The organism is Alkanindiges illinoisensis (assembly GCF_004377485.1).
Lineage (GTDB): Bacteria > Pseudomonadota > Gammaproteobacteria > Pseudomonadales > Moraxellaceae > Alkanindiges > Alkanindiges illinoisensis_A.
Genome location: NZ_SNTY01000008.1, coordinates 1 through 90468 on the forward strand (window position 1 = coordinate 1; position 90468 = coordinate 90468).

The 90468-nt window shown below is 46.2% G+C and carries 76 protein-coding genes, 1 tRNA gene and 3 pseudogenes; 42 read left to right on the top strand and 38 right to left on the bottom strand.

What is annotated here, in order from left to right; genetic code table 11:
• Positions 1–102 precede the first annotated feature (102 nt).
• The 4 genes from E2B99_RS01735 to gatC form a co-directional block, all read right to left on the bottom strand.
• Complete coding sequence (locus tag E2B99_RS01735) at positions 103–825, bottom strand: hypothetical protein (RefSeq protein WP_134243283.1); 723 nt, start codon at positions 823–825, stop codon at positions 103–105.
• 61 nt (positions 826–886) lie between these two features.
• Positions 887–2386 carry an Asp-tRNA(Asn)/Glu-tRNA(Gln) amidotransferase subunit GatB gene (gene gatB, locus E2B99_RS01740; protein WP_134243284.1) on the bottom strand — a complete coding sequence of 500 codons (1500 nt, stop codon included), beginning with the start codon at positions 2384–2386 and terminating at the stop codon, positions 887–889.
• On the bottom strand, positions 2386–3936 hold the full coding sequence (gatA, locus tag E2B99_RS01745) for an Asp-tRNA(Asn)/Glu-tRNA(Gln) amidotransferase subunit GatA (protein ID WP_134243285.1): 1551 nt from the start codon (positions 3934–3936) through the stop codon (positions 2386–2388). The genes gatB and gatA overlap by 1 nt, the downstream gene beginning before the upstream one ends.
• A 96-nt stretch (positions 3937–4032) precedes the next feature.
• On the bottom strand, positions 4033–4347 hold the full coding sequence (gene gatC / locus E2B99_RS01750) for an Asp-tRNA(Asn)/Glu-tRNA(Gln) amidotransferase subunit GatC (protein ID WP_134243286.1): 315 nt from the start codon (positions 4345–4347) through the stop codon (positions 4033–4035).
• Positions 4348–4503: 156 nt separating this feature from the next.
• On the opposite strand from gatC, the gene E2B99_RS01755 reads away from it, so the two are divergent.
• From E2B99_RS01755 to E2B99_RS01780, 6 genes are all read left to right on the top strand, one after another.
• Positions 4504–5544: a rod shape-determining protein gene (locus E2B99_RS01755; RefSeq protein ID WP_026471092.1), complete on the top strand. Its 1041-nt coding sequence runs from the start codon at positions 4504–4506 to the stop codon at positions 5542–5544.
• A gap of 190 nt (positions 5545–5734) precedes the next feature.
• The gene (gene mreC / locus E2B99_RS01760) at positions 5735–6592 is read left to right on the top strand and encodes a rod shape-determining protein MreC (protein WP_134243287.1); all 858 of its coding nucleotides are present in this window, start codon (positions 5735–5737) and stop codon (positions 6590–6592) included.
• Positions 6579–7100, top strand: a complete 522-nt coding sequence (gene mreD, locus E2B99_RS01765; protein ID WP_134243288.1) for a rod shape-determining protein MreD — start codon at positions 6579–6581, stop codon at positions 7098–7100. Before mreC ends, mreD begins: the two co-directional genes overlap by 14 nt.
• Positions 7101–7194: 94 nt before the next feature.
• Positions 7195–7761, top strand: coding sequence for a Maf family protein (locus E2B99_RS01770; RefSeq protein WP_134243289.1), 567 nt, complete (start codon positions 7195–7197; stop codon positions 7759–7761).
• Positions 7762–7781: 20 nt separating this feature from the next.
• On the top strand, positions 7782–9236 hold the full coding sequence (gene rng / locus E2B99_RS01775; protein ID WP_026471088.1) for a ribonuclease G: 1455 nt from the start codon (positions 7782–7784) through the stop codon (positions 9234–9236).
• Positions 9237–9451: 215 nt separating this feature from the next.
• Positions 9452–9637, top strand: a complete 186-nt coding sequence (locus E2B99_RS01780) for a PA1571 family protein (RefSeq protein ID WP_134243290.1) — start codon at positions 9452–9454, stop codon at positions 9635–9637.
• Positions 9638–9757: 120 nt separating this feature from the next.
• On the opposite strand, the gene E2B99_RS01785 is transcribed toward E2B99_RS01780, so the two are convergent.
• Together E2B99_RS01785 and E2B99_RS01790 are read right to left on the bottom strand one after the other, a co-directional pair.
• Positions 9758–11137, bottom strand: coding sequence for a WS/DGAT/MGAT family O-acyltransferase (locus E2B99_RS01785; protein ID WP_134243291.1), 1380 nt, complete (start codon positions 11135–11137; stop codon positions 9758–9760).
• 377 nt (positions 11138–11514) lie between these two features.
• Complete coding sequence (locus E2B99_RS01790; protein WP_026471085.1) at positions 11515–12249, bottom strand: phosphoadenylyl-sulfate reductase; 735 nt, start codon at positions 12247–12249, stop codon at positions 11515–11517.
• Positions 12250–12520: 271 nt separating this feature from the next.
• Between E2B99_RS01790 and thrH the strand changes: the two genes are divergently transcribed.
• Entirely contained in the window at positions 12521–13138 is a 618-nt protein-coding gene (thrH, locus tag E2B99_RS01795) for a bifunctional phosphoserine phosphatase/homoserine phosphotransferase ThrH (protein WP_134243292.1), read from the top strand.
• 138 nt (positions 13139–13276) lie between these two features.
• Here the strand turns inward: thrH and E2B99_RS01800 are convergent, their stop codons facing one another.
• Positions 13277–14752, bottom strand: coding sequence for a transporter (locus E2B99_RS01800; protein ID WP_134243293.1), 1476 nt, complete (start codon positions 14750–14752; stop codon positions 13277–13279).
• A 455-nt stretch (positions 14753–15207) separates the two neighbouring features.
• Here E2B99_RS01800 and E2B99_RS01805 point away from each other — a divergent pair, with 455 nt between their 5' ends.
• Positions 15208–17238, top strand: a complete 2031-nt coding sequence (locus E2B99_RS01805) for an NADPH-dependent 2,4-dienoyl-CoA reductase (RefSeq protein ID WP_134243294.1) — start codon at positions 15208–15210, stop codon at positions 17236–17238.
• 98 nt (positions 17239–17336) lie between these two features.
• Here the strand turns inward: E2B99_RS01805 and htpX are convergent, their stop codons facing one another.
• Positions 17337–18233 (bottom strand): protease HtpX, encoded by an 897-nt coding sequence (htpX, locus tag E2B99_RS01810; RefSeq protein ID WP_134243295.1) that lies wholly within the window; start codon positions 18231–18233, stop codon positions 17337–17339.
• Positions 18234–18433: 200 nt separating this feature from the next.
• Positions 18434–19291, bottom strand: coding sequence for a lytic transglycosylase domain-containing protein (locus tag E2B99_RS01815; RefSeq protein WP_134243296.1), 858 nt, complete (start codon positions 19289–19291; stop codon positions 18434–18436).
• Positions 19292–19816: 525 nt separating this feature from the next.
• On the opposite strand from E2B99_RS01815, the gene ttcA reads away from it, so the two are divergent.
• Both ttcA and E2B99_RS01825 read left to right on the top strand, forming a co-directional pair.
• Positions 19817–20719: a tRNA 2-thiocytidine(32) synthetase TtcA gene (gene ttcA, locus E2B99_RS01820; protein ID WP_026471079.1), complete on the top strand. Its 903-nt coding sequence runs from the start codon at positions 19817–19819 to the stop codon at positions 20717–20719.
• A gap of 224 nt (positions 20720–20943) precedes the next feature.
• Positions 20944–21330 carry an SCP2 sterol-binding domain-containing protein gene (locus tag E2B99_RS01825; protein WP_134243297.1) on the top strand — a complete coding sequence of 129 codons (387 nt, stop codon included), beginning with the start codon at positions 20944–20946 and terminating at the stop codon, positions 21328–21330.
• A 250-nt stretch (positions 21331–21580) separates the two neighbouring features.
• On the opposite strand, the gene E2B99_RS14525 is transcribed toward E2B99_RS01825, so the two are convergent.
• Together E2B99_RS14525 and E2B99_RS01830 are read right to left on the bottom strand one after the other, a co-directional pair.
• Positions 21581–21718, bottom strand: coding sequence for a hypothetical protein (locus E2B99_RS14525; protein ID WP_166738959.1), 138 nt, complete (start codon positions 21716–21718; stop codon positions 21581–21583).
• A gap of 42 nt (positions 21719–21760) precedes the next feature.
• Positions 21761–22723 (bottom strand): hypothetical protein, encoded by a 963-nt coding sequence (locus tag E2B99_RS01830; RefSeq protein WP_240687690.1) that lies wholly within the window; start codon positions 22721–22723, stop codon positions 21761–21763.
• A gap of 427 nt (positions 22724–23150) precedes the next feature.
• Here E2B99_RS01830 and E2B99_RS01835 point away from each other — a divergent pair, with 427 nt between their 5' ends.
• The 5 genes from E2B99_RS01835 to E2B99_RS01855 all read left to right on the top strand — a co-directional run bounded on the left by E2B99_RS01835 (position 23151) and on the right by E2B99_RS01855 (position 30525).
• Positions 23151–24161: a diacylglycerol/lipid kinase family protein gene (locus E2B99_RS01835; protein ID WP_134243347.1), complete on the top strand. Its 1011-nt coding sequence runs from the start codon at positions 23151–23153 to the stop codon at positions 24159–24161.
• Positions 24158–24946, top strand: coding sequence for a metallophosphoesterase family protein (locus tag E2B99_RS01840; protein WP_134243298.1), 789 nt, complete (start codon positions 24158–24160; stop codon positions 24944–24946). The genes E2B99_RS01835 and E2B99_RS01840 overlap by 4 nt, the downstream gene beginning before the upstream one ends.
• A gap of 163 nt (positions 24947–25109) precedes the next feature.
• Complete coding sequence (locus E2B99_RS01845; RefSeq protein WP_026471074.1) at positions 25110–25403, top strand: co-chaperone GroES; 294 nt, start codon at positions 25110–25112, stop codon at positions 25401–25403.
• A gap of 69 nt (positions 25404–25472) precedes the next feature.
• The gene (gene groL / locus E2B99_RS01850) at positions 25473–27107 is read left to right on the top strand and encodes a chaperonin GroEL (protein ID WP_026471073.1); all 1635 of its coding nucleotides are present in this window, start codon (positions 25473–25475) and stop codon (positions 27105–27107) included.
• A 307-nt stretch (positions 27108–27414) separates the two neighbouring features.
• Positions 27415–30525, top strand: a complete 3111-nt coding sequence (locus tag E2B99_RS01855; RefSeq protein WP_134243299.1) for an efflux RND transporter permease subunit — start codon at positions 27415–27417, stop codon at positions 30523–30525.
• Positions 30526–30592: 67 nt separating this feature from the next.
• Here E2B99_RS01855 and E2B99_RS01860 read toward each other — a convergent pair whose 3' ends face one another.
• From E2B99_RS01860 to E2B99_RS01890, 7 genes and pseudogenes are all read right to left on the bottom strand, one after another.
• Positions 30593–30883, bottom strand: a complete 291-nt coding sequence (locus E2B99_RS01860) for a hypothetical protein (RefSeq protein WP_134243300.1) — start codon at positions 30881–30883, stop codon at positions 30593–30595.
• A gap of 454 nt (positions 30884–31337) precedes the next feature.
• Positions 31338–31425: transfer RNA gene (locus E2B99_RS01865), tRNA-Ser, on the bottom strand.
• A 92-nt stretch (positions 31426–31517) separates the two neighbouring features.
• Complete coding sequence (locus E2B99_RS01870) at positions 31518–32081, bottom strand: DUF4112 domain-containing protein (protein WP_134243301.1); 564 nt, start codon at positions 32079–32081, stop codon at positions 31518–31520.
• A 280-nt stretch (positions 32082–32361) separates the two neighbouring features.
• Positions 32362–34908: a glucose/quinate/shikimate family membrane-bound PQQ-dependent dehydrogenase gene (locus tag E2B99_RS01875; protein WP_134243302.1), complete on the bottom strand. Its 2547-nt coding sequence runs from the start codon at positions 34906–34908 to the stop codon at positions 32362–32364.
• Positions 34909–34925: 17 nt separating this feature from the next.
• Positions 34926–35132, bottom strand: a pseudogene (locus E2B99_RS14800) (helix-turn-helix domain-containing protein); the annotation flags it as partial.
• A 254-nt stretch (positions 35133–35386) separates the two neighbouring features.
• Positions 35387–36775 (bottom strand): sensor histidine kinase, encoded by a 1389-nt coding sequence (locus E2B99_RS01885; RefSeq protein ID WP_134243304.1) that lies wholly within the window; start codon positions 36773–36775, stop codon positions 35387–35389.
• A gap of 86 nt (positions 36776–36861) precedes the next feature.
• Positions 36862–37524 (bottom strand): response regulator transcription factor, encoded by a 663-nt coding sequence (locus E2B99_RS01890; RefSeq protein ID WP_134243305.1) that lies wholly within the window; start codon positions 37522–37524, stop codon positions 36862–36864.
• Between the two features lie 181 nt (positions 37525–37705).
• Here E2B99_RS01890 and E2B99_RS01895 point away from each other — a divergent pair, with 181 nt between their 5' ends.
• On the top strand, positions 37706–38611 hold the full coding sequence (locus E2B99_RS01895; protein ID WP_134243306.1) for a crotonase/enoyl-CoA hydratase family protein: 906 nt from the start codon (positions 37706–37708) through the stop codon (positions 38609–38611).
• Positions 38612–38690: 79 nt separating this feature from the next.
• Here the strand turns inward: E2B99_RS01895 and E2B99_RS01900 are convergent, their stop codons facing one another.
• Positions 38691–39944 carry a GAF domain-containing sensor histidine kinase gene (locus E2B99_RS01900; RefSeq protein ID WP_134243307.1) on the bottom strand — a complete coding sequence of 418 codons (1254 nt, stop codon included), beginning with the start codon at positions 39942–39944 and terminating at the stop codon, positions 38691–38693.
• A gap of 472 nt (positions 39945–40416) precedes the next feature.
• Here E2B99_RS01900 and tig point away from each other — a divergent pair, with 472 nt between their 5' ends.
• The 3 genes from tig (at position 40417) to clpX (ending at position 43971) form a co-directional block, all read left to right on the top strand.
• Positions 40417–41748, top strand: a complete 1332-nt coding sequence (gene tig, locus E2B99_RS01905) for a trigger factor (protein ID WP_134243308.1) — start codon at positions 40417–40419, stop codon at positions 41746–41748.
• Between the two features lie 207 nt (positions 41749–41955).
• Positions 41956–42597, top strand: coding sequence for an ATP-dependent Clp endopeptidase proteolytic subunit ClpP (clpP, locus tag E2B99_RS01910; protein WP_276320926.1), 642 nt, complete (start codon positions 41956–41958; stop codon positions 42595–42597).
• 45 nt (positions 42598–42642) lie between these two features.
• On the top strand, positions 42643–43971 hold the full coding sequence (clpX, locus tag E2B99_RS01915; RefSeq protein WP_134243310.1) for an ATP-dependent Clp protease ATP-binding subunit ClpX: 1329 nt from the start codon (positions 42643–42645) through the stop codon (positions 43969–43971).
• A 226-nt stretch (positions 43972–44197) separates the two neighbouring features.
• Here clpX and E2B99_RS01920 read toward each other — a convergent pair whose 3' ends face one another.
• The 5 genes from E2B99_RS01920 to rep all read right to left on the bottom strand — a co-directional run bounded on the left by E2B99_RS01920 (position 44198) and on the right by rep (position 51472).
• A complete protein-coding gene (locus tag E2B99_RS01920) occupies positions 44198–45004 on the bottom strand; it encodes a class II glutamine amidotransferase (RefSeq protein WP_134243311.1) in 807 nt (268 codons plus the stop codon).
• 258 nt (positions 45005–45262) lie between these two features.
• On the bottom strand, positions 45263–46171 hold the full coding sequence (gene argB / locus E2B99_RS01925; RefSeq protein ID WP_134243312.1) for an acetylglutamate kinase: 909 nt from the start codon (positions 46169–46171) through the stop codon (positions 45263–45265).
• Positions 46172–46190: 19 nt separating this feature from the next.
• Positions 46191–48719 (bottom strand): phosphomannomutase/phosphoglucomutase, encoded by a 2529-nt coding sequence (locus tag E2B99_RS01930; RefSeq protein WP_134243313.1) that lies wholly within the window; start codon positions 48717–48719, stop codon positions 46191–46193.
• A gap of 125 nt (positions 48720–48844) precedes the next feature.
• Entirely contained in the window at positions 48845–49297 is a 453-nt protein-coding gene (dut, locus tag E2B99_RS01935; RefSeq protein ID WP_134243314.1) for a dUTP diphosphatase, read from the bottom strand.
• 129 nt (positions 49298–49426) lie between these two features.
• Positions 49427–51472, bottom strand: coding sequence for a DNA helicase Rep (gene rep, locus E2B99_RS01940; protein ID WP_134243315.1), 2046 nt, complete (start codon positions 51470–51472; stop codon positions 49427–49429).
• A gap of 441 nt (positions 51473–51913) precedes the next feature.
• Between rep and E2B99_RS01945 the strand changes: the two genes are divergently transcribed.
• The 5 genes from E2B99_RS01945 (at position 51914) to E2B99_RS01965 (ending at position 56219) form a co-directional block, all read left to right on the top strand.
• On the top strand, positions 51914–52390 hold the full coding sequence (locus E2B99_RS01945) for a hypothetical protein (protein ID WP_134243316.1): 477 nt from the start codon (positions 51914–51916) through the stop codon (positions 52388–52390).
• 188 nt (positions 52391–52578) lie between these two features.
• Entirely contained in the window at positions 52579–53031 is a 453-nt protein-coding gene (locus E2B99_RS01950; protein ID WP_134243317.1) for a bacteriohemerythrin, read from the top strand.
• 276 nt (positions 53032–53307) lie between these two features.
• On the top strand, positions 53308–54384 hold the full coding sequence (locus tag E2B99_RS01955; protein WP_134243318.1) for a hypothetical protein: 1077 nt from the start codon (positions 53308–53310) through the stop codon (positions 54382–54384).
• 18 nt (positions 54385–54402) lie between these two features.
• Positions 54403–54726 carry an RnfH family protein gene (locus E2B99_RS01960; RefSeq protein WP_134243319.1) on the top strand — a complete coding sequence of 108 codons (324 nt, stop codon included), beginning with the start codon at positions 54403–54405 and terminating at the stop codon, positions 54724–54726.
• Between the two features lie 194 nt (positions 54727–54920).
• The gene (locus E2B99_RS01965) at positions 54921–56219 is read left to right on the top strand and encodes an FAD-dependent oxidoreductase (RefSeq protein WP_134243320.1); all 1299 of its coding nucleotides are present in this window, start codon (positions 54921–54923) and stop codon (positions 56217–56219) included.
• Positions 56220–56309: 90 nt separating this feature from the next.
• Here E2B99_RS01965 and E2B99_RS01970 read toward each other — a convergent pair whose 3' ends face one another.
• Entirely contained in the window at positions 56310–56708 is a 399-nt protein-coding gene (locus E2B99_RS01970; protein ID WP_134243321.1) for an outer membrane protein assembly factor BamE, read from the bottom strand.
• A 116-nt stretch (positions 56709–56824) separates the two neighbouring features.
• On the opposite strand from E2B99_RS01970, the gene fur reads away from it, so the two are divergent.
• Positions 56825–57262, top strand: coding sequence for a ferric iron uptake transcriptional regulator (gene fur, locus E2B99_RS01975; RefSeq protein ID WP_026471023.1), 438 nt, complete (start codon positions 56825–56827; stop codon positions 57260–57262).
• Positions 57263–57469: 207 nt separating this feature from the next.
• Here fur and E2B99_RS01980 read toward each other — a convergent pair whose 3' ends face one another.
• The gene (locus E2B99_RS01980) at positions 57470–57931 is read right to left on the bottom strand and encodes a winged helix-turn-helix transcriptional regulator (protein WP_134243322.1); all 462 of its coding nucleotides are present in this window, start codon (positions 57929–57931) and stop codon (positions 57470–57472) included.
• A 279-nt stretch (positions 57932–58210) separates the two neighbouring features.
• On the opposite strand from E2B99_RS01980, the pseudogene E2B99_RS01985 reads away from it, so the two are divergent.
• Positions 58211–58992: pseudogene (locus tag E2B99_RS01985) on the top strand (metal-dependent hydrolase).
• Positions 58993–59091: 99 nt separating this feature from the next.
• Positions 59092–59523: a PaaI family thioesterase gene (locus E2B99_RS01990; RefSeq protein WP_134243323.1), complete on the top strand. Its 432-nt coding sequence runs from the start codon at positions 59092–59094 to the stop codon at positions 59521–59523.
• An 81-nt stretch (positions 59524–59604) separates the two neighbouring features.
• Here the strand turns inward: E2B99_RS01990 and E2B99_RS01995 are convergent, their stop codons facing one another.
• Positions 59605–60729 carry a PilT/PilU family type 4a pilus ATPase gene (locus tag E2B99_RS01995; RefSeq protein WP_134243324.1) on the bottom strand — a complete coding sequence of 375 codons (1125 nt, stop codon included), beginning with the start codon at positions 60727–60729 and terminating at the stop codon, positions 59605–59607.
• Between the two features lie 39 nt (positions 60730–60768).
• Positions 60769–61806: a type IV pilus twitching motility protein PilT gene (locus E2B99_RS02000; protein WP_026471018.1), complete on the bottom strand. Its 1038-nt coding sequence runs from the start codon at positions 61804–61806 to the stop codon at positions 60769–60771.
• 125 nt (positions 61807–61931) lie between these two features.
• Here E2B99_RS02000 and E2B99_RS02005 point away from each other — a divergent pair, with 125 nt between their 5' ends.
• The 7 genes from E2B99_RS02005 to E2B99_RS02035 all read left to right on the top strand — a co-directional run bounded on the left by E2B99_RS02005 (position 61932) and on the right by E2B99_RS02035 (position 71775).
• Positions 61932–62624: a YggS family pyridoxal phosphate-dependent enzyme gene (locus E2B99_RS02005; protein WP_134243325.1), complete on the top strand. Its 693-nt coding sequence runs from the start codon at positions 61932–61934 to the stop codon at positions 62622–62624.
• Positions 62625–62696: 72 nt separating this feature from the next.
• The gene (locus E2B99_RS02010) at positions 62697–64427 is read left to right on the top strand and encodes a type I restriction-modification system subunit M (protein WP_134243326.1); all 1731 of its coding nucleotides are present in this window, start codon (positions 62697–62699) and stop codon (positions 64425–64427) included.
• Positions 64417–65862: an AlbA family DNA-binding domain-containing protein gene (locus tag E2B99_RS02015; RefSeq protein ID WP_134243327.1), complete on the top strand. Its 1446-nt coding sequence runs from the start codon at positions 64417–64419 to the stop codon at positions 65860–65862. The genes E2B99_RS02010 and E2B99_RS02015 overlap by 11 nt, the downstream gene beginning before the upstream one ends.
• The gene (locus tag E2B99_RS02020) at positions 65859–67166 is read left to right on the top strand and encodes a restriction endonuclease subunit S (protein WP_134243328.1); all 1308 of its coding nucleotides are present in this window, start codon (positions 65859–65861) and stop codon (positions 67164–67166) included. The genes E2B99_RS02015 and E2B99_RS02020 overlap by 4 nt, the downstream gene beginning before the upstream one ends.
• On the top strand, positions 67163–67870 hold the full coding sequence (locus tag E2B99_RS02025; protein WP_134243329.1) for a DUF3800 domain-containing protein: 708 nt from the start codon (positions 67163–67165) through the stop codon (positions 67868–67870). Before E2B99_RS02020 ends, E2B99_RS02025 begins: the two co-directional genes overlap by 4 nt.
• Positions 67870–68370, top strand: a complete 501-nt coding sequence (locus tag E2B99_RS02030; protein WP_134243330.1) for a hypothetical protein — start codon at positions 67870–67872, stop codon at positions 68368–68370. The genes E2B99_RS02025 and E2B99_RS02030 overlap by 1 nt, the downstream gene beginning before the upstream one ends.
• A 249-nt stretch (positions 68371–68619) precedes the next feature.
• Positions 68620–71775, top strand: a complete 3156-nt coding sequence (locus E2B99_RS02035; protein WP_134243331.1) for a type I restriction endonuclease subunit R — start codon at positions 68620–68622, stop codon at positions 71773–71775.
• Between the two features lie 22 nt (positions 71776–71797).
• Here the strand turns inward: E2B99_RS02035 and E2B99_RS02040 are convergent, their stop codons facing one another.
• Positions 71798–75415, bottom strand: coding sequence for an AAA family ATPase (locus E2B99_RS02040; protein WP_134243332.1), 3618 nt, complete (start codon positions 75413–75415; stop codon positions 71798–71800).
• Between the two features lie 10 nt (positions 75416–75425).
• On the bottom strand, positions 75426–76730 hold the full coding sequence (locus E2B99_RS02045) for an exonuclease SbcCD subunit D (RefSeq protein ID WP_134243333.1): 1305 nt from the start codon (positions 76728–76730) through the stop codon (positions 75426–75428).
• Positions 76731–76783: 53 nt separating this feature from the next.
• Here E2B99_RS02045 and E2B99_RS14695 point away from each other — a divergent pair, with 53 nt between their 5' ends.
• Positions 76784–76936 (top strand): hypothetical protein, encoded by a 153-nt coding sequence (locus E2B99_RS14695; RefSeq protein ID WP_205669622.1) that lies wholly within the window; start codon positions 76784–76786, stop codon positions 76934–76936.
• Between the two features lie 31 nt (positions 76937–76967).
• On the opposite strand, the gene E2B99_RS02050 is transcribed toward E2B99_RS14695, so the two are convergent.
• Both E2B99_RS02050 and E2B99_RS02055 read right to left on the bottom strand, forming a co-directional pair.
• A complete protein-coding gene (locus tag E2B99_RS02050; RefSeq protein ID WP_134243334.1) occupies positions 76968–77372 on the bottom strand; it encodes a hypothetical protein in 405 nt (134 codons plus the stop codon).
• 235 nt (positions 77373–77607) lie between these two features.
• Entirely contained in the window at positions 77608–78612 is a 1005-nt protein-coding gene (locus E2B99_RS02055) for a TIGR04086 family membrane protein (RefSeq protein ID WP_134243335.1), read from the bottom strand.
• A gap of 805 nt (positions 78613–79417) precedes the next feature.
• On the opposite strand from E2B99_RS02055, the gene E2B99_RS02060 reads away from it, so the two are divergent.
• Complete coding sequence (locus E2B99_RS02060; protein ID WP_166738961.1) at positions 79418–81529, top strand: protein-disulfide reductase DsbD domain-containing protein; 2112 nt, start codon at positions 79418–79420, stop codon at positions 81527–81529.
• A 106-nt stretch (positions 81530–81635) separates the two neighbouring features.
• A complete protein-coding gene (locus tag E2B99_RS02065) occupies positions 81636–82259 on the top strand; it encodes a 2-hydroxychromene-2-carboxylate isomerase (RefSeq protein ID WP_134243337.1) in 624 nt (207 codons plus the stop codon).
• Positions 82260–82308: 49 nt separating this feature from the next.
• Here E2B99_RS02065 and thiO read toward each other — a convergent pair whose 3' ends face one another.
• Entirely contained in the window at positions 82309–83427 is a 1119-nt protein-coding gene (gene thiO, locus E2B99_RS02070; protein ID WP_134243338.1) for a glycine oxidase ThiO, read from the bottom strand.
• On the bottom strand, positions 83427–84440 hold the full coding sequence (gene hemB / locus E2B99_RS02075; RefSeq protein ID WP_134243339.1) for a porphobilinogen synthase: 1014 nt from the start codon (positions 84438–84440) through the stop codon (positions 83427–83429). The genes thiO and hemB overlap by 1 nt, the downstream gene beginning before the upstream one ends.
• A gap of 141 nt (positions 84441–84581) precedes the next feature.
• On the opposite strand from hemB, the pseudogene E2B99_RS02080 reads away from it, so the two are divergent.
• The 3 genes and pseudogenes from E2B99_RS02080 to E2B99_RS02090 form a co-directional block, all read left to right on the top strand.
• Positions 84582–84803, top strand: a pseudogene (locus tag E2B99_RS02080) (zinc-binding alcohol dehydrogenase family protein); the annotation flags it as partial.
• Positions 84804–84993: 190 nt separating this feature from the next.
• Positions 84994–85317, top strand: coding sequence for a ribosome assembly RNA-binding protein YhbY (gene yhbY / locus E2B99_RS02085; protein WP_134243341.1), 324 nt, complete (start codon positions 84994–84996; stop codon positions 85315–85317).
• A gap of 50 nt (positions 85318–85367) precedes the next feature.
• Complete coding sequence (locus E2B99_RS02090) at positions 85368–85964, top strand: hypothetical protein (RefSeq protein ID WP_134243342.1); 597 nt, start codon at positions 85368–85370, stop codon at positions 85962–85964.
• Positions 85965–86051: 87 nt separating this feature from the next.
• On the opposite strand, the gene E2B99_RS14805 is transcribed toward E2B99_RS02090, so the two are convergent.
• The 3 genes from E2B99_RS14805 to E2B99_RS02105 form a co-directional block, all read right to left on the bottom strand.
• On the bottom strand, positions 86052–87044 hold the full coding sequence (locus E2B99_RS14805; RefSeq protein ID WP_240687691.1) for a carboxypeptidase regulatory-like domain-containing protein: 993 nt from the start codon (positions 87042–87044) through the stop codon (positions 86052–86054).
• A gap of 195 nt (positions 87045–87239) precedes the next feature.
• The gene (locus tag E2B99_RS14810) at positions 87240–87380 is read right to left on the bottom strand and encodes a hypothetical protein (RefSeq protein WP_240687692.1); all 141 of its coding nucleotides are present in this window, start codon (positions 87378–87380) and stop codon (positions 87240–87242) included.
• Between the two features lie 185 nt (positions 87381–87565).
• Positions 87566–88138 carry a thioesterase family protein gene (locus tag E2B99_RS02105; RefSeq protein WP_134243343.1) on the bottom strand — a complete coding sequence of 191 codons (573 nt, stop codon included), beginning with the start codon at positions 88136–88138 and terminating at the stop codon, positions 87566–87568.
• 288 nt (positions 88139–88426) lie between these two features.
• Between E2B99_RS02105 and E2B99_RS02110 the strand changes: the two genes are divergently transcribed.
• Positions 88427–88690 carry a hypothetical protein gene (locus tag E2B99_RS02110; protein ID WP_134243344.1) on the top strand — a complete coding sequence of 88 codons (264 nt, stop codon included), beginning with the start codon at positions 88427–88429 and terminating at the stop codon, positions 88688–88690.
• Between the two features lie 253 nt (positions 88691–88943).
• On the opposite strand, the gene E2B99_RS02115 is transcribed toward E2B99_RS02110, so the two are convergent.
• On the bottom strand, positions 88944–89474 hold the full coding sequence (locus E2B99_RS02115; RefSeq protein WP_166738962.1) for a BLUF domain-containing protein: 531 nt from the start codon (positions 89472–89474) through the stop codon (positions 88944–88946).
• A 396-nt stretch (positions 89475–89870) separates the two neighbouring features.
• On the opposite strand from E2B99_RS02115, the gene E2B99_RS14530 reads away from it, so the two are divergent.
• A complete protein-coding gene (locus E2B99_RS14530; RefSeq protein WP_166738963.1) occupies positions 89871–90041 on the top strand; it encodes a hypothetical protein in 171 nt (56 codons plus the stop codon).
• Positions 90042–90468: the final 427 nt, after the last annotated feature.

The following is a 90468-nucleotide window of genomic DNA, read 5'->3' on the forward strand; positions in this document are numbered from 1 at the left end:
CGCAAAATAATTCGGTACTATTGAACATCAGGACTAGAGTTGTGAGTTTGGTGTGGTAACTCAACTGATGGCTCTAGTCCTCTTATTTTTCAAGTCAATTGCTTATCCGCGATTCGGGTTATTTAATGAAATTTGGCCTAAGAATATTAATTCATTAATAAAAGACTCAGCATCATTAATACTCTGATTTATAGAGCTCTCATCATCACCAAAATTTGAGACTTCAAGTACTGTATGGCCTTCATACTTTGATATTCTTATTAAAGACTGTTGAAGCCAATACTCATCCATTTCATTAAAAGAATTATTTTCTTTTTTATAATTTGTAATTGTCTGGTAGTTTAAATATATCTTTTCTGCAAAAGACAATTTTGTAGTTGAGCATTGCTCATTAAAGTTACCAATTTTAATATTATCAAATTGATAAATTTTTGCAGCCTTTAGTCCTGATACAATAAAATAATGAAAATTTAGATTTGATCGATATTTTTCTAGTTTTTCGATTAAATCTTGAAAGCTTGTAAAAATATCTATCTCATTATTAGCTAAATAATCTTTAAATAAATTTTTCAATTCTTTATCTAGAGTTTTCAATGATATTAGCTTTATAAGCTTTTTTATGTTTAGGATGGAAATAAGAAAATCATCCCATTTGATAGCTGTTTCTCTTGAGAAGCCAAAGCTTACATCACCTAGAGCAACAAAATTTCCGTCGTCTATACCACTCAAAGCTGTTTCAATGTCTAAAGATTGTTTTGCAAAGTATTCAAAACAACTTCGTATTGTTCTTGATTTATCTAGTTTTAATTGGTTGTTGAAATTCATATAAAACCTCATATTTCTATGAGGTTTTATACCACTAAAACAAAAAGTTAAGCAATAAAACTTAACCCAGCAGTTGCTTCATCAACTGATTGACTTGTGCAGGGTTTGCCTTGCCTTTGGACGCTTTCATTACCTGACCAACCAGACCATTAAAGGCTTTTTCCTTGCCAGATTTATATTCAGCCACCATGTTTTCATTGGCAGTGAGTACGTCCTTAATAATGGCCTCAATGGCGCCGGTATCGGTTTCCTGCTTGAGACCCTTGGCTTCAATGATCTGGTCGGCAGTTTGTCCAGCGCCGTCCAGCATCTCGGCAAATACTTGCTTGGCAATCTTGCCGCTAATGGTGTTGTCGACAATACGGCCAATCAGACCACCCAGTTGTTCAGGACTAATCGGAGAATCGGTAATTTCTTTCTCAGACTTATTTAAACCAGCCAGCAATTCACCCATCACCCAGTTGGCCGATGGCTTGGCCTGCTTTTCACCACCAGCGGCTTGCACGGTGGCTTCATAAAAATCAGCCAGATCACGCGAACCTGTTAAGACTCGGGCATCATATTCAGGCAGTTGATACTGGCTGATAAAACGCTCACGACGGGCAACAGGCAGCTCCGGCAATTCAGCCCGGATTTGCTCAATTTGTGCTTCAGAAATTTCCACGGGCAGCAAGTCAGGATCAGGGAAGTAACGGTAGTCGTTGGCTTCTTCCTTGCTGCGCATGCTGCGGGTTTCATTCTTGTTGGGATCATACAGGCGCGTGGCCTGAATCACACGGCCACCGCTTTCAATCAGATCAATCTGGCGCTCGACTTCGGCATCAATGGCGCGTTCAATAAAACGGAACGAGTTGATATTTTTCAGCTCGCAACGGGTGCCGTAGTCATCCCCCGGCTGGCGTACGGATACGTTACAGTCCACCCGAAATGAGCCTTCAGCCATGTTGCCGTCACTAATGCCCAGCCAGCGCACCAGTGAGTGAATCACGCGCACATAAGCCACGGCTTCCTCACTTGAGCGCATATCCGGTTCGGATACAATTTCAAGCAGCGGGGTGCCAGCACGGTTCAAATCAATACCAGTCATGCCAGCAAAATCTTCATGCAGTGATTTACCTGCATCTTCTTCCAGATGCGCACGGGTAACGCCAATGCGTTTGGTGCTGCCATCATCTAATGTGATGTCGACAAAACCCTTGCCTACAATCGGATGATCCATCTGGCTAATCTGATAACCTTTGGGCAGATCAGGATAAAAATAGTTTTTACGGGCAAACACTGAGGCGCGGCCAATTTCAGCATCAATACCTAAACCAAAGCGGATGGCCTTATTAACCACCTCTTTGTTCAACACTGGTAATACACCGGGCAGGGCCAAGTCAATCAGGCTGGCTTGCGTATTGGGTTCGGCACCAAATGTGGTGGAGGCACCGGAAAAAATCTTGCTGTTGGTATTGAGCTGGCAATGGATTTCAAGGCCAATGACCACTTCCCAGCCATGTACTAATTTGGATTTTGCACTGGACTGATTTTTAGCGGATTGAGTAGTAGTTTGCGTCATTATACGTTCTCCTGTGCACTTGCTGCGCTGTTGAGCTGGGCCGCAATCAGCGGTGAGCGTTGCAGGTGCCAGTCAGTGTGCTGCTGGTATTGATGAACAATAGATAACAGCTTGCTTTCAGACCAGTACGGGCCAATCAGTTGCAGCCCTACAGGCAGCTTGTTGTCATCAAAGCCGACTGGCGCACTAATGGCCGGTAAGCCAGCAAGATTCACGGCAATGGTGTAAATATCACCCAGATACATGCTGACCGGATCGAGGTTTTCACCAATCTGGTAGGCGGTGCTTGGCGCTGTTGGCCCGGCAATCACATCAACCTGTTCAAAGGCACGTAAAAAGTCCTGCTGAATCAGGCGACGCACTTTTTGTGCCTTCACATAATAGGCATCATAGTAACCAGCAGACAGGGCATAGGTGCCAATTAAAATCCGGCGCTGTACTTCATCACCAAAACCTTCAGCGCGCGAACGGCTATACAGGTCGGTCAGGTCAGTGGGGTTTTCACAGCGATAGCCATAACGCACGCCATCATAACGCGACAGGTTACTGGATGCTTCTGCCGGAGCCAGCAGGTAATAGGCAGGAATGGCCGCATCGGTGGTGTCAAGGTCAATATCCACCAGTATGGCACCGAGCTGTTGCAGTTGTTGCAGCGCTGCATCAATACGGCTTTGCACTTCACTGTTTAAACCATTGTGGCCAAAATACTGGCGTGGCAGGCCAATACGCAGGCCTTTTAACGGCTGGTTTAACTCGGCAACCTGATTTAGCTCAGCAACATAGTCATCAACCGGACGGTCAACACTGGTCGAGTCCTTGGCATCATGACCTGACATGACTTGCAGCAGATAAGCACAGTCTTCGGCAGAACGTGCCATGGGGCCAGCCTGATCAAAACTGGAGGCATAGGCAATCATGCCAAAACGTGAAACTCGGCCATAGGTTGGCTTGATGCCGGTTAAGCCACAAAACGAGGCAGGCTGGCGAATAGAGCCGCCAGTATCGGTGCCTGTAGCAAAAGGTGCCAGGTCAGCAGCCACCGCCGCCGCCGAACCGCCTGATGAACCGCCCGGAATCCGGTTGGTATCCCACGGGTTTTTGCTGGCGCCAAAATAGGATTTTTCATTGGTTGAGCCCATCGCAAACTCATCCATGTTGACCTTGCCCAGTGTCACCAGTCCGGCATTCAGGCATTTTTCCACCACGGTGGCATTGTAGGGCGCAATAAACGGATTTTTCGGGTCGCCCAGCATTCTGGAGCCTGCTGTGGTTTTGACCCCTTGTGTACAAAAAATGTCCTTATGCGCCAGCGGAATACCTGTCAGGATGCCTGCCTTGCCATCGGTACGTGCCTGATCAGCGGCTTGCGCTTGTGCCAATGCCAGTTCGCTGGTCACGGTGACATAGCTGTTGAGCTGTGGATCAATGGCAGCAATACGCTGTAAATAATGCTGGGTTAGTTCAACAGATGAAAACTTTTTGGCAGCAAGGCCTTCACCAAGCTGGCGTACACTGAGCTGATGCAGTTCAGACGAAGAATGATCGGTCATAATGATTCAGATATATTTTGTTAAAGAAAAAATAAGAAATCCATTGCAGCAAAAAGCCTGATTTTTGGCCTTATTCAATAATTACTCAGCCCGTGGTTACTCAATAACGCGCGGCACCAGATACAGGCCATCCTGGGTGGCCGGGGCTACGGCCTGATAATCATCACGGCGATTTGGCTCGGCCACGATGTCGTCACGCAATGGCTGTGGATGATCAAACGGGCTTTTAAGCGGCTCAACATCCGTGGTATCAATGGCCTGCAATGCCTGCATCAGGGACAGGATTTTATTGAGGCTCTCTGCATAGGCAGTTGCCTTGCTGTCATCAATAGCCAGACGGCTTAATATGGCAATTTTTTCAACGTCATGTACGGTTAATGTGTTGTCGGTTTGGCTTGTGTTTGCTGACATAAAAGCACACCTGCATCATCATAAAAAGTATAATTGCGGCACGTTATCACAAGATGCCGACTTGTCCAAATGGCTTGTCTAAATAATAGCATTTCGTTAAAGTTGCGTCCTTGCATTGTCATCTAATTTGCCACTCATTTTCTTCTGGAATGCCCCGTGATTTTAAAACGTCTTTTTGGCCTGTTCTCCACAGATCTGGCCATTGATCTTGGTACAGCAAACACGCTTATTTATGCACCTGGTCGCGGTATTGTATTAGATGAACCCACGGTTGTGGCCATCCGTCACAGCGGTTCAAATAAAACGGTTGCTGCTGTTGGTATTGATGCAAAACAGATGCTGGGCCGTACGCCAGCCAATATTTCCGCCATTCGCCCTTTAAAGGATGGCGTGATTGCCGACTTTGAAGTCACTGAAACCATGTTGCAGTACTTTATTCACAAGGTTCATGAAAAGCGCCTGTTGCCACCAACACCGCGCGTGGTGGTCTGCGTTCCCTGTAAATCTACACTGGTTGAGCGCCGTGCCATCCGTGAAGCGGTAGAGCGTGCCGGTGCGCGTGATGTGCGTCTGATTGAAGAGCCCATGGCTGCTGCTATTGGCGCGGGCATGCCGGTTGAGCAGGCCTGTGGCTCCATGGTGGTGGATGTGGGCGGCGGTACGACTGAAATTGCCATTATTTCCCTGTCTGGCTGCGTGTATTCTGATTCCCTGCGTATTGGTGGCGACATTTTTGATGAACAGCTCATCAATTACGTGCGCAAGGCACATGGTTGTGTGATTGGTGAAACCACCGCTGAGCGCATCAAGCAGGAAGTTGGTATGGCCTATGCGGATGGCAAGGTACTGGAAATTGAAGTGCGTGGCCGTAATCTGGCCGAAGGGGTGCCGCGCTCCTTTGTAATTAATTCTGAAGAAGTGCTGACCGCTATTTCTGATCCATTGTCCAGCATTGTCAGTGCGGTTAAAACCGCGCTGGAACAAACCCCGCCTGAATTGTCTGCCGATATTGCCGAGCGTGGCATTGTATTAACAGGTGGTGGTGCATTATTGCGTAATCTGGACAAGTTATTGTCACAGGAAACTGGCCTGCCAGTGGTAGTGGCCGAAGACCCGCTCACTTGCGTAACCCGCGGTGGTGGCAAGGTGCTGGAATACTTTGACAATCCAAACTACGACATGCTGTTTGTAGGCTAAGGATTTTTAGTACTCCATTTCTTGGCCAAATAGAATCCTTTGCCAAGCTAAAGGTTACTATTTAAAAAAGGCTATTATCCTTCGATCGTTTCTGATCTTGTCGAACTACAAGATCAGAAACCTGAACAAAGCTGCGGTTGGTGAGCTTGCCGAACCACAGTAATCATTTTTTAAATCTAAAGGCGGTTCGGTGCAGTCCAATATTTTCAGCCGTCAGCCGCCAGCGATTCGTTCTTTTACGCTGGCACTGATTGCCTGTTTTGTCCTGATATTCATTAACTGGCGCTATGAAGATTACGTAACGCCAGTGCGCAGTCTGGTGCACCGTGCATTTAACCCGATTTATGCACTGGCCAGCTATCCGGTATTATCAGGTGACTGGTTTCGCCAGCAAAGCAAGTCAGAAGATCAGCTACGGCGTGAAAATACCGCCATGCGTGCTGAACTGCTACAAAACCGTGTTCGCCTGCAAAAGCTGTCCGAACTGTCTGCTGAAAATACCCGCCTGCGTGGCTTGCTGAACACCCCGCTGATTATTGATGGCCGCATGCTGATTAGTGAGGTCATTGGCACTGACACTGATCCGTTGCGCCAGATTCTGATTATCAACAAGGGCCGCCTTGAGCAGGTTAAAACCGGCCAGACCATTCTGGATGATAAGGGCATTATGGGGCAGGTGATTGATGTTTATCCGCACAGTGCCCGGGTAATGCTGCTGTCAGACAAGGAACATGCCATTTCGGTGCGGATTGAGCGCACTGGCATGCGCGGCATTGTGGCAGGTACTGGCGATAGTGGCCGACTCGCCATGCAATATGTACCGAATACTGCAGATATCAAGGTTGGTGACCGGTTAATCAGCTCAGGTTTGGGGGAGCAGTTTCCGGCGGGCTATCCGGTGGGTAAGGTTACTGCCATTGCCCGGCATGGTGCAGGCGAATTTGCCAGTATTGATGTCAAGCCACTGGCACAACTGGAAGGTGGCCATCATGTGGTGGTGCTGTTTTCCGAGCCTTTAGCCCTGGAGCAACCCTATGCCACTTCTTGAGTTTGGCCGCCGCTTAAGTGGTCGTACGCTGGGTGGCGGCAACCAGTCGCCTGATCCACTCATCGCCATTATTAGCAGTATTGTGGTAGCTTCAGTGCTAATGGTTTATCCCTTGCCGTATGATGTCGCTTCCTGGCGTCCGCTGTTTTTCCTGCTGATTATGCTGTTCTGGGTGCTGTGCCAGCCGGCCTGGTGCGGGATCTGGTTTGCCTTTAGCCTGGGCGTGGCCACTGATTTCATGATGGATGCGATACTGGGCCAGTATGCGCTTAGCTTTGTCATTATTGCGTTTTTGGCACGCTATTTTACTCATAACCAGCGCATTTTAACCTTCGGCAACCTGTGGATTATTGCTGCCGTTGCCGTGTTTCTGCATTTGCTGATTCAGCTGTTTTTTCAGAAAATGGCCAATATCCAGTTTCCAATTATCAAGCACTGGCGGCCCTTATGGAGCAGCATTGCCTTGTGGCCACTAATTTATCTCATATTGCGGCGCTGGAGAGCCTAGTGGTTCGATATCCAAATCATGGCGAGCTGGATATAGCTCGGCTGCTGGCGTAAGACACTATGTGCCATAGTCAAAAACTTTTTAGGAACTCGCAATGATTGTTCTGGCTTCAGGATCACCACGACGTAAAGAACTGTTAGAGCAGGTTGGTATGGAATTCACAGTGCAGGTATTTGAAATTGATGAAAGTCCGCACCTGCATGAAGCACCTGCCGATTATGTGGTGCGCCTTGCCATTCAAAAAGCACAGGCCGCTATTCCTCATCTGCCAGCCGATACCATTGTGATTGCTGCTGATACCACCGTCACCATTGATGGAAAAATTCTGGGCAAACCGCAAAATCAGGCGGATGCCTTTGCCATGTGGCAGCGGTTGTCTGGCCGTGACCATTTTGTGATGACTGGCGTGGCTGTTGCCCAAAACCAGACTGTATTACATCGCCGGGTAACCACCGAAGTGCATTTTGCGCGGTTAAGTCTGGCGGACATGCAGGCATACTGGCAAACCGGAGAGCCGATTGGGAAAGCAGGAGGCTATGCCATTCAGGGACTGGGCGCTGCGTTCATTCCAAAAATCCATGGCAGCTATAGCAATGTGGTAGGATTACCTTTATTTGAAACACTCGATTTACTGAAAGAAATTCAATCTATAAACCATTAAACCTGTTTGCTGGAAATTTCATGTCTGAAGAGCTCTTGATAAATATAACGCCAATGGAGTGCCGTGTTGCGTTAATTGAAAATGGCGTGGTGCAAGAGCTGTTTGTTGAGCGGACTGCGCGGCGTGGTCTGGTTGGTAATATCTATAACGGTAAGGTCGTGCGGGTTCTGCCGGGTATGCAGGCGGCCTTTGTGGAAATTGGCCTGTCGCGCACCGCATTTTTACATATTAATGACATGGTCTGGCCACGTCACCAACCCATTCCTAACGTGATGGAAATCCTGCATGCAGGCCAGCAAATTACCGTTCAGGTGATGAAAGACATGCTGGGCAGCAAAGGTGCGCGCCTGTCAACCGATCTGTCCATTCCATCCCGTTATCTGGTGCTCATGCCGTATGGTCATCATACCGGAATCAGCCAGCGCATCGAACAGGAAGAAGAACGCGAGCGTTTAAAGGCTTTAATCGAAGAAATCCAGCCGCAACACAAGCTGCCAGGCAGTGTGATTGTGCGCACCGCAGCCGAAGGCGTGGCACGCGAGGATATTGAACAGGACATGCGCTATCTGGCGCGACTGTGGGAATATATCCAGAAACGCCAAAAGCAGATTGCAGCACCCGGCCTGATTTTTGAAGAACTGCCACTGCCACAACGCATCATCCGTGATCTGGCTAACGGACAAACCGCCAAGATTTATGTGGATTCGCGCGAAGTACATGCCAAGCTGACCGAATTTGTCGATGAGTTTGTGCCCGGCTTGCAGGACCGTTTGCATCATTATCCCGGTGAGCGTCCGCTGTTTGATTTGTACAATGTTGAAGATGACCTGCAAAAGGCACTGCAAACCCGTGTGGCGCTGAAGTCTGGCGGTTATCTGATGATTGACCAGACCGAAGCCATGACCACTATTGATGTGAATACCGGCTCATTTGTGGGTGGCCGCTCGCTGGAAGATACGGTATTTAAAACCAATCTGGAAGCCACGCATGCCATTACCCGCCAGTTACGCCTGCGCAATCTGGGTGGCATTATCATTATTGATTTCATTGACATGCAGGAACTGGCACACCGTGAAGAGGTGATGAAGTCACTGGAAAAAATGCTGGAACGCGATCACGCCAAAACCAAGATTACGCAAGTGTCCGAGCTGGGACTAGTGGAAATGACCCGCAAGCGTACCCGTGAGTCGCTGGAACATTTACTGTGCGAATCCTGTCCGACCTGTCAGGGCCGCGGCTACGTGAAAACCGCTGAAACCGTCTGCTATGAAATCTTCCGCGAGGTACTGCGGCTGGCCCGGGCTTATCAGGCGCCCAATGGTTATACCGTGGTGGCCAGTCCTGCGATTATTGACCGGTTACTGTCAACTGAAGCCACTGCCGTTGCTGATCTGGAACATTTTATTGATCGTGTAATCAAGTTTCAGGTGGAAAACCTGTATACGCAAGAACAATACGACATTGTATTAAGTTAAGGGTTATCTGGCGGAATAGTTAAAATCTAATCATCTTATCCGGCTTGAAAAGTGCCAGATGCAACAAGGATTTTGCGCATCAAAATCCTTTTTTACCGCAAAATGATATAAGTCCTTACACATTGGGTTGTATTTTATTTAACGCCATCACACTTTGAGTTTTATACTAATCCTAGAGCCAATGACACGGGCATGTCTGGTAGCGAGGTGTAAGTATGAATGCTAAAAGCAAAGTGTTTGAAACGTTAAGCACCGCAAAACTTACCGCTGGTGATGCAGCAGGTTATGTCATTAATGAGCAGGGCGAAATGTGCAAAATTACAGACGCCATGATTAAGCTGGCCTGCCATGAACTAAAGGCACGCTGTCATCTGCCAGCAAAAATAAATCCTGATAAATAGCTCAAGGGTTTAATTTAAATTAAATAAAGAATGTATTAAAAAAGGTGACATTGATATTTAATCAAGTCACCTTTTTTTGTGGCTCTTTTAAGACCATCCTTAAGATGGCCAGAACGATATTTAAACGTTAATGCTGGCAGGATGTTCCATAAAGCGGGTCAAGTGTTCAAACGTCTGGATTTCTTCTTCCAGCAGCGCCAGTAGGCTTTGCACCCGTGGCAACACATGACGGCAAGCCGTAATGCCCACTTCCAGTTTGTCCATATAGCTGGTCAGGGTAATATTTAGCGCCTGACCATCCATTAGTACCGAAGCAGGGTAGAGTGCATCCAGTTGTGCGCCATTCCAGTACAGTGGCTCACGTGGCCCCGGTACATTGGAAATCACCAGATTAAAGGCTTGATGACGCGGCAATGCCCCTGAAAGCAGGTTCAGGCCAGCCGTAGAATATACCAGACCACTATAACTTAGAATCTCACTAGGTTTCATGCGGCCAAAACGGTTTTTGGCATTTAAAACACTACGCTTGATAATTTCCAGACGCTCCAGTGGGTCGCCTTTGTGCGTGCCTAGATTGGCCAAAATCATGGAAATCTGGTTACCGCTATGGCTGTCATCGGTACGCAGCGAAATGGGCACCATAGCAATCAGTGGTTTTTTGGGCAGGGCACGCTGGGCAATCAGATAGGAACGCAACGCACCCGAGCATACGGCCAGCACAACATCATTAATGGTCACACCCAGTTTTTTGGCCACATTGCGGAAACGCGCCAGATCATAAGACTGGGCAGCAAAACGGCGCGACGCACTAATGGGCTGATTAATGATACATTGCGGTGCCTGAAAGGTAGATACATAATCTGGATTTTTGCCCATTTCCTTAAAGACGGTATTGATCAGCTCACGGCTAAGGTTGGGTACGGTCTGGATTTGTTCGGTCAGGACACGCACCAGCTTGGCTGTCTTGCTCAGTGGATTTGCAGTAGGACGCTTGAGTTTATTGTTCTTCACTGCCCATGGTGGAACAATACTGTTCTCGGTGGGAGAGTGTGACAGGGATTTCTCCAGCAGGCGCATACCGGCAACCCCATCAACCATGGCATGGTGCATCTTGAAGAACATGGCAAAGCGGTTGCCTTCAATCCCTTCAATAATATGACATTCCCAGAGTGGCTTGGCGCGGTCAATCAGGGCACTATGTTCCTGTGACACATAAATCAGCAGTTCACGGATACGGCCCGGGCGTGGCAGCGAGATATGCCGAAAATGCTGGTCAAGGTCAAATTCTTCATCTTCGCCCCAGAAGATACCATTTAATACCTGATTAAATGGCGCTACCGGAACTGCCCGGGAATTACGGATATCTTCCACCAGTTGATGCACAAAATCTGCCGGTGCATTTTCGGGAAGTTTAAATAGGAACAATCCACCAACATGCATGGGCTGCTGACGTTTTTCCAGTGATAAGAAAATAAAGTCGATAGGACTAAGCGGACGCATGTTAAACCTCTCCAAAAAACCTAGCTTATTATTAAATTCAACCTGTACAGGGATATCACACGATGTGAATAGCGAACATCTAAATAATGTAAGACAATTTAAGCATTGTAGCATGATATAGGAACTAAGCATGAGCTATGCCAAGAAAAGTAGATGACTAGCAATTGCATTGTTTTTCAAGCAGCTATCTATTAGAAATATTTTTAAGTGAAATATTAAAATACAGTTTTACTTAAGTGAGGCTTTAATTGTCAGACAATATAATCGGGTTTTCTGTGATAAGAACTACAAAAAATAGCTAAAAATAATGCCCTGTTCCTTATGAAAGCAGGGCATGAGCAGTTCATTTACTCAACGGCTTGTACCGTTGGCGGCTATCAGGACTGGATATTTCCGGCATGCAGGCCACACTCTTTCTTGGTATCTTCTTCCCACCACCAGCGGCCTTCACGTTCATGCTGGTTGGGCAAAATGGGCTTGGTGCAAGGTTCACAACCAATCGAAACAAAGCCTTTTTCATGCAGCGGATTATAGGGAATTTCCATCATGCGGATGTAGTTCCATACATCGCTACTGCTCCAGTTGGCCAGCGGATTATACTTGATCAGCTCACGGCCGGGGCCTGCCATACCGGGATCAGCCTGAATCACGGGAATGGCGGTGCGGGTGCCCGGGCTTTGATCCTTGCGCTGGCCTGTAATCCAGCCATCCAGCCCTGCCAGTTTCTTACGCAGCGGCTGTACCTTGCGAATTCCACAGCACTCCTTGTGATCATCCACATAAAAGCTAAACAGTCCCTTTTCATTTACCATGGCCTGTACCGCCTCAGGCTCAGGAAAACAGATTTCAATTTTGATGCCGTAATGCTTGCGCACGGTTTCAATAAACTGGTAAGTTTCACGATGCAGACGACCTGTGTCCAGACTAAACACCCGAAATGGTTTGCCAATCCGTGATGCCATGTCAATCAGCACCACATCTTCAGCGCCACTAAAGGAAATGGCAATTTCACCGGGCTGGTTTAGCGCCAGTTCAAGAATTTCACGTGGTGAACGATCGGCATAGACCTGGGCCAAGGCTTCAGTTTCGTTAATAGTGGGAATAACAGTCATGAGAACTCCTGGCAAAATGGCGGAACAGAACCGGCTGGGATACCAACAGGCCTGTAAAACATTAACTGTTCAGGCAAAACGGTGGAAGGGCAAGCGCTCAATTATAAAGTAAAGTGCCCTTATTTTTTAGTAGCTCAACGCTCTAGATAAAAATAAAACCAGCAAAACAAAAGCGCAGCTACATTAGCACTCGACCAAATACAAAAACCCATGTACAGTTGCGACGCATAAATCTGGCTTAGTTAAATATTTTTTAAGATTTGGAGTCATCATGGAACTGGTCTGTTTGGATTTGGAAGGGGTTTTAGTACCTGAAATCTGGATTAATTTTGCCAAGAAAACCGGCATTAAGGCGCTAGAAGCGACTACCCGTGATATTCCAGACTATGACGTATTGATGACCCAGCGCCTAAATATCCTGCGTGAACATAATCTGGGTCTGCCAGACATTCAGGAAGTGATTGCTGACATGGGTCCACTACCGGGTGCCAAGGAATTTGTAGAATGGGTACGTACCCATTTTCAGTTAATTATTTTATCTGATACGTTTTATGAGTTTGCCCATCCATTGATGCAACAGTTGGGCTGGCCCACCATTTTCTGTCACAAGCTGGAAGTGGACGACAAAGGCATGATCACCAATTATAAACTGCGTCAGCCTGACCAAAAGCGTGAAGCCGTTAAAGCCTTGCATCAGCTAAATTTCCGTGTGATTGCAGCAGGTGATTCTTACAACGATACCACCATGCTGGGTGAAGCCGATCATGGTTTCCTGTTTGACGCACCTGCCAATGTAATTGCCGAGTTTCCGCAGTTTCCCGCCATTCATGGTTATGATGCCTTAAAAGAAGCCATCCGCGCTGTATCCCAGCGTAATATTCCGGCTTAACCAATATAAGTGCAAAGTTCTGGTATAGACTGCTGAAATCAGAAAAGCAGGCAATAAGTAGAAAAGCACCCAATAAAAAAAGGGCGAATCGATCGCCCTTTTTTATACACTTTAATTTTACATTTAAATCATGAAAAATTAGAAGCGATAGCCCAGTTTCAGGCCATAAGCAAGTGCATGGTTGCCTTCAAAATCGCCTACAATAGTACCGCTACTAATCTTGGCATCAGCATCACCCAACCAGAAGTATTTCACCCCACCAGACAACTCAACTTTTGGGGTAGGACTGTAGCGTACACCTAAGCCTACATTCCAGTAACCTTCTGTCGGCCCAAGGGTAGTTACCGGGTTACCAGCACCAGAGTCCCAGCCTACAGACACATTACCTGCCCATTGATCGTTAACCTTACGGCCTACACCAACGTTAGCAGACCACTGGTCATCAGTGTAGTCAACCAGGTTTAATCCACTCGTTGCTGTAGCAAACAATGGTGGCTGTACACTAAATTCTGACCATTCCACCCAGCGCACATTCGCAAAGGCAACAGTATTAGCCATAATCCCTGTTTGGAAATCCAGATTAACGGATTGCGGGGTAGTTACTTTGGTACGGGTATCAGCAGTAGCAGGAAGTGCAGAAGGTGCTGCTAAGGAAGTTAAAGCACCTTGAGCTGTAGCCAAACGGGTTTGCTGGGCTGTTAGCTGAGCTTGTTGAGCTGTTAGCTGAGCTTGCTGACCAAGAAGAGTTGTATTTCCTGGGTTAGCTTGTAGTGCTGTATTAACCTGTGCCAAGCCAGCATTGACAGAATTTAATCCATTTGTAATAGCGGTTAAGGTTGCCCCAAGCTGAGAAGGATTCACACCAGCATCAGTAAGGCTTTGATTAATACCAGAAACAATTCCTCTAGCTGCATTACCCAGCGGTAAAGTTTCACGTGAACTGCCTTCATGTTCAATGTCTGAACGGTATGTAATAGAGGCTTTTAGGGCAATCTCAGGAACTTCATAAGCAGCACCCGCAATCCAGCCAAATGCACTGTCTTCGTCAATATTAATATCATAACCACTTAACGGGCCATAGGATGCGCCGCGTAGATTCACCTTGCCTTCAACTTCCTGATAAACCAGACCACCATACAAGGTAAAGTTGGTCATTGGCTTAAAACCAAAAAGGCTGGTGATATTACGGGTGTCCACATCAACATGTGTTGAACCACTAATACCAAGAGTAGAGTTTAGTGGAGCATTTGGACCAAAAGTGCTTGTCGCAAAAGCCTGGTTTGGTTGAGCGACAAAATTATTATTTCCTTTATAGGTTGCCGCTGCACCAAAAGGTTCGTCATATAATAAGCCAAATGAAAAGTAGTCAGTAGGCTGTACTTTAAGAGCAGCATTCCAAAAATTATAAGTGTCGGCCATATCATTAACTGGGTTACCACTTGTATCTTTACCATCTACGGTCGGTTGTAGAGAAGAGATACCAATTTCTGCATAATTACCTGGTTGCAAGAAGGCAGCAACCGACTGGCCAGAGCGGTCAAGGGCAGCAGCAAATACAGTTGAAACTGGCACAATCGTGAGTGCGATAGCGGCGGCGAGGGACTTCATTTTCATTGGTCGTCTTTCCATGATGAATAAAAGGGTAGAAAATGCACATTGAGAAAATATAGAAACATTTTCAATGCGAAGTGTATAATAATTGTGGTAGAACAACCACCAAACTTTAGCTTTAAAAGTGAATTGAAAATTAAGGAAAGTGCTGATAGCTCAATTATTGACACATTCTAATCTTAACTGCTCTACAGAGACTATTTACTAAGAATAAATAAAAATTGTACATTTCGATATCGAATGTTAGCCAAGGCATTATAAGGATCAAAAGAAAACCTTCTTAAAGAATAGGTCAAATTTACACAACAGTATTGACCATTAGGTCACTGACAGTAAGCCTGTATTTTATTAAAATCTACTCATTTGATGTGTTACGGGTTATTGACCTGTTGCTTGCGCTTATTGATGAAAAATAAATAGGTGCTACTGCTTTTTCCTATTGCATGAGAGATTGCTTGATGACGCCATATTCGCATTTGCTAGAACCGCTAAATCTCGGGTTTACCCAGCTTAAAAATCGTGTGGTCATGGGCTCAATGCACATTGGTCTGGAAGATCGTTTCTATAATTATCCCAAACTGGCGGCCTACTTTGCTGAACGTGCCAAGGGCGGGGTAGGCCTGATGATTACAGGCGGAATCTCACCTAATCGTCAGGGCTGGTTATTACCGGCTGGTGGCACCATGAATACGTTGGCTGATGCCATTAATCACCGGTTGGTCACGCATGCAGTTCACCGGCATGGTGGCAAAATCCTGATGCAGATTTTGCATTCGGGACGTTATGGCTATCAGCCGTTTGTGGTGTCGTCCAGCCCCATTAAATCACCCATTTCCATGTTCAAGCCACGTGCGCTTTCAGATAAGGAAATCTGGTCTACCATTAGTGATTTTGCCCGTTGTGCCAAGCTTGCCAAATATGCAGGTTATGACGGGGTTGAGATTATGGGCTCGGAAGGCTATCTGTTAAACCAGTTTCTAAGCACCCATGTTAATCAGCGTACTGATCGCTGGGGCGGCCCTATTGAAAACCGCATGCGTATTGCTGTCGAAATTGTAAAAGCAATCCGTAAGGCCGTAGGTGACAAGTTTATTATTTCATTTCGCCTGTCCATGCTGGATCTGGTGCATAACGGTAATACCATGGCAGAAGTCATTACGGTTGCCAAGGCGCTGGAACAGGCTGGTATTACCTTGCTGAATACTGGCATTGGCTGGCATGAGGCCCGTATTCCTACCATTGTAACCTCAGTACCGCGTGCTGCTTTTGCCAACGTTACGGCTGAAGTTAAAAAGCATGTGTCTGTCCCGGTTATTGCGTCCAACCGCATTAATATGCCACAAACTGCCGAGGCCATTCTGGCAGAAGGCAAGGCTGACCTGATTCAAATGGCACGTCCGTTGCTGGCTGATCCGGAATGGGTCAACAAGGTGGCCACCAACCGGATTGATGAAATTAATACCTGTATTGCCTGTAATCAGGCCTGTCTGGATCATGCCTTTGAAAACAAGCGCGGTACTTGTCTGGTTAACCCGCGCGCAGGCTATGAAACCGAGCTTGTGTATGTCAAAACCCGTAAGCCCCGCCGTATTGCAGTGGTGGGTGGGGGTGTGGCAGGCATGACTGCTGCGACGGTTGCTGCCGGACGCGGTCATCAGGTTACCTTGTTTGAAGCCAATACTGATGTGGGCGGGCAGTTTAATCTGGCCAAGGTGATTCCGGGTAAGGAAGAGTTTCATGAAACCATCCGTTATTACAAAACCATGCTCAAGAAAAATGGAGTGGAAGTACGGCTGGGCACCCGGGTGAATCGTGAGCAACTGGAACGTGAAGGCTATGATGATGTGGTGATTGCCACTGGCATTGCACCGCGTGCCTTAAAGCTGGCCGGGGCAGAGCTACCCAATGTGCTGACTTATCCGGAAGTACTGCGAGGAGCACCCGTAGGGCAGCGGGTTGCAGTCATTGGTGCGGGTGGTATTGGGTTTGATGTCAGTGAATACCTGCTGCATAACCCAGCTATTCCACAGCCGCAGCCATTGGCTGACTGGCAGCGCGAATGGGGACTTGATCCTCAGCCCAATTATAATACAGAGGGCGGTACAGTAAGACCTGAGGTACATCCGCCATATCGCCAGATTTACCTGTTGCAGCGCAAATCCACGCCCGTTGGTGCAGGACTGGGTAAAACCTCAGGCTGGGTGCATCGGGCACAGCTTAAAAAGCATGGTGTGCGCATGTTGCGTAGCGTGAATTATAATGCCATCACCCCAGAAGGCCTGTGGATTACCGTAGATGGCCAGTCACAATTGCTGCGTGTCGATACGATTGTAGTGTGTGCCGGGCAGGAGTCTGTGCGAGAGCTAATGCCAGCAGAAGGTGAGCAACTGGGCGCACGCTACCATTTGATTGGTGGTGCATCGCTGGCTGCCGAGCTGGATGCCAAGCGGGCAATTCGGGAAGGCGCCGAGCTGGCCGCCCGACTGTAGAAATTAATGACAATTCACTGGTTATAAAAAAGCCCTGAATCATTCAGGGCTTTTTTGTAGTTTGGATTTCAAAAGTACGACATTGAGCAGGCTAAGCCTTAATGCATATTTAACTGTTGCAAGGCAGCCACGCGCTGTTCAATGGTTGGATGACTATGGAACAAGGCGGCAATACTAAAACCTTGTTCTTTACCTTCATTAATGGCAAAGGCTTTCATTTCCTGTGGCATTTGATCAGGTAGCTCATTCTCGGCACGCAAGCGCAGCAGGGCAGAAATCATCGCATCCTTACCAGCAAGGCGGGCGCCCGCTTCATCAGCCCGGAATTCGCGCATCCGTGAAAACCACATCACAATGGCTGAGGCCAGAATACCCAGTACAATGTCCATAATGATGCTGGTGATAAAGTAACCCATGCCCGGACTATCGCTTTCATTCTTGAAAATGGCACGATCCACAAAATTACCAATGATCCGCGCAAAGAACATCACAAAGGTATTGACCACACCTTGTACCAGTGCCAGCGTGACCATATCGCCATTGGCAACGTGACCAATTTCATGCGCCAGCACAGCACGCAGCTCGTCCTTATTCATGCGCTCCAGCAAACCGGTAGATACTGACACCAGTGCATCGTTTTTATTCCAGCCTGTGGCAAACGCATTGGATTGATAACTTGGAAAAATCCCCACTTCTGGCATCTTAATGCCTGCACGACTGGATAACTCAGCCACAGTACTCACCAGCCATTGTTCTGCCGGATTTTGTGGTGTTTCAATGATCTCGGTGCCTGTGGTTTTCTTGGCAATAAACTTGGACATAAATAGCGAGATCATTGATCCCACCATACCAAACACAAAACAGATCACCAACAGGTTAGTGTAGTTCAGGCCACCGGGACCATGAGTTGAGCCAACGCCCAGTACAGACAGGATAATACCAACAACTACCAGTACCGCGAGGTTGGTCAGCAAAAACAAACCAATCCGCATCATGTACATATTCCTCTTAAAATAATAGGTAAAAAAATGATCTTATCAGGCTGAAAAGCCTTGATCATGATGTAGATAAAGTAGAGCTTTATAGGACTTTTTCAATAGCTCAAAGGGCAGTAGGGGCAAAATGAAGTGAGTTTTTATAATAAATTAAGATGGGTTTAAGGCTATTGCTGCTGCCATAAACCCGAATCAAGGCATTAATAGGTTTCAATATTAGAGGCGGTATAAACGCCATCCACGGCATACACCTTTACCGGTGCCCGTGATATCACATTGGAGCTACTGCTGACCGCACTGACTGGGGCAACCTGCTGGGCTTGTGCCAGCGTATTATACGAGGCGCTCATGGCTGAGGCAGACATGGGTGTGGTACTGATATTCCCGGCGTACAGATTTTTGTAGCGGCTCATCACCCGGCGCACATAATCCTGGGTTTCGCGGAAGGGCGGAATACCACGGTATTTGTCCACATTGCCTTCGCCTGCATTATAGGCTGCTAATGCCAGCTCGGTATTATAGTTAAAGCGCTTGAGCAAAAAGCTCAGGTATTGGGCAGCACCCAAGACATTTTGAGCCGGATCATAGGCATTGCTTACGGCAAAGCGGCGTGCGGTGGCGGGCATCAGTTGCATCAAGCCCTGTGCGCCAACGGGTGAACGTGCATTGGGATTAAAACCGGATTCAGTATGCATGACGGCTTTAATTAAGCCAGAATCCACCTGATGGGTGCTTGCAGCCTGAGCAATAATACCATCGTACAGATTTTTATTCTTGCTATAGCTGGGTAGCACTGCAGATTCACTGCCGCCCCAGTTCCGGTAACTATGGACATTGGTGTCGGGATAATAAGTGACTTTTACCTTGGTATTGTATTCGCCAAAGCTTTTATCACCCCGAACATTGGTGAGTAGGGTATCACCATTCTTGTTTTTGTAGACATAAAGGTTGCCTGCCTGTGCAGGAACAGTAGACAATAGAGCAATGCTACTTATTAAAGAGAGTAGTAAAGATCTTTTAGAGTGAAAAAACGCAGTTAAAGTCGGCTGAACTTGCATTGTAAGTTTTACCCACGTCCTTGAGATTTTGGAAGAGTGTAGCAAAAATATTTCTTTAGGTAACCCTTTTTGCGTCTGTAGTTACAATGTAATAGTCTATTTTTTAGACAACATTGAAATAATTGCAGAATTAATGAACATTTAGGTCAAAACAACGTTTTAAATTAAAAAAAAATAACTTGAAATTAATAAGTAATTGATTTTTATTGAAAATATTAATTGGTTAAAAAATATACAAATTGTGTCAAACCCTTACAGAATCGTTGCGAAGCGATGTCAAGTTTTTAGTTATCCCCATTGTTATCCACAGGATCTGTGGAAAACTTAAATGATGAATGAATGCACAACTATGGGGAAGATTTTGTGTTTAATGGTTGACAAAGCTGCACCATTTTGTGACTGTGAAGCAAATATGAAGGATTTTTGAAGTCAAAAAAGCCAATTGTGATTTATAAAGCGTCTAACTTTTAATAAAATTTCGGGTACAATATTGGCCCAAAACCGCTTAACCGACGTGCTAAAAACATGTTTTCACCTGTTGCTGATTCTGTAAATTCTTATCCGATTCCTGAAGTGCCAACTTCGACGGCCTATCATCGCCTGTTAAAAAAGATACGGCGTCAGGTTGGGCATGCAATCCGGGATTACAACATGCTAGAAGACGGCGACAAGGTCATGGTGTGTATTTCCGGTGGCAAGGACAGCTATACCTTGCTGGATATTCTGCTTCAATTTCAAAAGATTGCGCCCATCAATTTTGAGGTGGTCGCGGTTAACCTTGATCAGAAACAGCCTGGATTCCCAGAAGATGTACTGCCAAACTACTTAAGCGAACGTAATATCCCGCATTATATTCTGGAAAAAGATACGTATAGTATTGTAAAGCGACTCACGCCTGAAGGAAAAACCTTTTGTGCCGTATGTTCGCGCTTGCGCCGTGGTTCACTGTATGGTTTTGCACAGGAAATTGGCGCAACCAAGGTGGCATTAGGACATCATCGTGATGACATTATGGCAACCTTCTTTTTAAACCTGTTTCATGGCGGTAGCCTGAAGGCTATGCCACCCAAGTTACTGTCTACTGATAAAAAGAACATTCTCATTCGCCCGCTGGCTTATGTGGCCGAAAAAGACATTATCAAATATGCACAAATGCGCGAGTTTCCGATTATCCCGTGCAATCTGTGCGGCTCACAGGAAAACCTGCAACGCGCCATGATTAATGACATGCTGCGCGACTGGGATCGGCAGCACCCCAAGCGACTGGCCAGCATTTTCGGCGCATTACAGAATGTCTCGCCTTCGCAACTGGCTGACCGTGAGCTGTTTGACTTTGAAAGCTTGCAGGTAGAAACCGAAGTACCAACTGCTGAGGAGTTGGACAATCTTAAGCAACGCTTGGATGTAGTTAACCTGAGCTTAAGTTAAGGCTGGGTTTAATTGCTTCTAAATATGCCTAAAAACTGATGTTAAATTAAGCATGCCAAGTTTTGACACATTTTTTAGCGCGAAGATACAACTTTTGCCATATTCAGTTGAATAAGAGTCTGCTATAAAGCGGAACAAGCATTGCATTTTGAATGGCTTAGCTTATTTTTTTGCTGCCAAGTAATGTTAAATACTGTTTACAATGAATGAATAGAGGATCTAGCATGCCTGCATTTTTAAGTAATGAATGGTTTGATACCGTAGACAAACTGACTGCTGAAGCAGGTGACCTGAATCTGCCGCCTGCACTGGCTGGACTGGCACTTAACCTGACTGTTACTGAGCCTGGTAGAGACAATGTTGATTTGTCTTTGGATGGCGGCAAGATCCAGAAAGGCTTATCTTCCAATGCAAAAACCACGCTAACCATGGATGAAGAAACCCTGCGTAAAGTGTTTCTGGAGTTCGACATGGCTGCTGCCATGCAGGCTTTCATGACTGGCAAAATCAAGGTTCAGGGCGACATGAGCCAATTGATGGCTCTACAAACTGCACGTCCGAGCCAGGAACAAAAAGATCTGTTCCAGCGCGTATTGGGCATGACTGAATAATTTTCAGTACAACCAGAAAAGCCTGCATTATGCGGGCTTTTTCTTTATCAAAAAATTATTCATGTTGTATAACAGAAGGAAAAGTTAGATTTAGAGATCATTTGAATATATTAATATTATAATGAGCGTATTACATAGTGGCTTTAAAACAGATTTTAAAATGTAGGGGAAGTTAAGGCAGCACAGGGAGTAGGAAGCTGGCTGCCAGAAAGGTGCTTATATAAGCTGAGTACCGCAAACGCTTTTAAATTCAGGCAAACAAATACTGCATAAAAAAGGCAGCCAGAATCATGCCAATAATAAAAAACAGGCAAGCAGTTTTATCAAGGGCAAGACGATCAATGGATTGAACCAGTTGTTGCTGAGCGGATTCACGTATAATTTTCATTACCAGCACTCATGTACTATTTAACAAATATTCAAATAAGAATTATCCGTTATTATTAGTAGCATAAATGGTAGCCTGAATCCATATGTTTCCACGAATATAATCACCAACCTGAAAACTGGTTGGCATTTTAGCGTGATTTAAATACGCGAGACGTATTATTACCGGTTTACTCTCCTGTTCACGGATTATGACTACATCAATTAAATCGACTGTTTTGTCCATAAAATCAGTTTGTGATAATCCTACAATTTCTCCCTGAAACCATGCTTCATCTTCCTGACCTAAATGATCACCATATAAATAAGCAACCATCTTGGATAAATCCAGCGTTACGGGAGCTTCATCGTCTGCCGATGCAGGCTGCCAGGCTGCAATTTGAGCCTGCAAGTCTTCTGGCGCTATTCCATTGCTTTTAGCAAGGATATCATTAAGGGCACGATGATGCTTAATGGCAGCCGGATCATCCACGAGTAGCGTTTCACCCGTTTTGACCTTTTCAAGGTTATAAGCAAAACCACCCAGATTGATCTGATAGATCTGATTATGTTGATACTGGTGCTGATTGACGCTAAACAGGTTATCAAACGCGTAAATGGTGGCGCCATCGCTGGTGGTAATATTTAATACCGCCTGCATAATATTAGGGCAGCACATAATACGGCTGATTTTCCCTTGAACGCTATAAGGGCTATTTATAATGGGAAAGGCAGACATTAAACGTACAGGTTGCTGCGCTTTATCAATTTCGATTAACTGGGTAATTTGTAGGGGCTGTTCCGGGCCATTAATCAGCCAGGTTTCCTGCGGCATGTTTTGATTACCACGATTTAAGCCATAAGGCATATGCGCATTATTTAAGGCCAATTGCAGCCATTTTGGCACATCCTGATCCGGCTGGGTGGTTAAGAGTTGCCAGTGATCAGCATGACCGCCCATACAGTCTTGCTCAATACTAATTAATTCAGGGGCTTGGTGCGTTTGAGTCATGGTCTGTTCAGTCATATGGAGGCTTGCTGTTGAATTGGTCTAATTTAAAGTCTATTAATAATAATTGGGAAAGCAGGGTATTTTTCAAGCCTGTTCATGTAAAACCCGCTGAAAATCTTAATAAAATTTCTAAAAATTGAATCATTTGCATTATCACCCTGCATATAACGATGATCTTACGATCAACCATCAATACAAACACAACAAATTAAAATAAATCATGGCTGGTAGTTAAAACAAAAGCTGTTTTTAATCAGTACGGTAATCCCTGAACAATAATGGCGATTATTGCAACAGGATTTGGGCAACTTGACTTGGTATTGGCATGTTCGGCCTGACAAGTATGCTTAAATCAGTTGAGGTGCGATTCCACTTAATCCTGATTTCGATAACTCGATTTCAATAACCCGATTTTAATAAATTATTGATGTCCAGCGTATTTATGTCTTCTTCACCAATACAATCAACAGAATTGTCTGAGCCAATTGCGCCAGTCTCGTCTTATTCTCCAGAAGATCAGCCAGCTTATGCCAGCGGACGCCTGATTTCCATGGTAATGAATACTGGCTCGGGCCATCACGCTTATGGCCATGAGCAACTGGCTCGTCAATTAACAGCTTATTTTAGCGAGCAGGGCTTTGAGGTGGATTTATACCTGCTGACAGAAGCCCGGCAATTAAGTGAAGTGGTGCGTCAGGCGCGTGCCAAGCATGAACGGGAAGGCGGAGTTATTGTGGCAGCAGGTGGTGATGGCACTTTAAATACTGTTGCGCAGGAACTCAAACACTCCAGTATCCGTATGGGAATTATTCCACTGGGTACATTTAATTACGTGGCACGGGCATTGGATATTCCGCTAGATCCATTTGCTGCGGCGCAAGTGATTGTTGAAGGGATAGCACGACCTGTTCATCTGGGCATTGTGAATGACTATATTTATTTAAATAATGCCAGTATTGGCCTATACCCAAAAATTATTGAGCAGCGTGAACTTTACAATGCCCGCTTTGGACGCTTTCGGGTGGTGGCAATGGTGTCGGGTTTTGTGGTGCTCATGCGCGAACAGCAAAAGCTAAAACTTAAGATGACCATTGATGGCGAACAAACTCCAATTGAAACGCCACTGGTCTTTTTTGGTAATAACCAGTTGCAGCTACAGGATCTGAAATTAACACTGGCCGAATGTGTGGCACAGGGCAAACTGGCTGCGGTTGCCATTACGGCATTAACCCGCTGGCAAATGATCAAGCTGATTCATCGCCTACAGGTTGGCCTGTTTGAGCAAGCACCGGAAGTGACCAGTTTTTGTGCTGACCAAATCAAAATTGAGTCACGGGTTAAGCGTATGAAAGTGGCTATTGATGGAGAAATCGTGCAGATTTCAACTCCCCTGATTTTTAAGGTGGCACACAATGCATTGCAAGTGATGGTGCCGCAAGGGGTTACCAAATGATTTTGCATCTGTCTGACCCGCATTTTGGTACGGAACAAGCCCGTCCAGTCCGGGCACTGAAACAACTGTGTGATGAGTTAAAACCTGAACTGGTGGTGGTAAGTGGCGACTTAACCCAGCGGGCACGTCATGGCCAGTTTATTGATGCCAAGCGCTTTCTGGAAAGCTTGGGTTGTCCCTATCTGGTGATTCCGGGCAATCATGATATTCCGTTGTTCCATTTGCCCAGACGAATCTGGCGTCCGTTTCATCGCTTCCAGCAGTGTTTTGGCAGTCTGGAGCCGCAAATTGAAACCGAGCATTTTTTTGTGGTGGGGGTTAATACCATCAAGTCACACCATCATACCAAGGGCAGTATCTCGCTTCGGCAAATTGAGCATGTGGCCGAGCAGTTACAGGCGGCTCCAGCGCACAAGCATAAAATCGTGGCTACGCATCAGCCATTTATAGTAAGTCCGGATGATGATGAAGCGGCCAAGGATATTCCCCGCTTGATGCTGCCAGCCTTAAAGCGCTGGTCGGCCTGTGGCCTGCATGCGCTTTTGCATGGACATTTGCATCATTCTGCGGTGTATGACCTTAACCAGTATTTTCTGCTGGGCCGGTCAAATCCGGTATTGGACATTCATGCCGGTACGGCACTTTCCCAGCGCGTGCGGCATAGCATACCCAATTCAGTGAACATCATCTGTGCTGATTTGACGGTGCGGCGCTATGACTATGATGAAACACAGGTACGCTTTATTGAGAAGAAAATCTTATGGCAGCCGAAAACTGCTGACTAAAAGGATAAAAAACATACAAATATACAAAATTTTTTCATGTTTGCCCTTGAAGCGCATTTTTATATCCCTATTGATGCATCAACCGATTTAATTTCAGCAGTTCACTGCTGATTTCGTCCAATGTTTTGGCACAAAAAAGTGTTTATCAAGGAGAATCTGCATCATGAGTATCAATATTCGTCCATTACACGACCGTGTGGTGATTCGCCGCGTCGAGGAAGAAACCAAAACCGCTGGTGGCATTTTGCTGCCAGGTTCTGCTGCTGAAAAACCATCTCAGGGTGAAGTGCTGGCAGTAGGTAATGGACAAATTACTGATAATGGTGTGCGCGCCCTCGATATTAAAGTGGGTGACAAAGTACTGTTTGGTCAATACGCTGGCTCAACCGTCAAAGTAAACGGCGAAGAGCTGTTGATCATGAAAGAATCTGACATTTTTGCAGTAATTGAAGGCTAATGAGTAGCTTGTAAAGCTTGTTCATTGATTCGTTTTATCTGCTTGAAAACATATAATTAGGAGTTATTCATGTCTGCTAAAGATGTAAAGTTTGGTGAATCCGCCCGTAGCAAAATGATTGCCGGTGTGAATATTCTGGCTGATGCCGTAAAAGTGACTTTGGGTCCTAAAGGCCGTAACGTGGTGATTGACCGTTCTTTCGGTTCACCGCACATCACCAAAGATGGTGTAACTGTTGCCAAAGAAATTACCTTAAAAGACAAGTTTGAAAACATGGGTGCGCAGCTGGTTCGTGAAGTAGCCAGCAAGACTGCTGATATTGCCGGTGATGGTACAACCACTGCAACTGTACTGGCACAAGCTATTTTAAATGAAGGCATCAAGTCTGTTGCTGCTGGCATGAACCCGATGGATCTAAAGCGCGGTATTGATAAAGCCACTCGCGCTGCCGTACAGGAAATCCATAATATTGCTACCCCAGCGTCTGATACCAAAGCCATTGCTCAGGTGGGTGCGATTTCTGCCAACTCCGACCAGACCATTGGTGACCTGATTGCTCAGGCCATGGAAAAAGTGGGCAAGGAAGGCGTAATTACCGTTGAAGAAGGCTCAGGCTTTGAAGACACGCTGGACGTGGTTGAAGGCATGCAGTTTGACCGTGGCTATGTGAGCCCGTATTTTGCCAACAAGCCAGACACCCTGACTGCCGAGCTGGATAATCCGTTCATCCTGCTGGTTGACAAGAAAATCAGCAACATTCGTGAACTGATTCCAACACTGGAAGCAGTGGCCAAATCTGGCAAGCCATTATTGCTGATTGCTGAAGACGTTGAAGGCGAAGCGCTGGCCACACTGGTGGTGAACAATATGCGCGGTATTATCAAGGTCTGTGCGGTTAAAGCGCCAGGCTTTGGTGACCGTCGTAAAGCCATGTTGCAGGACATTGCCATCCTGACTGGCGCAACTGTCATTTCTGAAGAAGTTGGCCTGAATCTGGAAGGTGCTACCTTGCAAGATCTGGGTACTGCCCGCAAGGTTACTGTTGGCAAAGAAAATACCGTAATTGTTGACGGTGCTGGCCAGAAAGACGAAATTGATGCGCGTGTTTCAACCATTCGCAAGCAAATTGAAGAAGCAACGTCTGACTATGACCGTGAAAAACTGCAAGAGCGCGTGGCCAAGCTGGCTGGCGGCGTTGCGGTGATCAAGGTTGGTGCTGCAACTGAAGTTGAAATGAAAGAGAAAAAAGACCGCGTTGATGATGCATTGCATGCAACCCGTGCTGCGGTTGAAGAAGGTGTGGTTGCCGGTGGTGGTGTTGCGCTGGTGCGTGTGATTCGTGCGCTTGAAGGCCTGACTGGTGCCAACGAAGACCAGACTGCTGGTATCAACATTCTGCGTCGTGCCATTGAAGCGCCATTACGCCAGATCGTCACCAACGCCGGTGAAGAAGCCTCTGTCGTGGTGAATGCTGTTAAGAATGGTGAAGGCAACTATGGCTACAATGCGGCAACTGGTGAATATGGTGACATGATTGAGCTGGGTATTTTAGACCCTGCCAAAGTGACCCGTTCTGCACTGGAGCATGCAGCGTCTGTTGCAGGCCTGATGCTGACCACTGAAGCCATGATTACTGATATTCCAGAAGACAAGCCAGCTGCACCTGATATGGGCGGCATGGGTGGTATGGGCGGCATGATGTAACTGGTAATACACAGTTAGCTGTTTAAACCACTGGTTTAGCCAGTGTTCGAAACCTTGCTTTAGCAATAAAGCAAGGTTTTTTTATATTGTGGATACCTGTTAAAAAAAAAGCCTGCTTATAAACTAGAGAACTGGCAGGTAACTGGGATTAAGCGTATCAATTTACAGGGTTAATTGTGCAACAAGTGTAGAAACTTTATTTACTGGTCATATTATTTCGAAATGCTGTTTGATCTTTTGTGGTCTAAGTGCGTATCTTGCTGGGCAGCACTATGCCAGTACCAGTTTCTTTGTAGGAATAACAGACTTGATGTCCCGTTTTTTTATTGATCGGCCAATTTTTGCCTGGGTATTGGCAATTGTCGTCATGGCGCTGGGTGCGTTGTCTATTTTTACGCTTCCGGTAGAACGCTATCCTGATATTGCACCACCAACGGTCAGGATTTCAGCCAATTACAGTGGTGCATCCGCCAAAACCGTGGAAGACAGTGTCACGCAAGTGCTGGAACAGCAAATTCGTGGCATTGATAACCTGCTGTATTTTTCATCAACCAGCAGTGCGTCAGGGCAAGTGCGCATTAGCTTAACTTTTGCACAGGGTACAGATCCGGATACCGCACAGGTTCAGGTGCAAAACAGTATTAGCAGCAGCCTGAATCGTTTGCCGCAAGTGGTACAGCAGCAAGGTGTGACGGTGTCCAAGTCACAGGGTGACAGCCTGATGGTAATTGGCATTTATGACACCAGCCGCAAAATGAGCACGGTTGAGATTTCTGATTACCTGATTAATCACGTAGAGCCAGTGCTGAGCCGGATTAATGGGGTAGGCGAAACCAATGTATTTGGTTCGCAATATGCGATGCGCATCTGGCTTGATCCGCAAAAGCTCAACAGCTACAGCTTGATGCCATCGGACATCCGCAACGCCATTGAAGCACAAAACACCCAGGTTACCGCTGGTGAAATTGGTGCGCAGCCTGCACCACCTGACCAATATTTAAATGTGAATGTTACGGCGTTATCACGTCTGCAAACCCCGGAGCAGTTTGGCAATATTGTGCTCAAGGCCCAGCCGGGCGGTGCCGTGGTGTATTTAAAGGATGTGGCAAGGGTAGAACTGGGTTCAGAAAATTATTCAGTATCTACAGGATTAAATGGTTTTCCATCTTCCGGTATGTCAATTGATCTGGCGACTGGAGCCAATGCACTGGACGTGGCCGACACCATTCGCAGTGAAATGCAGCAACTGGAAAAACAGCTACCGGCCGGGCTAAAAATTGCCTATCCACGTGACAGCACACCGTTTGTAACGGCCTCTATCAAAGGCGTGGTTAAAACGCTCATTGAAGCCATCATTCTGGTGGTGATTGTCATGTTTGTATTTTTGCAAAACTGGCGCGCCACCATTATTCCGGCCATTGCGGTTCCCGTAGTACTGCTGGGAACATTCGGTATTCTGGCTGTGCTGGGACTCAGCATTAACACGCTAACCCTGTTTGCCATGGTATTGGCCATTGGTTTACTGGTAGATGATGCCATTGTGGTGGTGGAAAACGTCGAGCGGGTGATGCATGAACAGCAACTGGATGCACGCCAAGCCACGATTGAATCAATGCAGGAAATTACAGGCGCGCTAATTGGCATTACGCTGGTGCTATCGGCAGTCTTTTTGCCGATGGCATTTTTTGGCGGCTCGATTGGCGTTATTTACCAGCAATTTTCCATTACGATTGTGTCGGCCATGATATTGTCGGTATTGGTTGCACTCACCTTAACACCTGCCTTGTGCGCGACTTTGCTTAAACCCTCTCATCAAAAAGATCCGCATCAAGGTGGTTTTTTTGGCTGGTTTAACCGGAGTTTTGAGCGTTTGCAGCACGGCTATAAAAATGCAGTGGCACGCATGGTCGGCTGGCCAAAGCTATTTATGGCGGGATTTATTGTCATTTCTGCACTGGTAGCAGTGGCATATACCAGTTTGCCCACCAGCTTTTTGCCGGATGAAGATCAGGGATCACTGAATGTGCAATTTACCCTAAAGGAAGGCGCACCTTTACGTGAGACTGAACAAATTGGCAAACAGGTATCAGACTATTTTCTAACCAAAGAAAAAAATAACCTGAATACCGTGATGATTGTGCTGGGACGTAATTTTTCAGGCAATGGGCAAAATGTTGGGCAGGCTTATGTGTCACTAAAGCACTGGGACGAGCGCAGCGGCAAAGACAACACGGCTGCAGCCATTATTGAACGCGCCAATAAATACTTTAAAAAAGTACCAGATGTTAAAGTGAATGTGAATGCGCCGTCTGTTGTCCGTGGACTTGGCCAGTCGAACGGGTTTGAATTCTGGTTACAGGATATCAATAATGCCGGGCGTGATGCATTAATTGCGGCACAGGAACGCATTCTTAACAAGGCCAATGACAATCCTAACCTGCGTAATGTGCGTATGAGCGGGCTTGAAGATAAAACCCAGCTGCATCTGAATATTGACCAGAGCAAGGCTGCTATTATGGGCTTAAGTCAGTCTGATATTAATTCTACACTGAGCGCGGCATGGGGCGGCGTATATGTGAATGACTTTATTGACCGTGGGCGCATCAAGCGGGTATACATTCAGGGTGACATGGGTTCACGCTCCAAGCCAGAAGACTTGGCCCAGTGGTACGTGCGCGGCGCCGATGGCACTATGGCATCATTTGCTAGCTTTACCACCACAGACTGGATTCGCAATCCGCAACTGCTACAGCGTTTTAATGGCATTTCATCCATGCAAATTAATGGTAACGTGGCTGAGGGCTATAGCTCAGGTGAAGCCATGATCACCATGCAGCAATTGGTCAATGCCGAAAAAGGCTTTGGACTGGCGTGGAGTGGCCTGTCCTATCAGGAACAGCAAACCACCCAGCAGGGCATCTGGCTGTATATTGGCTCCATTGCATTTATTTTTCTGTGTCTGGCTGCACTCTATGAAAGCTGGACCATCCCTACGGCTGTCATGCTGGTTATTCCATTAGGTGTACTGGGGGCCGTGCTGTTTACCAAACTTGCTGGTTTTAGTAATGATATTTACTTTCAGGTGGCAATTCTGGCGACTATTGGTTTATCCACCAAAAATGCCATTTTGATTGTAGAGTTTGCCGCCGCTGCACAGGATAAAGGCAGCAGTATTCTAGAGGCTGCACTGGAAGGCGCACGCCTGCGACTACGACCTATTATCATGACTTCACTGGCTTTCGTAGCAGGCGTAATTCCTTTGGTATTTTCCGCTGGCGCAGGAGCAGTTAGCCGACAGGAAATTGGGGTAAGTATTGTGGGTGGGGTATTATTTGGCACAGTACTGGCGGTATTTTATGTACCACTATTTTTTGTACTGGTCAGAAAATTATTTGCTGGAAAAACTGCAAGGGTTTAAAAACTGGAACTTGAGCAGAAAAAGCGGGTAAAGATGGTCAACCAGAAACAGGTTGGCCATCTTTAGCTTAACCCGCCTGATCCAGTTCGCAAAACCACAGGTAATCAGTGTCATTGCTGTCTTCTGCATGGCAATGGTTGCTTTCATCATTGAGAAATACACCGTGATCCTGTGCCTGCGTAACCCGGGGAAACCAGTAGACTTGACCTTGCGGATTAAAACTGGTGGCAGCATTGGGATAGGGTGCTAAACCCAATTCTGCGGTGATGGCACGGTTGTCATCCAGCGTAACTACCAGAAGTTCGGTATTTGGGTCACGGTCGGGATTAATATTACGGATAATTAAAGCCACTGACATGATCATGCTCTCAAGCTGTATAACAGATAACCATTTTAAGAGATTATGGCTAAAAAAAAAGCTTGAAACGTCTTAACCTGTCGCCAATAACTTTAATTATTAGCTTTAAGCCTAATAGAAACTACAAAAGACAGGAAATAAATTTGAAAATTCTTTTAGATTATATACTTAGCCACATGGGATTTTTACTCTATGGATCTAGTATTACAGATCAGTATTTAAAAAATCCACCTCTAAATCTATATAAAATATTAATATATTTTAAATCTGCAAGCTCATTAAGCGTTTAGGCCAGACGCTCAACTTTTTAGTAATGAAGTAAATGCTGTTAAAGATATGACTGGAAAGTTGGGGATAAGCAGATTTTTAAAGTTTACTAAGGACAATAAAAAACCCCTAAGTTCTGTAAAATAAGGGGTTTTCGTACTACATTGGACTGTAGTGAACTATAATTTGGCGGAAGCGGTGAGATTCGAACTCACGAACCCTTGCGGGTCGCCGGTTTTCAAGACCGGTGCATTCAACCACTCTGCCACGCTTCCAGTGGTTGCAAAGAATACAGGGTGTTATTTAAAAAAACAATTATTTTTAGTCAGAAAATCTTGCCAAGTGCACAGCTTTTAAGCAAATAGCGTTAAAATATTCCACCCAGCCAGCGAATCAGGGCAAATAGTGTAAAGCCAAACCATACCAGAATAATGATGCCCAGAATATCGGGAATACGCAGCCACAGCCAGCTTACTACCGAATTACGCCAGAATGCTGAAGTCTGCTGTCGTTGTTCGAGCTTGCGATGCAAAAAAGGATGGACGATATGATCATCATTCTGCAAACCATGCACATCACGCAAATGCGTATGTACAATGCCCAGCGCTTTACGGCTGGGGCGAATAAATACATCCATCACATCACCCACCACGGGGACAAAACCAACGGTGACATCCAGCAATGCAAGGCGTACTGCAGGCATGAGCTTGTGCATTGGCACACCAGCTTGCCATGCCTTAAAAATGGCAAAAGATGCCAAACCTAAGCCTGCCAGATCGCCCACCACTGGAATGGTGCCCAAGGCTGCATCAGCGCCAATGCCTTGTCGGGTAAACGGGATACGCACCAGACTGTCCAGAATATTGGCATAACTGGCCAGTTGCCGTTCCAGTGCTATGGCTTGCTGTTTGGTCAGTGGTTGCCGCTGCATGGTAGTTTTCCAAAATTTTTATTCACTAGACTTCTTTCATAAGTTGTACCAACTCGCCTTCGACAGGCTCAGGCAGCGTTGGTTGAGCTTGTCGAAACCAGACTTATGCAAGAGATCTACTATAACCTAGGGACGAATACATTATCCGGTTAGTTATACATTTGTTTTTTAGCAAGATTGTAAGAGTAATCAGGCCTGTCTAGTTCTATGACTGCCATAAAAAAAGCCTGCCTTACAAGAGATAAGACAGGCGTTGGAGTAACCTTTAAATTAGACTGGTTTAGGTTTTTGGCAATTTGTAGGCATATACATAATCGCCTTTACGAGTGCCCAGTGAACCATGCCCTCCAGCCATCACCAGAACATACTGCCGGCCATCCTTTCCAGCATAGGTCATGGGTGTGGTTTGTGCTCCGGCAGGCAGGCGGCCCCGCCACAGCTCTTTTCCGCTTTTCATGTCATAGGCACGTAGGTACTGGTCGAGCGTACCACTTAAGAAGCCTACACTGCCAGCGGTTGTAATGGTGCCGCCCAGACTGGGTACACCCATTTTAAAGAATAGTGGTAAAGGTGAGTTATCACGCACGGTGCCATTTTTGTGCATCCAGATTTTTTTGCCGGTGGTGAGGTCAATGGCAGCAATATAACCCCATGCAGGTGCCTGACAGGGTAAGCCGGTTGGTGAAATAAAAGGTTCGAGAATTACGCCAAAAGGTGCGCCCTTATTAGGTTGTACGCCTTCAACTTCACTTTTGCGTGCTGCACCGTTGGCCACTGCTTCACGCGGTACCAGTTTGGATTTAAACGCCATAAAGTTGGGGTTTACAAAGGCAATCTGACGTACCGGATCAACTGAAATACCCCCCCAGTCAAACACTCCAAAGTTGCCCGGGTAAACCAACGAACCACGCAAGGACGGCGGCGTGTAAATACCTTCATAATTCATGGAGCGATACTGGATACGGCAAGTGAGCTGGTCAAATGGCGTGCCGCCCCACATGTCTTTTTCCGACATTTTGGGTACAAAGTTAATGGCAGAAATAGGCTGAGTGGGGGAGTAATATTCACCACTGGCCAATACTTCCTTTTCATGACCTTGCGGTACAGGCATTTCCTTAACGGGATAAACGGGCTTACCGGTCAGGCGATTTAATACATAAATACTGCCTTGCTTGGTAGAGGCCATCAATGCAGGTTGCACACCTTGCGCCGTTTTGATATCAATCAAAGTCGGCTGGCCACCAACATCCATATCCCACAGGTCGTGATGCGTCATCTGGAACGTCCAGCGTACCTGTCCAGTAGCAATATCCAGTGCAGTTACGCCAGCACTATAAGTTTCAGATGCCTTGGTGCGCTTACCGCCCCACTGGTCAGGCATCTGGTTACCCATTGGCAGGTACAGCAGGCCGTTTTTCTCATCAACTGCGGTAACCGACCACATGTTGGGGGAGTTACGGGTATAAATACCATTCGCAGCAATGGGTGCAGTCTGGGTTGGATTACCGCTATCCCAGTTCCAGACCAGATGGCCGTCATGCACATCATAGGCGCGGATCACGCCTGAAGGCTCATCGGTAGACAGGTTATCAGTCACATGACCGCCAATAATGACCAGATCACGGGTAACGGCTGGTGGTGAAGTTGAGTAATAGCCGCCAGCTGTAAAGCTGCCCATGTTGGCAGTTAAGTCTACGCTGCCATCCTTGCCAAATTCACGGCACATCTGGCCTGTATCAGCGTTAATGGCAATCAGGCGGGTATCCGCAGTGGGTACAAAAATCCGCTTACTACAGGTAGTTTTTGCAGTATTGGTGACATTGGCGGATGCAGGCGTTACTGTGGTGACCAGCGAATCAGCATTGATGGCAACGGGTGAGGAATTACCGATATTTGCGGTTGCGCTAGCTGTAGTATTTGAAGCTGCGGGAGTAGCGTTAGCAGGAATTTTGATGCCGCTGGTTTGCTGTGCATATTCGGCATCGTCATGGTAGGCCACACCACGACAGGTCATGTGCGCCCAATTTTTAAAAGTTCCAGCGCGCTGGGTACTCAGTTGCGGGTCAAAACGCCAGATTTCCTTACCAGTATCCGGGTCAAGCGCAATAACCTTGCTATGCGGCGTGCAGACATACAGTTTACCATTGACTTTCAATGGGGTATTTTCTGCAGTGGTTTCATGCGGGTCATTCTCACCCGGCACATCACCAATGCGATATTTCCACGCTACTTCCAGCTTTTGCACATTCTCCGGGGTAATCTGTGCTAATGGCGAATAACGGTCACCAAAGGCAGTGCGCCCATAAGATTGCCAGTCACCTGCGGGCTGTGTAGGAGCAGTACTGGTCATATCAGTGCTATTGCGCGCTAAGGTACCTTTGAGTGAATATTTATCCTGATCCATAAACTGGCTAATCAGCGCCGAACCACCGGCCAGCAGTAACCCGATGCTTAGGATGCCAGTGTGTACAGGTGAGGTACTGGGCGTTAACAACGGTTTGCGAAACCACGGTAGAATCAGCAAAAGGCCAAGGCCAAACCAGAGTGCCAGCCGGGGAACCAGTTGCCACCAGTCCAGCCCCATTTCTGACCAGGCCCAAATGGTACTCATGATTAAAAACAGGCCATATAAGCCCAGAGCCGATGCGTTTCGCCATAGCAGCAACAGGCCAGCAATACCCACAGCAAGACCGGCTGGCAAGTAATACCATGAACCGCCCAGCATCAGCAGCTTAATGCCACCAAAAACCAGTGCAAGGCCACTCAGCAATAAAATAACCCCGATAATACGGGGCAGTACTGGATGGCCAGTGGAAGCAGGAATCATTGTTTACCTCGCTAAAGTTGAGGATTTGAATGATGCCGTCTTCGAGCTAATTTATGGGCATGTTTGGCAAAATAGCCATTTCTCGCTCGATTACGTTTGATTTCTCTGGAAATAGTGGAAGGTGAACGATTCAATCTCCAGGCGATATAACGTTTAGAAAAACCTTCACGTAATAATGTATAAATCTGATATCTTTCTTCTTGAGTAAGATGAGTATAGTTCATGATGCAACTTTGACTTTGGTCGGTCGGAAGCAGAATGCTAGCTCATCTTGCTTCCTTCCAATAAATTAATCTCTGTTGCACTTCATTTGAGAATCTAAATATTAAAAAATAATAAGGAAGCTAGTAGATCTCTTGCATAAGTCTGGTTTCGACAAGCTCAACCAACGCTGCCTGAGCCTGTCGAAGGCGAGTTGGTACAACTTATGAAAGAAGTCTAGTACAGTGCAAAATTAGACCGGTTTATAGATGAGTAATCATTCCGGTGCGGTAATGGAAGGATTGGCAGCATTTGCGGTACTCTTAAACATTAAAATCACGGCAAGGCCGCCCAGCATGGAGCGGGACAACTGAATGGTTCCCTGCAATTGCTGCACCGCCTGATGCACAATCGCAAGCCCCAGACCACTGCCAATAATATCCTGTGCATTATTAAGGCGATAAAAACGCTGGAATACATTCTGGTATTCACTTTCATCAATGCCGGGGCCACTGTCTTCAATAATCAGGGTGGTTTGCTGGCTCTGTTCCTTGAGGCTAATGCTAATCAGGCCACCTTTAGGAGTATATTTAATCGCATTGTCCACAATATTCATCACAATGGAATTAAGCTGGTCAGGCCGCGCCATAATCCAGCTTTTTTCAAAGTCGGTGATGTACAGGTTTAGCTGCTTTTTTTCAAGGCTGGGATAAAGCTGCTCAATACAGCTTTTTACCAGTGCTGATAGTTCAACAGGCTGCTTGCCTGATTCATGCCCCAACTTTTCCTGATGTGCCAGTGACATCATCTGATTAACCAGTAGTTGCAGGCGTTGCAGGCGTTCTTCCAGTTCGCTAAACATTTGCTGCTCATGGGGCTGTAAGTGGCCACTACTCATCAGCTCATTTTTAAAAATTTGCAAATGTAGATTCAGCGCGGTGAGGGGCGTTCGTAGTTCATGGGCAGCATTGGCTATAAACTGCTGCTGCTGAATCTGAAACTGGTGCGCACGCTCAAATAACTGGTTTAGGGCATTTACCAGCGAATTCAGTTCGGTTGAAGAAGGGCTGGTGGCCAGTGGCCCAAAAAAGTTGGGTTCACGCTTTTGAATTTCCTGTTCCAGAGAGCGAAGTGGTTTTAAGCTATTGAGCAGAAAAACAAACAGCGCAATAATCGCCAGTGGGGAAATGATCAGGTAAGGCAATAAAATCTGGCTGGTGAGCTTTAACACATAGGCATTGATATGGCTGTGCAACACACTGACCTGAATCACTGAATTGTTGTTGGTATTTGGGCTGCTGGCATTTAAGTAATACGTATCAATATGGTCGTTTTTGAGTTCTTCGGCAATAAAGCCGGAAACCTGATTACAGGCGGCTGCAATCACAGGCGTTACAGGCTGGCGGCAATTTTTCTGCTCAATACGGATAATGGTGGTGACTTCACCAATTTTGTAGCGGCCCTGATAAGACCGTACATTGGCACCGCGTAGTTCCCGCTCCAGCAAAATGCCTACACGTTCAATCTTGTAATAGACTTTTTGTTCGTACTCAGACTTGGTGGTGTTGTAGGCAAAAATAAAAATAATTAAAAACAGCACCAGCACCAGTGCTGCAAACAAAAACAGGATACGGTTGACAAGAGAGAATAAATGCGTTTTTCTCATGGCTTGCCTATCCTGTCCGCTGAACACTTTTTAGCTGAAAACCCGTCATTTGTCTGGCTGTAACCAGCATGCTGCAATGCAAACAATTACTGGTCAAGGTTGCCAATCTTGTAACCCAGCCCGCGAATAGTCTTGATAAAGTTTTTGCCCAGTTTCTGGCGAATATTGTGAATATGTACTTCCACCGTATTACTTTGCAAAATATCCTGTTTTTCAGAAATCTTTTGCTCCAGCTGCTCACGTGAAAAAATGCAGTTGGGCGTGGCAGCCAGCGTTTCAATAATCGACCATTCCTTGGCAGATACTTCAATTAATTGGTCATTTTTATACACTGCATGTGCTGCCGGAATAATCTTGATGTCACCCAGCATATATTCAGTCTGGGTGGCACCTTTGGCACGACGTAGCAAGGCGCGAATACGTGCTAGCAGTTCATCAATATGATACGGCTTGACCAGATAATCATCAGCACCCTGTTCCAGACCGGATACGCGGTCTTCCACATTGTCACGTGCGGTTAAAATCAGGATTGGCAGGTCGCTCACCTTACGGATGCGCTGCAGCACCTGTGTGCCATCCAGGCCGGGCAGACCCAGATCCAGCAGCACAAACTCATAGTCGTGGTTATCAAACAATTGCAGGGCCTGAGTACCGGTTTTGGCCCAGTGCACATTAAATCCTGCCTGTTTTAACAGCACACAGGTGGATTCACCAATCATGCTGTCATCTTCAACAAATAATAAAGTCATGGTGTGATAACAATAAAATAAATAAAAGACCTGAGTTTCATCATACCTGAGTTTGCCAGGCAGGTTTGCTTATTTGGACGTTTTTTATTATAAAACCTAGGCAATAAAAATGGATAAATGTGGTGTGGATGCGCAAAAGTAGCATGCCACCATTTTCTCGTCATTATGGAGTGTGCTGCACATGGCAAGCTATACCTATCAAACCCTGAAAGTCGAGCGTGATGCTGCTGGTGTGACAGTACTGTCGCTAAATCGGCCAGAACAAATGAATGCCTTTACCGTGGAAATGGCCAATGAGCTGGTGGATTTTTTTGAAAAAGCCAGTGAGGACGATGATATTCGCGCCATCATTGTGACTGGAGAAGGCCGGGCATTTTGCGCAGGCATGGATTTGTCCAAGGAAGGCAATGTATTTGGCCTTAACGAAACCCTGCAACCCTCCTTGCAGGACATGCAGGCACGCCGCGATGACGATGAAATCAAGAATGGCGTGTGTGATACCGGAGGCCGGGTAGTACTGTCGATTTTTGACTGCAAAAAACCGGTGATTGGTGCGATTAACGGTGCAGCAGTTGGGATTGGTGCCACCATGACACTAGCCATGGATATTCGTCTGGCCAGCGAAAAAGCCAAGATTGGTTTTGTGTTTGGCAAACTGGGCATTGTACCGGAAGCCTGTTCCAGCTGGTTTTTGCCACGCATTGTGGGTATTCAGCAGGCACTGGAATGGGTGTACAGCGCGGATATTTTTGATGCGCATACAGCGAAAGAAGGCCGACTGGTTAAGCAGGTGTATCCCGCCGAACAATTGCTGGATGAGGCCAAAAAACTGGCGCACAAGTTTGTTGAAGGGCGTTCGCCGGTAGCACTGGCATTGGCTCGCCAGATGTTATACCGCAACAGTGCTGCCCCACATCCACTGGTTGCCCATCAAGTGGATTCACTGGCCATGTTCTATACCAGCGTTGGTGATGGCAAGGAAGGGGTTCAGTCTTTTCTGGAAAAACGTGCGCCGCAATTCAAGCAAAAAGCCTCGCAAATGCCGCCATTTTACCCGTGGTGGTCTGATGTGCAGGATACGTTCTGATTCAATCTAGAAAAACAAAACCCGCAGTCCGAATTCAGGCTGCGGGTTTTGTTTGATGTTTGGGTGGTGAAGGACAGTGTTAAGTGAGGCTTGCAGTTGCTTCGGGCAAAACCCTTGTACTAAGAGGAATGGTAAAGCTAAATGTTGAGCCATGTCCGACACGGGATTTTACGTCAAGTGTGCCTTGATGGTGTTGCAGAAATTGCTGACATAGCAGCAAACCCAGGCCAGTCCCTTTTTCCCCCTGAGTACCACGGGTACTCTGGTTGTGATCACCATTAAACAGGCGCTGCACCTGTTCTGGCGGCATGCCCATGCCATTATCTTCCACTGAAACCATAACCTTGTCATGATGAACTGTATGATAAATCCGGATCTTGCCATATTCAGGAGTAAATTTGATGGCATTGCCCACCAGATTATGAATGAGCGAGTTCAGCATGTGGCGGTCGCCATCCACCCAGATTTCCGGCGCTAGCTGTAACTCAATATGAATATTTTTCTGGGCAGCAGTAAATTGCAGGCCTGCGACTGTTGCCTCAACCAGACTAGCCAGTTGTAGCGGTTTGGGCTGATACGGCATTGCACCATTTTCCAGTCTGGCCCATTCCAGCAGGTTTTCCAGGAACTTATAGGTAGCATGTGAGGATTCGTTCAAATAGCTGGCAATTTCACGTCTGGTGTTGTCCGCCAGTTCATCATAATCAGTGTCCAGGACATCGGAAAAGCCCAGAATGCCATGAAAAGCTGCTTTGAGGTCATGGGCAATAATGGCAAAAAACTTGTCTTTGTTCTTGTTGATTTGCTGCATTCTCACCACAGAGCGATGCAGATTCATATGTGCCACCACCTGATTGGCCAATACCTTTAATGTTTGTATCTGCAAAGGTGTCATGCTTTTGGGCTGGTCATCAATGGCGCAAATTACACCCAGTGGCAGGCCATCTTCTGTTAATAAGGGCGCACCGGCATAAAAGCGCACATGCGTGCTGGGGCAGGTCACCAGTGGATTCTGGTTAAAACGCTCATCCAGGCTGGCGTCTTCGACAATCATCACATCATCATGCAAAATGGCATGGCTGCAAAATGAGCCATCACGCGGACCAGACTCGGCAGCATAATTATAGCGCGACTTAAACCACAGCAAATCTTCACCCACCAGTGACAGCAGCGCTGAACTTGAGCCACAAATCTGCGCAACCAGGCTGACAATTTCATCAAATTGCGCTTCAGGCTGGGTGCCAAACAACTCATAGGCAGCCAGTGCTTCCAGACGTTGTTTTTCCTGCGGGTGTAAAGGTGCAATGCTGAGATCAGAATCTGGCGGCATCATGAACGATTCAACTCGAGATGTTCCAAGGGTAAATTCAATAGATAATAGACGACTGATTTTTTCAAATTTTTCAGCAAAATACTACTATTAAAAGATGGCGCAAAAACTAACATAGCCTGTTATGGCACAATATAGTGAAAATGTATAATTTGCTATAAATGCAAGCCTAAGTATTTCATGGCAAGAGATTTTTTGCACCTGAATCTGCGAACTGACGATGTAGGCAACAAGGCAAAGACCACATAAAAAAGCCAGCCAGCTTATGATTTTAAATCACCGCTCAAACGACAGCTTAAATCACCTTAAAATGCTGCTTTTTGTGCTAAACCCGTCTAAAAATCAGCAAAAACTGCACATTTTCTGAAAATGCTCGACATTGTGCAGCTTTTTTTTGTATAAGATCGCAGCTTGGCTTATACTAGCCGCCTTTAAAATTTTAGCTCAACCTTATACATATATCATCGAGGAAGCCATGATCGTTAAGACTGAAACGGTTTCGGGCGTTGCCCGTCGTCTAAATGTTACTGTTCCAACCAGCCGCATTGACGAACAATTTGAAGCTCGCCTGAAACGTGCAGCAAAAAACGTAAAAATCAATGGTTTCCGTCCAGGCAAAGTACCCATGTCAAAAATCCGTGCGGATTTTGGGCCTGGTATCCGTCAGGAAGTGATCAACGACATTATCCGTGACAGCGTGTTTGAAGCCATCCAGCAGGAAAAAATCAATGCTGTGGGCATGCCGAACATTGAAAAAGTAGACCTGAACAAAGAAGGTCTGGTGTATGAAGCCACTGTTGAAGTGTATCCTGAAGTGACTGTTAAGGGTCTGGAAGATCTGTCCATTGACCGCAAAACCACTGAAGTGTCTGATGAAGACGTAGACACCATGATCGAAAACCTGCGCAAGCAGCGTCAGACCTGGGCAGTGACCAAGGGCATGGCCAAAAAAGACATGCAGGCGACCTTTGATTTTGAAGGCACCATCGACGGTGAAAAATTTGACGGTGGCAGCGCGCAGGACTTTAAACTGGTGCTGGGTTCTGGCCGCATGATTCCCGGCTTTGAAGATGGCATCGTTGGCATGAAAGCCGGTGAAGAAAAAGTGATTGATGTCACCTTCCCGGAAGACTATCAGGCAGAAAACCTGCGTGGTAAAGCGGCCCAGTTCAAAATCACCTTGAAACAAGTTGAAAAGCCAAAGTTACCTGAAATTGACGCCGAGTTTTTAAACCTGTTTGGCGTGAGCGAAGAAGAAGGCGTTGACAAGCTGAAAGCAGATGTTCGCAAGAACATGGAACGTGAAGTAAAAAACAGCCTGCGTCAGCAACTGAAACAAGCCGCTTTTAATGCCGTGCTGGAAAACAACGACGTTGAAGTGCCAGGTGCAATGGTTACCGAAGAAATCGGTCGTCAGCGTCAGCAAATGCTGCAACAGTTTGCCCAGCAGTTTGGTGGTGCGCAAAACTTTGACCAAAGCATGCTGCCGGATGAGCTGTTCCGCGAGCAGGCTGAGCGTTCAGTGAAACTGGGTGTATTGATTGGCAAGGTATTGGAAGATGCCAAGCTGACCGTTGACCAGGAACGTGTAAAAGCGTTTATTGAAGAAACTGCCCAGTCTTATGAAGACCCAACTGAAGTGATTGAATACTTCAATTCTGACAAGCAGCAACGTGCCCAGATTGAAGCGGTGGTTCTAGAAGATCAGGTGGTTGATCATATTCTGGCCACTGCCAAAGTGACTGACCAGACTATTAGTTATCAGGATCTGATCAAGGAACAACAGGCCCAGCGCGCTGGCCGCTAATTTTGGCAAGTTAAGTTCCTGAAAGTAGCAGGAAAGGCGCTTAAAGCGCCTTTTTTGTTGCCCCTGACGTGATGCAGACAGAGGGATTAAAGGGCGAAGGTTGTACTGTTATTTTTCACAATGCAACAGCACAACCCCTTTGCAATTTTGGCTATTATCCGCCATAGTGTGACTATAGTTAAAATCAGCTTTATCAGGAAAAACAACGTGTCATTTGATTTTGAAACTGCAAATACTGCAACTGTAAGCTCAGCATCTATAAATAGCGCGCTCGTTCCCATGGTGGTTGAACAGTCTTCACGGGGTGAGCGTTCTTTTGATATCTATTCGCGTCTGCTGCGTGAACGTATCATTTTCCTGTCCGGTGAAGTTGAAGACCACATGGCAAACCTGATTGTGGCTCAGCTCTTGTTTTTGGAAGCCGAGAACCCAGATAAGGACATACACCTGTACATCAATTCACCCGGTGGTTCAGTGACTGCCGGTATGGCTATTTATGATGTGATGCAGTTTATCAAGCCGGATGTATCCACCACGTGTCTGGGACAGGCGGCCAGTATGGGCGCTTTCCTGTTGAATGCCGGCGCACCGGGCAAGCGTTATGCACTAGCGAATTCACGTATCATGATTCACCAGCCATTGGGTGGTTTCCGTGGTCAGGCGTCTGATATTGAAATTCACGCTCGTGAAATCCTGCAAATCAAGGAAAAGCTGAACCGCCTGATGGCACAGCACAGTGGTCAGGACTATGAGCGCATTGCACGCGATACCGACCGTGATAACTTTTTAAATGCTGAAGCGGCACGTGAATACGGCCTGGTTGATGCAGTACTGTCCAAGCGTCCTTAAGCCTCAGGGTTTAAATGTTTGGTAAATTAACCTATTGGAGTTCTCATGTCCGATTTACCCAAAGGACAAAAAACCTGTTCGTTTTGTGGCAAGCGTCAAGCTGAAGTCAGCAAGCTGATTGCTGGAGAAAATGCGTTTATCTGTAATGAGTGCATTGAAGTCTGTACTGATCTGGTGCAAACCAGCCAGCAGGTCGAATCTGGTGATTGGGCCAAGCGGCCATTGCCAAAGCCTGCTGAAATCCGTGCTTCGCTGGATCAGTATGTGATTGGTCAGGACACTGCCAAAAAGACCTTGTCAGTGGCAGTGTACAATCACTATAAGCGTTTAAAGGCCAGCCAGAATCTGTCTGCGCAGCAAGGCGTTAAAGACGCCATGGTGGAGCTATCCAAAAGCAATATTTTGCTGATTGGCCCCACAGGCTCTGGTAAAACCCTGCTGGCGCAAACGCTGGCACGCTTGCTGGATGTACCATTTGCCATGGCAGATGCCACCACACTAACCGAAGCAGGTTATGTGGGTGAAGATGTTGAAAACATTGTGCAGAAACTGCTGCAAAAATCGGATTATGACATCGAAAAAGCGCAGATGGGCATCATCTATATTGATGAGATCGACAAGATTACCCGCAAGAGCGACAATCCATCCATTACCCGTGACGTATCGGGTGAAGGGGTTCAGCAAGCCCTGTTGAAAATGATCGAAGGCACCGTGGCTTCCATTCCGCCGCAGGGTGGCCGTAAGCATCCGCAACAGGAATTTGTGCAGGTTGATACCAGCAATATCCTGTTCATTTGTGGTGGTGCATTTGCCGGCCTTGAAAAGCTGGTGAAGCAGCGGCATGAAAAAGGCGGTATTGGCTTTAGTGCTGAAGTGCGCAGAAAAGACGAGTCCAAGAAGCTGGGTCAGTTGTTCCGTGAAGTAGAGCCGGAAGACCTGATCAAATATGGCCTGATTCCAGAATTTATTGGTCGCTTGCCGGTGGTTGCCTCATTAGAGGAACTGGACGAAGAAGCACTAATGCAGATTCTGACTGAACCAAAAAATGCCCTAACCCGCCAGTATCAATATTTGTTTGAAATGGAAAACGTGGACTTGGTGTTTGAAGATGCGGCATTGCGTGCCGTGGCTAAAAAAGCGCTGGATCGCAACACCGGAGCGCGCGGCTTGCGTTCGATTCTGGAAAATGTTTTGCTGGATACCATGTATGAGCTGCCATCAGCGGATCATATCGGTACGGTACGCATTACTGAAGCCGTGATCAATGATGGTGCTAAACCAATCCTTGAGCCAGAGCGTTTACCAGTGTCACCAAAGTCGGATCATACCTATTCGGCTGAACATTTAACGCTGGTAGATTCACGTAGCGCCTAATGACTAAGCTGCTTTAGGGGTGTTAAACGTCCCTTATAAAAAGCGTCTCAACTCGAGGCGCTTTTTGATGATGTTTGCTTTATTTATAGCGCCTGGATATTTTTCAGTTAAGCCAGCACGCCTGCTATTATTGACCAGCATGACATGAAGACAGACTGGAAATCAATCCATGCAAATCGAGCACCACGCCACGATACAGCTTTAAAATTGGCTAGTTCCACAGGAGCTAGCCTGCATTCACCAATCGTTGGATGGTGGTATGGGCTGTTTGCTGGACTCTACCATCCTGAAACCAGATCAGCTCACCCGGCTGATACTTATGCCACACTTCATTATCCGTGAGCGGAGCAGTTGCAACCACGGCCACCCGGTCTTCCGGCTTGGTCACCTGACTAAAATCAATTTCAATATCAACGTCCACCAGATGCGCCTGCTGGAATGGCCATTCGCGCACAATCCAGTGCAGGTTGGTGGTGGCGTAGCTAAACAGCGCCTGACCATTGGACAGGATAAAATTGAACGTGCCGTATTCTGCAATTTTGGGTGAAACCTCAGCCAGAAAGTCAAAAATCTGCTGGAGAGAAGGCTCATCCTTGCCAAAACGGTAGCGCAGCTCCTGCAAAATGTAGCAGTAAGCGCGCTCGCTATCGGTAGTGCCAACTGGCATAAACTGCCCGCATAACTGGGGCCAGTAGTCTTTCAGGTCGCCATTATGGGCAAAAATCCAGTGTCGACCCCACAGCTCGCGCATAAATGGATGGTTGTTTTCCAGTTCAATCTTGCCCTGAGTGGCCTTGCGGATATGGGCAATCACATTGCGCGACTTAATGGGATAATTACGGATAAAATCTGCCAGTGGTGAGTGCACGGCAGACTGGCAATCAATAAACAGGCGGCAACCTTTTTGTTCAAAAAAGGCAATACCAAAGCCATCAGCATGGTCGGAAGTTACGCCGGCACGCTGGCTAAAACCTTTAAAGGAGAAATTAATATCAGTTGGCGTGGCACAGTTCATGCCCAGTAACTCGCACATACAATGACCACATTTAAGTAAACAAACAAATAATGACCAGATTCAGCAGGCGTAGAGCCTAGGACATTTTGATCTAGGGATATTGTGCATAAGCTGCATGCAGACTGCAAATCATCATTTGCATTACTTTGATAAAAATAATGTGCAAAAGCATGATGGCAATTGAAAACAATGGATAAAAATAGAAACCTATAAAAATGCCCACTGCTTAAAAAGCAATGGGCAATAAAATAATGACTTCAATAAAAAGAAAAGAAGTTATTGGGATTTGCGCAGGCGATTGCTAATCAGGGTGCCAATGCCTTCATCTGTAAATACTTCCAGCAAGGTGACATGCGGCATACGGCCATCTACAATATGCGCGCTGACGACACCGGCTTTAACGGCATCCAGCGCACAGGAAACCTTGGGAATCATGCCGCCATAGATCACGCCAGTATCGATCAGGTGATCAACATCCTTGGTGCTAAGGCCAGTCATTACGTTCTTGTCGGCATCCAGCACACCGGAAATATTGGTGAGTAATACCAGTTTTTCAGCTTTTAACGCTTCAGCCACTTTGCCTGCGACCAGATCAGCGTTGATGTTGTAGGTGTTACCTTCTTCATCCACACCTAATGGCGCAATAACCGGAATAAAATCACTTTTAATAAACAGGTTTAACACGTCGGTTTTAACGCTAACGACTTCACCCACAAGGCCCAGATCAATTTGCTGCACCTGACCATCATCGGTTTTTTTGTCCAACAGTAATTTTTTGGCACGCAACAGGTTACCATCTTTTCCGGTCAGGCCAATGGCACGGCCACCATGCCGGTTAATCAGGTTGACAATGGATTTATTAACACTACCGCCTAGCACCATTTCCACAATTTCCATGGTGGAGGCATCAGTTACCCGCATGCCATCAATGCGGTCAGATTCACGGCCCAGTTGCTTGAGCAGGTTGTCTACCTGTGGACCACCGCCATGCACAACCACCGGATGCAGCCCAACGGTTTTAAGCAAAACAATGTCACGGGCAAACGAGCTTTCCAGTTCCGGGTCAGTCATGGCATTGCCCCCGTACTTCACCACAATAATTTTATCGGCAAAGCGCTGAATGTATGGGAGTGCCTCAGTGAGAACGTTGGCAATATTCAGGGCGGTCTCGGTGTTCAAGGCCATGGGCAACTCCAGAGGGTGTTTATTCAAGAATCAACTGCGCCAGACGTTCATCTTTTGAGCGTAACAGGCGCGCAAAAGTGGCACGGATCAGGCGCAGGTTTTCAGCCGTGTCGGCATCAAAACGGGCAGTGATAAAATGGCCGGTATTTGACGGACGAATAATGCCAAAACCAGCATCAAAATCAAGTCGTATGCCATCAATGGTTGAAATTTTCGCATCAGATAACTGTACCGCTTCAGCTTCAAAGGCTGCCATAAGATCGGTTACATCAGTATTATCCAATGGTAAATACAGGTCAGGTGTGGACACACGCTGGGGCAGGCTGGCAATGGCTTCTTCTAACGTCTGACCGCTGTTATCCAGCCATTCCAGCAGGCGCAGGGCAGCATAAAGCCCGTCATCCTGCCCATGACCACGATGGTCTTTGAAGAAATAGTGCCCTGAGAATTCACCAGCAAACACCGCTTGATGTTCCGGGTTATTGAGTGCCTGACGCAGGAAAGTATTACCAGTTCGTACCATCACCGGGCGACCGCCATCCTGACTGACCATAGTGGAAACCATGCGCGAGCATTTCACATCAAAAATGATGTCGCTGCCGGGATTGCTATCCAGACAGATTTTGGCAAACAGGGTGATCAGGTGATCCGGTGAAACCACATTGCCCTGACTGTCTAGCACCACCACGCGGTCACCATCACCATCAAAGGCAAAACCCAGCTGGCTGCCAGAAATAACAATATCATTGCTCAGTTCCTGCAAATGTTCAGCCTTGCTTGGATCAGGCGCACCATTGGGAAACATGCCATTGGCTTCGGTATGCAGGCTGCTCACTTCACACCCGGCAGCCTGAAATGCTGCCATTGCAAATTCACCAGCACTGCCATGCATGGTATCAATGGAAATATTGAATGGCTGGCTTAAGATCACATCATCATGAAGCAGGTTCAGGTAGTCTTCGTTATATGACACACTGCGGATTGTGCCCAGACCTTCAATATAATGCTCATCAAGCACGCACTGTTTGATTCCTTCAATATTGTCAGGGGTTGGTGATTGATGTTGAACCAGCCACTTGAGGCCGTTTTCATTGGCCGGATTGTGACTGGCGGTAATCATCACCGCATTGCCGTCATGCTGCGCTGCTGCAAAATAGCAGATCGGGGTGGTTACACGGCCAATATCAATCACGGTCAGGCCACTATCAACAAAGGCCTGCCGGATCAGGCGCGCATAGCCAGAGCTTGATGTACGTGCATCGTAGCCGACCACCACCTGATACTGGTTTTTATAGCGGTAATGTGCCCCAAGCGCACGGCCGATTTTGGTGACCAGCTCATTGCCTAGGTCATCAATGGTGCCGCGAATATCATAGGCCCGGAAGATATGATCAGGAAAGCGGGGCGTACCTACACTAAATTCCATATCTGGTAGCAGGGTTTCATCCAGATTAAATTCAATGGCATCAGAATGTGCAGCCTTGCCAGTATCAACCGGAGGAGGTTCCAGTGTTTCCTGCAACAGATCCAGTTCCTCAAAGGCTTCACTGGCACTGGCTTCTTGTGCAACAGGTGTTGTGCTGGCTGTTTCACTGGTTAATTGAGTTTGAGCCGGGGTAATATTTCCCAAGCTGGTATTTTCTGAATCTGAAAGGCTGGCTGATGGACTGATGTGTTCTGCAACAGTCGCCACACTCACGGGCGAAATAGCGACGTTATTGTTGTAGGACGAGGTTGCCGCCGGGTTAATGGTAGTGAAATCAGGTGTGCTGCTGTTATTTGGATTATCAAGGCTAGAATCAGTAACAACGTCGGCTGTACCAGTAACAGGGCTTTTTCGTAAGGCCCAGATGACCAGCGGAATCAACCCGCCCAGTAAAGTCAGTAGCGCAGCCCACAGTGGCAATTGGCTGCCTGAATCCGCAGACTGAACAGCCAGTTGCCAGCTTTGCTGATTTAATGGAATGGCTTTTAAGCCACCATCGTTACCGGTACTATGAATGCGCAGGACTTCAAGCTGGCTACCGTCACTGAGTTTTTGTGAAAATTTAAGCTCGATATTGGCAGGAGTAATGCTTTCCAGATCCTTGACCAGCGGTGCCAGCGGCCATTCAAAAATGGCATAGCCCCCTGTAGGCATGGCACGCGCCGTGCTGACTACACCCTTGGCTCCTGTCCCACTAATTTCAGGCTGGGTCGGGGCGCTACGGGTTCGGTTAAGCAAATCCTGATCCGCATAGTTCAAAGAAGGCGGTACGCTGCCATCAACCGGAACGACAGCCTTAAGGGTAGCATTACTGCGTAGCATGGGTTGCTGGGCCAGTAATCCAGCCTGCTGCTGCCAGTGCTGTGCATAATGTTCAATCAGTACACCGGCCTGTTTGGTAAACGTATCCAGTTGAGTTTGCGTTTGCTGCTGCTCATGCTGAGCAACCAGATAATAGACGCCGGCACTGCTGGCACCCGTTAGAACAAGATGAATAATCAGGGCAAGTGGTTTATTTATTGTTAGACCTTTATTCGTATTCAAAGGCTTGAGTTTGGGCACGACACACTTCCTTGATCGTTCTTGACCTTATAGGGTGATTAATGGCTGTACTTCACCAGCAAAGCCGCCCTGACAAGGCCGGATTAAGATTTGAATGGTTTTAACAGACTCACGTCACGAGTATTTTATGCAGTACCCGTATGACCAAAACCACCGCTGCCACGTTCAGTTTGCTCAAAGTCATTTACAACTTCAAGTTGAGTTTGTATCACGGGAACCAGCACATATTGTGCCATTCGTTCACCCGGCGCCAAAGTAAAGGCAGCTGTGCCACGATTCCACACTGAAACCATCAGTTCGCCCTGATAGTCAGAGTCAATCAGCCCTACCAGATTGCCTAGGACAATGCCATGCTTATGCCCAAGTCCAGAGCGCGGTAAAATCAGGCCAGCGTAGTGCGGATCGGCAATGTAAATGGCCATGCCGGTTTTGACCAGCACGGTATCACCGGGATTGAGCACAATGTCTTCATCAATGCAGGCACGTAAATCAAGGCCTGCAGAGCCTGGGGTCGCATGCGTAGGTAGGGGCCAGGTGGTGCCAATCCGTGAGTCCAGAATTTTAACTTGAAGTTTCATGCCATGAAGTTCCTATGAGGATTAGCCTCAATCATTAAGTACACTAATCGCTTAAAAAGCAGGCAAGTGAGTCGAATTGTAAAATTATAAGCGCCAAGTGTCGAAACACCTAGCGCAAGTTACTGATATCTATTTCATTAATGCTTTTAAATTGGCCAGGTAGGCAGCAGCCTGCGCTTTTGGGTCAACATTAGACAGTTTTTGTTTCTTTTTGCCAGACCATTCCAGTTCTTCCTCTGGCAGTTCATCCAGAAAACGGCTGGGAGTGGTTTGCCGCATTTGTCCACCAGCCTTGCGCTGTTCAGCCAGCGTGAGGGTTAAACCTTGCCGTGCCCGGGTAATCCCCACATACATCAGGCGGCGCTCTTCCTCAATGGAATCTCCCGCAATGGAGTTGCGGTGTGGCAGCAGTTCCTCTTCCAGCCCCATAATGTACACATAGGGAAATTCCAAGCCTTTGGCCGCATGCAGGGTCATCAGGTTCACCTTGTCGGTGTCGTCTTCTTCCTGTTGCTGTTCCAGCAGATCCAGCAGAACCAGCTTGCGGATCACGCTTTCAATGTTGCGTTCATCCACGTCATCGGCACGGGTAATCAGGCTCTGGATACTGCTGTACAGGGTTTCAATATTGTCCAGCTTGTTCTTTTCTGCGGCTGGTGTTGCTGCCTGCTCACGCACAAAATCAATATAGCCCGTTTCATTAATCATCTGGCGTACCACAGGCACCGGATCATCATTGTCATGCAGGCGGCGGGTATAATCTTCAATAAAACCGGCAAACTCGTGCAGTTGTGAGGCGGCCTTTTTAGCAAACACCATGCTCAGGCGCTGGTCTGCCGAGGCACCTAATAGCGACAAGTGATTATCCTGCGCAAACAGGCCCAGTTTTTCCAGCGTGGCTGGGCCAATGGCACGTTTGGGTGTGTTGATGATTCTTAAAAATGCACTGTCGTCTTCAGGATTAATAATCAGGCGCAGGTAACTCATCACATCCTTGATTTCCGCGCGGGCGAAGAACGATGTACCACCGGAGAGCTTATACGGAATCTGCATCTGGCGTAGCTGGGCTTCTAGCACCCGTGCCTGAAAATTGCCCCGGTACAGTACGGCATAATCTTTCCATGATTTGCCATTCATCAGCTTGTGGTTCATCAGGTCATGTGCCACGCGCTCGGCTTCATCATCGTCATTGCGGCAGGTAATCACCCGGATGGCTTCACCATGGCCTTTGTCGCTCCACAGTTGTTTTTCAAACAAATGCGGATTATTGGTAATCACCGAGTTGGCAGCTTTAAGGATGCGGCTGGTTGAACGGTAATTTTGTTCCAGCTTGATAACTTTCAGGCTGGGGAAATCTTCTGCCAGCAATGCCATGTTTTCGGGTTTGGCACCACGCCACGCATAAATAGACTGGTCATCATCACCTACAGCAGTAAAGCGGCCCATCACGCCAACCAGAAGTTTGACCAGCATGTACTGCGCGGTGTTGGTATCCTGATATTCATCCACCAACAGATAGCGCACGCGGTTTTGCCATTTGTCGCGGATTTCGGCATTTTCCTGTAGCAAGCGGGTGGGCAGGGCAATCAGGTCATCAAAATCGACTGCATTGTAGGCCCGGATATTGCGCTCATACAGCTCGTACAGGTGCGCCAGATGCACATCTTCTGGCGTCTCAGCGGTGCTCATGGCCTGCGCAGGCAGTAACAGGTCGTTTTTCCAGTCAGAAATCCGGCGCATGGCCTTGCCAATCAACTCTTTACTATCGGCACCCGCCAGATTGTCCTTGTGCATTAAATCCATCAGCAGGCGCTTGCAGTCATCAGCGTCCAGAATGGAAAAATTATTTTTGAGCGGCGTATGCTTGAGCTCAATCCGTAACAAATTCAGGCCAAAATTGTGGAATGTAGAAACCGTCAAGCCCTTGGATTCTTCACGCGGAATAAGTTTACTTACCCGTTCCTTCATTTCACGTGCGGCCTTGTTGGTAAAGGTCATGGCCGTAATGCGATGCGCCGGAACACCACAATTTTGAATCAGGTGGGCAATCTTGCGGGTGATTACAGCAGTTTTGCCAGAGCCTGCGCCCGCCAGAACCAATAGTGGCCCTGACACATAGGTCATGGCTTCCTGCTGACGGGGGTTAAGCTGGCTCAGTTTTGCATTACTGCTCATTGTATGTCGTACTCAAGAAAAACATGCCCGGAAAATCAGGCTAAAAAAAGGTAAAAACAGCAACCGGATTATAGGCAAAGCGACTTATTTAAGGGAGCTTTTAATTTTGTAAAAGTTCATGTGTCCATCACATGGCGTCATCAACTGACGTGTAAATTAGAAAATAAAAATATTACATAAATTATTATTAAGGCTAATCAACTGTAAGAATAATTACCAATTGCCAGAATAATCAGAAAAAATAAGTGGTTAAACTCCCATCATTGCTCAATAGATAGCAGAGCAATCCTAATTGAATGCAAAGCAGTGGCTTTTGTCAGGACTATTATTATTTGTAGCAGCCATTGCCGTTGGGGCCGGTATTGCATGGTGGATATTAAATTACCTTGAAATTGGTTTGCCCATTCCAACCAGCAGCCGCAAATACGAATTACAGAGCCTGTGCAGGCCGAAGCAGATATTTATGATCCGCTGGAAGGAAATTACAAAACCCGAATCAAAATTGATACGCCTATTCCCATTAAATTCAATGTGCATTACAAGGGCAGTATCCCGGTCAAAACAATGGCAGAAATCAATGATACTACCGCGCTGGTATTGCCACATTTGCCCAAGATGCCATTAAAGCTTCAAGTACCGCTAGAATTTAACCTGCCATTTGATATGGTGATTCCGGTCAACACCACGCTCCGGTTTGCCTATGAAGGGCCAATCATGCTGGGTTTTGACCAGAATACTTTAACCCGCCTGAATACGGTATTGCACACGCAAACACCGTTAAATCATACGATGCAGGTGCCGCTACTCACCAGTTTTAATGTCAGGGTTTATCCTGAGCCAAAGCCACTAGGTATGGTATTGGATACCCATTTGCATCAGCCTATTCATCAATTGCAGATCAGCCGAAATGGCAATTAAGCCTTAACCAGTCAGTGCTGGCTGGTTAAAAAATACTTTAGCTTTTTAATGGGTTTAAATACATTTTTATAGCCTGTTGTTTTTGAATAAAAAGTTTAAATAAACCTGAGCTAAATGCTTGGTTTTAAAAACAATAGTTTTGGGTTAGGGTAAAACAAGAATTAAGGCACACTGCTGAGGAAACAAACATGGCAATAATGTGGTCACCCGACCTAGACACCGGCATTGAGGTGATTGACCGGCAGCATCAGCGCATTGTGGAATATATCAACCAGCTTGAGCACACCAAGAATCACCATGACCGTAATGTGATGAAACAGGTGCTGGATGATCTGGTGGACTATACCCAGTCGCACTTTGCCTTTGAAGAAAGTTTGCAGGAAGAAGCAGGCTACAAATATGCCAAGCCGCACCAGAAAGTGCATCAGCTTTTTATCAAGCGCATTAATGACTATCAGGAGCGTTTTAACCGGGGACAGGACATTACCGATGAGCTGCATCAGGTGCTGGTGACATGGTTAATTAACCATATCCGCCGTGATGATGCTGATTATGTTGGCTCGGTGAAGCAAAATATGATTGGTGTGATTAAGGCGCAGGAAGCCAAAAACAAGAACTGGTTCCAGCGTTGGTTTTCATAGCAAGTATTGTCTAATACCAGGATCCTGCATAACAGCAACAGGGATAATAGGACAGGGAAGTCCAGTTTAAGTTTAGGATTTAAACAAGCGCTAAACTGGTTTTAGACGTACTGTCTTTATAAGAAAAATAATCTTTGGCAATTTCTGGTTTCGACGATTCTCTGCTTTCAAGCGCATATATTTTGGTCTAAAAATGTAAAAAAAACCGTCATTAATAAGCGTTTTGCATTAGCATTGGCGCAGTTAAAAACCAATGTGATGTGGAATACAACGCCCATGAATTCACCCGTAATATTGCGCGCAAGCAGCATATTGGCTGGCCTAACCATGACCTTGTTGCTGGCTGGCTGGATTGTTCCATTTATTCAGTTTAGCAGTGCCAGCCAGTTTGATTTCTGGTCGGTCTGGCTGCTGTGTATGGTTATTCTGGCGCTGCCATTTAGCCTGCTGGAAATTGCACTGGCCAAGCGCAGCAAGGCAACACCTTTACCTGCCCTGATGGTACTCACCCGCGAAGCCGATACCAAACCAGCGTGGCGGATTACTGGCTGGATAGCAGCAGCCGTAATGGTGCTGCTTAGCGGTGGCTTGCTATATCAGTCGGCCAGCATGCTGTTTGAGGGCATGGGCCATAGCCCGGATGAGATGATGGGTTATTTATCCATTGGCCTGATTGTCGCAGGCGTGGTGTTGTCATTTGTGCCACGCGCTGTGCTGATTATTGTGGCTAGCATTGCGGTCATTATTGCCAGTATTTTAAGCTTTATGCAAATGGGTGTGGGCAACTGGCAATGGACTGCTTTTAGCTTAAAGGAATGGGCATGGGCGGTGAGTCTGGCGCTGATTGCCACAGGTTTGGGCTATGGCATGTACTGGCAGCTGAATGCCAGCCAGCCAGTTGAAAAAGCCAGCAAAACTGCATTGCCAATCTGGGCAGGCCAATTGCTTGGCGGTGTAATGATTGCTGTGATACAGGGCTTTCATGGCACACAAACTTTATGGCTATATGCCATTGCGTTGCTGGCTGGTGCAGGATTTTTAATTTCATTGCTACGCGAACAACTCCACGCGCGCGGTTTAAATATTGCGCTGCAATGGCTATTTGTACTGGCTGGCCTGCTGTTATGGCTGGTGCCCATGCAGCCTGTACTGACCACGTTAACTGTCATTCTGGCACTAGTGGTATGCCTGCTGTATGCCATTTTTAGTGGCTGGATGATGAAAATTAGCCATTTGCGCAAGGCACTCAATTTTGAGCAGGAAGGGGTGTATAACCTGTGGCGCATTGCTGTGCGTGTGCTGATTCCACTGGCGATTATTGTGGCTCTTATTGGTCTGGTTTTACCGGCTTAACTCTTCAGGACAAACTGCATGGCTGAGCAAATCACCCAGGATAAAAAAATAGTGCAGGTGGCGTATGTAGATGCCACCGGACAATATCTGGTGAGTCTGGACTGGCAGGAAGCACTAACCGCCATGCAGGCGCTAGAGCAATCCGGCTTACTGGCAAAACTGCCTGCCGGACAAGCTTTAGCTGTGGGTGTATTTGGCATAAAAATCGACCAGCCTGAGCAGTATCTGTTGCAGGCTGGTGACCGGCTGGAAGTTTACCGTCCGCTCACCCGTGACCCAATGGCAGTGCGGCGCAAGCGAGCGCAAGCGCACCCAGTAGGGCGCTTAAAACGCAAGCTGTAACCCATAAAACAACATCATATTTAAAATCATTCGCTGGCTTAATATTAAAAAAGTTTACTTGCCTAAGCGGTAAAAAATAGCAAATCAAATGATAACTTCAGTCCAATTATTGCTGCATAATTTGCCAGAAACCTTAAGGTTTCTTCACTCAGAATTGCTACACTACAAACACAATAAACTCTGATAACTGAATAATGAAAAAACAGCATATTGCCATTATTGGTGCAGGCACTGCCGGACTGGCACTCGCGCGCATTCTGGCGCACCAGCAGCATGAAATCACAATCATTGAAAAAGCCAGTGAAATGGAAAACGTCGGGGCAGGGATTTTGCTGCAACCCGCCGGGCTGGCCGTATTTGAACATCTGGGTGTACTGGATGAAGCGCTAAAGCTGGGTTGCCGCGTGAATGGACTCGAAGGCCAACTGGCTAATGGACATTTGCTGGTCAACAGTCATTATCGCGAAGTAGCACCACACTGTTTTGGTTTGGGCATGCATCGTGCCAGCCTGTGTCATGTGCTGATGCAAAACCTGCAACACCCCAGTAATAATAGAGAGATGATTCACTGGCACATGGGCACAGAAATTAGTGAAATTGTGCCCTCGGGCCAGCGTATGCAGCTTATCGGTCAGACCAGCAATCAGCACGCATTCCAACAGACTTTTGACGCCGTCATTATTGCCAATGGTGCGCGTAGCCAGTTGCGGCCAAAGCAATGGGTCAAACTGGACAAGCCTTATCCGTGGGGTGCTGCATGGTGCATTGTGCCTGCTTGTACTACGCTAGATGGCAATATTTTGCACCAATTCTATGATGGAGCCAGTACCATGATGGGTATTTTGCCAACCGGTGCTGTGCCTCAGCAGACTGATCAGCCCTTATCCAGTGTGTTCTGGAGTATGCCCACGCCGCATATATCTAGCTGGCTAAAAGACAATAGCAACCGTGATATTTGGTTAAAATCCGTAGAGCAGCGCTGGCCAGTGGCAGCGGAGTGGCTAGCGCAAGTCGTGGTTTCGCATCAGCAATGGCTACCTGCGCATTATCGCGATGTCGTGCTCAGTCGCTATGGGGAAGGGCGAATTGGTATTATTGGCGATGCAGCCCATGCCATGAGTCCGCAACTGGGACAAGGCGTTAATATGGCCTTACTGGATGCCTGGGCACTGGGTAAGGCAATTGGACAGGCCAGTGAGTGGGACAAAGTCTGGGACAATTATCATCAGCAGCGCTTAAGTTCCATCCGATTTTACCAGTGGTTAAGCCGTACGCTTACCCCATTTTATCAATCGCACCGACGCGATCTGGGCTGGCTGCGTGATGCCGGATTTAGCTGGATGTACCGTATTCCATGGCTACGCAAGCAAATGGCGCATATCATTGCCGGGATTACGCGCAATCCATTGCATGACATGTCTCTGCAAGAAATTTCAAGGCCATTGATTGAGCAACAGTCGATAGACAGTAATATAACCAGCGTGCAGGTATGACGTACCTGCAATTATATAACGTACAGCCCTAAAAAACGCCAGACCGGATTTAGCCCGTCTGGCGTAGAACTGAATGCTAAATCCAGGAAATTATAGCGGCGGCGCAGACAGGATGGCATCCTTGCTTTGTGGCAGGCCGGGCTGCTTTTCAGGCAGGGTTTCCAGACCTTCAATCCGGGTGACAATGCCCTGAGCATCAAAATAAACCCGTAAATGCTGGCCGGAAGTGGCAGGCAGTTTGGCCTTGCGTGCATAAGTACCGGGAATGTAATTATACAGGTAGTCCCAGCGATCTGGATTCAAGGTATCCGTAATGGCTGGTGAGCCCAGCAGGAAACGTACCTGTTGCTGGGTCATCCCTACTTTAATCTGTGCGGCCTGTGCTTGCGTCAATGGCGTACCCTGCGGCACATCAATTTTGTAAACACCAAACACAGAACAACCCGAAATGATGGATGAGGCAAATAAAGCCAACATGATTTTTTGCATTTTGCTACACTATCCCGTTAAATAACGATGCACACGGCGTAAAGGTCGATCATACTTTATTTGTGATTTAATTGCCCGTGACGTGTCAACAATAGATTACATTGAGAGACATATTTATGCCAATCACCAATCAGGACTTGCGTAAGGCTGGCCTAAAGGTAACCCTGCCACGCATCAAGATTTTAGAGTTACTGGAAAACTCAAGTGATCATCATTTAAGCGCAGAAGATATTTATAAAACGCTACTGGAACAGGGCGAAGATGTTGGCCTGGCAACCGTTTACCGGGTGCTGACCCAGTTTGAGGCTGCGGGCATTATTGAGCGTCACCACTTTGAAAACAATCATTCCGTGTTTGAAATCATGCAGGAAGACCACCATGATCACATGGTTTGTCAGAGCTGCAACAAGGTTGTGGAATTTACCAATCCGGTGATTGAATCCGAACAGCACAAAGTGGCTGAAAATCTGGGCTTTACCCTAACTGGCCATTCCCTGAACCTGTACGGTTACTGCAATAAGCCCGAATGTCAGGATGCAGCACGTAAAAAATAACTACGCTTGAAGCTGGTTGTTTGTCTTTGCAAAAGCATCTCTGAATTGGCTAGAGATGTTTTTTGCAAATCTGGTCAACATTAGCCTAAAACATGATAAAGCATTGTCCAAAGCCAGAATCGTTACCAAATACTAACAATTTAATTTTTATCATTTCTCTTCATCAAGTTAGCTAGCACTGTGTTCTTGTGTAAAAATGCTAGGTACTTAACTACTTTGCTGGATGTCTTCAAATACCGGCAGCATATCGCGAGCATTTAATACTTCACCGCATGCTGAACAGCACATCTCGGTTTGGGTCTTTTTGCCACAGCTTTTGTGAATATAGGAAACTGAGGCAAATTCACCTTGGTCATTGAGCCAGGAATTGCCCCAGTGACTAATGGCTAAAATGATGGGATACAGCGCCAAACCGCGTTCAGTAAGCCGATATTCATAACGTTTTGGGGCTTCCTGATAGGCCACTTTTTCCAGAATTTTGGCATCTACCAGTCGGTTCAAACGTTCTGCCAGCACATGGCGTGTTATTCCAAGCTGCTTTTGAAAATCATCAAAGCGCCGGATTTTTAAAAAGCAGTGCCGGATAATCAGTAATGTCCACCGATCACCAAAAATTGCCAGACTGCGTGCGATAGGGCAATTTAATTCACCTTGTTCTTGCCATTTCATGCCATACCCTCCGTGAGTTGATTTTAGCATAACTCTGCTTTCTGGTATCCCCATGGGCCAGTGCTGTCCTGATTTGATATTCACAGCAATTTACGAAAAACCTACTCTGGCCTATAAGTTCTAAAAAGCAACTTAAGTTTTTAATAAATTGTTTATTACCAAAATACCCTTCGTTCCAATGAGGTTATGACCATGTTTCACTCTGTATCAGCACCTACAAAGAAAAGCATTCCAACTAAAATCAGCCGCACTAAAACCAATCTAACGCAAGCCAGGCAGATGCAAGCCAAGCCATCATTTCCGGTACGGCGAATGGATTATGAGTTTGCCGCCATGCCACGCTACTGGTTTGCCAATGAACCCTCCTTAACCCATCTGTTTACTGGCATGTCGACCTTGTTTCCTGAGAGAGAAGCCTACTTTATGCGCTCGGTACGCGCCTTGCGTCACCAGATTCAGGATAATCCGCAACTGGACAAGGACATTGGTGCGTTTATCGGGCAGGAAGCCATGCATTCGAAGGAGCATCATGCCTTTCATCAAAGCGCTGAGCAGTTTGGGCTTGACCTGGCGTCAATGGAAAACGCAACTGGCTTAATCCTGAAAACCCTTGAAAAGTTATTAGGCAAAAAGTGACCATGATGGACAGTGTCAATGAACTGATGACCGATGATACCGTGCGTAATTTATGGCTATGGCATAGTGTGGAAGAAACCGAGCATAAGGCGGTTGCTTTTGATATGTACCAGCATTTATATGGATCAGGGTTAGATGCCTACTTGCACCGAATCATGATATTTAGTTTTGCATTGCTGATGATTACCAGCATGATGATGGGCTACACCGCAGTGCTGATGAAGCGTGACAGGCAATTGCTCAACCTGAAATCATGGAAAAAACTGGGCCAGATGATGGTGAGTAGCCACAAAATTTTCATTCCCAGGTTTATGGATTATTACCGGCGTGATTTTCATCCTAATGATACGGATGAAAGTGAGCTGGTTGCCAGGACTAAAGCCAAGCTTGGCCTGTTAAAACCAGCAGATGCTCTTGCTTGTTAATACTACTGCTACGCCTATGAGCCGTAAGTATTTTTACTATCAATCTCTTATTAACAAATTTATCTATTATTGATTTATCACTGAGCGGAAAGTTACCCCATGAATCCAAAAGAAATGACTGGCTTGCAAATTATGCAGGCGTTTGCCCAAGGCCTGTTTCCAACTCCTGGAATTGCCAAAACCATGCCGATGGCACCTGTGGAAGTAGAGCAGGGTCGTGTGGTGTTTACAGCAACAGCCAATGAAAGTCATACCAATCCACTGGGCGGCGTGCATGGCGGTTTTGCTGCAACCGTGCTTGATTCAGTCACAGGCTGTGCCACGCATACAGTGCTGGCGGCTGGTGAGAGTTATGGCACCATTGACTTAAATATCAAGATGTGTCGTCCCATTCCGTTTAACAAAACGCTGCGTGCTGAAGGCAAGGTAATTAATGTCAGTAAAAGTCTGGTCATTTCCGAAGGCTATATTCGGGATGAAAACGATAAAATTTATGCATTTGCCACTGCAACCAATATGATTATCCGCTAGAAAAGCAGTAAAAATCAGACATGAAAAAAGGCGATAGCACATGTTATCGCCTTTTTTTGTCGCAGGTGAATACCTAAAAAACTATTCGCTATCCTCAATGGCCAGACCTTTGGTGGCCTGATCCAGAAAGCGGGTATCGGCATTTTTGCCCAGCTTGATCATCAGGCGCAAATCATTGGGTGCGTCGGCGTGCTTGATGGCGTCCTCATAGGTGATTTCACCGCCCAGATACAGGTCATACAAAGCCTGGTCGAAAGTCTGCATGCCCAGTTCGCGCGAGCGTTTCATTACATTCTTGATTTCATGGATTTCACCCTTGCGGATGTAATCGGATACCAGCGGTGTATTGATCAGCACTTCAATACAGGCGCGGCGTGCCTTGCCATCCGGGGTTGGAATCAATTGCTGGGCTACCAGCGCCTTCAGGTTGAGCGACAAATCCATATAAAGCTGGCCATGACGATCCGCTTCAAAGAAGTGAATGATGCGATCAAGTGCCTGGTTGGCATTGTTGGCGTGCAGGGTTGCCAGTACCAGGTGACCCGTTTCAGCGAAGGCAATGGCATAGTCCATAACTTCGCGGGTACGGATTTCCCCAATCAGGATGACATCCGGCGCCTGACGCAGCGTATTTTTCAGGGCAATTTCAAAGGATTCGGTATCAATGCCCACTTCGCGCTGGGTAATGATGCAACCGGAATGCTGGTGCACAAATTCAATCGGGTCTTCAATGGTAATAATATGACCGCGTGAGTTCTTGTTGCGATGACCAATCATGGACGCCAAAGAGGTAGATTTACCCGTACCGGTAGCGCCCACAAAAATGATAATGCCGCGCTTGGTCATTGCAAGGTCTTTGATGACTGTTGGCAGTTTGAGGTCTTCTACCGAAGGAATATGGGTTTCAATCCGGCGCAACACCATGCCTGGCATATCACGCTGCACAAAGGCACTCACGCGAAAACGGGCGGTTTCATCCTTATCGGTAATGGCAAAGTTGCATTCACGCGTTATGCGGAATTCTTCCCGCTGCTTGTCAGACATCACGCTATTAATCAGCTGGCCAACTACTTCCGGGCTTAAGGCTGTCTTGGTGACTGGAATAATCTTGCCATTGATTTTCATTGATGGCGCAACACCCGCAGTGACAAACAGGTCTGACCCGTTTTTTTCGACCATCAGTCGCAATAAATCATTAAATTCCATGATACATCCCTGTGATGCTTACGAATAAGGTGAAAAAAATCAGGTAAAACTTTCTGGAACTTTAGCTGCACTGCGTGCAGCTGCCGGGCTAATTACACCTTTGGCTACCAGCGTTTTTAAGCTTTGATCCAGTGTCGTCATACCATAGCCTGCACCAGTCTGGATTGCAGAATACATTTGGGCGACCTTGTTTTCACGGATCAGGTTACGGATAGCCGGAATACCAATCATGATTTCATGCGCTGCCACACGACCACCGCCATTTTTCTTGAGCAGGGTTTGTGAAATTACTGCCTGCAATGATTCAGATAGCATTGAACGAACCATATCTTTTTCTTCGGCCGGGAATACGTCCACTACACGGTCAATGGTTTTGGCGGCTGAGGTGGTGTGCAGGGTTCCAAATACCAAGTGGCCGGTTTCGGCAGCAGTCAGCGCCAGGCGAATGGTTTCAAGGTCACGCATCTCACCTACCAGAATAATATCCGGGTCTTCGCGTAGCGCTGAGCGTAGCGCTTCATTAAAGCCATGCGTATCACGGTGCACTTCACGCTGGTTAATCAGGCATTTTTTTGGCGTGTGTACAAATTCAATCGGGTCTTCAACGGTGAGGATATGGTCAAAACGGGTATTGTTAATATAGTCCAGCATGGCAGCCAGTGTGGTAGATTTGCCAGAACCTGTTGGCCCGGTTACCAGCACAATACCGCGTGGATAATCACTGATATCCTTAAAAATCTGGCCGAGTCCCAGATCATCCATGGTTAGGACTTTGGATGGAATCGTCCGGAAAACCGCACCTGCGCCACGGTTCTGATTAAAGGCGTTAACACGGAAACGCGCAATGCCGGGAACTTCAAAGGAAAAGTCGGTTTCCAGAAATTCTTCATAGTCACGGCGCTGCTTGTCATTCATGATGTCATAAATCAGCCGGTGAACTTCCTTGTGTTCCATTGCTGGCAAATTAATACGGCGTACTTCGCCATCTACCCGGATCATGGGCGGCAAGCCTGCCGACAAGTGTAAGTCTGATGCACCATTTTTGGCAGAAAATGCAAGTAATTCGGTAATATCCATGTAAACCTCGTAATGCTTAAAGCAAATCGATGGTTAAAATGACTGATGAGGTGGCAGCGCAAAAATAATGCGTTATGCTAGGTCACCGGGCACATTCCATCGCGTCTTTTATCTATAGGCAGATCATGACTGATTTTGCGCTAAAACGGCAACAAATACTGAGTAAAATTGAAGCGGCTTGCAAAAAAAATGCAAGAAAATTTGAAGATGTTCAACTTTTGGCCGTCTCCAAAACCCATCCGGCAGAAGTGCTACGTGCAATGCATGCCGCAGGCCAGTGTCGCTTTGGTGAAAACTACTTACAGGAAGCATTGAGTAAACAGGAGCAATTGCAGGATTTAGACCTTGAGTGGCATTTTATTGGTCATGTGCAGCGCAATAAAACCAAGCCACTGGCAGCACATTTTGACTGGGTACATGGGGTAGACCGGCTGATTATTGCCGAGCGATTATCAACTCAGCGCCCGGAAAACCTCAAGCCATTAAATATTTGCATTCAGGTCAATATTGACGGGCAGGACAGCAAGGATGGCTGTGTGCCAGCGGAAGTTCCAGAGCTGGTGCAGCAAATCAGCCAGCTTGCCAACATTCGCCTGCGTGGCCTGATGGTAATTCCAAAACCAGATAATACGGTTGCTTTTGCTGACGCCAAAACATTGTTTGATGAGGTAAAGGCACAGCACACCAATCCTGATGATTGGAATACCTTAAGCATGGGTATGTCGGGCGACTTAGAGGATGCAATTGCTGCGGGTTCAACGATGGTGAGAGTAGGGACGGCATTGTTTGGAGCGCGTGACTATAAACTGGACAAATGACCTGTCCGTGTTGACCTATACTTCATAAAAATTTCTAGCACGCCATTGTTTATTTATTTTATAAGGCAACCCATGAATCAACTTGAGCAAAAATTTCTGAATAACCTGGACGACAAACTATGGAAAGCCGCCGATAAATTACGCAGCAGTCTGGATGCCGCCAACTACAAGCATATTGTACTTGGATTAATTTTCCTAAAATATGTATCAGATGCCTTTGATGAACGTCAGTCTGAACTCAAGACTCTATTTACACAAAAAGATGACAACGACATCTACTACATGCCGCGTGATCATTACCACAGCGAAGAAGAATATCAACAGGCGATAAATGATGAACTGGAAATACTGGATTATTATCAGGAAAAAAACGTATTCTGGGTGCCCAAGGCAGCACGCTGGTTAACTATCCGCAGTGCTGCAGCGCAAGCAATTGGCGCTATCATTTGGCAGGACGAACAGGGGCAGGACGTTAAACTGCGCTCGGTATCCTGGCTGATTGACAACGCCTTTGATGACATTGAAAAAGCCAATCCAAAACTAAAAGGCATTTTAAACCGTATCGGACAGTACCAGCTAGACAACGACAAATTACTGGATCTGATCAATACCTTCTCGGATACCAGTTTTAGCCAGCCGGAATATCAGGGCGAAACGCTCAGCCTGCATAGCAAGGATATTTTAGGCCATGTGTACGAATACTTTTTAGGCCAGTTTGCCCTGGCAGAAGGCAAGCAGGGCGGCCAGTATTACACGCCCAAAAGCATCGTCACTTTAATTGTTGAAATGCTACAGCCCTACAAAGGCCGTGTGTATGACCCAGCAATGGGTAGCGGCGGATTTTTTGTGTCCAGTGAAAAATTTATTGAGCAGCACGCACAGGAAAAACACTACAAGGCGTCTGAGCAAAAAAAGCATATCTCTATTTATGGGCAGGAAAGCAACCCGACCACCTGGAAGCTGGCGGCCATGAACATGGCGATACGCGGCATTGATTTTAATTTTGGTAAAAAGAACGCCGATAGCTTTTTGGACGACCAGCATCCTGATTTACGTGCTGACTTTGTGATGGCTAATCCACCGTTTAATATCAAGGACTGGTGGCATGCCTCATTAGAACACGATGTGCGCTGGCAATACGGCACACCACCACAAGGCAATGCCAACTTTGCCTGGATGCAGCACATGCTGCACCATCTGTCCCCTACCGGTAGTATGGCGTTGTTACTGGCTAATGGTTCCATGAGCTCCAACACTAACAACGAAGGCGAAATCCGTAAGAACCTGATTGAAAAAGACTTGGTGGAATGTATTGTCGCTTTACCAGGGCAATTATTTACCAACACGCAAATTCCAGCCTGCATCTGGTTTTTAACCAAGGACAAAAAGAACGGCCTATCGCTGGATAAAAAGAAAGCCAACCGCGCAGGCAAAACCTTGTTTATTGATGCCCGTAATTTGGGCTATATGAAAGACCGGGTATTGCGTGACTTTAGCGATGCGGATATTGCCAAAATCACCCAGACCTTACACGCATGGCAGCAAGGGGAGAATTTTGCAGGACAAGCTTATCAGGATGAAAAAGGTTTTTGTTTCTCGGCGGAGTTAAAAGATATTCAAAAACACGACTATGTGCTGACACCGGGGCGTTATGTAGGTGCAGTGGAACAGGAAGATGATGGCGAACCGTTTAGCGATAAAATGCTGCGCTTGACCACTCAGCTAAAAGAACAATTTGCACAAAGTGCGGTGCTGGAAAGCGAAATTAGAAAGAACCTAAAAGGCTTGGGCTATGAGTTCTGATCATCCCTTATGGCTGGAAATCCAGAAGGGTGAAAGCAAAACACTGGAATTTAAACAGCAATTACCCAAAGGCCAGCACATTGCCAAAACCTTAATTGCTTTTGCCAATAGTAGTGGCGGTAAGTTGATTATTGGAGTCACTGATGATCGGCAGCTCATCGGTATTCAGGAAGATATCTTTGAATTACAAGATAAAATTACCTCCATGATTTATGAGCTGTGTGCCCCACAACTTGCAGCGCAAATCTATATTGAGAATATAGAGGGCGTAGAGCTATTGGTTGTGGAAGTCGCACGAGGTAGTTTATTTCCGTATTACCTTAAATCTGTCGGGCGTGAGCAAGGCACCTATATCCGCCTTGGTGCTAGTAATCGGGTTGCTTCGCCAGAAAACATTCAGCAATTGGAATTACAACGACTCAATATAAGTTTTGATGCGTTAACCAACTTTCAATATCCTTTAAAAAAACTAAATTTAATGCCATTAGAAACCGCTTTTAAAGCTGCGGGGAAAGCACTGACTTTAGAAAAAATGCTCAATCTCAAGCTGGTGATCGAAGAACAGGGACAGCATTATGCCAGTCACGGTTTATTGATACTGCTTGGTGAATATGAACATGTGATGACTCAGTGTGCCCGATTTAAAGGCACCAATATGAGTGTGTTTTTAGACCGTAAAGAATATACGGCCGATCTATTTTCTCAAATTGAGCAAACCGAAATCTTTATTAAAAATCATTTATCTTTACGAGCCGAAATTCGTGGCTTAAAGCGTTATGACTATCTGGAAATTCCAGAAAATGCCATGCGCGAGGCTTTGGTCAATGCCTATGTGCATCGGGATTACAGCAATTTTGGGCGTAATATCAAAGTGGCTGTGTATGATGATCTGGTCAATATTGTGTCGCCGGGTGGATTGCCCAATGGTTTAACTCAGGCAGATTTATTGCAGGGGCGTTCGGAAATTCGGAACCGGGTGCTGGCTCGCGTGTTTCGGGAGCTAGGTTATATTGAGCATTGGGGCAGTGGTCTGCAACGGATCAAGCAGATGTGTGAAGCTGAAAAACTGGCAACGCCTGAATTTTTAGAGACTAATGATTTTTTTGATGTGAAGTTATACCGTCCTGTGATTGAGTTGGAAGGTGGTGCAATAGGTGGTGCAATAGGTGGTGCAATTGATCATTCAAGTGGTGTAATCGAGGATTTAGGTGGTGCAATCGAAGCAAATCAACTCACCGAACGCCAACAAGAAATTTTAGTTTTAATTCAGCGTAATCCGAAAGTTTCTTATCGCTCTTTGGCAGAGCAACTCGGCATTAATCAGTCTGCCTTACAAAAGCATCTGAATCATTTAAAAGATGCAGGCTGGATCGAGCGTGTTGGTGGTACTCGTGGTCACTGGATGATTAAGAAAGAATTTGGGGGTATGGAATGACTATGTTAAAAAACATTCCTTTGAGAGAAGTTGCTAATTTTAAATATGGTAAGACAATAAGAAAACAAGATATTTCAGCCAATGGTTTATATCCTGTGTTTAGTGGGTATCAAATAGTAGGTTTTGATTCTAAATACGCTTTTGAGGAGCCACAATTAGTTATTGTCTGTCGAGGAGCAGGCGGGACAGGTGATATAAAAATGTCTCCTGCAAAATGTTCAATAACAAATTTAGCAATAGTTATAAATTGCGATAAAGAAATTATTGACCAGAATTATTTATATTGGGTTTTAAAGTTATCAGATACCTACAGTCTTCGTACAGGATCGGCGCAACCACAAATTACAATTGGTTCATTAGAAAATTTTAGAATAGAAATAATTGAAGATATAAATACGCAAAAGAAGATATCTAAAATTCTTTCTGACTTAGACGACAAAATCCATCTCAATAACCAAATCAACCAAACCCTAGAATCTATCGCTCAAGCCATTTTTAAAAGTTGGTTTATCGACTTTGACCCTGTACGTGCCAAAATTGCAGCGAAGCAAGAGGGTAAGGACCCTGAACTTGCCGCGATGTGTGCTATTAGTGGGAAAAGTGAAGCTGAGCTTGAGCAAATGGCAGCGGAAGATTTTGCTGAGTTACAAGCGACGGCTGCACTTTTTCCTGATGAGTTGGTCGAAAGTGAATTGGGGGAAGTGCCGAGGGGGTGGAGGGTTAAACCATTAGATAAAATTGCTCATTATCAAAATGGATTAGCTTTACAGAAATTTAGACCTGAAAATGAACATGAGTTTTTGCCGATTGTAAAAATTGCACAATTAAAATCAGGTATAGCTACAATAGAGGAAAAAGCATCGCCTAATATTGATAGTAAATCAATTATTAATAATGGTGATGTGGTTTTCTCTTGGTCAGGTTCATTAATGGTTGATATTTGGTGTGGTGGAAAAGCTGCATTAAATCAGCATTTGTTTAAAGTCACATCAAATGATTATAAAAAATGGTTTTATTATTATTATACAAAACATCATTTGATCGAGTTTCAAAGAATTGCACAAGCAAAAGCTGTAACAATGGGACATATTAAAAGAGAGCATTTATCACAAGCATTATGTATCGTTCCATGTGATGAACTATTGGAAATAGGAAATCTATTAATTGGCAATCAGTTGCAGAAACAAATTGAGTTGCGGCTAGAAAGTAATAGTTTAGTAAAAGTTAGAGATACTTTATTACCAAAGTTGTTGTCGGGTGAGGTGGATGTATCAGAGTTGCAGATTAGGGATGATGTAGCATGAGTACCTACAATATTTACTGTGATGAAAGTTGTCATTTACCAAATGATAATCAAACTATTATGATGTTAGGATTGATTTGGTGTCCTTTAGATAAAACTAGAGAAATTGCAATTAGATTAAGAGAAATTAAGGCAAGACATAATCTAGCAAGTGACTTTGAAATAAAATGGACAAAAGTTTCGCCTGCAAAAGTTTTATTTTATCAAGATATTATTGATTATTTTTTTGATGACGATGATTTGCATTTTCGAGGTGTAGTTATTAAAAAATCAGAAATTAATCATGAAAGGTTTAATCAAACTCATGATGACTGGTATTACAAAATGATGTTTACCTTAATTGAACCTGTTTTAAAACCGAATGCCCGTTTTAGAATTTATCTAGATAAAAAAGATACTCGAAGTTCAGATAAAGTACATAAATTACATGATGTACTGTGCAATAAAATATATGATTTTAATCACAATATTGTAGAACGTGTACAAGTCATCGAATCTCATGCAGTAGAACAGCTACAGCTTGCAGATTTGTTACTTGGTGCTGTTGGTTATTTAAATAGAGGTCTAACAGAAAATTCTGCAAAGCAACAACTCATTAACCGCATTAAAAAAAGATCGGGTTATGAGCTTACTCGTTCTACTTTATTAGGAGAAAATAAATTTAATCTTTTCCATTGGCATGGTCGTAATTTGGGAGCTTTTTAATGAGTGATGAGTGGCTACCAGAATTATTACTTTTTAAAGATTCCAATGGCGTATGGTCTGATTACTTAGAAAAGTTACACCAACAATTTATTCTTGATTTTGTTCATAGTGTTCCTCAATGGGAAAATAAACGTGTTGCTTTGAAAAGGCATCCCGAGTATGACGGAAAGAGTGCAACGTTTTGGCACATGATTTCAACAGGTGACGATGAGGCAGAGCGAACACCAGATTTTAGACGTTGTGAACGTATTGCTTGGGTACGTTGTATGATGGATCATTTTTCAGAAACTCCTCATGGGGTCGCAAGCCAAGTTGTATGGTGGAAAGAGAAACGAGGAGCAAAAGAATGGCGTTACGTTTTATCTTTATCGGATTTTAGTTATATGGTTATTGTGGCAGATCGTGGCAATTATGTGTTGCCTTGGACTGCTTATTATGTTGAGCATGAACATCAAAGAAAAAGATATAAAAAGAAATGGCAAGAATTTTGGAAGCCCTAAAAGGCTGAAACCGCCATAATATGACGGTCTCGTTACTCCTTCTACACATGGTAGATGAGCTATACGTATGTTAAGCTAACTTAACTTTTTTGGCAAGAGGCGCTGCAAAAGGACAACATACTTTTCATTTCATCACAAATGGAAGTAGATAATAATTTTAATTTAAGTATTTGATATAAAATATTATTGTTATTTAATTGCAAACGAAAGTAAGTAATTTTAAAAGGCTAATATAAGAGAATTTCAACCATGAACGAAACACAACTCGAAAACCTATGCTTGGACTGGTTTTATGAAAATGGCTGGGAAGTCGTTCATGGTGTCGATATTGCACCTGACAGTAGCACGCCTTTGCGTAAAGACTATAAGCAAGTTCTTATTGAAGCGGATTTACAAGCAGCTTTTGAACGCTTGAATCCGCATTTGCCTGCAAGCTGTTTTGAACAGGTTTGGCAAAAGATAAGCAAGCCTGAAAGCTTGGATTTGGTGACCAGTAACCGTGCTTTTCATCGCATGTTATTGGCAGGTGTGCCGGTCAGCTATAAAAAGCAGGATGAATGGATCAATGACCATGCCTTTTTAATAGACTTCAACCATGTGCAGCAAAACCGCTTTGTGGCAATCAATCAATTTACCATCCAAGGCAGCAAGCAGCCGCGCCGTCCTGATATTGTCTGCTTTATCAATGGTATTCCTTTAGCCGTGCTGGAGCTAAAAAGCCCAACCGATGAACAATGCGATATCTGGGATGCCTTTAACCAGCTACAAACCTACAAGGAAGAAATCCCTGATCTGTTTGTTTTTAACGAAGCCTTGGTAGTCAGTGATGGGGTAACGGCGCGGGTCGGCTCTCTGACCGCCAATCAGGAGCGTTTTTTGCCGTGGCGCACCATTAAAAATGAAGATGATAAACCTGTGTTAGAGTGGGAGCTGGAAACACTGGTGCGCGGCTTCTTTGACCGCGAGTTGTTTCTGGATTACATCCGCTTCTTTGTGCTGTTTGAAACTGACGGCGAGCGCATCATTAAAAAAATTGCCGGTTATCATCAGTTTCATGCCGTGCGTGAGGCGGTGCGGGTGACGCTAATTGCCGCCAGTGAACCGCCTGCTGGCATGGTACAAAGCCCGCGTGCGACCTATGGCCAGCAGGTACAGCGTGGCTCGGGTAAGGCCGGGGTGGTGTGGCACACGCAAGGCTCAGGCAAAAGCATTTCCATGTGCTGCTATGCGGCCAAGATTAGACAGCAACCCGAGATGCGCAATCCCACATTGCTGATTGTCACCGACCGTAATGATCTGGATGGGCAACTGTTTGAAACCTTTAGTCAGGCACAAGAGCTATTAAGGCAAATGCCAGTGCAGGCCAATAGCCGCGATGAGTTGCGTGAACGACTGGCCGAGCGTGCTTCAGGCGGCATTATATTTACTACTATTCAGAAGTTTGCCCTGCTGGATGGTGAAACGGAGCATCCTTTATTAAATGGCCGCCACAATATCGTGGTGATGTCGGATGAAGCGCACCGTAGCCAGTATGGCTTAAAAGCCAAGTTGTCTAGCGATGGAACCTATAAATTTGGCTATGCCAAGCATATGCGGGATGCGCTTAAAAACGCCGCCTTTATTGGTTTTACTGGCACGCCGATTTCCAGCGAAGATAAAGACACCCGCGCGGTGTTTGGTGATTATATTTCCATTTATGACATTCAGGATGCGGTCAATGATGGCGCAACCGTACCAATTTATTATGAATCACGTCTGGCCAAACTGGATATTAACAAAGCTGAAATTGAGGAGTTGTCCGATCAGGTTGATGATGTAGTAGAAGATGAAGAAGATGTCGGCAACCGTGAAAAGACCAAAAGTGAGTGGAGTCGGCTGGAAAAACTGGTGGGCGCTACTCCACGGCTAAAACAGATTGCGGCCGACCTGGTGGCGCATTTTGAAGCTCGAACGGATACCACAGCGGGCAAAGGCATGATTGTCAGCATGAGCCGTGAGATTTGCGTGCATCTGTATAATGAGATTATTACCCTGCGCTCTGACTGGCACGACCCTGACCCTGAGCAGGGCAAAATTAAAATTGTGATGACGGGCTCAGCCTCAGACAAGCCTCTGCTGCAACCACATATTTATAATAAGCAAACTAAAAAGCGACTTGAAAAACGTTTTAAGGATGTGAATGACCCGCTGCAACTGGTGATTGTGCGCGATATGTGGCTCACCGGTTTTGATGCGCCCTGTACCCATACCATGTATATCGACAAACCCATGAAAGGCCATAACCTGATGCAGGCCATTGCACGGGTGAACCGGGTGTTTAAGGACAAGCAGGGCGGTCTGGTGGTGGACTATATTGGCATTGCCAACGAACTAAAACAGGCGTTAAAAACCTATACCGATGCCAAAGGCAAGGGTGAGCCGACCTTACGCGCCGAAGAAGCCTATGCCGTGCTGGCTGAAAAAATGGATGCGCTACGTGGCATGTTTGCCAAAACCACTGAACAGGCGGGTATGGATTTAAGCGCGTTTGAAACTCAGGCACACCGGTTGATTATTCCCGCCGCCAACTATGTGCTGGGCTTAAAGGACGGTAAAAAACGCTTCCTTGATTTGGTGCTGGCATCCAATAAAGCCTTCTCTTTATGCAGCACGCTGGATGAAGCCAGAACACTGCACAAAGAAATTGCCTTTTATTCAGCCATTAAAGCCGTTATTAGCAAGCATACCTCGGTGGATCGTAAGCTGTCACAAGCGGAAAAAGACAGCACGCTCAAGCAGATTCTGGATAATGCGGTAATTGCCGATGGGGTGACCGATGTGTTTGCCATGTGTGGTCTGGATAAACCCAACATTGGCCTGTTATCAGATGAGTTTTTGGAAGATGTGCGGCAAATGCCCTACCGCAATCTGGCAGTTGAGCTGCTGGAAAAATTACTCCATGATGGTATTAAGGCGAAAACGCGAAATAATGTGGTGCAGGAAAAACGCTTCTCTGACCGTTTGCAGGAAACGCTACGCCGCTACAATAACCGGGCAATAGAAACAGCACAGGTTATTGAAGAGCTTATCCAAATGGCTAAGGATTTTCAGGCTGAAATGGCTCGTGAATCTGACTTAGGGTTAAGTACTGATGAAATCGCTTTTTATGATGCGTTGGCCAATAATGAAAGTGCAGTGCGCGAACTGGGCGACGAGACGCTAAAACAGATTGCCCGTGAGATCACTGAAAAACTGCGTAAATCCACCACGGTAGACTGGCAAGTGCGCGACAGTGTGCGGGCGCAGCTTAAAATACTGGTGCGGCGTACCCTGCAACGCTGGAAATATCCGCCGGATAAAGCCAACGATGCCATTGAGCTGGTGATGCAGCAGGCTGAGTTATTGTCGAATTCGTGGAGTAGTTAAGCATCTTATTGCTAAATAGACATTAACCCACCACTTCAATCCGGCTAGCACCAGATCCCTGCGGAATCACCTGAATCTTGACCGGAATGCGCTCATGCATTTCCGTGATATGGGAAATCAGCACCACCTTGCGACCCTGACTTTGCAGGCGATCCAACGCATCCATCACCACATGCAGCGAGCTTTGATCCAGTGTACCAAAGCCTTCATCAATAAATAGAGATTCCAGTTTGGTATTGCCGGACGCCATGTTGGCAATGCCCAATGCCAGCGCCAGTGACACTAGGAAGCTTTCGCCGCCGGATAGCGACAGCACAGGGCGTACTTCATCATTCATGTAATGGTCAACAATGGTCAAGCCTAGCGAATCTTCAATACAGCGCAGCGAATAACGCGGGGTTAAGGCGGCAAGCTGCTGATTGGCCAGCTCAACCAGCATGTGCAGATGAAACTGCTGCGCCAGTTTTTTAAAGGTTGCGCCCTTGGCATCACCAATCAGGCTTGAAATCTTGTCCCAGCGGTGATGCTCGGCTCTGGCTTTGTTGAGTTCAGTCTGATACTGCACGGCTTGCTGTTGTTGTTGCTCATCCTGCATTTTTTTAAGCTTTAGGGCGGTGTATTGTTCATCCATTTGTTGCAAGGTCTGAATCAGATCCAGCATACGGACTTGCAAGTCTTGCATGTTCAGCACTGGCTGACTGGTTAAATGCTGCTGCCATTGCTGTTGATAAACACTGAGCGTATTTTCAGCTTGTTGGCGCTGTTGTTGCAGGCGCTGGCATTGTTCCTGAAGCTGCTGCTTATGCACATAATCACAATGCAGCAATTTTTCAATTACTGGGGGCTGTAACTCAGGATGCTGCTGTTGCCACTGCATAATTTTCTGTTGCACTTGCTGTAGGGCAAGCTGGTTCTTGTGCAAATCCTGCTGTAGATGTTCCAGTTGCTGCTGCACTTTAATGTGCTGTTTTTCTGTCTGCTGCTTAAGCTGGTCAGACTGGTTCAGTTGCTGCTGCTGTTGCTGGTACTGCTGGTGTAGTTGCTGCTGCCAATCCTCGGTGGTGCGCACTGTAAAAGGCGCTGCATATTGCGTAAACACAGCATCAAGTTGCTGCTGGATTTGCTGCTGACTGGCCTGCTGCTGTTTCAGTTGCTGCTGTAATTCAGTGTGTTGCGCCTGTGCATGATGAATGGCAGATTGTAGCTGCAACAATTGCTGGTGCTGTTGTTGCGCCTGTTTTTCCAGTTGTTTGAGTTGTTCCTGGGCTTTGCAGCGTAACTGAATGCTTTGGACAAACTGGCTTGACTCCTCAATACACTGCTGGTGCCATGCCTGTAGCAACGACGGATTTAAAACTTCAATCGTTTGTTGTTCCAGCGTTGCCAGTTCCTGCCGTTTTTCCAGCAGTTTTTGGCCTTGTTCCTGCTGTTTTTCCAGTTGTTGCCAAGTTTTAAGCTGGGCTTGCTGCTGCTGGCATTGCTGTTCCAGTGTGGTTCGGCTGCTGTCGAGTTTGTCCTGTATATCTTTTAGCAACTGTTGGGCAAAACTAAGCTCCGGTTGCTGTTCCAGCTTTTGATAAAACTTGCTACTGATCTTGCAGATTTCATCCAGAATGCCTTGCCGATCATCAGTGGTATGCTTTTGACGGTTGCCAAGCTGGTCAAGGCTGGTTTGCAGGCGGGTAATCTGCTGTTGGAGTTGGGTTTCTTGCTGGCGTGCCTGCTGTAATGCCAGTTCTGCCTGTTGCTGCTGGGCATCCAGTTGCTGGTTAAGGGCATTGAGCAGGTTTTGCGGATCATAAAACGGATGCGCGGTGCTGCCACAAACCATGCAGGGATGATCTGGCATTAGTTGTTGCCGCAATTCCTTAACACTTTGCGCTGTAAACAGGCGTTGTTCATTCAGCAATTGCTGGGTGGTTTTAAGCTGTAACTCGGCATTTCGCGTTTTTTGACTGGCGTGCCGGGCTTCGGCTTGCAGGGTATCCAGCTGTTGCTGTTCGCTGGCTTGTTGCTGCTGCATGGCCAGAATTTGCTGCTCTACCTTGAGCCAGGATTTAAGCTGATCGCTGATCCGCTCGCATGCAGCGTGATGCTTATGCTGCTTTTCCAGTTGTTGCTGGGTTTCATGCAATTGCTGTTCAAATTGCTCAAGACTGCCATGTTGGGTTGTCAGGCTGCTTAACTGCTGGCTAATCTGCTCGAGCTGTTGCTGCTGGCTGGCTATATCCTGCTGAAAAATATTGGGCTGCTGGCGTGTTAATTCTTCACGTAACCGTGCTGCTTTTTGAATGGTTAAAATTGCTGCTTGTGGTTCGGCATCAAAGCAGGCAAATTCCTGCGTTTGTGCCAGAACAGTCTGTTGCTGTAATTGTTGGGTTTGCAAGCGCGTTTGCTGTTGTTCCAGACTGCGTTGTTCAGCCAGTTGTGGTGCCAGCTTTGCGCTTAACTGTTCCAGTTTATCCTGCTGCTGACTAATATGAACATTCAGGCTGGCCAACTGGTGTTCGCAATGCTGGGCAGTTTGCAGTTGCGGTTTCAGGCTTTGCTGCTGCTGTTGCAGGCAATGAAAGACATCCAGTTGCTGTTGATAATGCTGCTGTTGTTGGCTGAGTTGCTGCGCTAGCCCAATTGCCTGTTGTTCAGCCTGTTGCCGGGTTGCTAATAATTCTACCTGTTGCTGTTCAAATTGCTGTGCCTGCAAAAAGCTGGCGCGTACAGGTTCAAATTGTTCCAGTTGTTGCAAAAAGACCATTTGCGGCTGAAAGGCATCCAATTGTTGCTGGGCAGTATTTAGTACTTCTTGCTGCTGGGTAATTTGATGTTGTAATTGCTGCTGCTGGCTGTACCATTCCAGTTGTTTTTCAAGCTGCTGTTTTTGCTGCTGCTGTTCATTCAATTGCTGCTGGGCAGTGTGCAGTTGTTCATGCAAAACTTGGCGTTCAGCATCAGTTAAGGGCAGCTGATCACCTATTTTTTTCTCAATACTTTCTACTTTCTCACGAGCCTGTTTGGTTGCAGCAAACGAAGCCATGCCAATGCGTGAATAAATATCCGAATTGGTGAGATACTCCAGCAGGTCAGCGCGCTCGTTGTCTTTGGCCTTTAAAAATGCAGTCACTTCCGACTGAGCCAGCAGCACTGCCCGGGTAAACTGGTTAAAGGTTAAACCTAGCAACTGGGTAATTTTGTCGTTGCATTCCTTGGTGCGCTCAGAAATGAGTTGACCATCAGTTATACAACGCAGGGCACGCTGCACATCCTGTAATTTTCCACTGGCTTTTAGGCGCGCCCGCTTTACTTCCCAGCGTGCCAGATAATGCTTGCCATCCTGTGCAATAAACTCGACTTCGGCAAAGCCCTGTACGCACCCTCGCCGCAGAATATTCTTGCTGGAATTAATGAGTAGTTCCTCACCACTCACATCCGTAATTTTTTTTAGGCTTTCAGCGTGTTGCAAACGTGGAATCTGGTCAAACAGGGCAAGGCAAATGGCATCCAGCAAAGTAGTTTTACCAGCACCGGTAATACCAGTAATGGCAATCAGCCCCGCATTTTTTAACGGTTCCTGTTCAAAATTAATTACATGCTCGCCAGCAATTGACGCCAGATTAGCCAGCCGCAAACTTAAAATTTTCATAACGGATTATTCATACAGCGTCTGGTGGTGCCATGTTGATAGTGTGATTCTCCACAGCCTTTTTGGTTTCCAGCGCAGTTTGCCCTGTGTCCTGCTGTTCAGCCTGCATGGACAATTGCTGGAAATCCTTCAGCACTTGCGGATCTTCCACAAAACCCAGCTTTTGCCAGAGTTGCTGGAACAGTTCTGCTGGCGTAGGCGGCGCTATTGGCGTTGCCAGGTCATCGCTATCCGGTGCAATTTGCTGGGTCAGTGGTTTGGCCATCCGGCTAAGCCGCACCAGACGGTAATTATCCTGTGGCAAGGCGGCTTCAACTTGCTGCCTGAAATCCGGTGGTGGCGGTGTGTCACTGTAATATTCAATATCAACAAACGCCTGTTGCGCCAGTGGCAGGGGGTTACGGGCTTCCAGCTCTCTGGTTTTTTGCAGCACTTCATCCAGCGTACCCTTGATTTTAAATAAGGGCACACGGCGTGGTACGAGCAAGGGCTGGATAGCAGCTGGACTGTCTGGTTGAAGCTGTACTTTGACAATCTGGTGTTTGTAATTAACTTCACTAAACGACAGCGGAATGGGTGAGCCACTATAGCGGATATGCTCGTGTTCAATACGCTGGGGCCGGTGCAAATGACCCAGCGCCACATACTGGATATCTTCATGGAACAATTTGGTGGATAGGGCTTCGGCATTGCCTACTACAATTGGCCGTTCCGAATCCGAGCTGGTGCCGCCTTGCATGTGGGCATGGGTCATCAGCACCAGCGACTGATCCTTGGTCTTGCGGCGACGTGCTTCTTCAATGAGTTGCTGATACAGCGCTTCGGTGGCCTGAGCCGTTTGCTGATAATCCTGCCCGTTGCCCGTAATTTCAGCCGGACGTAAATAGGGCAGGGCAATACACCAGGCGCAAATTTCACCCTGTGCATTGTGGATGGGGCGCAACAGCTTATCGAAATTAAGCGTATTGTCGTCTAGCCATTCAATCAGACCCACCACATGCGTATTGTATTTGGTCAGCAGCGGTTCAACCTGTTCCAGCCGATGACCCGAATCATGGTTGCCTGCAATCATCAGGATTTGCAAATGGCTCACCTGTGCCTGCGCCTGTGCAATAAACTGGTTCAGTTGCTTTAGGGCAGCGGTGGAGGGATTAACCACATCAAAAATATCACCGGCAATCAGCAGGGCATCCGGCTGGTGCTCACGTAGTTGTTCCAACAGCCAGTTTAAAAAACAGTCGTGCTCATAATGCCGGGAATGATTATAAAAAAACTGTCCCAGATGCCAGTCAGACGTATGAAAAAAATGCAGCATATCCCTTGGTTCGCATTGGCGGGGTAATCTGGTTTTAAGGCTACCAGATTTTGGTGAAACTGGGCTATGCCAAAGCAGAAGAATTTTTTGAATGGATTATTTTTGTGGGCTTAAATCGGTTTAATAGACAGAAAAATAGTTGCTGGCAGGGTGAGCAATCAGGCCATGGCATAGGCGAACATGACCATGGCCTGACTGTAGTTTAATGTGGCAATAAGCCAGATGATCAAACTGCTACTACGGTGTAGTGATAGTGGCGCCTTCTGTAGTGGCAGCGCTGGTTCCAGACATATCACTCGGGCCAATATTTTTGAAGGCCAGCGCACATTTACCAGCCACTTGCTTGCCATCTACAGTCGCATTGACAGAAGAACTGGCTTGGCCGCTACAGGCCTGATCGGCTTCCATTGGATCAATGTTGCGTACACTGCGCGAATTAGGAATATAGCGGTATTCACACGTACCGTTAAACACAACTCCATTCATGGCCAGAGACACAGGAGCGCCCTGTGACTTGCCACGGCACACTTGCTGAAGTTTGGCTGGATTGTACTGGAATGCTTCGCCCATTGGGGCTGCCTGTGCATTGCTCATGGCAACACTGCCTAACATCGCGATACCAACAAGTACTGGTAGTTTCATTGTGTCTTACCTCGTTATTAATACGGTGTAAACAGCCTAAGGGCATAAGTTAGGAGCTTCAAGCTACTAAAGTTTTAAAAAAGTAAACTAATAGGCTGAAATGATTAGAATTTGTGAGATCGTGAAAACTTATATATCCAGCGCTGCTGAGCTTATATCAAATGCGCAAAAGCGAAGCCGGATCAGCTTCGCTTTTGGACAGGCTTGCACCTGTTATTGATAAACCGTGCCGTCGTTATACATTACGGTTAGTGGTAACACGGGTGGTTTCTACAGTACGGATTGCCATACGGCCACCAATGGCAGCAGCAATTGCACCCAGCAGTGAGGCAATAAAGGCCCACAGCGCTGCTTTAGCCGCAGCTTCAGCAGCCTGATCTGCTGCCTGACGTGCTTTGGCTTCAGCAGCCTTGATTTGCTGGCGGGCAGTCTGGTAGGTGCCGATCCAGCCATCAACGGTACGTTCAGCTTCAGCCTGAGTCTGGCCACGGGCAACCAGTACATTCACCATGGCTTCACGGTCAATTGCTTGTACAGTGTCCTGACCCTCACGGAACAGGTTTTGCAGTAACTGGTCTACATTGGCATTTTGCTGTGCAGGTGTAGTATTGGCATTGGCCTGAGCAGTCGCCGCTGTAGTGTCTGCTGCATTTTCAGCCTTGGCTTGCAGGTTTTCCGGTTGCAATTCAGGTTTGCCAGTCTGGCGTAGCAGGGTTTCAGCTTGCTGGCGGATATTATCCAGATTAAAACCATTTTTACGCAGGGTATCATTTGAATCATCATCATTGGAGGCCGCCGCAGTTACTGCTGCGGTGGTACCCAGTGACAGACCATGACCAATCAGGGTGCCTACACCAGTCACAACGCGACCCATTGCCGTGGTAATCAGCAGGGTAGACAAGGCCCAGACCATGACGCCATGCATCAGGCCATCCTTGGGATTGCCATTAGACAGGCGACCACTAACCCAGCCGCCAATAAACATGGCAATAATGGAACTAATAGTCCACCAGACTAAGCCACCAGTTGCAATACCATCCATTGGATTGGCTTCACTGGCAGGATTAATCGTTGCCATGCCAATCGCTGTACCCAACAGCATTAAAAGTACCTGAACCGCTAATGCAACAGCTGTACCGGCAATAATTGCGCCCCAGGAAACACGGTTGTACCACAATGGCATATCACTGACCGTTACGCGGTCATGATGAATATTGCTATGCTGATTTGAAGTTTCCATAAGTCATCATCCATCGGTCAAATAAATTAAGAAGGTAAAATTAATTTAACGCATTGAATTACGACAACAATGTTTTAGTTTTGGGGCGAAACGTTAAGTAAATGTTTCAAAAAGCTGCGTTGTAACACGTACTTACCTGATTAGGGCATAGCATTACATTTTGAAATGGTTGAGTTAAATATCCAGTAGAAAATACGAATAACAAAAACAGAAAATTTTAAGAAAAAACATGAGGAAATGATGTTGATTAGGCAATTAAATACCAAATAAGAACTTGAACAGGCAAGTTGATTCAGCACGGGATAATGGCAATGCTTGAGGCAATGCGCGCTGAGTAAATATTTTTATAAACAATAGACTTCTTTCATAAGTTGTACCAACTCGCCTTCGACAGGCTCAGGCAGCGTTGGTTGAGCTTGTCGAAACCAGACTTATGCAAGAGATCTAATAATAAAAAAGAAAGTATTAAAAATAACGGCTGGCCCTGCTTGCGCATGTGAGAGTTTCAGACCAGCCGCCAAGATTTGCTGCCCATTCCAGAAGAATGGATGCTACAACAAATAAAAGAGCCCTATATCAGGATGCCATCGATGACACAGAGCCAAACCAGTAAATATGAAGTGATTCCCTTATATAACGCTACAGGTGAATAAAGCGTTGACAGAATTTTTGCAAAAATAAAAATATTTTTTGAAGTAACAAAACCCATTAACAAAATGCGGAAATATTTGTTGGTGGAAAGTCATCATTGTTTTTTATACTGGCAGACTGTTATAAAACAATGAAGTCGCAGGATGTTGGTTTAATGTTGTTAAAATTAGGGTTTGGCGGACTGGGTATCAGGCTATTGATTGGTGTGGGATGTGCCGCCGTTTACAGCATCAGTAGCGCAGAACCGCCAGCCAATTCATTCGCTGAAACCAATAATACGGCCCCTGCACAAAGTGTTTTTGGCCAAAAAAATACAGGTACAGCGTTTAACCAGTCCAAAACTTTGCTGGGACAGCAGGGTGGCAAGCCCGCATTTTTATCAGCCACTCAGGCATTCCAGTTTTCAGCCTTGCAAACTGCTGACAAGGTTATCATTCAGGCCAATGTGGTGCCAGGACATTATTTATACCAGCAGCGTTTTTCAGTGCAGGGTAATGCGGGTTTAACGGTTGGTAAAATCAGCTTCGATCAGCAACCAGAATTTGAAAATGATCCTGAATTTGGCCGTGTGCCGGTATTTCATCAGGATATCAGTTTGACTGTGCCGGTGCAGGGCAATGGCACATTAACCTTAAACTGGCAGGGCTGTGCCAAGGCAGGAGTATGCTATCCGCCAGAGCAATTTCAAACCCGGATTATCAATGCCAAACCAGCGAAGGAAAAAGAAAATTCTTCTATAGTTCAGACTGGTAACAAACAGGAATCTAAACAAGAGGGTAATGCCCAGACTGACAATATCCAGACTGGCAACACTCAGAAACCTGATGCCAAAGCACAAACCACGATAGACAATAAAACCAGCGTCAAGATCACTGCGTTGGGGGATGCACCGCCGATTGTGGCGACACCTTTACCGGATGTACAACCAGCTAAAAGTTCCCCTTTCAAAGACAGTCCTCAAATTGCTGCGGCAATACCAAGTCAGCCTGCGTCAATAGCTACTGGCAACAGTATGGTCAGTGATCCATTTGGTTTGGCGGATCATACCTTGCTGGCGCTGGGTCTATTATTTCTGGCAGGGCTTGGACTGGCTTTTACGCCTTGTGTGCTGCCCATGCTGCCGATTGTGGCCAATCTGGTGGCAACCCAGCATCGCCGCTCGGCGGGACATGGCTTTTTGCTGGCTGCGGGTTATGCCATCGGAGTAGCTTGTAGTTATGCCATGTTAGGAGCGCTGATTGCATTATTTGGTCATCAGATTAACCTGATTGCCTGGTCGCAGCATCCTGCCATTCTGATTGGTTTTGCGGTTGTTTTTGCGCTGCTGGCCCTGCATAGCTTTGAGCTGTTTGAGCTGCGCCTGCCAGCATTTGTCCGCGGCCGTATTGAAAAGGTTGGACAATATGGCCAGTCCAGCAAATGGTCGGGCAGTGTGCTGGGCTGCTGGGTTGCTGGATTTTTTTCCGCGCTCATTGTATCGCCCTGTTTGTCTGCACCACTAGCTGGGGTTTTGCTATCAGTATCTACTGTGGGCAATCCGTGGCTGGGCGCCGTGGCATTATTTTGCTTAGGTCTGGGACTTGGTGTGCCACTGATGATTCTGGGTGCAACCGAAGGCCGGTTTTTACCCAAAGCAGGCAACTGGCTTAACTGGGTACGCCGTGGTTTTGGTTTGCTGCTGTTTGCCGTGGCGCTAATCTTGCTGAACCGGGTGTTTGTAAGCCCGTGGATGCTGTTGTTATGGGCCGTGCTTAGCCTGTTTTTTGCCTTGTGGCTCTGGTACTGGGCGGGACGTGGCAGTTTGTTCACCAAGGCTTTGGCGATTGTGGTTGGACTGTGGGCGGTGATGCAAGTGGTTGGGGCAGGCCTTGGCGCTACTGATCCCTTACGGCCTTTAAACCCATTATTGAAAAAAGACCATACGCCGCAGCCAGTGAATGTGATTTATACCACAGCACAATTGTCGCAATATCAGCAACAGCATCCACGCTTGCTGGTTGAGCTTAGTGCAGACTGGTGCATTGCCTGCAAAATTGTTGAGCGTGAACTGTTTTTGCAAAATCCGGTGCCTGAATTACAGGGCTGGACGCGCGTCAAACTGGATGTCACGCAAACCAATGCAAACAGTCGTGCCGTTCTTAAAACCCTTAACGTGTTTGGCCCACCAGCCATTTTGCTTTATCAGAACGGCCAGCTGGTTGAACAGGTACTGGGTGAACCCAAACGGGATGAGTTTCAGCTGGTTCTACAGCGGCATGTCAATTAATCAGGCTGCTATGAGCAAACACAGGCTGTTACAGGCAAAATCAGCCTTTCAATGATTCATTACACCATTTAGCCATCACACTCTCTATAACATAAGGAACTTAGCCATGGAAAAAACACTGGATTTCTGGTTTGAATATGCTAGTCCGTATTCTTATCCTGCTGCCATGCGGGTAGAGCAACTGGCCGAACAAGCTGGGGTCAACGTGCGCTGGCGGGTATTTTTACTGGGTGCTGTATTTCAGCAGTATGGCTGGAAAACCACACCAAATGAGCTTTTTCCAGCCAAGGGTAACTATATGTGGCATGATATGCAGCGCATTTGTGCCAGCCTGAATCTGCCGTATCAGCGGCCTTCTACATTCCCACGCAATGGCATGCTGGCTGCGCGTATTTCCGCCAATTATGCAGAAAGCGAATGGATTGGCGATTTTATCCGTGCAGTCTATACGGCTAACTTTGCCCATGATCAGGACATTGGTAACAGTGAGCTGATTGCTAATATTCTGGACAAACTGGGGCAGGACAGTGCACAGATTATTGCTGAGGCCAACAGTGATGAGGGCAAGCAAAAATTAAAACAGCAAACCCAACAGGCGCTACAGCAGGATGTGTTTGGTGCGCCATTCATGATGGTAGGCAATGAACCCTTTTGGGGCAATGACCGTTTGGAACAAGCCATTTATTTTGCAGCACATGGCAAATTGCCAGCCAGCGTAATTTTGGCTTAGTAAATCTGGCTTAGTAACTTTGGCTTAAGGTGTTGAATAAAAGTTTGAATTAGCTTAACCGGTTGGCGGGCAAATAAGCTGCCTCGTCAACCATTAAGGTTTCGCCCAGTATTTGTTGCTTTAACAGGCGGGCAGACGCGGGTGCCATCACCAGACCATTTCTAAAATGTCCGCAATTCAGCCATAAATTGTTAAGCTGTTGTGATTGGCCAGGGGGCGCCTTGCCAATATAAGGCACACCATCCGGCACGCCAGGTCTTAAACCTGCCCACGCATGGGCAATTGGCATGTCCTGCAGGCCAGGTATCAACTGGTAAGCGGTTTGCTGAAGCTTCAAACCAATCTCAGAATTTACATCGGTATTAAAACCAAGATCATCGGTGCTGGAACCACACACAATATGACCATCCAGCCGCGGTATCAGGTAAATGCCCTGATGCATCACCATGCTTGGTAACCATTGTGCAGGCGCTTTAAACAGGATCATTTGGCCTTGAATCGGCTTAACAGGGATATGCCATTCAAACTGTTCACTTAGCAGGCCAGACCATGCACCTGTGGCAATCACATACTGATCTGCCTGCCAGTGTGTGCCTTTTTCATCCACTACGGCGCGAATGCTATTATTTTTAACCTCAAAACGCTGCACTGTCGTAAAGGGTTGCATACGGACATTGGGTTGCTGCTTTAAAAAGGTAATCAGGGTTTTAAGTAGACGTGGATTACGAATGTTGGCAAGCTGTGGAAACCATAAGCCTTGCGTGATGCGAGGATTTAAACGCGGATTAATACTGTTAAGTGCTGAATCATCTAACAGTTGTGCGCTTTGCTGCAGATCATGGTCATGTGCAGCCCAGCCTAGCCCGGTATTAAAATCGGCTTCATCCAGAATCAGCATGCCGGATGGATTGATTTCAATATCCAGTCCGGTAGCCTGTTGCAGGAGCGGTTGCCATTGCTGATACATGGACTTGCCAAAACGCGCCAGCTGGTTCACGGCATCGGGATAGCGCCACGGATACATCGGCGACAAAATGCCACCGCCAGCCCACGAGGCCGCCTGTCCGAAATCCTGCTTGTCCAGAATGGTCACATTACAGCCAGCCTGAGACAGCTCAAGGGCACTGAGCAGGCCAATAATACCACCGCCAACAATCAGTACCTTCATTAATTAAGGCCTTTAAGCATTCTGGCGGCCGTTTCTGCAAAATAAGTTAAAATACCATCAGCTCCAGCACGTCGGAAACCTAGCAGGGATTCCAGGATCACGGCATCGCTCAGCCAGCCGTTTTGAATGGCAGCCATGTGCATAGCATATTCACCGCTAACCTGATAAACAAAAGTTGGCACGCCAAACGTGTCTTTGACTTCACGCACCAGATCTAGATAAGGCTGGCCGGGTTTAACCATCACCATATCAGCACCTTCCTGCAAGTCTAGTGCAACTTCATGCAGGGCTTCGGCGCGGTTACCCGGATTCATCTGGTAATTTTTCTTGTGACCGCCTTTGAGGTTGCTGGCACTGCCCACGGCATCCCGAAATGGCCCATAATAAGCCGAGGCATATTTGGCCGAGTAGGCCATCAGGTTGGTATAAATAAAACCGTTTTGTTCCAGTGCCTGACGGATCGCACCAATCCTGCCATCCATCATGTCACTGGGGGCAATAATATCCGCACCTGCTTCAGCATGGCTTAAGGCCTGTTTGACCAGTGCCTCCACCGTTTCATCATTGAGTACGTAGCCCGTTTCATCAATAATGCCATCCTGCCCATGCGTGGTATAAGGATCAAGCGCCCCATCACTAATGAGCACCATTTCCGGTAGTTCTGTTTTAAGCAGGCGAATCGTGGTTTGTATCAATCCATCTGCTTGCCACGCAGCACTGGCCTCCAAGCTCTTATCTTCCTGCGGAGTAACAGGGAATAACGCGAGCTTGCTTACCCCCAGATTCAGCAGGGTTTCGGCTTTTTTGAGTAACAAGTCAGCAGACATACGCTGCACACCCGGCATGCTATGCACATCTTGGGTCTGGTTTTGACCGGGTAATACAAAAACCGGATAAATCAGGTGCTTGGCCAATAGTTCATGTTCAGTCACCATTTCACGGATATGGTCATGCTTTCGGACGCGGCGCAAGCGGGTTGCGGGAAAAGGGGCACGATTAAACGAATAGCTCATGGCGGCACTCATGTCACATGAAATTTAACTCAAGCCAAGCATAACACATTAGACTTCTTTCATAAGTTGTACCAACTCGCCTTCGACAGGCTCAGGCAGCGTTGGTTGAGCTTGTCGAAACCAGACTTATGCAAGAGATCTACTGATCATCATTTGCAGGCAATTAGTGAAATCATTAAACCACAGGGCGCACTGGTTTTAATTGATGATCCTGACCAACTGGACATTGGTTTGCTCAAGCATAAAAGTGTGGCGATTCACTGGGAATTCATGTTTACCCGCTCGCTATTTCAAACGCCGGACATGCAGGCTCAAGGCCAGTTGCTCAATGAGGTTGAACAACTGGTAGATGCCAGCAAAATTGTACTCAGTGGATTTGAGCCAAGTTGATTTTTTAAACTCAGGGTATTCACCAGATTTTTTAGCAGCGCTGGTGTAGCTAGGGTGTAGCCAGATAGCATGATAAACCCTTGGTGTCTGAGATAATGATTTCGTGCGACAGGGTTTTTCGCTACAATGGCCCATCTTATTTAATGTTGTTTGAGTTCAGTGTATGAGCAGTCTTTCAAATCAGGAACGTAAGCGTTTACGTCAAATCGGACATGCACTGCATCCTGTGGTGATGCTGGGCAGTCAGGGCCTGACCGAAGGGGTTATTGAAGAAGCCAACCGTGCACTGAATGACCATGAGCTGATCAAAGTCAAAGTAAGCGGTGAAGACCGTGAACTGCGCGCGGCGCTAATGCAAGAGCTGGTTGAAAAAACTGATGCCGAAATTGTGCAGCAAATTGGCAAAATTGTGCTGCTGTATAAAAAGGCTGATAAACAGAACCAGCATTTATCCAACCTGATCCGCTTTGCCCACTTAGCCAAATAAGCAGGGTCAAGTCAGTATTTTATGATATGTAATTTACGGGGTAGCGGATCTTGCCGAGCTATGAGTTAGAACCGTTTACCCCAGACCGCAGCATTCGCATTGTTACTGCTACTGAAATCCTGCTGCCGTCATCAGTGCGCGTGCTGTTCTGGGTAAATGATCCCGAGCAGCAGGTGCTGTGGCCGGATTCAGCGGATAATCTGGCTTCCTGCCTAAATAACTCTCCTTCCACCAGCTTTGATGGAGATGCGCTGGGCTACCCGCGTCGTGATTACTTATGGCAACACACCTGTTTTGAACTGTTTATCGGCCTTAAAAACCAGACGGTTTACCGGGAAATTAATTTAAGTCCGGCAGGCGTCTGGAATTGCTATGGCTTTGAGAATTACCGTGAACCTGCCCAACTGCCGCCTGTAGCAGCCCATGATGTTCAATTGCTGGAGCTAAAAAACCAGTCACAAAAGCTGGAAGCTGTGCTAAGTTTTCAACAATTTTTTGAAGCACATCAATGTGGCTGGAACGATCTGATTCTTGGCATGACCAGCGTTATAAAAACCCAGAAGCAGCGGGAGTTTTACTTTGCCTTACAACACTCAGGTGTGCAGGCTGACTTTCATCGAAAGCAGGACTGGATTGGCAGTTTTTAACTTTATAAGCCAGAATTAAAAAAGCCCCAAAATTTATCGGGGCATTAGATGCACTGTGAAAATTATTGTATTGCTAAGAGTAGTTTATCAAGCAGGCGTATATTCATATTTTACGCTGTAGCTTACGCTAAATCCATTGGCTGACACTGTTGCCGCAATATTGCCGGTATTACCACTAAATGAACAACTATTTAATACATAACCCGCTGGCAACTGCTCTTTAATATCGGCATCACCGCAAAACTCTTGCTGGTTAGCTGGTTTTGGTACACCTTTAATATCTACGGTAGTGCCAAAGCCATTCACTGAAGTCGTAACTTTAAGGTTGTAATTACCGCCAAAACCACCATTTGGATTTTCAATAACCCATGAGTAGCCATTGGTGCTAATCTGGTAATTCCATGAAAAATTTGTGCCATTGACAGTGTATTGCACACTACAACTGCTGATAGTACAATTGTTAAAGCCTGAAATTTGTACATTATCCAGTACGGAATCAAAACCAGTACCATCGGCCTTAAAGTCATAACTAAAAATATTAAGCTTTTTGGCATCAATATTCACAGCAGCAAACTGGTTATTGAGGTTAGCTGCCACCTGCTTGGCTGCTTCTTCTATTTTGGCTTGTGTTACTGCACTGCTTTGTTTAGCCCAGTCGCTGTACAGGGTATCCAGATTGGCTTGGCCATTGGCAGTAAATACAGCTTGGGTAGTGAGCTGGTTCACATTGACATTGGTTTTGGCATCAGCAGAATATGAATAGAGGGTAACGGCCTGATCCCCGGTTTTATCATTATAAGCCTTGATCAGGTATGGCCCGCCCTTGGGTGCAGCTACTTCAAAACTGCCGTCCGCATTAATGACTACAGGCGCAGATTCCTTGCCATCCTTATTTTTGACAATCACCTTGCCTGCAAATGGCTTGCCGGTAGCAGCCATGCCTTTGATGGTTTCTGTGCTGGCTGGTGCAGTATTGGTGGTGTTATTATTATCATCATTGTCGCTACCACAGGCAGCCAGACTTAAGGCAGCGCCAGTACATACGGCAAGTGTTAATGCTTTAAAATTGAATGATTTCATTAGAACTTCCTTTTTAGCAGTGAGCACGTCGACATCAGCACCCCGAGCACTGATTAATGTGACTTACTGCAAATATTAAGGAAGGCCTAAAAAAACACTATCCCCTGTTTTAGGGGGTTAAATAGCATTTTTAATAAAATTAAAATGAATTTGCCCAATGTTTAAACACTGATCAATAAAAAGCCTAAAAAGACTTTATGAGGCTGAAGAAGTCAGGTTTTCCAGCTCAATTAAATAGCTAAAAGCAGCGGCATTATCGCTACCACACATTAATTGTTCTGGCTGCAATGAACCACACACCTTTGGCCGCTCGGAATGACCAAAAATTTTGCACAAATTCTGGTCATCCAATTGAATGCATGAGTGATTTATCACGCAAGGCCGGCAGGCTTACCCTGAGGCATACCCGGGATGGGACTGCTAATACTGGGGGCAATGCAGCATGCGCCACAACCCAAGCGACAGTTCATCGATGACAGCCTGTTTTAAAATGAACTGTTTTAGATCTGGTGGCATTAACGCTAATAGGCATATGAGGCAATCCCGGTTGCAATCAGCTTGCCTTCGTCATTATGCATGTTCATGCGTGTGGTACAGCCCTTACGACCCATGCGCAATACCTCAGCCGAGCCAATAAACTGTTTGCCACGGCCCGGTGCAATATAATCAATGCGCATATCCACTGTGGCCAGCCGGGTTACCTTTTTTACCGTATCGGCAATGTGATCCTTGTCAGCCCGCTTATAAAGCTCGCCCATGGCCACAATACCGCCAATACTGTCCAGTAATGTGGCTGCTACACCGCCATGCAAGATCTGAAACGCCACATTGCCAATCAGATTACTATCCATGTCGACAATGCACTTGATGTCCTGACCTTCCAGTATCATTTTCATGTTCAGGTGATGAAAAAATGGTGAGGTATTGAATGCACGGCAAAGCTGCTGTAACACCACATCAATCTTGATTACCCCGCTTGTGGCAATATCCCCTGTCCAGCCACTCTTGGGCGCTGGGGACGGCTGCTGAATAGCTATGGTTTCGGCTTGCTGATGCGCTTTGGCAATCGATGAAGAACTGGATTGTTCCGACATAAAAATTCCGCAATGCTGGCTAACACGAGGCGGTATTGTAATGTAAACTTCATCACAATTTAAAAATCTTGCGTTTAAATTTTAAGTCCATGAAATTCAATGAACTATTATAACCATTTAATGCCATTTTAAATTTTTTCTTATGAATGCTGCGCATTTTATAACCAGAAAATCCCTGAGCTATCCGGTTTATCAGTTTAGCGTCAGGCTGTGACGTTATGGTTGAGTAGCAGGGTGGTTTTTAAGGGCAATTGGCCTTATTAATTTACTTCAAGAAGGAGTAAAGCTATGGGTAAAAAATTGTCAGGCAGGACATTGGCAACAAGTCTTATTCCCAATCGCCTGCATAAAACCAGATTTGATCCAGACTGTAACCTGAATGTGCGTTATCCATTTTCTGATGATGACCCGGTCATGCTGTCATTTCAGGAGGTGGTTGATATGCTGGAACGTGCACGTGAAATGGGCAAGCTGGAAGCTAGCAACCATCATCAAAATGATGCCTTGCATGACGTGTCTGGCTTACCAGCTATTCGTCCAGCAACTGCATGACTAATTCATATCACCCGGCGACTGATGAAAAAAGCCAGCTAATGCAGAAGTGAGACTCTAACCACATTGCATAAATATTTTTGGCGAAGAAGCAGATCAACCTGGGCTTTCTACTTAGCAATGAACTGAGCTAAGGTTTGCATGACTTGACGTAATATAAAAAGCAAAGGCTTACATAAGATGCATAAGCCTTTGCTGTTTCTGACAGTGTCTCAACCCTTGATTGAAGGTAATTCCTGCCCGAGGTTTGGTATTATTGTTGGTACAGCGGGGTAAAGTTAATATAACCAAAATGACTAAGCAGTATAAAAGCTAGCCATGCCAGCGCAATTAAGGCCACTGTACCCAGCATATAATGCCATAATGTGGCTTCTTTTTCCGGCACATGATGGATTTGATTTGCTGCAGAATCAGTTTCGAATATCTCCCCAGCATCAGCATACAGCATAACAATTTGCATAAACTCGTCTAGCAATGCCCCCTCTAGTAAAAAAGGGTTGAATTGATCCCAGCCATGTCGCTTAAAGAATTCCTTAAGCGGCTGTTCATTACGCACATATTTGACTTGCCAAGTTTTAAAGTTCCACTGTGGAATGGCTTCGTCGTACAAAAACTTCTGGCCATGAAACAGGGGGTAATTTAGTACATCCCGCTTAAGCTCGTCCATATAACTGGCTTTGGCTTCCAGATAATGAAAAATATGATTATCGCCATAAAACAGGATACCAGACAAATCACCACGCTGAAAATATATAGTAGCGTCTTCAATAAGATGACTTATCATATCGCGCCTTTCTAAAGGAGGGGCATCATTAAAAGTACCAGGGAAACCAATAGCCCGGACTCTTTGTATTTTCTCTCGGTGCGGCATAAATAAACCAGATTTTTAGGCTGACATAATTTTACGCTATTGCAACAATAAAGCATATGTTATTTTTATTTATTTTTTAGATAAATTAAACAAAGCATATATTTAAAGATGATATTCAAACTTATTTACCCACTTAAATTTTATATTGACACAACAAATTTTGAAAAAAACTACAACTACTTACGTCAATTAACTGAATTGCATACTCGATCACATTTTTATGCTATTGCATCATCAGCATTTGCCGTAAGGTAAAATTCTTAAGCCGTTCTTAATTTAGTTCATGAATACATTAACGGGAGGTTAAATATGAAAATCAAATCAGCCCTCTGCAATAAGTGCGGCAAGCAAACCAATCCTGAAGGCTATTGCAAGGAATGCGATACAGCGACCGTGGGTGGCACTGGACGGATTTTTATTATTAGCAATATTATTCTGATCGTACTGATCATGGCTTATATTTTTATTTTTCTGATTTGATCCTGACCTTTACAAGGACTTATTTTTACGGGTCAGTTTGCCAGAATTATTGCCCTCCTGCTTATTGTTTATTGCTTCATCGAAAAATCATTCATCTTAGAATTCATCGCTAGTTTAGAATTCGCCAGCAATTTTAGTTACTTGCAAAACCTGAATGGTTCAGGTGACACAGAACTGTAATTAATGCCAACATTAAATAAATAAAAAAATAGATCTCTTGCATAAGTCTGGTTTCGATAAGCTCAACCAACGCTGTCTGAGCCTGTCGAAGGCGAGTTGGTATAACTTATGAAAGAAGTCTAGGGTGTGTTGACACTTTTAGCTTAAAAAAATAGCGAAGTAGTAAAATCAAATCGCCAAACCCAATTTTACTATTCGCTATGCCTCGTACCATGCTGACAGATCAACACTGGCAAAAGTTGAAAGT

Coding starts and splice junctions, on each gene's coding strand:
- hemB (WP_134243339.1), bottom strand. CDS start 84,440: ATGAGCTATTCGTTTAATCGTGCCCCTTTTCCCGCAACCCGCTTGCGC.
- E2B99_RS02065 (WP_134243337.1), top strand. CDS start 81,636: ATGGAAAAAACACTGGATTTCTGGTTTGAATATGCTAGTCCGTATTCT.
- E2B99_RS01815 (WP_134243296.1), bottom strand. CDS start 19,291: ATGCAAGTTCAGCCGACTTTAACTGCGTTTTTTCACTCTAAAAGATCT.
- fur (WP_026471023.1), top strand. CDS start 56,825: ATGCCAATCACCAATCAGGACTTGCGTAAGGCTGGCCTAAAGGTAACC.
- E2B99_RS01895 (WP_134243306.1), top strand. CDS start 37,706: ATGGCAAGCTATACCTATCAAACCCTGAAAGTCGAGCGTGATGCTGCT.
- E2B99_RS01735 (WP_134243283.1), bottom strand. CDS start 825: ATGAATTTCAACAACCAATTAAAACTAGATAAATCAAGAACAATACGA.
- E2B99_RS01965 (WP_134243320.1), top strand. CDS start 54,921: ATGAAAAAACAGCATATTGCCATTATTGGTGCAGGCACTGCCGGACTG.
- E2B99_RS02030 (WP_134243330.1), top strand. CDS start 67,870: ATGAGTGATGAGTGGCTACCAGAATTATTACTTTTTAAAGATTCCAAT.
- E2B99_RS01980 (WP_134243322.1), bottom strand. CDS start 57,931: ATGAAATGGCAAGAACAAGGTGAATTAAATTGCCCTATCGCACGCAGT.
- E2B99_RS01800 (WP_134243293.1), bottom strand. CDS start 14,752: ATGAAAATGAAGTCCCTCGCCGCCGCTATCGCACTCACGATTGTGCCA.
- thrH (WP_134243292.1), top strand. CDS start 12,521: ATGGAACTGGTCTGTTTGGATTTGGAAGGGGTTTTAGTACCTGAAATC.
- clpX (WP_134243310.1), top strand. CDS start 42,643: ATGTCCGATTTACCCAAAGGACAAAAAACCTGTTCGTTTTGTGGCAAG.
- E2B99_RS01955 (WP_134243318.1), top strand. CDS start 53,308: ATGAATTCACCCGTAATATTGCGCGCAAGCAGCATATTGGCTGGCCTA.
- E2B99_RS01900 (WP_134243307.1), bottom strand. CDS start 39,944: ATGATGCCGCCAGATTCTGATCTCAGCATTGCACCTTTACACCCGCAG.
- E2B99_RS02005 (WP_134243325.1), top strand. CDS start 61,932: ATGACTGATTTTGCGCTAAAACGGCAACAAATACTGAGTAAAATTGAA.
- E2B99_RS02035 (WP_134243331.1), top strand. CDS start 68,620: ATGAACGAAACACAACTCGAAAACCTATGCTTGGACTGGTTTTATGAA.
- E2B99_RS01805 (WP_134243294.1), top strand. CDS start 15,208: ATGACGCCATATTCGCATTTGCTAGAACCGCTAAATCTCGGGTTTACC.
- E2B99_RS02110 (WP_134243344.1), top strand. CDS start 88,427: ATGGGTAAAAAATTGTCAGGCAGGACATTGGCAACAAGTCTTATTCCC.
- tig (WP_134243308.1), top strand. CDS start 40,417: ATGATCGTTAAGACTGAAACGGTTTCGGGCGTTGCCCGTCGTCTAAAT.
- E2B99_RS02050 (WP_134243334.1), bottom strand. CDS start 77,372: ATGAAACTACCAGTACTTGTTGGTATCGCGATGTTAGGCAGTGTTGCC.
- E2B99_RS01960 (WP_134243319.1), top strand. CDS start 54,403: ATGGCTGAGCAAATCACCCAGGATAAAAAAATAGTGCAGGTGGCGTAT.
- E2B99_RS01830 (WP_240687690.1), bottom strand. CDS start 22,723: ATGACTGAACAGACCATGACTCAAACGCACCAAGCCCCTGAATTAATT.
- E2B99_RS02115 (WP_166738962.1), bottom strand. CDS start 89,474: ATGATAAGTCATCTTATTGAAGACGCTACTATATATTTTCAGCGTGGT.
- gatA (WP_134243285.1), bottom strand. CDS start 3,936: ATGACCGATCATTCTTCGTCTGAACTGCATCAGCTCAGTGTACGCCAG.
- E2B99_RS02000 (WP_026471018.1), bottom strand. CDS start 61,806: ATGGATATTACCGAATTACTTGCATTTTCTGCCAAAAATGGTGCATCA.
- E2B99_RS01860 (WP_134243300.1), bottom strand. CDS start 30,883: ATGTCAGTGGCTTTAATTATCCGTAATATTAATCCCGACCGTGACCCA.
- E2B99_RS01995 (WP_134243324.1), bottom strand. CDS start 60,729: ATGGAATTTAATGATTTATTGCGACTGATGGTCGAAAAAAACGGGTCA.
- E2B99_RS01890 (WP_134243305.1), bottom strand. CDS start 37,524: ATGACTTTATTATTTGTTGAAGATGACAGCATGATTGGTGAATCCACC.
- E2B99_RS01950 (WP_134243317.1), top strand. CDS start 52,579: ATGGCAATAATGTGGTCACCCGACCTAGACACCGGCATTGAGGTGATT.
- gatB (WP_134243284.1), bottom strand. CDS start 2,386: ATGACGCAAACTACTACTCAATCCGCTAAAAATCAGTCCAGTGCAAAA.
- E2B99_RS01885 (WP_134243304.1), bottom strand. CDS start 36,775: ATGAGAAAAACGCATTTATTCTCTCTTGTCAACCGTATCCTGTTTTTG.
- E2B99_RS02045 (WP_134243333.1), bottom strand. CDS start 76,730: ATGCTGCATTTTTTTCATACGTCTGACTGGCATCTGGGACAGTTTTTT.
- E2B99_RS02010 (WP_134243326.1), top strand. CDS start 62,697: ATGAATCAACTTGAGCAAAAATTTCTGAATAACCTGGACGACAAACTA.
- groL (WP_026471073.1), top strand. CDS start 25,473: ATGTCTGCTAAAGATGTAAAGTTTGGTGAATCCGCCCGTAGCAAAATG.
- E2B99_RS01990 (WP_134243323.1), top strand. CDS start 59,092: ATGAATCCAAAAGAAATGACTGGCTTGCAAATTATGCAGGCGTTTGCC.
- gatC (WP_134243286.1), bottom strand. CDS start 4,347: ATGTCAGCAAACACAAGCCAAACCGACAACACATTAACCGTACATGAC.
- E2B99_RS01835 (WP_134243347.1), top strand. CDS start 23,151: ATGTCTTCTTCACCAATACAATCAACAGAATTGTCTGAGCCAATTGCG.
- E2B99_RS14530 (WP_166738963.1), top strand. CDS start 89,871: ATGAAAATCAAATCAGCCCTCTGCAATAAGTGCGGCAAGCAAACCAAT.
- yhbY (WP_134243341.1), top strand. CDS start 84,994: ATGAGCAGTCTTTCAAATCAGGAACGTAAGCGTTTACGTCAAATCGGA.
- htpX (WP_134243295.1), bottom strand. CDS start 18,233: ATGATGCGGATTGGTTTGTTTTTGCTGACCAACCTCGCGGTACTGGTA.
- E2B99_RS01770 (WP_134243289.1), top strand. CDS start 7,195: ATGATTGTTCTGGCTTCAGGATCACCACGACGTAAAGAACTGTTAGAG.
- E2B99_RS01970 (WP_134243321.1), bottom strand. CDS start 56,708: ATGCAAAAAATCATGTTGGCTTTATTTGCCTCATCCATCATTTCGGGT.
- E2B99_RS02040 (WP_134243332.1), bottom strand. CDS start 75,415: ATGAAAATTTTAAGTTTGCGGCTGGCTAATCTGGCGTCAATTGCTGGC.
- E2B99_RS02015 (WP_134243327.1), top strand. CDS start 64,417: ATGAGTTCTGATCATCCCTTATGGCTGGAAATCCAGAAGGGTGAAAGC.
- E2B99_RS02025 (WP_134243329.1), top strand. CDS start 67,163: ATGAGTACCTACAATATTTACTGTGATGAAAGTTGTCATTTACCAAAT.
- thiO (WP_134243338.1), bottom strand. CDS start 83,427: ATGAAGGTACTGATTGTTGGCGGTGGTATTATTGGCCTGCTCAGTGCC.
- E2B99_RS02060 (WP_166738961.1), top strand. CDS start 79,418: ATGTTGTTAAAATTAGGGTTTGGCGGACTGGGTATCAGGCTATTGATT.
- ttcA (WP_026471079.1), top strand. CDS start 19,817: ATGTTTTCACCTGTTGCTGATTCTGTAAATTCTTATCCGATTCCTGAA.
- E2B99_RS14805 (WP_240687691.1), bottom strand. CDS start 87,044: ATGAAATCATTCAATTTTAAAGCATTAACACTTGCCGTATGTACTGGC.
- E2B99_RS01920 (WP_134243311.1), bottom strand. CDS start 45,004: ATGTGCGAGTTACTGGGCATGAACTGTGCCACGCCAACTGATATTAAT.
- E2B99_RS02020 (WP_134243328.1), top strand. CDS start 65,859: ATGACTATGTTAAAAAACATTCCTTTGAGAGAAGTTGCTAATTTTAAA.
- E2B99_RS01875 (WP_134243302.1), bottom strand. CDS start 34,908: ATGATTCCTGCTTCCACTGGCCATCCAGTACTGCCCCGTATTATCGGG.
- mreD (WP_134243288.1), top strand. CDS start 6,579: ATGCCACTTCTTGAGTTTGGCCGCCGCTTAAGTGGTCGTACGCTGGGT.
- E2B99_RS01825 (WP_134243297.1), top strand. CDS start 20,944: ATGCCTGCATTTTTAAGTAATGAATGGTTTGATACCGTAGACAAACTG.
- E2B99_RS01845 (WP_026471074.1), top strand. CDS start 25,110: ATGAGTATCAATATTCGTCCATTACACGACCGTGTGGTGATTCGCCGC.
- E2B99_RS01790 (WP_026471085.1), bottom strand. CDS start 12,249: ATGACTGTTATTCCCACTATTAACGAAACTGAAGCCTTGGCCCAGGTC.
- dut (WP_134243314.1), bottom strand. CDS start 49,297: ATGAAACTTCAAGTTAAAATTCTGGACTCACGGATTGGCACCACCTGG.
- E2B99_RS01870 (WP_134243301.1), bottom strand. CDS start 32,081: ATGCAGCGGCAACCACTGACCAAACAGCAAGCCATAGCACTGGAACGG.
- E2B99_RS14525 (WP_166738959.1), bottom strand. CDS start 21,718: ATGAAAATTATACGTGAATCCGCTCAGCAACAACTGGTTCAATCCATT.
- rng (WP_026471088.1), top strand. CDS start 7,782: ATGTCTGAAGAGCTCTTGATAAATATAACGCCAATGGAGTGCCGTGTT.
- E2B99_RS01840 (WP_134243298.1), top strand. CDS start 24,158: ATGATTTTGCATCTGTCTGACCCGCATTTTGGTACGGAACAAGCCCGT.
- E2B99_RS01785 (WP_134243291.1), bottom strand. CDS start 11,137: ATGCGTCCGCTTAGTCCTATCGACTTTATTTTCTTATCACTGGAAAAA.
- E2B99_RS02055 (WP_134243335.1), bottom strand. CDS start 78,612: ATGGAAACTTCAAATCAGCATAGCAATATTCATCATGACCGCGTAACG.
- rep (WP_134243315.1), bottom strand. CDS start 51,472: ATGAGCAGTAATGCAAAACTGAGCCAGCTTAACCCCCGTCAGCAGGAA.
- E2B99_RS02105 (WP_134243343.1), bottom strand. CDS start 88,138: ATGTCGGAACAATCCAGTTCTTCATCGATTGCCAAAGCGCATCAGCAA.
- argB (WP_134243312.1), bottom strand. CDS start 46,171: ATGGCCTTGAACACCGAGACCGCCCTGAATATTGCCAACGTTCTCACT.
- E2B99_RS01780 (WP_134243290.1), top strand. CDS start 9,452: ATGAATGCTAAAAGCAAAGTGTTTGAAACGTTAAGCACCGCAAAACTT.